This window comes from Chryseobacterium populi, assembly GCF_000282115.1.
GTDB classification, from domain to species: Bacteria; Bacteroidota; Bacteroidia; order Flavobacteriales; family Weeksellaceae; genus Chryseobacterium; species Chryseobacterium populi.
The window spans coordinates 1-108,622 of sequence record NZ_AKJY01000032.1 but is presented as its reverse complement, the minus strand read 5'-3'; the positions used below and the strand labels follow the sequence as shown (position 1 = coordinate 108,622).

The following is a 108,622-nucleotide window of genomic DNA, read 5'->3' as shown; positions in this document are numbered from 1 at the left end:
TTTCTTTTTGAGCATAAAAAAAAGACTGTCTCACTTTTGAGACAGCCTCTTGTTTTAGACTATGACCAGTTTAATCCTTGTCTAATGCTGAGTTTTCTTTAGTGTCTTTCATTCCGGCATATACAATCAGTGAAAACAGGATACATGCTGTAATATACCAGTAAAAATAATGTTCTATCCCTGATTCCTTAAGCCATAATGCAATATATTCGGCACTGCCGCCAAAGATTGCGACAGTTAATGCATAAGGTAAGCCTACCCCTAAAGCGCGTACTTCAGATGGGAAAAGTTCCGCCTTTACAACCGCATTAATAGAAGTGTAGCCGCTTACAATAATCAATGCAGCCATAATCAGAAAAAAAGCACCCCACATTGATGTGGTATGGCTTAATGCAGTAAGTAGAGGAACAGTACATATCGTTCTCAGGATTCCAAAGCTTAAAAGTAACGGGCGTCTCCCGATCTTATCTGACAATCCTCCGAAAACCGGCTGCAGGCACGCAAATATAAATAGTGAAACAAATGAAATTAAAGTAGATTGCTCTTTGGTAAGGCGAACTGTATTTACCAGAAACTTCTGCATATAAGTAGTATAGGTATAGAATGCCAATGTTCCTCCTAAAGTTAGTCCTACTACAGTAAGCAGGGCTTTTGGATGTTTAAGAAGTTCTTTGATGGTTCCTTTCTTATTTTCACTCATCTGCATTTTGTTTTCAAAAGCTTCGGTTTCATGAAGGTTGGCCCTCAAATATAAAGCAACGATCGAAAGAACTGCTCCTATTACAAAAGGAATCCTCCAGCCCCAGTCTTCCAGCTGGGCTTCCGTTAAAAGTAATTTCTGTAAAACCAATTGGATGCCCAATGCAATCAGTTGCCCACCGATTAAAGTTACATACTGAAAGCTTGAATAAAATCCTCTTCTGTCTTCGGCGGCCATTTCACTGAGATACGTTGCGGACACGCCATATTCTCCACCCACGCTGAGTCCCTGTAATAATCTTGCCATAAGAAGCAGGGCAGGGGCTAAAATTCCTATTGTTTTATAAGTCGGGGTAAGGGCAATGAGTAAGGAACCGAATGACATCAGCAAAACAGAAAGCGTCATTGCTTTTTTTCTTCCTATTTTATCTGCAATACTTCCGAAAAGCCAGCCGCCGATCGGTCGCATCAGAAATCCTACAGCAAATATTCCGGCTGTATTCATCAGCTGGGCATTAAGATCCGAATCCGGAAAAAATGAATGGGAAAAATAAATGGCAAAAGCTGCATAAGCATACCAGTCGTACCATTCTACCAAATTTCCTATGGAGCCACCGACAATTGCTTTAATTCTTTGAGCGGTGGTAATTTGAGATGAATTCATGAGAGAAAGGTATTCCTTTTTTGCTTAAATATCAAATTGCAATTAAAAAAAACATATGGATGTCCTGACAATGTAAAATGCTTCAATTTATATCATTCTCTAACGCAACAATGTTCAGGCATAAAACCTAATTAAAATCTATACCCAATCGACAATCCGCTTCTGAAACCTGCCCACGGACCGTCTATTTTCACTCTTGCGCCGTTGGCATTGGTTTCTACTGTATATTTTACAAAAGGAATATCCAGGTTTTCAATTTCTTTTTTTAGCTGGGCCTGCATTTCAGGGGTGAGAACGTAATCGCTGGTCATTACGAAATCCCCTTTTCCACTGCCATAATGAGCACCTGCAATCCAAAGGTCCAGAACAAGGTTTTTGCTGTGAGTCAGGAAGAATTGAACTCCTGCCATCAACCCGCCGCTGTTACCGTTTGCAGAGCCTGAACCTTTAATGGGAACCCGGAAAGCGGCCTGGTTATTGACGGTGAAATCATAATAAAAATCAAAGGTATTGGAAGAGACTTTTGAATATCTGTAATAGGGTGCAATATAAAATCCTTTGCCATAACCATGTCCTAAATAAAACCGGGGTTCTATGGTAAAGTTGACCGCTTTTATTTCGAGATTCTGAAACCTTTTTTCATCTTCATCACTTAAAAATGCATTGATAAACGGGGCTTTTCCCTCAGGCATGGTTCCGAAAGCAATATTCACGGAAAACCATTGATTGATCGATCTTTCATATGATAAATTGATATTCCTGAATGCATATGCTGTAACATTTGTTTTGATCATATTGAATTTTTCCGGCGGAGAATCGGGTATAGCTTCCTGTGCGCCGGCTTCCTGTGCAAGAAAGCAGAGCGATAAGATGAGATACTTTTTCATGATACTATAATTGGGTGTACCAGAGTACCAGCAAAAAACGGGCAGGAAATCAATTGCTTATAAAATATAATGTGAAATTTTATAAATAAAGAATAAGTTTCTTTTTAAATGGAAAATTATTAACTTAAGCTTTATGTAATAAAAGCTGAACATCGCTTGTCTTACGGATATATAATTCTGATATGAAAAAAGCGATGTGTTCTGTACTTCTGTTGAGCAGTATTCTTATACTTTCACAGGAAAGCATAAAAAAAGATACAATAGATGAAACAAAAACAGCAGAGATACAGGAAGTTATTTTAAAAACCCAACGCAAGAAGCAATTTGCCGATAAATCAGTTTATACATTTGATAAAGAAGCGCTTGAAAAAGCCAGATATGCAAAAGATCTGTTGAGAACGCTTCCTGAATTGCAGCTTAATCCTGTTACCAATACACTGGCCAGTACTAAAGGTGGAACCACACTGTTTTTAATCAACGGAATTGAAGCTACTGATATGCAGATTCGAAGTGTACCCCCAGGTGAAGTCGTCAAAGTGGAGTATTATGATATTCCGCCTGCCAGATGGGCCACAAGAGCAGATGTTGTGGTTAATCTGATCACCCGTTCCACGGAAACAGGGTATGTTTTCGGAACTGATGTAAGTACAGCTTTAAATACAGGTTTTGTTAATGGTTCAGCATATGCCGGTTATACCAAAGGAAAAAATAATTTAGGCCTGGAATATTCCATCAATTTACGGGATTATGATAACAGGAAAGTACACAGTATCTATGATTATCAGCTGGATAATGCCCACTTTCGTACTGATGAAAATAAAAGGGATCATTTCGGATATACTTTTCAGAATCTAGCACTGAGGTATACCCGTGTAGTCCCGGATCAGTATTCTTTCCAGACAAAACTGAACATGGATATTTTTACAAGTTTTATTAAAGGGAGCGGACAAAGTGTTTTCACAAAAGACAATACCGTTGAAGATCATACCATGTTGAAAAATGGTTCTTCTGATTATGTGACCCCAACTCTGGATTTATATTTTTCAAAAAACATCGGTAAAAAAGATGAACTGAGCATTAATGTGGTGGGGTCCCATTTTACAACCAATACAAAGGAATTTGCAAAGGAATGGGTAACTTCTTCGGGTGATCCGGTGTTTGATAATGATATGAATCTTAAAGCAAAGCAGACCGGTTTTGTAGGTGAGCTTGCCCATACGCATGATTTTGAAGCTGGAAAACTTTCATCGGGCTATCGTATTTCCAATACATCAATTTCCAATGATTTGCAAAATTTAGCAGGATTTTCACAGTACAGCGTTAACTATCTTGAGCAGTATTTTTATACGGAATTTTCCGGAAAGCTCGATCAGTTTACCTATCGTATCGGTGCCGGATTGACCAATATTCATAATAAAAGTGCCGAAAATACTTTTGATGAGTGGTCTTTTACGCCCAAGCTAATTTTAGGATACCAGTTGAAAGCCAATCAGAGTCTTCGTTTTACAAGCAGCTATAAACCGAGAAGCCCCTGGAGTGCCGCGCTCAGCAGCAATGTGGTGCAAATGGCTCCGAATATTGTACAGAAAGGGAATCCGTTTCTCAAATCCCAGCAGACTTTAGCAAATAACCTGATCTATTCATTCAACAATAAACATTTTGATTTCAATGCCAATGCGTTTTACCGGTATATCCGCCGTACCATCAACCAGCTTTATGTATCGGACGGAATTTTCGGAGGTTATGCTCTTACTTATGAAAATGCAAAAAGCTCACAGCAGTACGGTATTCAGCTAACCGGTTCCTACAAACCCTTCGGAAGCGATCTACTGGTCATAAAAGCAGTTATTTCGCCGTCGTCCGAAACTGTAAGGACGAGCAATGGTGCCCTGATCAAAAATGATTATATCGGAAACAATTTCGTATTGTCTTCAGAGTATAAATCTTTTAACCTGGAGTATCAGCTCAATATCCCGGTGTATACATTGAGTGGGGCATTTTTAAGCACCAATGAAAACCAGAATCATATTTTTCTAAGCTATAAACATAAAGACTGGACATTCTCTACAGGAATGTACTGGATTGGAATGCCATCGGAATATAAAACCAAAAGCTTACCTGAAAGCCTGGTCAATTATTCCCGGGAAAATCAGATCATGAATAATAAATCTATGTTTGTTTTAGGATTCAGTTATGATTTTTCAAAAGGTAAAAAAACAGACCTGCAGAAAAAGCTGAATAATTCCACGGCTCCGGCAGCTACTTTCTAGAGTTCAGATTAAATAAAAATCCGCCCGGTATACCATATCGGGCGGAATTTCTGTGCGCTAAAATATTTTTTTTAATTCTGGCTGATCATCATTTTACGATATGAATAAATATCTTCAATAGTGACAACACTCATTTCTTTTTTAGTGGCAAAATCTACAATCTGAGGAAGCCTTGCCATTGAGCCGTCTTCGTTAGTGAGCTCGCAAAGTACGGCATCATCCCCGAGATTGGCCAGTTTTACCAGGTCTACACTGCCTTCCGTATGGCCGCGTCTTTCAAAAACGCCGTCTTTTCTGGCGATCAGTGGGAAAACATGGCCCGGGCTTGCGATCTGTTCAGCTTTTGCATTTTCTGCCACTGCTGTTCTGATCGTGGTCACGCGGTCTTTTGCTGAAACACCGGATTCAACCCCTTCTCTGGCTTCAATAGAAATGGTGAATGCTGTTTGGTTTTTGCTGCTGTTGTTTTCCACCATCGGACGAAGATTAAGGTTTTTACTTTTCTCTTCGGAAATACATAAGCAGACGATTCCGCTGCATTCGCGGATCAGAAGCGCCATGTCCTGTTCGGTGATGGTGGAGGCAGGAAAGATGATATCGCCTTCGTTTTCACGGTTTTCATCATCTACCAGAAGGATGCCTTTGCCCTGTTGTAATTTCTGAAGTGCATTTTCTACACGTTCTTTGGAAGTAACTCCGAATTTTTCTAATAATTTTTCCATGTTATTTTACTTTAAAAGTTAAAATACACTTCGGTACATGGAAATGAAATACAACACAATAAGTCCATAAGATAGCCTTATTGATCGTTTCATTTTCTTCTCCCATCCAGACTTTAACTGTCGGTTTTGGAATTCCACCAAATCAGTCCTTTAATTAAAAAGGAGTCGCGGACTATAACCGCCGGTAGGGAATTGCACCCTGCCCCGAAGAAAACTTATGCTAAGTTTTACTGTATGTTTGTTTAATTGTTCTTTAATTCATTAATAATTATTTAACGCACAGGTTACAAATTTCGGGAAGTTTTTTGAGATAGGGAAAAGATTTCAGTTTATTTCTTCGTTTCATAGATAAGTTGTACAACCCCGGATTTAAAAACATTCGTTCCGGTAAGTTGTAATTCCAGTCTTTCTTTCAGGTCTTCAAATAAAGGTTTTCCATCACCTAAAGCAACCGGATGTACAGATATTCTGTAGATATCGATAAGATTTAACTGAATAAAGGTTTTGATCAGACCTGCTCCACCGTATAGCCAGATATCTTTTCCACCATGCTTTTTGATTTCTGCGACTTTTTCTGTAATATCGGAACTAACGAAAGTAGCGATGTTATCCTCTCTGTTTTGCTTTGAGAAAACGAATTTATTTTTTGAGTGAACTGCCAACCAAAGCTTTTGTTCTGCCGGGCTGGCATTTTCATCAGGTTGATAATTTCCCCATGCATCATAGCTTACCCTGCCATAAAATATGGTATCTATACCTGATAAGAAACCATCAAAATCCATATCTTCATCCATAATGCACCAGTCGATTTCTCCGTTGCGACCTTCGATGAACCCATCCAGTGTTACTGCCAAATCTAAAATTATTTTCTTCATTGTTTATATATTTGAGTGTATTTGTACATAGCTAAAGTTGAGTTTGATGCCAATCCTTAGTTCTTTCATTGTGTAAAGAAAGCAAAGAGGATTAATGGGCAGCCGTTTTTATGCTGTCCAGCTTTTGGGTAATTTCGGTAATGTTTCCGCCACCGCAGGACGAATAGATTACTTTTCCGTTAACATCAATAACGATTTTTGCAGGGCTGCAAAAGATATTATAATTTAATTTTTCAGATTTACCATAAGATTTGGTATTATCAATCTGATCAAACAGGACTGTTGAATGGGAAAGATAATCTTTCAGTTCTTTTTCATTTTCTATAAAGCCTTCTACGATACCAATAAATTCTGCATTATTTTTAAATTCATTATAAAGTGTGTTGTATTCTTCTGCCATATCATAAGATTCACTTTTTTTCAGATAAGATTTATCATAAATAAGGATCACCAGATTTTTACCTTTATATTCCTGTGAATTGAAAGTTTTCCCTTGAATGGTTTTGGCTGAGAAATATTTGGGCGTTGCATTTAAAAACAAATCAATCTGGTTTTTCCTGATCTCTTTAGCCTGTTCCTGAAAATCTTTTAAAAATTTTTCTTCCTTTTCTTTTTTACTTTCACAAGATAACATTGATAGAATAATTAAAAGGACTGAAAATTTTTTCATGGCATGATTTTTAAATGGTATTTCAAATATACTCCAATGTTTTAAACCATATTAATGAAAAAACGCTCCGGAAACAGAACGATTTATAGATCAGGAACTAATAATTAATTTTATTTCTGGGATAATGCCTCAATATACTTTTTAAGGGTATTGATAACCGAATGCGAATTGGAAAGTTGTAAAGCAGATTCAAAATTCTGTATGGCTTTTGAATTGTCGATATGGGTATAAAGGTGGCCCAAGAGTGAATAATAAAAAGGATTATCAACAAGCTTAAGCTTTTCAGCCTCAATAATTGCAGCCTCTTTTCCCCGGACTTTTGCAAAGGCAAAGGTGCGGTTGAGTGCAGCCATAGGGGAGTATTCAATCTGTAAAAGCTGGTTATACAGCTGCAAAATATTTTCCCATTTTTCGTCAGAGTCTTCCTTTTTTGTGTGCCAATAGGCAATTGCTGCTTCCAGGTGAAGTTTAGTTAAAGAATCTCCCGAAGCACTCTGATTTAAAGAATGAATTCCTTTTTCAATCAGATCATAATCCCATAAAGTATCATCCTGCTCTTCATAAAGAATGCTTTCTCCTTTTTCATTGATCCTGGCATTAAATCTTGATGAATGAAAATACATTAAAGATAATAATGCATGAGTAGATGGAGTATTGGTCAAATTATTTTCGAGAAGCAATGAAGTGAGCCTTATGGCTTCCAGGCAAAGGTCTTTTCTGAGAACGGTATTCTGTGAAGTAGAATAATAACCTTCGGAAAATAGCAGATACAGCGTAGTAAGCACTGTTTCCAGCCCTGAATGGATTTGTGAGACCGAGGGCTGCTCGATTTTTATGCCTTCTGCTTTTAATTTTTCCTTTGCCCGTTTGAGTCTCTTATAAACCACTTCTTTGTTCACCAGAAAAGCATCTGCAATTTCCCGGGTTCCGAACCCGCAAAGTAAATTTAAGGCCAATGAAATCTGGGAATCTTTTGATATGGAAGGATTACAGATCGTAAACATCATGGCCAGCTGGCTATCAACAATGTTTTTCCGGGAAAGATCTATTTCAAACTCTTCAGAATCAGATAATGAATGTTTGATTTCAACAGAGATCTTTTGTTGAAATAAGGCATCTCTTTTAAAATAATTTTTGGTTTTGTTTTTAGCGACGGTATAAAGCCAGGCTGTGGGGTTTTCCGGAATCCCGTTGATACTCCATGATTCGGTGGCTGTGAGAAAAGTATCGCTTACAATATCTTCTGCAATTTCAATATGATCGATCCCAAATACGGAACAGAGCACGGAAACAATTTTCCTGTACTCTGTTCTGAATAAATTGGGTATTAATGTCTGCTCCTGCATTACATTATATGGTAAGATTTACTGTACCGGCGGAATAGCCATTCTTACTTCCACACTGGCTCCCCATTGAAGAATAGGACAGCCTTTTGCAATTTCCACGGCTTCATCATAATCATTGGCCCTGATGATAAACATGCCGCCGATAGATTCTTTGATTTCAGCATAAGGTCCGTTGGTCACGGTATCATTTTTTACAACCCTTCCACCCAGGTCCCATCTTTTGGGCGGGGCTACAAGCTTATTTTGGGCTGCAATACTGCCCAGCCAATCCTGAAAAGGCTGAATGGAAGCCTGCATCTGTTCTGGTGACGGGCTTGCGTCCTTATTGATAATATCCCGATGTATAGCGATTAAAAACTCATTCATAATGTTAAAAATTTAAGTAAAATGTATTTTGGTATATAAATTTAATCATTAAAACTTTTGATCAGTCTTTTATCTTTGGTTTTCCGGATTTGAAATCCATTCATCATAGTGGATGGTTCCTAATTTCGCATTGCTATCCGGAATTAAAGTTGAGTCATTCAAAGGGGCTCCGAAATAAGTGGCATCAGGTTTTGAAACCACTTCATCAGGATTTTTCATGATCGTTGTGTATTTTTTTACAAGATCCGATAATTTGATTTTATCAGGGCCACCAATTTCAAGGATTGTATTTTTGGGCTCACCGATTGTAACTTCCGTCATTGCTTTTACCACATCATCTGAAGCAATGGGCTGGATTAAAGCCGGAGAAACCAATATTTTGTTATCTGCGGTACTTGAGTGAACAATTCCGCCTACGAATTCAAAAAACTGTGTGGAATGAACAATAGTGTAAGGGATTCCTGCATTTCTGATAATGTCTTCCTGCACCTGTTTTGCCCTGAAATATCCGCTTTCCTGCAGACGGTCTGTCCCTACAACCGAAAGCGCAATGTGATGATTAATACCTGCTTTTTTCTCTGCAGCCATTAAGTTTTCCCCGGAAGTCCTGAAAAAATTCATAACATCGTCATCCGCAAAGGAAGGGGAATTGGCAACATCTACAACGACATCCACATTTTCCAGTGCTTTATCCAGTCCTTCTCCTGTAAGAGTGTTCACTCCTGAGTTCGGGGAAGCTGCAAGAACTTCATGCCCTAAATTCCTAAGGCTGTTGACAAGTTTACTACCGATAAGGCCGGTACCGCCAATTACTGTGATTTTCATTGTATATAATTTTTGCTGTTATACTTTAATGACAAACAAGTTGTCCGGAATTGGACAATATTTTTTTAAAGATTTTTTGATAAACATCAACAGGATATAATTATTCAATAGGAGCGGGCTTTAGCCCGCTTTCAAAAATATAAAACCATTCAACAGGCTTTAGCCGAAACTTAAAAATCGGAGGGTAATTAAGTCCGGATTATTTTATTTTCTTAAAATTTTATCCATTGGCTTTCCTTTGGCCAGCTCATCAATCAGTTTATCGAGGTAACGGATATTTCTCATCAGCTCATCGGTACGTCCCTTTTTTTCAGCTTTCTGGATATAATGAGGATAAACGCCGGCAAAAGCCATTTTGTAGACTCGGGTATTATTTTGCATGAATTGATGTTTACTTATCGGTTCAACCCAAATTTATAAATTTATCAACAATAAAACCACCTTGAATAACAAGGCGGTTGAGTGGTCAAAAATATTGGTTCATCATTTTGTTTCTTATTCGGCTATCCTTTCTCTGATCTCCAACTGATATCTTATGGGCATTCCCCAACGGTACTTTGAATAAATGTCCTGAAGAATTTTTTTATCATCAGCCTCACTTTCATTATTTTTAAGATAACGGTAGATATCATATGCAGAATGGTATTTAGGAAATATTTCATCTACCGTTTTGAATTTCTCTTTAGCTTCGGAATATTTTTTATCCAAAAGAAGTTCGAAAGCCTGGTTTTCCAATTGTTGTGCAGCTTCATTATCAAAACTGACTATATTATTTGTGAGAAGTGCTTCTTTTGCTTTGGCCTTACTTTTTTCGGCTTCAGCCTGCTCGGTCTCGGTCTTTGCATTTTGTAATTCCACATAAGAAATATCTTTTACTGCTTCTAAAATTTTATTAAACAGAGCCGTTGTTTGGCCGTCAAGTCCGTTATCCCTTAATTTGAGCTCAGTTAATTTGTATAATGCATCTCTCAGGATATTTACGGCTGAGGTTCTTCTCCCGAGTTCTGCAATACTTTTAGTGGTCTGCAGATATAAATCGATATTTGCCTTTCCGATGATGTCTGCTTTTGCTCCCAGTTCAGTGGCAAGTTTTGTTGCAACGTCGGGTGGCGGCTCAGAAATTACGATAACTCTGCCCTCCTTATCAGTAAAAATTAAGCTTCCTCTTCTTGAGGCATCGTAAGATACATGATGGGCCAATGTTTTTCCCTCAATATCTTTTAAATCTGAAATTTTTGACATAGAATTACATCCTGTGAGGAGTAATACAAGCATTGGGATTAATAGAAGTTTTGTTTTCATGTGCTTATGTTTTTAGGCCTACTCTTTAAAAATTACAGTTTTCGGCTACTCTGGTGGTTTTTATTTAAATACCTTATACAAATTTGTTTGTATTCCGGTTTTATGTCAATTACCCGTTTTCGTTATTTTATGGGTATAAAAAAACCGTTCTGGTTTTAGAACGGTCAGGCTAAATGTGATTGTTTATAATAATTTGATCATACAACAACCATCCTGGTTTTATTTTCGAATGATTTTAACTCCTTTTATTCGATTATTTTTTTCGAATAATTATAAACTGATTTATTATACCTTGGGAGATAAGTGGATAAAGACATAAGTGCTAATGACAATGCTTCCTTGTCTTTATTGATCGAAGAAAGAGAGAGGGCCAAAAAAGCATTCACAGCATCGTCCAATTCATCAGAATAATTTTCTTTTTCCTCTCTAAGGATTTCTATACTTTCGTGGATTTTTCCATTATTTCGTAAGGTGCTTGCCAGCTGGATCCTGGCCCTCCTTCTTCTCAACCCGGTTAAACCTAAATGTAGAGCAGACCGGTAAAGAGGTTCTGCTTTTTCTTCAAAACCGGTTGAATCATAAGAACATGCTCTTTCAAAATCGGCAATGGCATTGGGTGAGCCATCGGAAATCTTTTCTGTATGGCATTTTATTTTTTTGATGAAATCATCATCAGAAATTTCTCCTAGCTGATTCCATATTGTTTTTAATTCTTCTTCCCAAAGTTCAAAATCGCTCATTTTCAATTGGTGTTTATCATTTAAATATATTTCAAATTTATTCTATTTATCAGTTTTTACAGAAAAAAAATGATATGAAAACAGAAATATTTAAAGTATTAAGTTATTACGATTGTTTTTTTAAAACTTCAAAGTAATATACTGGTATGATTACTGTATGTTATTTCAAAATCCAACAATATGAAAACGAAAAAAATATGGGCTAATTTCAGTGTAAAAGATGCCGCCCGTACTCATCAGTTCTACATCCAGTTAGGCTTTACTCCCAATAAGCCGAACAATAATCCTCAATTGGCCAGTTTTCTTTTCGGTGATAATAGTTTTGTGATTCATTTTTTTGAAAAAGGTTCTCAAATAGATGAATATTTACCATCCGGACCGGAGAACACGAATGAAGTGATGTTCACCCTTTCTGCAGAAACCAAAGAGGAAGTGCAGGAATGGATTGATAAAGTTAAAGAAGCCGGAGGTAAGATTTTTAACGAAGCCGGGAGAGACGAAACACGTCATTATGGTTTTGTTTTTGCCGATCCTGATGGGCATAAATTTAATATACTATTGATGGAGCAGGGGATGTGAATGAAATATCAGAAGTCTGAAAAGAAAACGGTTATTTCCGGACTGAAATCCATTAATTATTTCTAGCTGTTATTTAGGCCTAGATTTAAAATAAAGATTCTCCGTTTAAATCGGTAGTGAGGATTTCGCTCATATAATCAAAAAACGGACGCATGGCTAATAAGGTCAGAACTGCTTCCTTTTGAAAGTTGTCCGATAAAACTTCCTTATCCGTAAATTTTCGCATTACAACAAATTGTTTCTTTCTGATTAAATCAATGGCAGGATGATCTTTATCAAAACCTCTCGGGGCTGTTTTTACACTATCGCCCTTGATTTCTCCGAAGTATTTTATAAATGTTGGGTCCGAAGTGATCTTGTTGATTTCCGTTGTATTGAGCTCGAATTCTTTACGGATGCGGAGTAAATCTTTAGCATCAGGAGCCCAGAATCCACCGCCAACAAAGCTGTTGCCGGGTTCCAGCTGAATATAATATCCACCTCTCAACATTGGTTTTGAACGGGAATATCCAACCCCGAAATTATTTTTATAAGGAGTAGGGTCCTTAGAAAAACGAACATCCCTGTGAATTCTGAAAATATGGATTCCTTTTAACTGATCGTGTTCCTGAAGTTCGGTATAGATTTTATTGAAAAATATTTTGTTTTCTTTTACCACTGAATCGTATTCCGGTTTGTGCCGGGCAAACCATTCGCGGGTGTTGTTTTTCTGTAGTTGTTTAAGGAATTCAAAGGCTTTCTTCATGGTGCTGTGTAGATGTTAAATGAATTTTGATAATAATTCATCTTCGCTGTCCGGTTTGTCGTAGGCATCTGCTTCCGTTATATGTCCGTCCTGACTGCTAATTCTTGTTAATTGTTTTCCCTGCCTGAAAACAAGTTGAAGTCCGTGTTCCTGCTCCCAATCACATTCACAGACAATTTGGACATATATATCTTTATCTCTTCTGTGTCGTCTTGAAATGTAAATTTCAGTCGGTTGGACAAAATTCCAGATTTTATCATGGTTTTGAATTTCCCATAAAGGTTCATCGTCTTCGTCATATCCTACAGCTTCTAAAAAATCCATACAGTTTTTATAAGCAAACTCAGATATTGAGTTTCTGTCATCAATAGTAAGCCGTAAGAAATTTTCCAAAGCCTGATCAGCTTCTTCAACAAAGGTTGTATCATGTTCAGGTTCAAAATCCATGAATGTTATAGCCAGCTTCTCCTTGTTCATCAATGGAATTTCAATTTCAGCACTTTTCCACCAGTCAGAAAAGCTTTCATCCTGTTTCAAAGATCCGATTGTTTTCGAAATAATTTCTTTGCTCATGTATTTGGTATTAAGTTTAATTTTGCCTTTCTCTGGACTAGAAAATGAGCCTTACAGTTCAAATTTCTCTTCAACATTGGCTAAGATTTCGCAGTCACAATAACCTCCGTTTTCAGCCAGCCAATTTATAACATTTTCAATATTTGTTACTTTATTTTTTCTCAAAAATTCTGCTGTTAATGTATTGGTATCATCACAGTCTACTTCTTCTAATTGATGGTCAAGATAATCAAATAATTTCTCAAATGATTTTCTGTCCATTGGCAGTTTTTTTTCAAATTCTTTCCGTTGCTTTTGTTTCCACTCATCCCGAATTTGTTTTCTGCGTTCTTTTTCGTTCATAAATTTCACTCAATTTTAGATTAATTAAAATGATACGGATAACTTATTTTACTAAAGGTCAGCTTGATAGTGTTGGGTTTTATTGATCCACATTTCCTGTTAAAATTGCTTCTTCTATTGAAATTACAATCTCAGAAACGGGGATGGTAAATATTCCGGCGTTTCCTTTGTCAAATTCTTTTTTCCAATAAGAATATCCATCCATTTCAGTGGAGTCAGGCATTTTACCGTTTTCATTTTTTAGTTTGGTAACACTTTTGTCCAGTGCTTCTTCAGAAATCGGAATATGGCTGAGACTTTTTGCAAAACCTTCAGGGCTGCCAGGATTTTTCATCCTTAATCCGTTAACTGAGATATGAATAACTTTTCCAGTTTTAGGATATTCTTCAATCTTTAAAATTTTAATGGTAGAGTTTTCTTCCGCAGGACGGGTTTTGTACTTCCATTCCTGACCGACACTGTATTCCATATTATTTTTCTTACAACCGAAGAAGAATAAGAATGCTGTTACTATTAAAATATATAGCTTAATCATGAATTAATTGATTTTTAGTTTTAATAAAAAGGCTGGTATAGATTTCCTTTGCTGGCGGGCATCATCGCTCGAGCGAGGGGGTGTTTACGCCAGCGGAGGTTCAAGTTGCCCTGTTTGCCAGTTTTTTTCGGTTGCCTACAAGCAAAGCTGTATTTAACGAATCTAATTTGTGTGTTACATTTAATAAAAACCGCCCTGTAAACAGAATGGTTATATTGTATTTGATTGTATTTCAGTTAATTGGTATTTGCTACCTCTGCGTCTTTATAAATATTCCAGAAATTGTAATCTGTCATTGGAGCATCGGTGATTCCAATGTTTCGTCCCATGGTTACAATCTGCCCCCTGTGATAGGTTCCGTGTAAAACAATATGCTGAATATATTCATATTTTGAAAAATCGCATTGAAACCATTGTGATTCAATTTTTACATTTTTTGTCAAACCTTCTTCGGATAAACTTTCTACATAATTCATAAGTTTTTGAGAATTGTTTCTGATGGCATTGAAAATCTCTTCTTTATCCGTGATAGCTGAGGTGGCGGCAAAGTCGAAATCATTATTTTCTGATATATAACTCCACCAATATTCCTGTGTCTGCCAAATGTGATGTAATGTTTTTAAGATCGTTGGAAAACTTGAAATAACTTCCTGATTGAGCTGCTCATCGGACTTGGTAGAAAGCCAGTCGATATACTTATTGATAACCCAATGGTTGTATTGAACGGTGTGGATGATTAATGTTTTTAGATTCATGAGATTAATATTGTTTAGTAGTTTGTATTTTGTAAAATTAATTAAAGATTATAAATTAATAAATGGCTTTTTTCGAAATAATTGCAACTAAATACAATTTATTTTTAGACTAAAGTTTAACATAAAGCTTATTGAATTTTTACAAAAAAACCGCCCTGCAAAAGCAAAGCGGCTAGTATATTAAATTGTTTCAGCGACACGCTGTTACATCATTCCCGGCATTCCGCCACCCATTGGCATAGCTGGTTCGTCTTTTTTCACTTCAGTGATCACACATTCAGTAGTTAAAAGCATTCCGGAAACAGAAGCTGCATTTTCAAGGGCAACTCTTGTTACTTTGGTAGGGTCAATGATACCTGCTTCAAGCATATGTACATACTCGTCAGTTTTAGCATTGTATCCGAAGTCTCCGTTTCCTTCCGCTACTTTAGCGACGATTACGGAACCTTCACCACCTGCGTTGGCAACGATTTGTCTTAATGGCTCTTCAATCGCTCTTTTTACGATTTTGATCCCTGTGCTTTCATCAGAATTGATTCCTGTAAGGTTTTCTAAAGCAGAGATCGCTCTTACCAAAGCAACACCACCTCCTGCAACGATACCTTCTTCAACAGCGGCTCTTGTAGCGTGAAGCGCATCATCCACTCTGTCTTTTTTCTCTTTCATTTCCACTTCAGAAGCTGCACCTACGTAAAGTACGGCAACCCCACCGGCTAATTTAGCTAGTCTTTCCTGAAGTTTTTCTCTGTCGTAATCAGACGTAGTTGTCTCCATCTGAGCTTTGATCTGGTTTACTCTGCCTTTGATCTTGCTTTCTTCACCACCACCATTTACAACCGTTGTGTTATCTTTATCAATAGTTACTTTCTCAGCAGTTCCCAACATATCTAAAGAGATGTTTTCCATAGTGAAACCCTGTTCTTCAGAAATAACCTGTCCGCCTGTTAAGATCGCGATATCTTCCAGCATTGCTTTTCTTCTGTCTCCGAATCCAGGAGCTTTTACTGCGGCAATTTTAAGAGAACCTCTTAATTTGTTGACCACTAAAGTTGCCAAAGCTTCACCTTCTACTTCTTCAGAAATAATCAATAGAGATTTTCCACCTTGTGCAATCGGCTCAAGAACAGGAAGCAATTCTTTCATTGAAGAAATTTTCTTTTCTACTAAAAGGATGTATGGATTTTCAAGTTCAGCCAACATTTTTTCAGGGTTAGTCACGAAATAAGGCGACTGGTAACCTCTGTCAAACTGCATCCCTTCTACAACATCTACCGTTGTATCGATACCTTTAGCTTCTTCTACCGTAATTACTCCTTCTTTACCTACTTTTCCGAAAGCTTCAGCGATCAAAGCACCGATAGTTTCGTCGTTGTTAGCAGAAACAGAAGCAACCTGCTTCACCATTTCTGTAGAATCTCCAACAGTTTGAGATTGAGTTTTAAGATTTTCAACAACTGCAGTTACCGCTTTGTCGATCCCTCTTTTCAGATCCATTGGGTTAGCACCTGCAGCTACGTTTTTAAGACCTTCTCTTACGATAGCCTGTGCCAAAACAGTAGCGGTAGTAGTACCATCTCCTGCGATATCATTAGTTTTGGAAGCCACTTCTTTTACCATCTGTGCTCCCATATTTTCTACTCTGTCTTCAAGTTCGATTTCTTTTGCTACAGAAACACCGTCTTTAGTAACGTGAGGTGCACCGAAAGATTTCTCGATCACTACGTTTCTTCCTTTTGGTCCTAGAGTTACTTTTACTGCATTAGCCAATGCATCAACTCCTCTTTTTAAAGCGTCTCTTGATTCAATATCGAATTTAATTTCTTTTGCCATAATTTTTTATTGTATTAATGTACTTTGTACAATGTATTAATGAATTATATTCATGAAATCATTTTACATGAATACATTTTACTTTTTACAAATTAACCGATGATTCCTAGTAAATCTCCTTCTTTTACAATTAAGTAATCCTTTCCTTCCAGTTTTAATTCAGCTCCTGAATATTTTCCATAAAGAACTTTGTCACCTACTTTAACAGTGGTAGGCTCATCTTTTTTACCAGGGCCTACTGCTACTACTGTACCTTCTTGTGGTTTTTCTTTTGCTGTGTCCGGAATAATAATACCTGATGCTGTTTTAGTTTCTGCAGCAATTGGTTCTACTAGAACTCTGTCTGCTAGTGGTTTAAAGTTTACTGACATAATATATCTGTTTTTTTTATTGTTTCTGCATTGTAATTCTCTAAATGTGTGCCATCGGTAGCCTGTGGATGAAATGGCAGATTTTTATTTTCGGGTATGAAAATTTGGCAGAAAAATTAAAGCAGAAAGCCGGAAATTTCCGGCTTCTTTTTTTTGTGATAATAGTTAGTTTCTCTGATTAAGGACAATTCTGTCCGGGACCAATCCATAAGATGCATTTTCCCTGGTCGTTGTATTCACAACAAACAACTCTTGCGCCCCCGATAATAGCTTTTTGGACGTCTCTGCTTAATGATTTAGCATTTTTCATAAATTAATATTTTGTTTTTTTGATTTTCCTGAACATTTAATGTCAATCAGGGTTTTTGACAATTTAAATGTAAGCTTTTTATTGGATATATAAGAAGCCGTATGTAGACCGATTGTTGATTTTTGTGTTTTGATAATCAATATTTTATATGTTGTGATCGATATTGACTGTATAAAGCCTGACGAATGTTTATTTAATGGTTTCCATAGTCATTTTTCTTCCGCCGAGGTCTATATCCTGTTTCAGAATCTTTCTTGTTTCAGTATCAATATAATAGGTGACAATGACTGTCTTATCCTTGATATCATCGGTTGTTTTTACAGCCCATACCTTTCTGCCATTATACTCAGTTTTCTGTACATCCTGTATGTAAGCTTTTATAACTCCTTTTTTGGCATCCGGGTTATAATCAAAAATGGATATTTCATCGGTGTAATGTTCCTTTAACGGAGAAAAACGGATCAGCACAGAATAGCTGTTGCTGTCAAAATAATCTGCTGCAGGGATTTCGATATTGTCTTTTTTCTGAGCTTTTTTATCCAGATAATATCCTGTTACTTTATTTTTCTCTGACTTCAGAACCATATCTCTCATTGAATTAAAAGATGAATGGTAGACAGGTTGGAAATTAGCTGTTTTTACAATCGTAGAATCTACCCAGCTGGCATCAGGAGCCTGTTTCATTTTAACGGTAGTTCTAATGAGCAGATCTGTTTTGTTTAATTTTTTGAGGTCTGTAATGATAGTCCCTATTTCTATTTTAGCACCTGCATTTTCAGCATACCAGACTGCTTCAGATGTTTCCTCTTTTATAAGTTTAGGATCAATATTGTTGTGACTGGGAGTAAGCAGCTTTTGTGAAAATAAATGAGTACTGCCTATAAGTAAAAAGACAAGAAATGTTTTCATATATATTTTTACTAATAAGTAGGTTTGATTTTCAAAAAGTTACAAGTTTTTCAAATGTTTTATGGGTTATTTTAAAATGGAAGTTCAGAATAAAAAAGTCACTCCATCGGAGTGACTTTTTTATTCTTCAATCTTATTTATTTTATTTCTTTCCTGCGGCCTGCATAGGGTTTACCTTTCCATTGGCACCACCTCTTACCGCTTCTCCCTGTTTCTGTTTAAATACCTGGAATTTTGAAGCCTGGAAATTGGTTCCGTCATTGCTCCAGAAATTGTTTGAGGTATCAATATCTGCTGTTTCTCTCATCGGATCCAGCTGTACTGATTTTAAATTCTTATTAAAATAATAGGTCTTTGAAACTTTCTGTTCATTTTGTCTCCAGATCTGAGCGGAAGATTTATCATAAAGCTTTGATCCGTCTTCAAAAGTGAACTCAAGAATAATTGGCATCACCAAGCCTCCTTTGTTCACAAAATCAATCTGATAAGCTGTAATATCTTTAAATTTTTCTTTGTCTTTAGCATCCAGTGTGGTAGTGGTTTCAACTCTGTTTAAAATATAGTCTTTATTGTTGTCCACTTTTTCCTGTCCGCGGTCATAACGATAATAGAAATCCTGAAGATCTTTATCCTTATCTACATAGAAGGTAATATTTTTATCTTCCTTATTTTTGATTTTTGAAATATCCTCAAAATCATTTTGTAAAGGTTTGTCAACTTTGTAGGTAATTTCATTGGCTTTCGGAATAGCTTCGAGATCAGGAGTTGCGATAGAAACCTTGTCAATAGCGATGTCTACAGGATCAGTTCCGTAAAACCAGCCTCTCCAGAACCAATCTAAATCTTCACCACTGGCATCCTCCATTGTTCTGAAGAAATCCGCAGGTTCAGGATGTTTGAAAGCCCATCTTTTTGCATATGTTTTATAAGCCTTATCAAAAAGCTCTCTTCCCATAATGGTTTCACGAAGAATATTCAGTCCTGTTGCCGGTTTTGAATAAGCATTCGGTCCAAACTGGATAATGTTTTCAGAATTACTCATAATAGGCTCCAGCTGATCTTTAGGAAGTTTCATATAATCCACGATCGTCCATGCCGGGCCACGTTTCGAAGGGAATTTATTATCCCATTTTTCTTCGGTAAGATATTCTGTAAAGGTATTTAAGCCTTCATCCATCCAGCTCCACTGTCTTTCATCGGAGTTGATAATCATGGGGAAGAAATTATGTCCTACCTCATGAATAATTACGCCTATCATCCCATTTTTGGTTCCTTCAGAATAAGTTCCGTCTTTCTCTGTTCTTCCGAAATTGAAACAGATCATAGGATATTCCATTCCGTTGGCAGCTTCAATGGATTGTGCTACAGGATACGGATACGGAATGGTAAATTCAGAATATGTTTTGATGGTATGGGCAATGGCTTTTGTAGAAAATTTCCTGTATAAACCGTATGCTTCCTTTCCATAGAAGCTCATTGCCATTACTTTATTGTTGTTTTCAGGAATGACCACATTCATTCCGTCCCACACGAATTTTCTGGATGAGGTCCATGCAAAATCCCTCACGTCATTCGCTTCAAAAGTCCATGTTTTTCTTTGCTTTGAATGGTTTTTTTCTGCTTTTTTAGCTTCATCCAGGGTTACAATTTCTACAGGTTCATCAGAATTTTGTGCTTTTCTGTATCTTGCCAGCTGTTCAGAAGATAATACCTGTTCATAATTTTTACATTCCCCGGTTCCGCCAACAATATGGTCTGCCGGAACATTCATCGAAACTTTGAAATTTCCGAATACTAAAGCAAACTCGCCACGTCCTGTGAACTGGTGGTTCTGCCATCCGTGAAAATCACTGTATACGCACATTCTGGGATACCATTGTGTTATTGTATACAGATCGTTCCCATCTTCAGGAAAGTTTTCGTAGCCGCCACGGCCACCCATCTTCATTCTGTTGGGAATATTATAATTCCAGTCTATTTTGAAAACCAGCTTTTCTCCTTTTTTCAGAACTTTTGGTAAATCAATACGCATCATGGTTTTGTTTACCGTGTATCTTAGAGGCGTCCCGGATACATCAGTCACTTTTTCAAGATTTACACCATATCCATTGTCTTTTGCGGGAAGATTGGTAGCTTTTAATTGCTGATCATTTGAAGTTTTTGGAAGTGTGGAAGAAAAAGGAAAGTCTGCATTTTTTACATTCGACTGTTGGTTTTCATCCAGCTGAAGCCAGATGTAATCCAGCTCATCCGGTGAATTATTATAATAGGTAATAGTTTCAGAACCTTTTAAATTTCTTTTATCTTCATCGAGGTAAGCAGAAATATTATAATCGGCCCTGTTTTGCCAGTATCCGTGTCCCGGTGCTCCGGAAGCGGTTCTGTAGATATTTGGAGTAGGAAGTATGGTTCCTAATTGTTCAAATTTATTTCCGTGATTGCTCCCCGGATTATTTTGAATATTTTGGGCCGTTAAGCCTGCAAAAGTGAATACAGAAAGTAATGTAACTTTTAGCTTCATGATCAAAATGGTTAAGAATGTTCAAATATAATGATAAGTAGTTAAAAAATTGAAAATGTTTCAACCTTAAAACGGAATTCTTTCTAATGTCATTTTTAATGATAAAGCAAAAACTCCTGAAGAAACAAATAAGATCCAGTCTTTTTTATTCACTTTAAATAAGTTGAGTGAAATAAAAAGAGCTGTTAATATGGCGAAAACAATTACAATTTGTCCCAGCTCCAATCCGATATTGAAACCCAGAAGAGGAATGGCGATACTCTGGCTCTTCGCGATCATTACTCTGGCGGTATTGGCGAACCCCATCCCGTGAATAAGCCCGAAAATCAAGGCTAAATAATAATTGGCCCGCATCATGGTCTGTTTTTTATTCTTCATCAGAATATTATCCAGTGAAGTAAGAACGATCGTTAACGGAATCAGGAATTCAACCCAATCTGAAGGGACCCTGAAAATATCTAAAATACTCAACGCTAATGTTATGGAATGCCCGATTGTAAAAGCGGTTACAAGAATCAGGATCTTTTTCCAGTCACTGAAAGAATATACTGCGATTAAAGCTAAAACAAAGAGCTGATGATCCAATGCATCTAAAGAAATAATATGTTCCCAGCCAAGGTTTAAATAAAATAAAAAATCCTGCATAATGTAGTAAAATATAAAGCTTACGAAAATAATGATTAATTTCGGAACAAATTTTAAATCTGAGGGCTTATGAAGAATTTATGGCTGTTTTTACTTCCCGTTATTTTTTTGTTTTCTTTTGCCAAAGAAAAGCATCCTTATCACGTAGGCTCCATGGAAATCAACTACAATTCAAAATCAAAAACTTTTGAAATGACAGGCCGCTTTTTTCTCGATGACCTGGAAAACGGATTAACGAAAAAGTATGGTAAGCCTTTTCATTTTAATGACCCAAAGTACAAGGCACAGCTTAATGAAGCTTTGAAACAGTATTGTGCGGAATATTTTAAACTCAAAGCCAATAATGCCTTTTTAAAAGTAGCATATATCGGGTATGAAGAAGACAGCGAGTCGGTAGATATTTTTATGGAATCAGAAACTGTGAATAATCCAAAAAAAATTGAGACTGCCGTAAGTTTTTTATACAATTTGTTTGATGACCAGATCAATATCATTCATATCATCGTCAACGGACAAAGAAAAAGTGAGAAGCTTACCTATCCCAACCGTTATTTTGGCAGCAGTTTTTAGTATACAGTTACCTTAATTAATTTTCAAGCTGCAAGAGTGCATTAATACCTTTTGCATGATTGAGTAAATCAGGAAAAAAATGGTTATAACATTTTTGAAGAACTTCCTTATTCTGGAGGAATAATTCAAATACAGGGAGATCTTTATCCAGGTATTGGGCTTTATTGAGGACGTTTTTTATACTGAATTTAATGCCCCAGTCTTCACGGTAATTATACAACCAGTCATCAGCTTCCATTTTTACCAGCATCTTTTTGAAATTTTCCGGTAGCCATTCCTTGTTTTCATTAAGCACTCTGTACACTTTCAAAGAATGCTCTTTCCATCCCCGAAGTGAATTTAGGGTAAAATCAGTGGCTAGAAAATAATCCATTGAAACATCAACAAAAGCCCCGGCATATAATCTTACGAGAGGAGAAAATACTTTTTTAGCTTCATGAATGGCGGGGTGAGAATCTGTAAAAGTATCAATAGCCCTGTGCAAAGTAATCCCATCCTGAATGTCTTTTGGGAAAGAAAAGCGGTCTTTATTCCGGATAAAATCTTCCAGGAACTGACCTACGATTTGCCCGTCTGTAAATGAAAGAAAGGAGTGTGCTAAGTAATTCATTATTGTGAAAACTTAAAGGTAAGAAATTATTAGGGTTAAGAGTTATAAATTATGAGTTATGTAAGCGCGAAATTTTAAGCCATAAATAATGAAATATGAATTGTGAGCTCAACTTGGTTTCTCTAATCCAACTTCTATTTTTTTACCTGTACCGATATCTCGTACCCTGCATACAACTCTTAACTCATAATTTATAACTCTTAACTCTAAAAAATTCTCTCGTGAAAATCTTCAATCTTACTTACTTCCTCAATTTTAATCCCGAATTTTCTTTTGGGAATTTTATTAAGATTGGAAACGAAAATCTTTTCATATCCCAATTTTTCGGCTTCTGAAATTCGTTGCTCAACCTGGGCTACAGGGCGGATTTCACCGCTAAGGCCGATCTCGCCAGCAAAACAGAAGTGTTCGGAAATCGCAATATCTTCATTAGAAGAAAGGATAGAAGCGACAACAGCAAGATCTAAAGCCGGATCATCGGTTTTAATACCACCTGTAATATTCAGGAAAACGTCTTTTGCTCCAAGCTGAAAACCTGCACGTTTTTCCAATACGGCAAGAAGCATATTTAATCTTTTGGCATCAAAACCGGTGGAGCTTCTTTGAGGTGTCCCATACACTGCAGTGCTTACCAGCGCCTGAATTTCCAGAAGCATCGGGCGGTTTCCTTCCAAAGTTACTGCCACGGAATTTCCGGAAAGTTCCTCGAATTTTTTGGTAATGAGAATTTCAGAAGGATTTTTAATTTCTTTCAATCCCTGGGAAACCATTTCGTAGATTCCGATTTCTGAAGTAGACCCGAAACGGTTTTTGTTGGCTCTCAATAATCTGAAAAGGTGGTTTCTGTCACCATCAAAATTTAATACCACATCTACCATATGTTCCAATACTTTTGGGCCGGCAATCTGTCCGTCTTTTGTAATGTGCCCGACTAAGAAAACCGGAGTGTTGTTTTCTTTGGCATATTTGATAATTTCATTGGAGCATTCCCGGATTTGGGAAACGGTTCCCGGTGAACTTTCAATCAGTTGAGACTGTAAAGTCTGAATAGAATCAATAATGACAAAATCGGGTTCAAGCTTTTTAGCTTCATGAAGAATTTTTTCCAATGAAGTTTCAGTAAAAAGAAAGCAGTTCGGATTTTGAATATCCGTTAACCTGTCAGCTCTCATTTTAATTTGTGAGGCACTTTCTTCACCGGAAACATAGAAAATTTTCTTCTTCATTTTTAAGGCCAGCTGTAAAAGAAGGGTAGATTTTCCGATTCCCGGTTCACCGCCGATCAGTGTGACAGATCCTAAAACAATTCCACCACCCAAAACCCGGTTCAGTTCCTCAGAAGGGGTTTTGATCCGTGGTTCTTCAATCGCTTCAACTTCAACGATATTAATGACATGTTGTTTGGTTTTTGAAGAAGGAAGACTTTTATGAGAAGGTTTTTCTACCACTTCTTCCACCAAAGTATTCCATTGCCCGCAATTTTTACATTGTCCCATCCATTGGGAATACTGAGTTCCGCAGTTTTGACAGAAATATGCTGTTCTAAGTTTTGCCATGATGTAAAATTATAAAAAAACTCAGCATCAAAAAATTTTTATAAGGGGTTAATAAACTAACATAGATCAATGCCGGAACTTTATTTTCCGCATACCTTTGATTATATTTAAAATATATAAAAAATGAAAAAGATATTTTTAACTTTTGTATTCGCGCTTTTGAGCGTTGTAGGTTTTGCACAGACAGCCTGGGCTGTAGATCCGATGCATTCTTCTGTGAATTTTAATATCAAACATATGGGGATCAGCTTTGTACAGGGTAGATTTGATAAATTTGAAGGAAAAGTATCCACTCCCGGAGCAAGCCTGGATAATGCTACTTTCTCTTTTGGAGTGCAGACCAGCTCTGTAAATACGGGTGTTGAAATGAGAGACAAGCATTTGAAAAGTGCAGATTTCTTCGATGCTGAAAAATTCCCTGCAATGACTTTTGAAAGTACTTCTTTAACGAAAGAAAAAAATAATACATATACACTCAAAGGAAAACTGACGATTAAAGATGTAACCAAAGAAATCAGTGTTCCCGTAACTTATGGTGGAATAACAAAAAATCAACAAGGGAAAGAAATAATGGGTTTCCAGACCACATTTAAAGTGAACCGTTTAGATTATAATATTAAATATGATCCAACGGGAGCTGGTGTGGCTAAAGATGTTGATGTTAATTTATATTTTGAATTAATTAAACAATAGTTTATATATATATATTTGGTTTGGGTAAAAGGTTTTCAATGTATGTTGGGAACCTTTTTTTGTGTTATAAAGATAAAATTGCTGAATCTTGAAACTGTAAATTTGTAGTCATTCATAACTAAAATCGCTGCAAGATGAGTGAGCTTGGTGTGTAATAGGCATATGTTTTTTATTTTCCAGGTAGATCTTTGTTGAAATCACCTTTAAAAATTTAATCAGAAAATTTTAACTTATTTTTCGTGTTTATGATTAATTAAAATAATTCAAAATCTAAAAAATTGCTTTGTATTTCTTTTTCCCCTAACTTTGCACAAACCTAATCTAATGAGTAAAAAGAACACTAAATACATCTTTGTGACAGGAGGTGTAACTTCATCTTTGGGAAAAGGAATCGTATCTGCTTCTCTGGGACTATTACTGAAATCACGCGGTTTTAATGTAACGATCCAAAAACTGGACCCTTATATTAACATTGACCCAGGAACACTGAATCCTTATGAACACGGAGAATGCTATGTAACCGAAGATGGTGCGGAGACGGATCTGGATTTAGGTCACTACGAGCGATACTTAGATGCTCCAACTTCCCAGAATAACAATGTTACCACGGGGAAAATTTATCAGACTGTTATTGAAAAAGAAAGAAAAGGAGACTTTTTGGGGAAAACAGTTCAGGTAATTCCTCATATCACCAACGAAATTAAACGCAGAATTAAAATTCTTTCCAAACAGAACTACGATATTATCATTACAGAGATCGGTGGAACTGTAGGAGATATTGAATCTTTGCCCTACATTGAAACTGTACGCCAGCTGAAATGGGAATTGGGTGAAAAGAACTCTATGGTCATCCATCTGACTTTATTACCATATCTGGCTTCAAGTGGGGAATTAAAAACAAAACCATCTCAGCATTCCGTTCGTCAGTTAATGGAAAGCGGAATTATGGCTGATGTTTTGGTTTGCAGAACAGAGCATAAAATTCCGAAAGATCAGAGAGCAAAATTAGCACAGTTCTGTAACGTTCCGTTAGATAATGTTATTGAATGTAAAGATCTGGAAACGATTTATGAAGTTCCGATGTATCTTCAGAAGCAGAATTTTGATGATGTGGTTTTAAAGGAGCTGGATCTTAAAAGTGATAAGCAGGCAGATCTTAAAGACTGGAAAAGTTTCTTAAAGAAATTCCAGAATCCTAAGAAAACAATAGAAATTGCATTAGTAGGAAAATATATCTCTCTTCAGGATTCTTATATTTCCATTGCTGAAGCTTTCAAACATGCAGGGGCAGATGTGGAAACAGAGGTGAAAGTAAGATGGGTATATAGCGGAGATATTACTGAAGACAATATCAAAGAAACTTTAAAAGGAGTAAACGGAATCCTGATTGCTCCGGGCTTCGGAGACAGGGGAATTGAAGGGAAAGTGCTTACGGCGCAATATGCAAGAGAAAATAAAATTCCGATGTTGGGAATCTGCTTAGGAATGCAGATCATGACAATTGAATTTGCAAGAAATGTTCTGGGGTATTCAAAAGCCAATTCTATGGAATTCGATACTTCTACAGAACATCCAGTGATCTCTATCATGGAAGAACAGAAAAATGTAGTAGATAAAGGAGGTACAATGCGTTTGGGTGCATGGAAATGTACTTTAAAAAACAATTCCAGATTATCTGAAATCTATGGCAATAAAAATATTTCAGAAAGACACCGTCACCGTTATGAATTCAATAGCGATTATCTTCAGGAATTTGAAAAGAACGGCTTCCTGGCAACGGGAACAAACCCTGAAACAGGATTGGTTGAGGCTCTTGAAATGCCAGATCATCCGTTCTATGTTGGGGTACAGTATCACCCTGAATATAAAAGTACGGTAGCAACGCCGCATCCGCTATTCAGAGCTTTCATCAAGGCTTGTGAAAAGAAATAAAGTAATTTTTTAATTGCAAACGTCATAAATAAACTCAGACTGATTATTCTCAGCCTGAGTTTATTATATAGTAATATATTATAGCATAGAGTTTTGATAAAAAAACAGTATTTTTGTCGACTCAAAATGTATTACACTTTGTAATACCTATTTAATAGTAAAAATTTTAATTAAGATAAAATGCAACAAAACAACGGACTCGATAAAAGTCAAATGATTAGTTTTGCGGTTTTATGTCTGGTACTCTTCGGTTTTATGTTTTATTTTCAAAACAAACAATCGAAGGAGGAAGAGGTAAAAGCTCAGCAACAAAAGACCGAACAGGTTAAAAATGCGGTAAAACAAACTCAGGCAAGCAATATCAATCCAAATGTAACTCCTAATGCAATTCAGGTTTCCAACTTAGCAAACAGTGAATTGAAACTGGAATTTTCAAGCTTAGGAGGGCAGGTTTCTAAAGTAGAACTTTTAAAATATAAAGCATACGACCACAAAAGTGACAAAGCAGATTTGCCATTATATTTGATCAATAAAAACAATTCCAATTACGGGTTCCAGTTTAAAGATAAAACCGGTAAGGTTATTAATACTAAAGATTTAGTTTTCTCTCCTACAGTAAACGGTAATGCTGTGACATTGACAGCTAATTATAATGGAGCTGTTATTCAGTTTATTTATACACTGCTTGAAAAATACACTTTAGATTTTAAAGTAAGAACTCAGGGGCTTGCTAAAGTAACTTCTGATACCAAAGCAGATTTCATCTGGGATTACAGTGTAAGAAATATGGAAAAGGGTAGAGCTCAGGAGCAGTCTCACTCAGAATTCTCTTATGCATTCAATAATTATAAGGATTATGATTATGACGGAAGAACAACAATGGAGGAGGAAAAAGAAACGCTTAACTGGATTGGGGTAAAGCAGCAGTTCTTTTCTTCTGTAATTGAAGCTAAAACCGGGTTTACCCAAAGTAAAGGAAATCAGGAAGCTATTGAAGAAGGAGAATATCTGAAGAAATTCAACTATGAAGGTTTTGTTCAGATGACGGGTAATGAATTGAACCAGGATTTTACCTGGTATTTTATGCCTCTGGATCTGACGTTATTAAAATCTTATGATAAAAACTTTGATGAAATATTACCGTTAGGCTGGTCATTTATCGGTGGGATGAACCGTTATTTCTTCATGCCGATGTATAATATTATTGCATCCTGGGGACTGACAGCCGGTTGGGTTATTTTCTTAATGACGATTATTGTTAAACTAATCCTGTCGCCGATTATGTATAAGCAGCATAAGCTAAGTGCGATGATGAAAGTAATCCGTCCTGAAATTGATGAAGCCAATGCTAAATTAAAGGATGCAGATCCAATGAAAAAGCAGCAGGCTACTATGGAAATCTACCGGAAAGCAGGAGTGAATCAAATGGCGGGTTGTTTGCCGGCGTTGGTACAGATTCCTATTTTCTATGCATTGTTCCGTTTCTTCCCGAACTTTATTGATTTGAGAGGGCAGGGCTTCTGGTTTGCAAAAGACCTTACGGCTTATGATGATCTGATTAAATTACCGTTTAAAGTTCCTTTCCTGGGAGATCACTTAAGTATCTTTGCTCTTGCATGTACTGTTGTCATTTTAATCTATACCATCATGACATCCGGAAATATCCAGCAGCCACAGCAGGAAGGTATGCCAAACATGAAGGTGCTGATGTATATTTTCCCGGTTACATTCCTATTCTTCCTGAATACCTCAGCTTCCGGGCTTTCATGGTATTATTTTGTATCCAATGCGATTAACATATTAATTATCCTTGTTATTAAATACTGGATTCTGGATGAAAAGAAAATCCATGCCCAAATTCAGGCCAATAAAGAAAAGCCTAAAACAGAAGGTAAATTCCAGAAGAGAATGAGAGAGATGATGGAGAAAGCCCAGGAACAACAAAAAGTGGCTGAGCAGAAAAATAAAAAGAAATAGTATATACCTTATATATAGTAAAAGAGAAGCAAATTATTGCTTCTCTTTTTTATTGGTATAGTAGTATCAATTTGTCTCTCAACTCATCATTTATAACTGCTCAATCATATTTAAGCCTGAACGATTGTCTGTGGTGTTTCGTCGGCCCGAATTTTATTAAGGCTTCCTGGTGCTTTTTGGTGGCATACCCGAAATTTGTATTCCAGCCATACTCCGGAAATTCTTCATGGAGCTCAATCATTAGTCTGTCCCTGTAGTTTTTAGCCAGAATAGAAGCCGCAGCAATAGAAAGAACTTTTGAGTCTCCTTTAATAATACATTCATGAGGTATATAATTATAAGGATGAAACTTGTTTCCATCTACAAGGATGAGTTCCGGCCTTATTTTTAATTGATCCAGCGCCAGATGCATAGCATGAATGCTTGCGTTGAGAATATTATGGGTGTCGATAAATAATGGTGGCAGTTCGGCGATGGCATAGTCTTTAACATTGTCTTTTATATAGTTATCAAGGTCCATCCTTGTTTTAAAAGTTAATTTTTTTGAATCATTAACTAAATTTTGGTTAAAATTATGATCTAAAATGACTGCAGCGGCAACGACAGGACCACATAAGCAGCCTCTACCTACTTCATCACACCCTGCCTCAACATAAAAATTCGACCATTTTTTTATTAAATCCATAAATATATAAGATAACGTGAAATAAAACCATGCAATATTAAATATTTTTAACAAAATATTTGGTTACTTTGGGAAAGTTTTACATATTTGCAATAATAAAAAAAATAATCAATTTAAATATGAAGAAATTAACTACAAGTGTTTTGGCTATAGTTCTTACTTCCTCTTTTGTGGTTGTGAATGCACAAAATACACAAGGCGATACTCTGAGAACTCAAGACATACGAGAAGTCGTAGTGACTGGAGCTCTTGGTATTAAAAAGAGACAGGATGCTGTTATTTCCAGTAACAAGGTTTTAAATAACCAGGAAATCAGTAACGGAGGTAACCCGAATATTGCGCAGGCATTAACTGCTAAAGTATCAGGTTTACAAATTAATACCTTAGATAACTCTGTAAATTCTAGTACTCGTATTGTATTAAGAGGTAACAGATCTATCACAGGTAATAATACTGCCTTGATTATTATTGATGGAACAATTTCAACAACTTCAATTTTCCAACAATTACCTCCTGAAATTATTGAAAATATAAACGTAATTAAAGGACAGCAAGGAGCTGCTTTATACGGAGAGAAAGGAAGTAATGGTGTTATCGTAGTAACAACTAAAAGAGGTTCTAAATCAAGTAAAATTCAGTTCAATTTAACTTCTTCTGTTGATATCTCTTCAATATACAAATTGCCATTAAGACAATCTGTATACGGTCAAGGTATTCAGGACACAAGTTTTGACGGTACTGACTACAATGGTACCAACTGGGTTCCTTACGAAAATACATCTTGGGGACCACTATGGTCAACTCCGGGATTAGGAGGACAATTACTACCTGTGGGATTACCACAGGCTGATGGTAGTCTGAATATGGCAAATTATGGATATCAGAAGGATAATATTAAGAAGTTCTTCAACAATGGTATCTTGACACAGAATGGTTTATCAATGAATGTTGGTGGAGATGATGCATATGCATATTTGTCTGTTAACCGTTTAGAAAACCAGTTTATGGTTGATGGTGATAACCTTAAAAGAAATACATTTTTCTTCAAAGCAGGAAAGCAGTTAGGTAAATTCAGAATTGACGGGACATTTAATGTAATAGATCAAAATACTGCTCAAACTGGTGGTAATTTATATGGTATGTTATTGCAAACGCCAGCAAACGTTAATGTTAAGGATTATAGAAATTCTGGAGTTAGTGGACATTGGACTCCTTATGCTACCAATCCATATTGGTTAAGAGATCATTTTAGAAATAATAACAATACGACTACTTTTAATGGAATCGTTAATTTAGCATATGAGTTTAATAAAAATATTAGTTTAACTTATACAGGGAATTTATTAACAACATCCAGTGTAACTGAATCTTATAATGATCAGTTTACACCATCTGATGCTATTCCTTGGGAAAATACAGGTTATCCTCTTTTTGATGGCTCCACTATTTTTGATTTTGGTTACACTGCAATTACATCTGCTTATAATAAAAGCATGAGCAAAAGCTGGAAATATTATGGAGACTTAATGTTAAATTTCAACTATGATTTAACGGAGAATCTTAATTTAAAAGCTAACATTGGTAGTAACCTTCAAGATGCTAAGGATGATAATATGGCCATCGGAGGAACTAATTTAAGAATACCAGGTTGGTATAATATTAATAATGTGGTTAATAATACTCCATGGTATAATCTAGACAATGGGAAGTCAAGAGTAAGAAGTGCTGCTTGGTTTGCCAATGTTGATTTAGGATATAAAGATTTCTTATTTGTAAATGGAACGTTCCGTTATGAGCAATCATCAGTTTTAAGTGTTAGACCTACTTATACAGATGATTATAAAAACCAAGGATATTCTTATTACTCATTAGGAGCGTCTTTTATTCCTACAAAAGCTTTTGCAAGCTTTAAAAATGATGTTCTTAACTATATGAAATTAAGTGCTTCATATACAAGAACAGGTAACTCAAGTAATATTGGTGTATATGCTTTGGATGAGGTTGGAGTAATTCCTACAGGATATCCGTTCGGGCCTTTAGTTTCTTACAGGCCAAACAGAAATCCGGTTTCACCAGATATTAAACCGGAATTTAACAACACATTTGAAGCAAATTTAGCATTAGGTTTCCTAAAAGATCGTATTACTCTTGAGGGATCTTACTATAATACTAAGACAGAAGATTTAATTACTAATGCTACTTTACCAACACCGACAGGATTTAATGCCGTGCTTGATAACGTAGGAACTATGAGAAACAAAGGTTTCGAAGTAGATTTAGGAATTACCCCTTTCAAAAGTGCTGACTTTGAGTGGAATTTAAATGGGTCTTATTCTCAATACAGATCTGAAGTTTTAAGCTTAGAAGGCGGAGGAGACAGAGTAATCATTGCTAACGCTGGTTCCGGTATCCCGGCAAGTATTGCTGCGGTTGTTGGACAGCAAATGCCTATGATCATCGGTACTAAATACCAAAGGGATCCTAACGGTAATATCATAGTTGGAGCTAATGGTTTACCTGTAGTAAGCAGTGATTATGAAATCTTAGGAAAAGTAAATCCAGACTATATTCTTACTTTCGGAACTACAGTAAGGTATAAAGGTTTCACTTTAAGAGCAGTTGGAGATTATAGAACAGGTAATAGTTTTATTTCTGCATCGAAAAATTTGCTAGGTTTCACCGGTCTATTAGAGAAAACTGCAGAGTTTGATCGTTCTCAAGGTTATGTTATTCCTAACTCAGTACAGTTAGTAAATGGTCAGTATGTAGCAAACACAACGCCTGTAGGAGGTGTTGGAGATTATCAACATGTTATGTCTTATTTTACAGGTGCATATCAGGATGATATTGCTGAAGAATTCGTAGTTGATGGTACGGCTCTTAAAATCAGAGAAATTTCATTAAGCTATAGATTTCCTAAAAACTGGATTAGTAATACATTTGTTAACAGCGTGACAGTAGGTGCTTATGCTAGAAACCCATTTGTATGGTATGCAAAGTCAAACAGAAACTTCGGAGACCCGGAAGTTACCAATACATCGGGTAACGGAGGCGGATTCCAGGCTATCAGTCAGTACCCAACTGCAAGAACTTTTGGTTTCAATATTAACGTAACTTTTTAAAAAAATGAAAAAGATAAAATTTTTAATTCCTTTGGTGTTGATGGGGCTAACAGCAACCTCATGTAATAACTATCTAGATATCAATGAAAATCCTAACTCTGTTCCGGCAGAAAATATTCTACCAAGTTTAGCATTACCAGGAGCTATTTCTGAAATTTACAGAACTCAGGGTACTGATATGATGAGATTGGGTAATTTAATGATGAATAACTGGTCTTGTAATGTTTATTCATATGGAGAAACATTCAGTGCTGAAAATACTCTAAATGTAAACAGCTCATTTTATAGTGGGATCTGGGATAATATTTATTTGAACCTTAATACGTTTAATTTTATTGAAAATTATCCTAACGCTGATCATAAGCAAGATAATTATATCGCTATCGCGAAAATTATGAAGTCTTTCTACATGCAGTACATTGTTGATTTATATGGTGATGCTCCTTATACTGAAGCATTTAAAGGACAGGCTAATCTACATCCGAAATATGATAATGATGAAACAATTTATAAGGCTTCAATTGATAATCTTAATACAGCTATTGATATTATAGATGAAGCTCAACCTCTTGCGGAATCTGCAGGAGCAAGTGATATTGTTTTCGGAGGTGGTGCTGCAGGTATGGCTAAATGGAGACAATTTGCAAATACAATTAAGCTGAGATACCTTATTAGAATGTCTAATGTTACAGGTACAATGGCTTCTTTCAGAGATCAGGAGTTGGCTAAGCTTTCTGCAGAAGGTAATGCTAACGGCTTTACTGGTTTATTTATCAACGAGACGGTAAAAGAAAATCCAGGATATTCTACAGCAAACAATGATTCGATGCATCCTTTTGTATTAAATTATTTTGCTACAGCAGCTGGACAAAGACCTGCAAACTATGTAATTGTAACTGTATCTGAGCACTTGGCTAATACTTTGGAAGGAAATGCGATTCTCAATTCTACAGAAGCATATTATGCCAAGTTTAATAATATTAAGGATCCAAGAAGAACTAGACAATTTACCAATGTTACCTATACATTTAATGGACAAACATTTACAAGATTGAAAGGAACAAGACAAGGTGCTACAGCAGGTCAGCCAGGAGCTCCTCAAGATCCTAATAGTCCATCAAGTAGAAATGTTTCGGCTTTTGCTAATGGTAACTTTATTGGTGGTGCAACTAGTGGTTCTTTATTAACCTTAGCAAATGGACGCGGAGGTGTTATGATGACAGCTGCTGAAAGTAGTTTCTTACAGGCCGAAGCTGCTTTAAGATGGCCTTCATTGTTTAATTATAGTGCACAAACAAAATTTGATCAGGGTATTACTGATTCGTTTACTTACTTTGGTGCTACTGCAGGAGCTTATTTTACTCAAATAGCTAATACAGCTGGTTTAGGGTGGACAGGGTCAGATGCTCAGAAGTTAGAGGCAATTATGACACAGAAATGGATTTCTACTGTAAATGCAACTCCTCTTGAATCATTTGTCGAGTATAACAGAACAGGTTATCCATTTATTCCTTTAGCTGTAACGGCGAATCAGACAAGAAAACCGTACAGACTACAGTATCCTACTTCGGAATACAGTGCTAACCCATCGAATGTTCCAAGCCTTTCGACCGCACAATTATTTACAAAAAATAGTTCTACTCCATTCTGGAACCAGAATTAATATCAGAACAATTTTAATATTTAAAAACCGCCTCAAAGGCGGTTTTTTTGTTTTATATATGCTTGTATTAAATTTGATGTATCAACTATTCAATTTAAAAATCATCTATAAAATATTTGTCTTAATGAATTCATTAAGTATATATATTATTTGCTATAATTTTTTATTTATAAGCAGCATTTTTTAGATTTTTTTTTATTTTAATCTTTGTAAACTTTTTATAATTTTCACCTATTTTAACATTTGTCAGACAAAAAAAATATATGCATCGCATTGTTTTATTTATCCATAAGTGTTGAATTATTTTAAGTATTAAGCAATATTTGTTGTTTTTTAATACTTTAATTTGTTGATTATAAATGTATTATGCTTGTTTTTGGGCTGTTTTTAATTATTATTTCATCTATTTATGATATAAAATTCGTTTTTTTAGTTCTATTTATTATATTCAATCATTTTATTTTTATGAGAACTTGTTTTTGTTAAATGTTTTGTATTTAACAAATATTATTGATTAAAACTATGTTTTTTTTATATTTTTTTGAAACATTGTTAAATTTATGTAATTTTCTTTTGTGTTTTTAAGAAAGTTTTACAAATTTGCAACAACGCAAAAATAAATTTGATATGAAGAAACTAACAGCGAGTGTGCTTACTCTTGTATTGTCTTCGTCTTTAGCTATTGTAAATGCACAGCAAAAGACAAGTGATACCGTAAGAACACAGGATATTGAGGGAGTCGTTGTGACTGCCTTGGGGATTAAAAGAGAAAAGAAATCATTAGGATATGCCTCTGAAGAAGTAAAGGCTGAAGCCCTTACCGGAGGAACGACTAATACCGGAAACGTTGCGGGATTACTTTCAGGTAAAGTGGCCGGTCTACAGGTAAACACAAACAACAACTTTGGTGGGTCTTCAAATTTATTGATTAGAGGGTATAAATCTTTAAGTGGAGGTGCCCCGTTAATCGTAATAGATGGATCTCCGGTAAATAATGGTACTATTAAAGGATCAATATTTGATTATGGAAACTTTTTATCTGATATCAACCAAAATGATATAGAAAGTATAAACGTTCTTAAAGGAGCTGCGGCTTCAGCTTTATATGGTGAGCGTGGAAGTGATGGGGTTATTTTGATTGTTACTAAAAACGGACGAGGAAAACAGGACGGAAGTTGGGGAGTAACATTAAATTCGAGTGTAAATGTAGGTTTTATCGATAAATCTACATTCCCTAAATATCAGACAAGATATGGAGCAGGCTACGGCCCCCAATACGGAAATGATACGAATGGTGATGGCAATCCTGATGAATATTTTAATCATGACCCGGATACCGGTGAGTTTCAGGTACCACTTACGGAAGATGCATCTTATGGTGCCGAGTTTAATCCTAATTTGATGGTACGTCAATGGTATTCATATGATCCTACTTCACCTTATTATGGAAAAGCAACACCTTGGGTAGCTGCTAAAAACGGGCCGATTAAATTTTTCGAAAACCCGGTTACCTATGTTAACTCAATTTCATTAGAAAAAGGAAATAAGTCATCCAATATATCTTTGTCATATTCAAATATGCTTTCCAATGGTTTACTACCGAATTCCGATTTGAGAAAAAACAGTTTGACAGCAAAATTTAGCTATGACTTTACGGATAAACTTCATGCTACAGTTTTCTCAACCTTAACAATTCAGGATACTAAGGGTAGAAATGAAACCGGATATTCAGATAATATTGTGACCGGTTTCAGACAATGGTGGCAGACCAACGTGGATTTGTATGAGCTGAGAGATGCCTATGCCAGAACAAATAATTCCAATAATACCTGGAACAGAACTTCAGGTGCAGATGGAACACCTGCATACTGGAATAATCCATATTTCCAAAGATATCAGAATTACCAGTCGGATTCAAGAACAAGAACATTCAGCTATGCTCAGCTAAAATATGATGTTTCTAAAAATTTCGGGATTACAGGGAAGTTATCTTATGACAATATGCAGATGCTGATTGAGCAAAGATTGATGAACGGATCTTTACCCCAGGCATTTGGGGCTTCAGGAAATAATGTAACTTCAGGATATTCCCGTCAGGATGTAAGAACTGCGGAAACCAACTTCGACGTATTTGCCAATTATAAATTTGATATTACAGACGATTTAAACGTAAGTGGTATCTTAGGGGGGAACGTAAGAAGAAACTTAAGTGACGGTGTCTATGCAAGTACAGAAGGTGGTCTGGCAACTCCGGGATTATTTGCTATCTCAAATTCTGCCAGTCCGATCATTCCACCGGATGAAAACTATGCAAAATGGCTTACTTCAAGTTTATATGCTACAGCTTCATTCGGATATAAAAATTTATTGTTTGTAGACGGAACTTACAGGGTAGACAGAAGCTCAAACCTTCCGAAAGAAAATAATACCTATGATTATTATTCAGCGACAGGATCTTTGATTCTTTCAGAATTATGGAAACAAAACTGGTTAAGCTTCTGGAAAGTGAGAGCGAACTATGCGGAAGTAGGTTCATCAACAGTCAATTATCAACTACAGAATACATACAGGGTAAGAGGTGGATTTGGAAACACCGGATTGGTAGATCAATCATACTTTTTGGCCAATCCGGACCTGAAACCACAAAGGTCTAAAGAATTAGAATTCGGTATGGAAGCTCAATTCTTAAAAAACAGATTAGGATTTGATGTTGCTGTTTATAAAACGCGTACACTTGACCAGATTATTAATCTACCGGTTTCTTCAGCTACAGGATACAGAACATTCCTGGTAAATGCAGGACAGATTAATAACAAAGGAATTGAAGTTCAGCTAAACGGAACACCATTCAAAACTTCCAATTTCAGTTGGGATGTTGATGTGAACTGGTCTAAAAATGAAAATGAAGTAGTTTCTTTATATGGCGATGCAAAAAACTATTTATTGGCATCTTATCAAGGGGGAATTTCTTTAAATGCAAGAGTGGGTGAAGCTTTCGGTGCTCTTGTAGGATCAGATTATGTTTATTTAAATGGAGAGCGCGTAGTTGATCCTGCTACCGGTAGATATTTAAGAAACCCTAACCAGGTAATCGGTAATATCACTCCGGATTGGATTGGTGGTATCAGGAACAGCTTCAATTATAAAGGAATCTCAGTTAGCTTCTTAATTGACGTTAAACATGGTGGAGATGTTTATTCAACAGATATGTATTATGGTCTTGCCACTGGTTTGTATGAAGAAACAGCAGTAGGAGATTATAGAACAGCTGGTGTTATCAATCCTGGAGTAAATCCTAACGGACAGGTGAACACAACACCTACGATTGCACCAGGTACTTTCGGTAACGTAGACGGATATAGAAGAATGCCGAACAGCAGATTTGTATATGATGCTTCATATGTTAAATTAAGAGAAGCAAGTATTGGTTACAGCCTTCCGAAATCTATATTGAAAAATACTTCTTTACAGGAAGCTAAAATTTCTTTGGTAGGAAGAAACCTTTGGATTATTCACAAAAACTTACCTTACGCGGATCCTGAAGCAGGAACAGGTAACGGGCTGGCTTCAAAAGGTAATTCTATCGGGGTTCTTCCAACAACACGTGACATCGGTATCAATGTAACATTAAAATTCTAAAAAGACATGAAAAAGATATTTTTAATACTAAGCTTAATTTCTCTGACAGTAATTACCAACTCTTGTGAGAGGGATATTACCTCACTGAATGAAGACCCTAAGCACCCTTCGGTTGTGCCGTCGGGATTATTGGTAGCAAGTGCAGAGCAGGAATTAATTTCACAATTATTAACGCCCAATGTTAATAATAATATATCGAGATTCTTTACCCAGCAATGGGCACAAACTACCTATATAGATGAGTCTAACTATGATATGGTGACAAGACCTATTCCAAGAAACCATTATAACAGAATGATGGCTTCGAGCTCCGCTACAGTACATTCTCCAGGTGTTTTATCCGCTCTTAGAGATGCAAGACAATTTCTTCAGAATGAAAGCTTAAGTGCGGCAAAAAAAAGTAATAATGAAGCTATTATTGAATTGATCAGTGTATATGCATGGGCAAATTTGGTTGATACTTATGGGGACTTACCTTATTTCGGTGCTTTAAAAGCTATACCTGGAAATCCGGGAGCTTCTGAGATTCCTTATGATGATGCTAAAACGATCTATGTGGATTTAATTAAAAGAATTGATGCAGCTACGGCTATGATCAATACTAATGAAAGCGGTTATACAGACGATCTGTTTTATAAAGGAAATATGGTCAATTGGGAAAAAATGGGTAATTCCTTAAAGTTCAGATTAGCTGTGACATTATCAGATGCTGACCCGACTTTGGCTAAAACTCATGCAGAAGCAGCTTACGCTGCAGGTTTATTTACAGCTAAAGAAGACAATTTTGGATTAACGGCTTTCCCATCAGGATTATTTGCTAACCCAGTATATCAGGATGTTGTACAATCTGGTAGAAATGACTTTGTTCCTTCAGAAATGTTGGTTGATTATATGAATTCTACTTCAGATCCTAGAAGAGGAAGATGGTTTACTAAAGTAGGAGGTGCTTTTGTAGGAGGAGTATACGGTTCTGGAAATTCATTTGGGGCATACTCGCATATGACTTCTTCAAAACCTAATGATGTTGGAGAGGATGGTTATATGCTTATTACGGAGAATGCTCAAGGGTTTTTATTGGATTATTCTGAGATTACATTCTTAAGAGCAGAAGCTGCTGCACGCGGTTTCAATGTAGGTGGAACACCTGCTGTTTTATATGGTGAAGCCATTACTGCTTCTATGGGAGAATATGGAATGAGCCCTACGGTTGCGGCTACATTTATTGCTGCCAATCCATATGATGCAACCAACTGGAGAAAATCTATTGGTTTCCAGGCTTGGGTAGCGATGTTTAATAAAGGTTTCCAGGCATGGAATTTTGCGAGAAGATTAAACTATCCTGTATTTGAAAACCCTGCAGATTCTGCTGTTGAAGCAGTACCAGTGAGAATGAAATATTCAGATCAGGAATATTTATTGAATGCAACTAATGTTGCTGCCGCTGCTGCAAAAATCGGTGGCGATAAAGTATCAACCAAAGTTTTTTGGGATGTAAACTAATTAATAGTTAATGAATCATATTAAAAGATATTCCTGTAACAGTGCAGGAATATCTTTATTTAAATTTGTAAAATTGTAAATATGAAATTTTTGATCAGCCTTATTGCCATAATGAGCATTGTTTCTTGCAGCAGTGATGATGGCAGAGAAAATACAGAAATAAAAACTCCGGATATCAACGGGGTCTGGAAGCCTTATCAATATGAATATAAAGGGAAAACCTATCCGGCAAGTACCTGTCAGCAAAAAGGGCAGATATCGGTGAATGTAGATTTTTCAGGAGTATATGAAAGATATGATGTGGCCCCGTCTTCTGGCGAGTGTAATATGTTTGATTCATTTGCAGGTAAATGGAGCTATGATAATATGAGTGGAACTTTAACGCTTACCTATACAGAAGCTGGTGTGGTTAAGACTCTTAAAAAAGATGTGGATACATTTTCTGATACAGAACTTAAAATTTCCGATAACACGAGAGATTTAGATAATATCCCCGGGAATGATGATGCCGTCTTAGTGTTTATAAAACAATAAGAATTCTTATATAAACCACCTTCGGGTGGTTTTTTTATTTCCGTATATTTGTATTTCAAAATTTTAAGCGAAAATACAAGGCTATTTCATAATAGTCTTTGAAAAAAGAATATTGGCACATGAATATCAAAAATATCATAGAAGAAAAACTTTCGGAAATTATTTTAAACGTATATCAGCTGAAGGAAATCAGTCTGGAAGTTCAGGAAAATAAAACCGAATATGAAGGAGACTTTACTATTGTTACTTTTCCATTGGTAAAACAGCTGAAAAAAAATCCTGAGAGCATAGGAGTAGAATTGGGAGAATCATTAACTGCTCAAACAGACCTGTTGGAAAGTTTCAATGTTGTTAAAGGTTTCCTTAACGTGAAAGTTAAAAACCAATTCTTTGTAGACCAGTTTAAATCAGTCGGTGAAAGTTTTTCAAAAATAGAAAAGAAGAATGCTACGGTAATGGTAGAGTATTCTTCCCCGAATACCAATAAGCCTTTGCATTTGGGACATATCAGAAATAATTTACTGGGTTTTTCTGTCGCACAGATTCTTAAAGAAGCAGGCTATGATGTCATCAAAACTCAGATCATCAATGACAGAGGAATTCATATCTGTAAATCGATGCTGGCCTGGGAGAAGTTCGGAAAGGGCGAAACTCCAGAAATAACCCATACAAAAGGAGATAAATTTGTAGGGAATTATTACGTTGAATTTGATAAAAACTATAAAAAAGAAATTGCTGAACTGGTTGAGCAGGGAATAGGGGAAGAGCAGGCTAAAAAAGAGGCACCCGTAATAAAAGAAGCTCAGAAAATGCTTCTGGATTGGGAAAATGGAGATGAAACAGTAAGAAATCTCTGGAATGAAATGAATTCCTGGGTGTATAAAGGATTCAATGAAACCTATAAAAGATTAGGTGTAAATTTTGATCAGGTTCAATATGAAAGCAATACCTATTTATTAGGGAAAGACCTTATTCAGGAAGGTTTGGATAAAGGTGTTCTGTATCAGAAAGAAGACGGATCGGTTTGGTGTGATCTTACTGATGAAGGGCTGGATCAGAAACTTTTACTGCGTTCAGACGGAACTTCGGTATATATGACCCAGGATTTGGGAACGGCAGTAGAGCGATTCAAGCAGAATAATATTCAGAAGCTGATCTATACTGTTGGAAATGAGCAGGATTATCACTTTCAGGTATTGTTTAAAATCCTGAAGAAGCTGGGCTATGCCTGGGCAGATCAATTATTCCATTTATCTTACGGAATGGTGGAACTTCCTGAAGGTAAAATGAAATCCCGTGAAGGAACGGTAGTAGATGCCGATGACCTGATGCAGGAAATGTATGAAACGGCAAAAGCTAAGGCACAGGAATTAGGAAAATTAGAAAATCTTTCTGATGAAGATAAAGAATCTTCTTATGAAACTGTCGGGTTGGGGGCATTAAAGTATTTCATGCTGAAAGTTGATCCTAAAAAGAAAATGCTGTTCAATCCTGCTGAAAGTATTGACTTTAATGGGAATACGGGGCCATTCATTCAATATACTTATGCACGTATTCAGTCTTTATTGTCAAAAGCAGAATATGTCCAGAAAGAAATTGCAGATGTACAGCTGAACCAGTTTGAAAAAGAATTAACGATGCAGCTTGCCAATTATAAAACCGTAGTGGAAAAATCTGCAGAAACATTGAGCCCTGCTTTAGTGGCCAATTATTTATATGATTTAGTTAAATCTTACAATTCCTTCTATCAGAATAATCCAATTTTGATTCAGGAAGATGAAAATATCAGACAATTCCGTTTAAATTTATCAGATCTGACTTCCAGAACAATAAAGAAATCTTTAGGTTTACTGGGAATAGGAACTGTAAACAGAATGTAAATTAAAAGCCTCCTGAAATTTTCAGGAGGCTTTTTTATCTTGATCAGTCCGGGGAATCCTGATTTTTACGGCTCTCGGCATAGAGCTTGGCTGCATTCCATTTTGCATGTTTGGAAAGAATAATTTTATAACCTTTTTTATAGGTATACACCTTGGTAAATTCTGCCCCGAAAAATACCAGCATGCAGGAATAATTAATCCACATCATAATTAAAATAACGGTTCCGGCTGCACCGAAAGTAGAAGTAGGTTTAAAATTACCGAAATAAAGACTCAGCAAAAATTTTCCCAGTGTAAACAGGACCGTAGTTAATAATGCGCCTCTCCATACAGGTTTCCAGCTTATTTTAATATCGGGAAGTACTTTAAACATTAAGGCAAATAGCAGCATCACCACTCCGAAACCGATCGCAAAATTAACAAATTCTACAAGCCTATAAGTTTCAAGTCCGAAATAATTGGTAATCCAGTTATTAAATAAGCTTATCATAGACGATAAAATCATCGTGGTCATCAATAAGAAACCGAGGATCAGGATCATTCCTAACGAATTGGCCCGGTCTAAAAGAAACTTAATCAATGCTTTTTTAGGAGCTGCTTCTACGTACCAAAGCGTATTTAAAGTATGCTGCAGCTGAAAAAATAGAGTAGTGGAACCAAAAACCAGAGACCCGATTCCTACTATTTTCATAAAAATATTCTGCTTATCGATCAGTGCGCCGGCGATCATTCCTTCAATGCTTTTGGCAACTTCATTTCCCATTAATCCGCTGATCTGATTGCTGATCTCACCCCGGATAGCCTCTTCACCGAAAAAATTCCCTGCAATCCAGATAATAATAATCAATAACCCGGGGATGGAAAAAATGGCATAATAGGCCAGGCTCGCTGAATCTTTAGATGCAGATGAGCTGTTCCATTCACTGAATGTTTCCTTTAAAACTTCCCGGAAAAATTTTATATTATTGATCATATTAAAATGGATATCCGATGGCAATATTCAGAACAAGATTATCTTTTCTCCAGCCGGAGTCTCCGAAATTAATCCGGTCAAATGCCCACCGGTCTCCCTTTTCATAATAAGGAACACGTAACGGCATTGCCAGATCTAATCGCAGTATCAGAATGGAAAAATCGAGCCTGAGGCCGACACCGGCTCCTACAGCGATTTCATTTAAAAAATCTTTTGAAAACTTAGCGCCGGGCCTGTCCGCATCATCATGCAGTAACCAGATATTTCCTGCATCAACAAAAGCAGCTACGTTTAAAAACTTATAAAGATTGGCACGGTATTCTGCATTCAATTCCAATTTAATATCTCCTGACTGGTCTAGCAGAGTTCCTTGTGGAATCGTTCTGGGGTCGAAACTTCCCGGTCCTAAAGTCCTTGCACGGAAAGCACGGATACTGTTGCTTCCGCCTGAGAAAAACTGTTTGGAGAAAGGTACAAATTCTGAATTTCCATAGGGATAAGCTATTCCTCCGATAAATCTGCCGGCAAATGAGCTCTTTTCCGTAAACTTATGGTAGAACCTGAAATCATTTTCTATTTTCGCATACTGGCTGAACGGAATGCCGAAAATTTCTTTTTCTTTATTCTTTTTTACATTGGCACCCGTTACCAAACCTGTAATGTTTCCTGCCAGATCCAATGTGCCTTTATAATATACCGTATTGGTCTTTGGAAGCATTGTATTCGTATAAGTGTAAGAATAGGTGGGGGCGAAGATAAGCTGTTCCTGTACTACCCTTAGTGCAGCGGGAGTTTTCGCCTGCTCATAAAACAAATCTGTTACTTTGGCAGGAGAGACGAGGGTAATGTCAATTACTTTTAAATCGTGTTCTTTTCTTGCATTCTCTTTCCATAGATATCCGAACGACGCATTAAAATTATTAAGCGTATAATATTCTGTACGGTTTTGAAATTCATATCCCAAAGTAATATTCGTTCTGGGTACAAATGCGCTTGAAGAATTGAAACGGAAAGGGGCTACAATTCTTGGTATGGAAAGCTGTACATTAGCTCCGGCACGGAATAGGTTTTTTGCATTTTCCTGTCCACCCATCTGAAAGTCAAAAGCCCCGTAAACAGCAGCTTTAAACTGCTCCGCTCCCCTGAAGAAATTCCTGTGTGTCCAGTTGAGATTCAATTCACTGCCGGCATAATTCGCAGAGTTGGTTCTGCCTAATGCTTCCAATTTTAATGACTGGATCTGTCTTGGCGTCAATAAATAATAGGCATCAAATTTATGATTGAGCGAATCTGAAACGATAAACTCATTTTTCACAAATTTGAAAACTCCTAAACTGATCAGGCGGTTCAGTGAAAGATTATGATTGGTACGGTTATACAGGTCTCCTTTCTTAAAATATAAAGCCCTGTCAAAAATTTTCGGCTTGAATTTATGTTGCGGATCAATGACATGAATACCATTATAGGCATATTTTGAAAGTGAATCCACATCCATCGGAACTTTATATTTTCCATCCTTTACATCCTGGATATTATAGCTTGGGAAAACAATAACATTATCAATGGTGAATTGCTCGGTTGCCAGGTCGGGAGTATCATCTTTCAGTTTTACATTAAGCTCGACTTTGTGGTTTTTGCTTACGGTACTGTCTGCCTGTACAATAATATTGTCGGGGCTGAAATAATAGAATCCTCTTTCTTTTAGCCCGTTATCAATCCGTTCTCTTTCACTTTTAATGACATCCAGATCAAATGGCTTTCCGGATTTAAGTAACGATTTATCCGTTAAAGCCTGAATTTCTTTATTGATCAGTGAAGAATCCTGCTGAAACTTAACGTTACTAATTAAATATCTTGATCCGGGCTTTAAGGTATAAATAACCTGTGCCTTTTTGTTTTTAGAAACTGTATCGTAAGTAGCTTTTGCATTGAAATAGCCCTTGTTTTCCGAATAGTTTTCAATGATCTTTTTATTAAATTCACGATCTACATCTCCTAATAAAACAGGTTTTTCACCTACTTTATATTTTAACCAGTAATTAAAGCCTTTATCTTTTTTCGGTTCTTTAGCAATATTGTAAAAATATAATTTCGGACGTAATCCTAAAATTGAGGAGTTGGGTTTTGGAATTAAATTTTCTTCCAAAGCGGTCTTGAGCTCTTTCTTTTCTTTTTTCGAAATGGTGTCGTTTTCGATTTTTACTTCACCGCCAGTGTAGAGCGTTTGCCCTTCCTTCAGATACCTGGTGTTACTGCACGAAAGAGTAACCAGGGTAAGTCCCGAAGCAAATAAATATCTAAAATAGGTCTGCCAATTACTTTTCATTACTTAAATTCTACCACTTGGTTATTCTTATTTGTTTTTTTAGGTCTGTCTTTCTTCGATTTTTGAAAAATCTCACGGAATTTATCATAGTCCAGAGTAATAATAAACCCGACACCTGTTTCTACGATCTGCCCTTGAAGTGCTACCTGGTATTCATCTTTACGGTAGGCCCGAAGCATATATCTTCCGTCTTTTGAAAGACTGTAATCTACCGTGACATCACCTGCAATATTCGTCATACTCTCATTCTGACGGGCATCACCTTCCAATGCAAAATTACTTCCTACCGAAACTTTCAGACGGTCGTTCAATAGTTTTTTACTAAGGCCTACATTCAGGTCCGTTCTTGTATTTTTCTCTCCGGTTGTATAATCTTCGGAAGATTCAAGATCAAAATTTAAATCCACACCTTTGATTAAGCCTGAAGCAAGATTGTTCAACTGTTGCGAAAGAATTTTACTTACACTCTGCCTTGCCATGGCTTCAGCTGAAAGACCTGCACTGGATTCAAAAGGATTTTCCCCGACGAAACGGTTCAATAAGAGCAAAGCAAAAACCTGTTTATTCATTTCAGATTCCTGGGTTCTGAGCTGAGTGAGCTTCTGATCTACAATATCCGTCACAGTAGATGAAACAGAATTGTTTTTTTCTTCTGTGGTAATATCAAAGCTGATCTGTGGTTTCAGCAATTCACCTTTCATTTTTAATAATGTGTTGAAAGGGATTCTCTGCTTAAACTGATTCATAATAGAAGCACTTTCACCGCTCAACTGTTGCTCCACAAGATCAATAGGCGGAGCTTCGGTTTTATAAACGGCTGTAATATCCATTGTGGCGGCAGTCGGTTCGCCGGTCCAGGTAATCGTACTTCCTTTCTGGATGTCAAATTTACGTTTCAAAAGACTCACGGAAAGTTCATAAGATCCTTTCTCTACTTCATAAACGCCTACCAAAGTTGTTTTTCCCGAAGGATCAATACCGCCGGTCAGGTCTGCTTCCCCTTGAAGCTTTATAAAATCCCCATTGGCTTTATCAATGATGATCGAGAGTTTCGCTTCTTTACTGACTTCAATATTTACATTTACATCCATTCCTTTGATGCGGCTTTGTGCATTTAAAGAATCTGCTTTAATGGTTTTATTCAAGGCAACCTGGTCCTGGTCGATAAATTCAACAATTCCGTCTCTTTCCTGTAATGACGGGCTTGATTGAGGGAGCACAAACGTAAAATCTGTATTGTCTGCAACGGCTAATCTGCCGTCGACTTTTGGTAAATCAAGATCTCCACGGACATGTAATCCTGCATCAATGGCAAGGATTCCGTACATCATGGCATCATTTGATTTCTCAGAATTGACCACTTTGAAGTCTTTGGCATTCACATCAAGGTTAAATGCAAAGTCTCTGTAAGTCTGGGTAAGAACCTGCCCGTCTACATTTAATGCATTGCCGTCTTTATCTTTGATTCTGAAATGATCAAACTCAATACCCCGGTTTGTAAAAGCAATTTCATCATCAATATTCCTGAAATCACTTCCTGTTTTTACAATTTCAAGCCCGGCATTGTTGAATTTTACTTTTCCTAAAATATTCGGTTTGTCCGTAGTTCCTGTGATTTTCAGGTTTCCGGAAATATAACCTTCCGTATTGGTAATTGCATTCATCGCGAATCCCTGAAGGCTCTTCATCTGAAGATGGTTGATTGCCATATCCAGGTCAAAGGAACTTGTGGAAGTGTTGTAATCTCCTAAGATTTTTACATCATTATTATTTCCTGAAAGCGCAATATCTGCATTCAGCAGGTGGACTGAAGTATTATTTACTTTCACGGCAAGATTTCCTACAGGGTTTCCGAATACAATCAGGTCTGAAATATTTAAATCTGAATTGAAAGTCATTTCTTTGGTCAGATTTTTAATCTGGGCAGTAGCATTGATTGTTCCTTTAGCAAGAAGAGAATCTTTTTTAATGATTTCCGTGATGGTTTCAATTTTGAAATCTTTTAACGAAACATTTAACGGACTGTTGGGAGAAGTGCTTTCAGACTGCAGCAATATTTCACTTCCACTGTTGGATAACCTGAAATTATCAGCTAAAATCCCTTGGCTGCTGATCTGTATTTTATTTCCTTCCGCTACGGTCCAGTCACTGTAATTTAATTTTAACCCGTTTGGGTTCAGGGATATTTCTGTTATGTCATTCAAGGATTTTACATTTCCTGCAATCAGGAATTGGGTGGCATCTTTTTCATCCTTTGTTGTGATATTATAATTGATGATATTATCAGCAACATCTCCATTGATATTCACTTTGTTTAAAGCGAAGCTCTCACTTTTTAATGAAGCTGCTCCAAGATTATACTGTAATGCCTGGTTTTCATTAGTGATCTTTAATGTGGCATTTTCAATTGAATTGGTGCCGTAAAGCAGCTGAGGAATCTGTCCGTCAATTTCTACTTTCTGAGAGTCAGCATCATAATTTCCGGTGATATTAATGGTTTCAAAGCTTTTTAAATCGGGAACGAATTTTCTGATCAGGTCATCATTTTTGATTTTAGCATTGAATGTAAAATATTGTCCGGTATCAATTTTCTGAGACTTATCCGGTTTCTGGAACTGATAATACTGGTTGATGGTTTGTGTTAAAGAACCGAAAATCTGTGTCAGCTTATATTTTCCTTTCATATCAACATCAGCGATTTGTGAGTTGAAAACAATCCTGGTCGAATCATTGGTGGAAGTTGCTTTAAGATTAAGCTCCTGAACAGGAAAAACTTCCTTGGTGTCGGAAAAAGCGAAATCCTGGAGGTTTAAATATCCGTTAAGATGATCGGGATCAAGGTTGGTAAAATCACCGTCTATTTTTCCTGCAATGATCATGGGTTTTGTGTAAAATCCAAGCTTATTCAGATCCAGCTTGTTGATGCTTCCGTTTACTTTTACCGTCGGGTTTTTATCGTCATAAACTCCGGATGCAGTCAGTTGTACATTGGCATTTGGGTCTTTTGAATTGAGGATGATATGATAAACGCCGCGATTAATTTTTCCGGTCAGATTCATATCGCTGTAGCGGTAACCTTTATAAACTACGGATGCAACGTAGCCTTTAAGATTGGCGTTGGCATTTTTGAAATCAAAACTTTCTCCTTTTGCAGAAATCTGTGCTGTAACTGCTCCAAGATCCTTATTCCGGATGATTTTACCGATCTGTAAGGCCTGAAGATGAGCCTTTACATCATACAGCTCATGATTTTTACGCCTCATATCAACTTGTGCAATGACAGCTGCATTTCCAAGAGTTGAATAAAGATTAAGACTGGCATCTACCACTTTCGTTGAGCCTTTTGCGGTTCCTTTTATGCTAAAATGGGACGGCAAAGAAATATTGGAAGGAATTGTATTTTTCGGAACTAAATTGAAGATGGCTTGTGCTGATGAAGAAAGCTCGCCAATCCTTACATCGTAATACAGATTGTCAGGATTCATTGCATTTTTAATTCTTCCTGAAGCAGCTACTCTCAATTGATCTAAGCCTGAAACTTTCAGGTCACGGATCAGAAGATCATTTACGCTTCCTTTTACACTGGCATTTACGTTCAGTGTTGCGTTTGGATATTTGTTGAAAGGCACAGTGTTTCTTAAAGTAGGAACCAGATTTAAAATATCGGAAAAACCTATCCTTGAATCTTTTATATTGGCTGAAATTTTTACGGCTCCAAGATTAGAACTGAGCTGTTCGATTGAATTGTAATTTAATCTCACCTCATCCCGTAAAAGAGTTTTCGGGGTCTGAAGGTACAGGCTTTTAAGATAAGCTTCTTTGTCCCCGTATACAAAGTCGGTGTTGAATTTCTGAATATCCAGTCCGCGAGCTTCCTTAATCTCTGCTGATTTGACAGCTCCAGCAAATGTATTGTTCTCCATTTTAAAACTCCGGACCTCTACATTCATTTTTGAAAAATTCATGTGATTGAAATCCATTCCCTGTTTTGCGGGAGCCATTGCCGTGTTGTTGTACACCATTTTGACATCATTCAGAACGAGCTTTCCTAAAAGAATTTTCATAGCTTTTTCTTCATTGGAAACCTTTGAAACGTCCGGTTCTTTTGAGGCTTTCGGATGAGCATTCTGAGAAGGAAAGTAAAGGTTGGCATTAATATCCGCTCCCGAAAGAAAAACAGTGTTGACATTGTAAGCATTGTTTTCCAGGTCAAGTTTATTTACCCGGGTGCTTAATTCTTTAAACAGAATTTTTGCAAATGTTTTGGTGTTGTCATCACCGTAATCAATATCGAAATTGGTTAGTTTGATTCCTCTTAAACCAATACTCATCGGTTTTTTTTGATTGAGAGAATCTACTTTTTGTTCTACTTTTCTAGAAACTTCCTCTATAAGGTCCTGCTTCAGTTTCAATTTTAATCCGTCGAGATTAATGTCATTAACTGCATATTTATTTTTACTGAGATCAAAAGTTTTTACTCTTGTATCAAAAGATTTGAAATATAATTGAATGTCATTTCTCGATTGCTGATCGTTAAAAGTAACCCCGATATCTTTTAACTTGATTTTATCCAGCGAAATTATAAATGGTTTAGAAGGGCTTTCATCCTTATCACTGGTGGCAAAAGCATCGATAATATAATCGAAATTGAATTTTCCGTCCGGTTTTCTTACGACATGGGCTCTGGCTCCTTCCAGGTCTACAGAGGTGATATCTGCAGTAGAATTAATGAGCTTGAGCATATTCAGTCCTACATCAAGTTTTTTAACAGCTAAAAGAGTATCAATATCCCGGCCTTTAAGATAGAGGTTTTCCATGACAAGGCTGTTTGGGAATCCGATATAAACTCTTTCGAGGCTGACTTTTGTTTTGATTTTTTTTTCAAGATATACCACCAATTTGTCTTTGATGAAATTCTGAACAGCCGGAAGCCTTAGGCTAAATATAAGCAGAATAAGAAGAATCAATATTGAAATAAAGGTTATTGCAATAGGCCTCAGTAGCTTTCTTTTATTGATTTTTAGTTTCAAATTGTGATAGGGTTTGTAACAAAGATAATAATACTATTTAAGAAAAATATCTGTTGTGGTACCCTATTGGAATACAAAAATCCTGCCCTGGCTGTCTATTATGGAATTTTTGTTTAGTTGTAGTCAAGTGAATTAGTTGATGAAAACAACCAAGGCGTGGATTTTTTGTTTTTTAAAAGCCCCCTTTTAATCATTTTTTTGATGTGTTGAAAAGGTTTTTGCAAAAATGAAAATTCAAAATGTTAGTTTGTTTTTCAAAGGGGGCATGGCATGGTTTATAAGTTGAGATTATTAATTTATTCGTTTCCGTTTTCCCATTTTACTTCTTCTCCCTGTGGTTGGGCACCACCCTGAGCTTCCGTTATAGGAGCTGTTTCCTGATTGATGTGATAAATATAAGCTGCTATTTTTTCAGCATCTCTTCCTGTAATGGTTCCTTCTTTTATAAAGGGCCTCATGGTAGGATTATTTGGGGAACCGTTTTCAAGCATCCAGAAAACATTTTTGAATACACTTTTTTCTTTGACGTTGATCCAGTGAGTATCGGTAAGATTAGGGCCGATTCCTCCTTTTCCTCCGTCTCCATGGCAGGTTACACAATTGGTTTTGAAAAGCTGCTCACCTTCTGCAATATGATCTGCACTGTATTTTGCGGTTTCCAGATTGATTGTGGGAGCTGTTTTTTCAAATTCCTGAATAGAGGCAAGCATGGTTTTGGTTTCCTTATCATATTCCGCATCCGGATGGGCATAGTCTGTAAAAGCGAATGCAATCATGTAAACGGCACAGAATATACATCCGAAATAAAAAAGGCCGATCCACCATTTCGGTAATGAATTATCGAGCTCGGTGATTCCGTCAAAACCATGATCGATAAGAATATCTTTTTCTTCAGACTGGGACTGCTTTTTGAATGCAGAGTTCCACAGTTTCTGAAAATAAGAAACTTTTTTTTCTTCCAGATACAGTTTTTTTTCTTCCTCGGTCAGCCGGCTGAAACTTTCATTTTCCACAAGATCCCCGATAGAGTTCATAATCAGGAGAAGAATGGTTGCAATGATCAGTAATACCCAGAAATAAGGTGAAGAAAAATAGTTGGCATCTTGGGCAAACATTTCGAATGCCATAATGGTTAAACCTATTGTTACTGCAATGTATACTGAAATGGGAGTTCTTGTTTTCATATTACATCAGTTTAAAAATTAATCTACACTTGCCGTTTTAATGTCAGTCGTTTTGATGTCTGTTCCCAGTCTTTGCAGATAAGCGATCATTGCTACAATTTCTCTTTGTTCAAGAGGAACAAATGCGGACCCTTTAGCGGCTTTGTCTTTTTCTACCTGATCTTTTACGTCGGCAGCTTCTGAATATATCCTTTTTACAATTGCTTTAGACTGGTTGTCTGCCCACTGATTTGCAGAATCTATCTGGGCTTTTGTATAAGGAATATCAAAAGTATTTTTCATCAGTTCCATTTTTGCAATCATTTCTGAACGGTCGAGTTTATTGGTGATCAGCCATGGGAAACGGGGCATGATAGAACCTGCAGAGGTAATTCTAGGATTATACATATGTTTGAAGTGCCATGAATCCGGGTTTCTGCTTCCTTCTCTGTGTAAATCCGGTCCTGTTCTTTTCGATCCCCATAGGAATGGTCTGTCATAAACGAATTCCCCGGCTTTTGAATACTGTCCGTTTTTACCGTCAAATCTCATTACCTCATCACGGAAAGGCCTTATCATCTGTGAGTGGCAGGAATTACAGCCTTCACGGATGTATAAATCTCTTCCTTCCAGTTCCAATGGTGAGTAGGGTTTTACAGCAGTGATCTGTGGGAGATTGCTCTTTATGGTTAGTGTAGGTATTATTTCTACCAATCCACCGATGGAAATCACAACGAATGCTAAAATAGATAATAGTTTAGGGGTTCTTTCAAGCCATAAATGTGCTCCTTCACCTTCTTTTCTGTTGTTTCCGATATTGGCCAGGGCAGGTGCTTCGGCAGGAACTTCTTTCTGGAATGATCCTGATCTGATTGTTTTTATCACATTCACAACCATTAAAATAGCGCCTGAAATATAGAGTAATCCGCCTAAGAATCTCATTTTAAAGTAAGGAATGATAGCTGTTACGGTGTCTAACCAGTTTTTCCACAATAAAGTTCCGTCCGGGTTGAACTGTTTCCACATTAATCCTTGCGTAAATCCTGAAATATACATTGGTACTGCATAGAAAATAATTCCTAAAGTACCTAACCAAAAATGGAGGTTTGCCAGTTTTTTAGACCATAACTTGGTTTTCCACATAATCGGGATCAGATAATAGATAACACCGAATGCCATAAAACCATTCCACCCAAGTGCTCCTAAGTGTACGTGACCAATGACCCAGTCTGTGTAATGTCCGATTTTATTTAAAGATTTTGTAGCCAAAAGAGGCCCTTCAAACGTAGCCATACCATAGCAGGTAACCGCTACTACAAAGAATTTAAGAATAGGATTTTCCCTTACTTTATCCCAGGCACCTCTTAAGGTAAGAAGCCCGTTTAACATACCTCCCCAGGAAGGTGCAATAAGCATAATTGAGAAACCTGTTCCCACAGCCTGTGCCCATGCAGGAAGTGCAGTATACTGAAGGTGGTGAGGACCGGCCCAAAGATAAACGAAGATCAATGACCAGAAGTGAATAATAGACAATTTATAAGAGAAAACCGGTCGCTGGGCTGCTTTAGGCATAAAGTAATACATTAAGCCTAAAACCGGAGTGGTCAATACGAATGCTACTGCATTGTGACCGTACCACCATTGTACAAGAGCATCTTTTACTCCCGCATATACTGAATAGGATTTCCAGCTGGTGAATGATAACGGAACTTCTAAGTTATTAAAGATATGGAGCATTGCTACTGCGATCCATGTAGCTATATAAAACCAGATAGCTACATAAAGGTGTCTTACCCTTCTCTTCGCAATCGTTCCAAACATATTGATCCCGAAAATAATCCATGAGAATGCGATCAATATATCAATCGGCCATTCGTGTTCTGCATATTCTTTGGAAGTATTGATTCCCAATAAAAAGGTTACAACCACACTAAGGATCATTATCTGCCAGGTCCAGAAGTGTAACCAAGACAAGGTATCACTGTACATTCTTGTTTTTAAAAGCCGCTGCATACTGTAATAAGCACCGCAGAAAAATGAATTACACACGAAAGCAAAAATGACCGCACTGGTATGCAGCATTCTGATCCTGCCGAATCCCATGGCACCCTGTGTATTAATTAATCCCTGAATGTTTCCGCTTCTCAGACTCTGGATGGTCGTGTCATCAGTTCCGAACAAAAATTCGGGAAGTTCAGGGTAGAAAAGCATTAATGCTGCTGTAAGCCCTAACAGAAAACCGATGAGTCCGAATACGATAGTAGCATAGAGGAATGCCCTGACAATAGAATTGTCATAATTAAATTTTTGCGTCTCCATAATCCAAAAGTGTTGTACCGAATGATATTATCTCTTTTTCAGGATAAAATTTTTAACCAAATCAGATGTTGAAATAAATATCATGTAACGTGTGTAATGTTTTGCCAAAGGTATTTATTAACTTTGTTAAAGACTAGTAGATCATCTTCTAAAATATACCGAAAACTACTAAAAGCAAACCCAATGAAAGTATGTGGTCAAAACATAAGAAAAATCCGGAGAAGTAAAGACCTTACCCAGGAATATATGGCTTTTGAAATGGGAATTTCTCAGAAGGCATATTCGGATATTGAAAACTCCAAAGTGAAAATCAATCTGGATATCCTGACAAAAATCTCAGGGATCTTAGATATCAAACCGTCGGATATCTGCAGCATCTCACATCAGTGTGGTGTGAATGATTATGAAAACAAATACAGTGAGCTTATAAGCTACATGAAACAAAATAATATTCCGATTCCGAAGGAGTATTTATAAACCTTTATTTGTACTACACTTTACATTCAATCAGTTAAGTTTTTAAATTCGTTTACAGCAGGGGATTTCTGCTAAGTTTTTATATATTTAGCAAATAATTCATTTCTATGAGCGACGAAAAGAAAACCGGACAAGAGACCTCCTTAGTGAGAGGGCTGACTAATCGACATATTCAATTAATTGCCCTCGGGGGTGCTATCGGAACGGGATTGTTTCTGGGAATCGGCCCTGCTGCGGTTTTAGCGGGTCCGTCTGTTATTTTAGGATATGCTTTAGCAGGGATTATTGCCTTCTTTATTATGCGCCAGCTCGGTGAAATGGTCGTTCAGGAACCGGTATCAGGAAGCTTCAGTTATTTTGCCTATAAATATTGGGGAAATTTTCCCGGATTTGCGTCCGGCTGGAATTACTGGATTCTTTACATTCTGGTAAGTATGGCTGAGCTCACGGCAATTGGCCATTATATTCATTTCTGGTGGCCTGAAATCCCGCTCTGGGTTTCAAGTTTATTCTTTTTCATCTTGATCAATGCACTCAATCTGGCCTCTGTAAAAGTGTATGGAGAGACCGAGTTTTGGTTTTCCATTATCAAAGTAGTGGCGATTGTTGCCATGATTATCTTCGGAATCTATCTGTTGGTAAGTGGTACGGGAGGAGATAAAGCGGATATTCAGAATTTATGGAATGATGGCGGATTTTTCCCGAAAGGATGGTTTAATAAAACGGAAAGTGGATATTCAGGCCTTTTTGCGGCTATGGCGATGATTATGTTTTCTTTTGGTGGGCTGGAGTTAATCGGAATCACAGCTGCAGAAGCTAAAAGCCCGGAAAAAACAATACCTAAAGCGACCAATCAGGTCATTTACAGGATTTTAATTTTCTACGTAGGTGCCTTGGTTATATTATTTTCTTTGAGTCCATGGAGAGAAATTACAGAAGGGTCGAGCCCGTTTGTAATGGTATTTCAGAACCTGAACGGATTTGAATTTACCATTCTCGGAAAAACGATTCAATTCAACTCATTAATTGCCAATGTGTTGAATGTGATTGTTTTAACGGCTGCTTTGTCTGTGTACAACAGCAGTGTTTACAGTAACAGCAGAATGCTTTTCGGATTGGCCCAGCAGGGGAATGCCCCAAAAGGTTTAATGAAACTTAACAAAAATCACGTACCTACCAATGCGATTATTGTTTCTTCATGTTTTGCCGGGATCTGTATTATTATCAATAAAATAGTTCCGGAAAAAGCTTTTGAGTATTTAATGGCTTTGGTTGTTTCTACTTTGATTATCAATTGGCTGATGATATGCTATACTCACCTTAAATTCAGGAAAAATAAAATAGAATCCGGAATCAAAACAAAATTCCCTTCTCTATTTTATCCGGTATCTAATTATATATGTATCCTGTTTTTACTGGCTATTTTAGTCTTGATGTGTCTTACTGGGATGGAGATCCAGGTGATCCTGATTCCGGTATGGATAGCGTTTCTGTTTGTCATGTACAAGCTCTATAAACCCAATCAACCCTCATTGCCGGATCAGGAAAAGTAGTCATTACTTTCTTTGTTTTTTGGAAAAAGTATAGCCCAGTTTCCATTCCAGGTAATTAGCAATATGCAGATCATAAGCATTAATACCAAATGAAGCAAAAAGCCTGTCTGTAATTTGATATTGCAAAGCTATCCTTTGAAAGAATGCCGGGGCATCATATTTTCGTTCCTTTTTAAAAATGTAATAGCCTGCCCCAACGTTAACGTACAATTTACCTATCATTAAACGATAGGTGGGAACAACACTGAACAGAAGCTGGTCATTTGAAAAGCGTTTTTTCTGATAAAGTGTACTGTCTGATACATACATGGTATGGTTGTATTGTTCATCCATTGTAATTCCAATCCCAAGGCCATAAGCTGATTTCGGAGAATACTGTCGCATATAATGAGCTTCTGCACCATAAACAGAATAGTTATAGCCTTCATACAGTTTCAACTCATCACGCTGCGGACCTCTGTAGAAAATATTCTTTCGGCCGCCAAATACAGAAAACTCTAGGGTATTGTATCTTTTTGAATTAACAAAAACAGAGTCTGATCTTTTTGGGATGATCCGCTCTGGATAATAGACAAGACTAAATTGAGGAGTAACACTATTCAGCCCTTTATTCGGAAACTTCAGAGATCCGTTGGAAAGGTGGTTGAATTTCAGGTTCAGGCCCAGATCGAAATGTTTTCCCAGTTCATAATACATTCCTGTTCCAAGGCTGATAAACATATTGGTTTTGGAACCCACAGATGTATTGTAATAGCCATGGTCTTCATCAAAAGGGTTTGAATTAAACGAGATTCCGAAATTTACACTGTGGTACCATTTCAGCTTTCCCCATTGCCTGATTTTTGCATTATAAACACCATAAACGGCAAAAGGACTTCCCATCTGTCTGTTTTTAAGAAAATCAAAGGCAGAAAATCCGATTCCATACTGCGGATAATTATAAAGTTTTTCCCAGTCTTTTTTGCCATTGGTTTGTTTCAGAACCTGAAAAGAATACCCCATATATTGCCTGTCGGGATAATTTTGCAGGGGCTCATTGGTAGCCAGTACCTTTCCATATTCAGCCCCTCCGGAAAATGCAAAAAAATTTTGTTTTAAGGTCTCATGTACCTGAGATTTACAGAAAGCAGAAAACAAAATGAGCACGCACAGATAAAAATGTTTCAAAATCACTAATTAATTAAAGAAACGGCAAATTAAGTATTTATTTTAAAAAGATACATCATCTTGGAATTAAATTAATTAAGATAAATTGGAAATAAAAAAACCACCCTTAGAAAGGATGGTTTGTAGACCCACAGGGATTCGAACCCCAGATGACTGAACCAAAATCAGTAGTGTTACCGCTACACCATGGGTCTGTATTTGTTTTAGTGGTGCAAATTTACAGCTTTTTTCTTTATTTACAAATGGTTTTAAACTTTTTTTTAAATTTACATAACTTTTTATAGCTGTAAACATGCTGATAGATTTCAATAATCTCAAAATTAATAATTTAGATTCACAGACAGAATTTGAAAAGAAAGTGATTTTTTTTTTAGAGGAGTGGTTGTCGGATTCCGTAATGGTAAATGTGCAAACTTCAGGCTCTACAGGCAGTCCAAAGGTTTTTGGAATTGAAAAAAAGAAAATGATTAATTCTGCCACAATGACGTGTGATTTTTTACGTTTAAAAGAGGGCTACACTGCATTATTATGCCTTCCGGCAGAATATATTTCGGGGAAAATGATGGTGGTACGTTCTTTTGTGAGAAAAATGAAATTATTTATTGCAGACCCTTCTTTAAAGCCTTTGGAAACCCTGGGAAAAGAAGTAGATTTTTGCGCAATGACCCCGCTTCAGGTTGAAAATTCACTGGACAAGCTTCATTTAGTTAGAAACCTTATCATTGGCGGAGCTTCAGTATCCGAAAGCCTTAAAAAAAGGATTTCGAATTTGAAAATCAATATTTATGAAACCTATGGAATGTCTGAAACGCTTTCTCATATTGGACTGAAGCAATTGGCTCCGGTGACGGAAGATTATTTTACTGTTTTTGAAAATGTATCGATTTCAAAAGATGAGCGGGGATGTCTTACGGTTTTTGCCCCTGATCTGAATGCTGAGGTTCTCCGGACTAATGATTTAGTTGAAATAAAAAATGAAAAGCAGTTTAGGTTTTTAGGAAGAATCGACAATGTTATTAATTCCGGAGGAGCCAAAATATTTCCCGAAGAACTGGAAGCTCTGGTTAAAAAAGAAATCCCACATGAAGCCGTATTTTTAGGATTGAAAGATGAAAGCCTGGGACAAAAGCTGATATTGATTATAGAAGCTGAACAATCAGATGAAATCATCCGGAAAATATCAGAAATACCATATGAAAAGAGTTTTCACAAACCCAAAGAAATTTTTTTTATCAATGCCATTCCGAGAACTCCCAATGGAAAAGTTAACCGTTTGGAATTGTATAAAAAGATAAACGGTGATGAAAAATAGTTGTTATTATTGATGAAGAAATTTTAAACCGGAACAAATGAAAGATTTTTCAAAAGAACTTAATTTTAAAACTTCCCGGAGCAGTGGGGCAGGAGGACAAAACGTTAATAAAGTGGAGACTTCTGTTACAGTACTGTGGAAAGTAAGAGAATCTGAATTTTTTAATGATGACGAAAAGGCTTTAATTCAAAATAAGCTGAAAAACAGAATCAATGCGGAAGGCTTTTTATTCTTAACGGTTTCTGAAAGCAGAACGCAATTAATGAATAAGAATAAAGCAATTGAAAAAATTATAGAGTTGGTTGATAAAGCCTTAATTATTCCAAAGAAAAGACGGGCTACAAAACCTTCCAAAGGTCAGATGCAAAAGAGGCTTGATACCAAAAAGAAACTTTCCGAAAAAAAAGAAAACCGGAAATTCAAATATTAGGGACATCCATTTTATATTGAATTGAAAATCCTTCCCTCACTTTCCGTTTTAAGTTTTATCTTTGCAAAAATTAAAATAATGAGCAAACCGATTACTGAATTTATAGAGAAATATTATCTGCACTTCAACGCAGCTGCATTGGTGGATGCATCAAAAGGTTATGTTGCCCATCTTAAAGAAGGTGGAAAAATGATGATCACGTTAGCCGGTGCTATGTCAACTGCTGAATTAGGGAAGATTCTTTCTGAAATGATCCGTCAGGATAAAGTAGATTTTATCTCTTGTACAGGAGCAAACCTTGAAGAAGATTTAATGAATCTGGTTGCACATTCTCACTACGAAAGAGTTCCTCATTACAGAGATCTGACGGCTCAGGATGAGTGGGATCTTCTGGAGAGAGGTCTTAATAGAGTTACAGATACATGTATCCCTGAAGAAGAAGCTTTCAGAAGATTACAAAAACATATCGTTGAAATCTGGAAAGATGCAGAAGCAAAAGGCGAAAGATATTTTCCACATGAATTTATGTACAAAATGATTCTTTCGGGAGTTTTGGAACAGTATTATGAAATTCCCAGAGAAAACTCATGGATGATTGCAGCTGCGGAAAAAAACTTGCCGATCGTAGTTCCGGGATGGGAAGATTCTACAATGGGCAACATCTTCGCTTCTTACTGTATCAAAGGTGAGCTGAAAGCAACTACCATGAAATCAGGTATCGAATACATGACGTATCTTGCAGATTGGTACACTAAAAACTCAGGTGGAAAAGGAGTAGGGTTCTTCCAAATCGGCGGAGGTATTGCAGGTGATTTCCCGATTTGTGTGGTACCGATGTTGTATCAGGATATGGAGATGCATGATATTCCTTTCTGGTCTTATTTCTGTCAGATCTCTGATTCTACGACTTCTTACGGTTCATATTCCGGAGCGGTTCCGAACGAAAAAATTACATGGGGTAAATTGGATATTACAACACCGAAGTTTATCGTTGAAAGTGATGCTACCATTTGTGCACCATTGATGTTCTCTTATATCCTGGAAAATTCATAAAATATAATTTCATTTAAGAGTAAAATATAAAACGTTTCAAATTTTGAAGCGTTTTTTTATTTAGTTGAGTTATAAATCATCATTAATCAAGAGAATTAACCAGCACAAAATAGCGATAAGCCAAAATCCCTTTTTGGAGCTTAGTTAATGTATTGGGATCTTTATTACTCAATTTTGGAAGAACCGCTTTATTGATGGTATTCAGCAGACGGAAAAATGTTTTTTTCATAACGTTATATTTTTAGTAACGAAATCATTGATGTCTTAACTGAATCAAAAATAATGCAAAATATATCGTATTTTTCTTAAGAAAGTGGTAATTTAGATGATATGGACGAAATTTTTAAACAACAGGTGTATGAAATTACCAGATTAATTCCCAAAGGCCGGGTTTCTACGTATGGAGCTATAGCAAAAGCTGTGGGGTATCCCAATCATTCACGTCACGTAGGAAAAGCAATGAGTGGATGTCCGAAAGATGTTCCTGCACATCGGGTGGTTTCAAGCTCGGGAACATTATCCGTAAAAGAATTTTTACCCAAATTGGAGGCTGAGGGTGTTATAATCGAAAATTTCAGAATCAGGAATTTCAAAAAACTTTTCTGGGATCCTCTGACAGAATTATAAAGATTATTTTTTTCCCTTTAATACTTTTATTTCCTCCTGCAATCTGCTGTTTTCTTCCTTTAATAAAGAAATATATTCCTGAAGATTTTCAACAATAGAAACAGGAATTGCCTGGTTGTTATATTGATAAACACCTGATGCCGAACTGTCATTGAATACGGGATGATCATTGTTAACAACGATTTGAGCTTCATCTTCCTCGTAAATTTCAGCCAGAGGAATTTCTAAAAAATTAGCTATTTTCTCCCATTCGTCTTTTATAATCCTCACATCTCCGCTCTCTTTTCTGCTGTAATTGGATACATCAGTAGCAATGATGTCAGCAATTTGTTGTTGAGTATATCCTTTCTTCTTTCTGATTAAACGTAGCTTTTCTTTTTGCATCTTATACATCTTTGTACAAATATGCGAAAAAAATTGTACAAATTAACATACATATTGTACAATAAAATTACAATAAATATACAATATAAATCTACATGTAGTGAATTTTGGTTTTATAGATTTGACCCGAAAACATTTTTAAAAACCAAACAATGAAAAAAAGTTTATTTGTAGTGGGAGCGTGCCTTCTGCTAATGTTACAGTCTTGCCATAACACTGATGATTTATCCGTACAGGATACACCTGTAAAAACAGAATCTCATTCAAAAGCTCTTTCCAGAATAGGAGAAACCGACAATCAGACGTTATCAGGTTATGTGAAAAATCAGCTTGCCATTCAATCAGGAATCAAAGTAATCCTGGATAGTGAAGTAAATGCAGATTTCTCCCTGATCCAATCTCGAATCAGTAGTGTTACAACAGTAGAAGAATTAGAGGCTCTTTATAAAGAAGCTAAAATTGAACGATTCAATGACCTGATTTCTTCATATACCAGTATGGCAGATAACACTCAGGCATTCAGAAATGCTAATCCTGAGTTTTATTCCAGGTATACTGAAGAACAAAGAACAGCTATGTTAACTCAGGAAATAGATTTACAGCTTAATTACAGAGAAGAATCAGCGCTGACGGCAAGAAGGAATTGTCATACAGAATTTACCAGTGCCTCAAGAAGATGCATGAGAAATTTTGCAATTGAGGTGGGTATGTCTGCTGTGGGAGGTATTTTTACCGGTGGTGCCGGTGCAGTAGTTGGAGGTGCAGCAGCTACTGTTCATATGGTGGTTTGCAATTCCGATGCTGATTCTGATTACCATGGCTGTGTAAGAGCCGGAGGACAACCTTAATAATTATCATTTATGAAATATAAGTATTTATATTACACATTAATAGCAATAATGTTTCTTATACCTTTTTTTATTAAAGGGGAAAGATATTTTATTATTCAACCTATCTGTTTTATAATAATTCTTATCTGTGTTATTCTGGTTTGGAGAGACAGGAAAAAAAATGGAGCAGAATAATTTTGAATAAAAAGGGGCGGCATAAATTTATGCCGCCTTTTTATGTATGCTATTTTTCAAGCTGTTTGTAGCTTCTTTGAATGAAATCTGTAAGATCTTTCCCTTTTAATAAATTCTGGGAAAGTTTGGCCAGATCTAGCGCATGTTGAATCAGGCTTTCTTTTTGTTCTGCATTTTCCGTCTTCAAAATATGACCGGCAAACTCACTATTTGAATTGATCACAAGGTTATACATCTCAGGAAAACCACTCATTCCAAACATTCCGCCGCCACCGGTTGCCTGCATATCTTTCATCCTTCTCATAAACTCGGGCTGGGTGATGGTAAATGGAGCATCATTACTGTCTAAATCTTCAAGCTGAACCGTGAATTTTGCATCTTTAACGGCTTCTTCCACATCCTTTTTTAAAGATTCTTTTTCAGCATCATTTAGTTTTGAAATAACAGGTTCGTCTTTCTTGATCAGATTATTCACATGATCCGCATCTACTCTTGCAAATGAGATTTTTTCTTTTGAAGTTTCAAGTTTTTGAATAACATGAGGAATAATAGGGGAATCCAGGAGAAGAACCTCATATCCTTTATCTTTCGCAGACTGAATGTAACTGTGCTGTTCATCAGTATTAGAGGCATACAGAATAACCAGATTACCATCCTTATCCGTTTGTGAAGGCTTGATCCTTTCTGTTAATTCATCCCATAAGAAATATTTCCCGTCAGTAGTTGGATATAGAGTAAATTTGTCAGATTTTTCAGCAAATTTTTCTTCTGAAATAATTCCGTATTCGATTACGATTTTAATATCGTTCCATTTTTTCTCATAATCTTCACGGTTTTCATTGATAAGAGAAGACATTTTATCTGCTACTTTCTTAGTAATATAAGAAGAGATTTTCTTTACGGCACCATCTGCCTGAAGATAGGAACGGGAAACATTCAACGGAATATCCGGGGAATCAATCACACCGCGGAGAAGCATTAAGAAATCAGGAACAATTCCCTTTACTTCATCAGTTACGAATACCTGATTCTGATATAATTGAATCTTATCTTTTTCAATATTCAAATTATTGCTCAGTTTCGGGAAGAATAGAACACCTGTCAGATTGAAAGGATAATCTACATTTAAGTGAATATTGAATAGAGGTTCCTCAAACTGCATCGGGTATAATTCGTGGTAAAATTTCATATAATCCTCATTGGTCAGTTCACTTGGAGCAATGGTCCAGGCAGGAGTAGGATTGTTGATAATATTGTCAACCTCTTCTGTTTCCGCCACTGCATCTTCGGGAGCATTTTCCGGTAAAGGTAATGTATGGGTTCTTGTCCCGAATTTAATGGGAACAGGCATGAACTTGTTATATTTCAGCAATAACTCACGGATTTTTCCCTCTTCTAAGAATTCTGTCGAATCTTCAGAAATATGAAGGATAATTTCAGTACCTCTGTCTGTTTTATCACTTGTTTCTTCAAGAGTAAATTCAGGGCTTCCGTCGCAGATCCAGCGAACGGCTTGTTCGTCTTTATAGGATTTAGTAAGAATTTCTACTTTTTCAGCAACCATAAATGCAGAATAGAATCCAAGCCCGAAATGGCCGATGATTCCTGAATCTTTTGCCGTATCTTTATATTTTTCCAGAAACTCCTCCGCCCCGGAAAATGCCACCTGGTTGATGTATTTTTCAACTTCTGCAGCTGTCATACCGATCCCCTGATCGATGATGCGAAGCGTTTTTTGTTCTTGATCAATTTTTACTTCAATCTTTGGATTTCCATATTCAACTTTCGCTTCACCAATGGTTGTAAGATGCTTTAATTTAAGGGTAGCATCCGTTGCATTAGAAATCAGCTCTCTTAAGAATATTTCGTGATCACTGTAAAGAAATTTTTTGATAAGCGGGAAAATATTTTCCACAGATACGTTAATATTTCCTTTAGTCATAATAATTTTTGTTTTTTAATTTCCTAATCTTTCTCAAAAAAAATACCATGAAGAAGAAAGTGACAGATTGACAGGATTTGCTTATTAAAAGATTAAAGATTTTTTATAAGCATCAAAGAGGATATAATTAATATTCAATAGGAGCGGGCTTTAGCCCGCTTTCAAAAGTATAAACCCTTCAACAGGCTTTAGCCAAAACTTAAAAATAGAATCTTATTTAAAACGCAAATAACACAAATAATTTTTCCATAAATAAGCACAAACATCTGTGAAAATCTGTGATCATCAGTAACGTCGTAATATAGCCAATAAAAAAGACAGCTCAAAGGCTGTCTTTATACGATATGTTTGAAAAAATTATTTGTTTTTCAAGACTTCTTTAATTTTGTTTTCCAGCTCCTCAGAAAGTTCAGGATTGTCTTTCAGGACGTCTTTTACAGCATCACGGCCTTGTCCTAATTTAGTTTCTTCATAACTGAACCAGGAACCACTCTTCTTTACAATTCCCAACTCTACAGCCTGATCAAGAATTTCTCCTGTTTTGGAAACACCTTCTCCATACATAATGTCAAATTCAGCCTGTTTGAAAGGCGGAGCTACTTTGTTTTTAACAATTTTCACTTTTACACGGCTTCCTACTGCTTCGTCTCCGTTTTTAATCGGTGCACTTGCCTTTCTGATATCAACTCTTACTGAAGCATAGAATTTCAAAGCATTACCACCGGTTGTTGTTTCAGGATTCCCGAACATTACACCGATTTTTTCTCTCAGCTGGTTGATGAAGATAACCGTACATTTTGTTCTTGAAATCGTAGCTGTTAGTTTCCTTAAGGCCTGAGACATTAATCTTGCATGAAGCCCCATTTTGGAATCCCCCATTTCACCTTCAATCTCAGCTTTCGGAGTCAGAGCAGCCACAGAGTCAATAACAACAATATCAATAGCTCCTGAACGGATAAGGTTATCAGCAATTTCCAAAGCCTGTTCCCCGTTATCCGGCTGAGATATAATTAAGTTTTCTAAATCAATTCCTAGTTTGGCAGCGTAAGTTCTGTCAAAAGCATGTTCCGCATCAATAAATGCTGCAATTCCGCCTGCTTTCTGAGCTTCAGCAATGGCATGAAGAGTTAGCGTTGTTTTACCTGAAGATTCAGGACCGTAAATTTCAATAATTCTTCCTCTTGGATATCCGCCAACTCCTAAAGCAATATCAAGTCCTAAAGAACCTGAAGGAATTACTTCAATCGTGTTGTCAACAGAGCTATCCCCCAACGTCATTACTGTTCCTTTTCCATATGTTTTATCTAGCTTGTCAAGCACTAAAGCGAGTGCTTTTTTCTTATCATCAATGTTACTCATCGGTATAAATATAATTTCTCAAAAATACATAATTTAAATATCAAAAGCTAATATTATTTGATTCTGAAAATTGTTTTTCAAGTTAAAAATTACTAAAATACTGGTCATGGTCTTATTCAGAACAAAGGAGATGAACTTAAAAAATGCATATTCAGGATTTTAATGAAAATTTGAATTTTTTGTGATTCTCAGATAGTCTTTGAGAACCTTTAAATGTCTCTTGTTGCCGGCTTCAATTCTTGCTTTACGGCTTACCAATGTATTATAAATGATATTGATCAGCCTTTTTGTTTTTGGAAATCCGTTTCGGTTGGGAACATCCGGAATCTGCAGCCTTTTACAGACTTCGGCATCCAGTAAGAACCATGTACAGCAAATATGTAAATAACGAAGATTTTTTCTCTGAAACTGAAATTTTAAGATCGGGTTTTCCAATGATTCATTCAGTAAAGAATGGGCCAGTAATACAGAATCTCTATCAGAAGGTGGCTGCACAGATGTCCATAAATAAAAATATTCCGTAGCCTGCTTTTTGTTATCGGGTAAAAGGCTTCCGGGAATTCCAAGTAAATGGCCCACATATTTCCAGAGATGAAAAATCCCCTGCTCTTCCTCAACTGAAAAAGTATTTCCCAATTTTTGAAGGCTGTGAAGAAAAACCAGGCTGAAGCCGATATAAGTAGCCATCATGTCCCAGGAATTGATTGGCTCACCCCAGTTTTCTGTATCCCAGTTTTGATAGTGCTTTTTAATGGAAAGCCTTGCATAAGAATGAATCAGTCTGGTTTTAATGGCAAATTCATAACCTTTTGCATGGATATCGAGTGCATGGTACCGTGTAGTATTTACCCAGAAATCTAGTGTTTCCGAAAGACGTTTTACGGCTCCTTTCTTTAAGGCTTCCGTAGCAATAAGAGGTTTGTTGAGGTAGGCATAATCATAACCTCCGATTAAACAATAATCTCTTAACGAAATCAAAGCATCCAGACCGCTTCGCATACAAAGTTCTGCGCCGTATTTTAATAAGTCTTCATTGAGCCAATCCGGTTTTCTTTGGGTTTGTAAAAAAAGTTTTTTTGCACTTTCAGGAATATCATCATTTTCAGAGACTCCATTTCGGATATAATTTTCAATTTCTTTTGAAGCCTCATGGAATTTTTTAATAAAATAGACCTCTTTTACAACTTCATCACCGGTTTCATCCACATGATAATAATAATCAGCAAATTTTTCAAAATCTTTGAAGCTGACCTCTGCCCCGGAAAACTCAATAAGCTGTTTTCCGTTTCCTTTTTCCCAGAAATCTTTAAAGTGGGTAGAACCTTTAAAACGAGGATGTAAAACCATTTTGTCCATCGAATATAAAAATACGGGTTTTCCGCCGAAAGCCCTTTGTGAGATTTATCAGTAAAAAAATTAAATTAATCCCCATTCAAAAGCTTTTTTCAGAAGCTCTTTGCTGTTCCTGGAATTGGTTTTCGTTAAAATGTTTTTCCGATGGCTCCGTACAGTATGCTCTGATAAGATAAGGATCTGTGAGATTTCCGATCCTGAGTATCCTTTGGCAATGAAAGACAAAACTTCTGTCTCTCTCCTTGTTAAATTAAAGTTAGGGCAAGGGTTGATCAGTGTGGGATTTTCAATCTTGATCTGGTGGAAATCATTTCTTGGGCCTATTCCTGAAACCAAAACCGTATAGGGATTTTGTTTTGTGATATGATTAATGTTCGTATGAATATTGATGGCTTGTATAATGTGCCCGTTTTCATTTTCCAATGTAGGAATAGCCTGATGATGGAATAATTCATAATTCCCGTTAGCCGTTTTCATCCTGAAACAATAGCTGGATTTCAGAAAAAGCTGATATTCCAGTCCAATTTCCATCATGGTCTTGATAACTGCATGTTCAGCCTTCATTACAAAATCAATGTCATCTGGATGGGTGAGATCAATGACTTCCTTTAAATTGCCGGGAAACCTTTTTAAGCCATGGAGTTTGAGTATATTTTCATGATGATGAGACAAAGTACTATTGGTGAGATTCAGCACATAATAATAAAATTCTCCGATGGCAAACATCTCTCCGATGATCCGTTCAATAGGAGGTTTGTTTAAAATCTTTTTGTTTTCTTTCCGGTCACCCGGATAAGTGCTCCAAACCTCAATTAAAGGATGTTTTTTCTCAGAGTTTCCCATGAACTTAGTTTTAACTAAAATAGCTAAATTTTTTTTAAGAAATACCCCAAAAGGGGGATTTTTTTGCGTGAAAAAAAATGCAAAATTTGTTATAGCTAATAACTATGAAAACCCAATTCTTAAAACTATGGTTTTATGGCTGGGTTTTCTTTGTGTCAATTTGGTTCTGAATGAAAAGTCACAATGGTGACTGTAAAATATAGTTTATCCTTTTCGTTATTTTAGTTGTTTGAAAATGTATAAACTAAAACCCCTTTCAGATTCTGAAAGGGGTTTATAATGTATATTAATTGCTTACAAATTTTATAAAGAAGCAGCATGTACAAGCATATCTACTAATTTGTTTGAATATCCCATTTCGTTGTCATACCATGAAACAAGTTTTACAAAATTAGGAGAAAGCATAATACCGGCATCCTTATCAAAGATAGAAGTTCTCTTATCTCCTACGAAATCCTGAGAAACTACAGCATCTTCGGTATATCCTAAAATTCCTTTTAATTCACCTTCCGAAGCAGCTTTGATAGCAGCACAGATCTCTTCGTAAGAAGTGGCTTTTTCTAATCTTACCGTAAGGTCAACTACAGAAACATCCACAGTAGGTACTCTGAAAGACATCCCTGTTAATTTTCCGTTTAGGGAAGGAATTACTTTTCCTACCGCTTTAGCAGCACCTGTAGAAGAAGGAATGATATTGTTAAGAGCAGCTCTACCACCTCTCCAGTCTTTCATTGAAGGACCGTCAACTGTTTTTTGAGTTGCAGTTGTAGCATGTACGGTAGTCATTAAACCTTCTACGATTCCGAAATTATCATGGATCACTTTAGCTAAAGGAGCTAAACAGTTGGTTGTACAAGAAGCGTTTGATAAAATTTTGATATCGTCAGTAAGTTCAGTATGGTTTACACCCATTACGAACATTGGAGTGTCATCTTTAGAAGGTGCGGAAAGGATTACTTTTTTTGCCCCGGCATTGATGTGTTTAGCGGCGTTTTCTTTATCCAGGAATAAACCTGTAGATTCTACGATATAGTCGGCCCCGATTTCGTTCCACTTTAGGTTATTAGGATCTCTTTCAGCAGTTACCCTGATTCTTTTTCCGTTTACCACAAGATCATTTCCTTCCACAGAAACCTCACCCGGGAAAATACCGTGTACAGAGTCATATTTTAACATGTAAGCCATGTATGTAGCATCGATAAGGTCATTGATTCCTACTACTTCGATGTTGTCTCTTTCAGTCATTGCTCTGAAAACAAGACGTCCAATTCTACCAAACCCGTTGATACCTACTTTGATTGTTGACATAATAGTTTGTTTTAAATTATATTAAAAAATATTAGATTGCTAAAATTTCTGAAATCAGTAAAAGGTCTTTATTGATTTCATTATGTTTTTTAATGGCTTCTTCAATCGGTGTATATACCATATCATTGGAACGCATTCCTGCCATTACATTGGTTTTTCCTTCCATTAATCCTACTACGGCACCATAGCCCAGTCTGCTTGCCAGAACCCTGTCTGCACAACTTGGTGAGCCTCCTCTCTGAATGTGTCCTAAAATAGTAACACGAATGTCATAGTCAGGAAACTCCTGCTTAGTCTGCTCTGCAAGTTCATAGATGTTGGCTAATTTTTCACCTTCCGCCACAACAACGATACTGGAAGCCTTTCCTGTTTTTTCGGCATTTCTGAAAGTTGCAAAAAGCTCATCCATACTGTCTTTTCTTTCAGGAATTAAAATATCAAGAGCACCTGTTGCCAGCCCGCTGTTTAATGCAATGAATCCGGCATCGCGTCCCATCACCTCAACAAAGAAAACCCTGTTGTGAGAAGTTGCTGTATCACGAATTTTATCGATTGCCTCCATAGCCGTATTCAGGGCTGTATCATAACCGATCGTATTATCGGTACCGAAAATATCGTTGTCGATGGTTCCCGGAACACCGATTACCCTGATCCCGAATTCTTCGTTAAAGATTTTTGCTCCGGTAAAAGTTCCGTCCCCGCCAATACAGACCAAAGCATCAACACCATGTTTAACACAATTGTCATAGGCTTTCTGACGGCCTTCCTTGGTTTTGAATTCCATTGATCTGGCAGATTTCAGAATCGTTCCGCCCTGGTTGATTATATTTTTTACGGAACGAGGACCCATTTTCAGGAAATCATCACTGATAAGGCCGTTGTAGCCTTCTCTCACTCCGTAGCATTCGATATTATAATAGTTTGCGGTTCTTACCACCGCTCTTAATGCTGCATTCATACCCGGAGAATCCCCTCCTGAAGTAAGAACTGCAATTTTTTTTACAGCACTCTCTTTCATCTAGTAAAAAATTTCGAACACAAATTTACAAAAACAAGTTCAGATTATGGCAGTAACTTTATAATAGTTTTGAATATAAATAATTAAAAACTTCTAAAATTTGTGGGTTTGAAAAAATACCTCGCTGTTTTTGTTTCTGAAGAATTTACATTAAGGTTGTACCAGGGCGAAATGTTTTTGTCAAAAGGATTGGAAAGTAAGTGGATAGACTGGGCAGGAGTAAAGCCTTCGCTTAATAAAAATAGCTTTTTTCCCTCGTTATTCTTACAAACCCCTGAAATAAATACAATATGTCCCGGGCTTCCCGGTGTGATCAGGATATCCCCGGTTTTAAGATCTGTGTTTTTCGTCACAGGGTTAGTTTCTTTATGCAATGATATGGTTCCTGCATAATTAAAAACCAGGTCTAAATAATTTCTGAAATTCTGATAAGAACCGTCGAAATCCGTAGTTTTTCTGAAGCTTACAGAATTTCCGTTAACAAAAGCTCTTACTCCATTTTTGTAGTCATTCCATGAAATCAGATCACCACTTGTAAAATGAAATTTTATCCGGTGGAATTGTTTGGTTTTAAATAAATATTCTGCTCTCAGCCGAATGATCGCATCGGCGCATTGTTGTAGATCTTTATTTCCGGTATCAATATCAAAAACAGCCTGATGAAGATGCTGGGTGGAAATAGGGCTTCCATCATATTTTAAAATAGGGCTTCCATAAGATTTTAGCTTGAAATTTTCAATGAAATACCCGAAGGAATCTGGTTTTTCATCAATCCAGTCATAACCTTCCGGGGCGGAAAATCTTTCTTTAATGGTATTTTTGTCTTTATTGATCTGAACTGAATTTTCACTTATCGGATTGTATAAATCGGTACTTTCAGTTTTAAATTTTGAAGAGTTTTTATCACTGTTGCAATTTAAAATTGTTGTTAAACTAATCAGGAATATTATTTTTTTCATTGACCATTAAATGTTTTAAGCACAAATATCGCAGATTTTAAAAATGAAACGGTAAACTTATTTGTTTTTTCAATAATATTCTCAAACTGTGCAAATCTTTTTCCGGAATTGAGAAATGTCACCCTTTTTTAGCAAAAGTTATCAATAAAATAAAGCTTCAAAATGATTATATTTACGGTTCATTAAAGTTATACTATGAATCATCAACCGATTGAAGGTTTTTCCAAGCTTACCAAGAATGGGAAAATCGACTGGCTCGTGAACGAATATCTTGAGGGAAACCAGGAATATCAAAATATACTAAAACAATACTGGAACGGAAATGCTGATCTTCAGAAACTTCATGAAGAATTCTCAGAAAACACGATTTCCAATTTCTATATGCCTTATGGGATTGCCCCGAACTTTTTAATTGACGGGAAATTATTGGCTCTTCCAATGGCGGTCGAGGAAAGCTCTGTAGTGGCTGCTGCTTCCAAAGCTGCAAAATTCTGGATTGATAAAGGCGGGTTTAAAACGACGATCATTAACAATGAAAAGCTTGGACATACCCATTTTATATTTAAGGTAGAACCACATAAATTATTACATTTTTTTAACTTCAGTTTAAAGAAAAAATTATTTGAAGCTACCGAAAACATCACAGCTAATATGAGAAAGCGCGGTGGTGGAATTTTAGATATAAAATTAGTGGATAAAACTTCAGAAATGCCTGATTATTATCAGCTTAAAGCAAGTTTTGATACGGTAGACTCAATGGGGGCGAATTTCATTAATTCTTGTCTGGAACAGTTTGGGAAAACATTAAAGCAGGAAGTGGCAATTAGTGAAGATTTTACACAGGATGAAAAGAATTCTTTACAGATTGTTATGAATATCCTTTCCAATTTTACCCCGGATTGTGTGGTAAGAGCTGAGGTTTCATGTAAGATTGATGATTTGAAGGATGATAGCGGGATTTCAAATGAAGAATTTGCATGGAAGTTCAAACAGGCAGTTACCATTGCTGAAATAGAGCCTTTCCGTGCAACAACCCATAATAAAGGGGTAATGAACGGCGTGGATGCCGTAGTGATTGCTACCGGAAACGATTTCAGAGCCACTGAGGCCTGTGCCCATGCTTATGCAGCGAGAGACGGGCAGTACAGATCATTGACGCATTGCACAATAGATAACGGTATTTTCAGATTCTGGATTGACCTTCCGATTTCTGTAGGGGTTGTAGGGGGGTTAACGAACCTCCATCCTTTGGTGAAGTTTTCTTTGGCATTGCTTGGAAAACCTTCTGCCCAGGAATTAATGAGTATTCTTGCAGTTTCCGGGCTGGCTCAGAATTTCGGAGCTTTGCGTTCTCTGGTGACAACAGGAATTCAAAAAGGGCATATGAAAATGCATTTGTTGAATATTTTAAACCAAATGGGAGCTACAGAAGAGGAAAAACAGCATTTTGTGACTTATTTTAAAGATAAAACGGTGACCCATCATGAAGTGATCAGTGAGTTTAACAGATTAAGAGCTCAATAATGCTTCAGATCGTTTTACCCATCATATTTATAGCATTCGGGGTTTTCTTAAAGAAAACGACGTTAAGAGGCTTTCAAAGTTCAAAAAGATTTTCCACGATGTTTATCATATTGGGAATTTCAACATTGGTTGCCAAATTTATTTTAATGTACTTAAAATCGAAATAGTGAAGAAAAGTGTTCTGGTTTTTGTGGTGATCTCCTGTTTAAGCTTTTCCCAACAGAAAAATGTGGAAATTACTGATCTGCAGCCGAAATCTGAAGATTATATTTTTCCTGTCATTTCTTATGAAAAATCCCGGGTTGAAAACAAAATCAATACTTTTTTACAGGTTGATGAGCTGGAACATATACCGGGCTCCGGTGGAAATCCTTTTACCCGGGTTTCTGTAGCAACGAATTCCTATACCAATTACGTTCAGTTTTACAGTTGGAAAAAATTAGAAACACCTGAAAATATCCTCAGTATTTCTATAGAGGGCGAGGCAAGCGGGGCTTATCCTGAAGGTTTTTCCAAATCTGATAATTTTGACCTGAGAACCGGAAATTATATTAATTTGCAGGATTTATTTCTGCAGGATTCAGTTAAAACGATTGAAAGTCTAATCAATAAGAAAGTAAGGAAAAGAATTGATGATTTTCTTACCCGGTTAAAATCTGAAAAGAACCCTTCTGAAGAAACGCAGGATCAGATTCTGATCTACGAAGACTGTTTCACAGACCATACCCTGAAATATCTGGATTATCATTTCGGAAAGGATAAACTGACAGTTGTAGTGGGCAGATGCTCCAATCATGCAATGAGAGCCTTAGATGATTTAGATGAGCATGTTATTGAAATATCTTATAAAGATCTGGGTAAATACTGGAGCTCCTATGCGAAGGATTTACTTTCCGGATTTGAGCAGGCTGTTGCCCAACCAGGTATACAAAACAGGCTTTATAAAGGAAAAATTGATGGGAAGTATCCGGTTACGGTTTTAGTCAAACGGGTCTATGAGGATGGCTCTTTTTCTGCGGTATATTGGTATGATAAAAATAAAAAGCTGATAGAATGGGGTGGTATGCTTAAAAACGGCCACATCTCTATTACAGAAAATGATTACCACAGTGAAGAACTGAAGGCATGGATACCCAAAGCCCTGATCGAGGCAGATGTGAAAGGTAAAAAGATTACGGGAACGTGGCAGGATTATAAAACAAAGAAATATTTGAATCTGGAATTAGAAGAATTATAAAAAATGAAAACAATTACTTTGGTTTTTGGTGCCGTATATGGCATGTTGTCGGTAATTTTAGGTGCATTCGGCGCGCACGCACTAAAGAAAATTTTGTCTGTGGAAAGGCTTGAAAGCTTTGAAACAGGAGTAAGATATCAGATGTATGCAGCATTCTTTTTGCTGGTGGCAGGATATATTCTAAAATTTGAAACCACATCTGAGAAATGGGTTTCCATATTAATGATTGCGGGGACGATGCTGTTTTCTTTCAGTATTTATTTTTTAAGCCTGCAGGATTATCTGGGAGCCAATCTGAAATTTTTAGGACCTATTACCCCACTTGGTGGTTTGTTGATGATCTTAAGCTGGGGAATGCTTATTCTTTATTTTGCTAAAAATAAAATATAGGAGAAACAATGAAAATCAACAGAAGAAGACGGATCATAAAAACATTCAATCTCTTAGACCAGCCTATAAGATTTAATCCTTTTGTATTCAGCCGTACTTTTTTCATGTGGACGTTTACAGGTCTGGTGGGCGGTATTATAGCCGGCTTTTACTGGATTGCTCTTGAATATTTCACGGAAGAACTTGCCCATTTTCAGGGATGGCTGGTAATTCCGGTAATGGCAGTTTGTGGTCTATTGGCCGGTCTGGTGATTCATTTCATCGGAGATCCGGGTGAGATTCATTTGATCGTTAATAACATCAGGTTTAATAAAGGAAAATTGGAGCCGAAAAATAATCCGTCCATGATCTTGTCCTCGCTTTTTTGTGTGGCATCAGGAGGAAGCCTGGGGCCGGAAGCACCTTTGGTTCAGGTTACAGGTTCTACAGGAACCTGGCTGGGGAAAATCTTCAGGCTGAAAGGGGAAGAATTACGTTCTTTAAGTATTGCAGGCATGGCTTCAGGCTTTACAGCACTGTTTGGAGCTCCACTTGGAGGAAGTCTTTTTTCACTGGAAATTTTACACCATAAACATGCAGTAGAATATTACAAAGCAATTATTCCGGCATTGGTGGCAAGCTGTTTCAGTTATGTGATGTTTGCGTTGATTATTCATTTAGGGATCGGAGCGACCTGGAACCTGAAGGCATATCAGTATTCCGGGGTATATGATTTTGTATATGCTGTTCTGTTTGCTGTTGCAGCTACTTTTGTAGGATGGATCTTCATTTTTGTTGTGAAATTTTTCAAGAAAGTTTTTGAATACAGGCCGTTTCCAATTTATATTAAAACTTTAACCGGGGGAATTATTCTGGGAGTTATCGCTTATTACTTTCCTTTGACCAGGTATTTCGGACATAACGAAATCAACCAGCTTATCAATGGAAGCTTTGCATTAAACTTTTTGATTTTAATTCTGGTTTTCAAAATATTAACTATCGCAGTCACGGTAACGTCAGGATGGAGAGGCGGTTTTATCATCCCGCTATTCTTTGTGGGAACTACTTTAGGACTGATCATTCATCATCTGTTTCCTGTTGTAGATACTACTTTAGCGATCGTAAGCTGTATGGCAGCAATCAATGCATGTGTAACGAGAACTCCAATGAGTACAACGATTATTTTGGGTACTTTAACCGGATTTACGTATTTCGTTCCGATACTTTTTGCCAGTTTAACAGGGTATTTTCTGGCACCCAGAATTCCGTTTATCGGATCACAGTCTGAAAAATTAGCCGAATAATAAGCCATTTTGAATGATATGTTAAAAATCAAGTTTCTTGCATCTTAATTTTTGTGCTAAGAATCTTGAACTTCCATGTCTTTTTAGTAAATTTGTCAACCTTTAAAATTTAAAATAAAATAATAAAAATAATATGAATCTTCACGAGTATCAATCAAAAGAGATTTTATCAAAGTACGGAGTAGCTATCCAACGTGGTTTCGTTGCAAACAACGTAGATGAAGCTGTAGCAGCTGCTGAAAAACTGACTGCTGAAACCGGGGCACAGGCTTGGGTGGTAAAAGCACAGATTCACGCAGGTGGTCGTGGTAAAGGTGGTGGTGTAAAGTTTTCTCCAAACATGGATAAGCTTAAAGAAAACGCTCAGAACATCATCGGAATGCAGTTGATAACTCCTCAAACTTCTGCTGAAGGTAAAAAAGTAAACTCTGTTTTGATTGCAGAAGATGTTTATTATCCGGGAGAATCTGAAACCAAAGAATTTTATGTTTCTATTCTTTTAGACAGAGCTGAAGGTAAAAATACAATCGTATATTCTACTGAAGGAGGAATGGATATTGAGCATGTTGCAGAAGTAACGCCTCATTTGATCCACAATGAATTGATTGATCCAGCTTTAGGTCTTCAAGGATTCCAGGCCAGAAAAATTGCTTTCAATCTTGGCCTTGAAGGGAATGCATTTAAAGAATTTGTAAAATTTATTTCATCTCTTTACAACGCATACACAGGAATTGATGCTTCTCTTTTTGAAATCAACCCGGTTTTAAAAACTTCAGACAATAAAATCATCGCTGTAGATGCTAAAGTAACTTTGGATGACAACTCTATGTTCCGTCACAAAGACTTAGCTGAGTTAAGGGATACGAGAGAAGAAGATCCAATGGATGTTGAAGCTGGTGAAGCTGGCCTTAACTTTGTAAAATTGGATGGTAACGTTGCTTGTATGGTAAACGGTGCCGGTCTTGCAATGGCAACGATGGATATCATCAAATTATCCGGTGGTAACCCTGCCAACTTCCTTGACGTTGGTGGTACTGCTGATGCTCAGAGAGTACAGACCGCTTTCGGGATTATCTTAAGAGATCCGAATGTAAAAGCTATTCTGATCAACATTTTCGGAGGTATCGTAAGATGTGACAGAGTTGCTCAGGGAGTTGTAGATGCTTACAAAGCAATGGGCAGCCTTCCTGTTCCATTGATCGTAAGACTACAGGGAACTAATGCTGTTGAAGCTAAACAATTAATTGATGAGTCTGGTCTTCCGGTACACTCTGCAATTACTTTAGAAGAAGCTGCAAACAAAGTAAAAGAAGTTTTAGCATAACACTGAAATTTTTAAATAAATCAGAAACCGTTTCATCTTTGGAACGGTTTTTTATATTTTGAAATCTAAGATCTATCTGATAAAAAATCTCTATTCTCAGTCAGTCTTTGCTCTTGATATTCTGCAATAGAAAAATTTTAATTGTAACCTCCGGAAGTGTCCAGTGCAATTATTTTCGGGATTGGCTGGCTGAAAGAATGCAATTTGATTTGTCGAATTCTTCCAGTCGGAAAAGATTTAAAACGTTTGGTGCAACTTTTAAATCCGGTCTGAAAATCAAAATCCCTTTTACAAAATTTTTGAGCAGCAAATTACCATTTGTAATTACCACATCAATATCTAAATTAACGGTCTTATATGTACTTTTATTTAATGTCTGCTCAAACAAATAAACACATAAGCAAGGGGCAGATTCTTCATATTCAGTTAAAAACACATCATATTTTCCATTTTCAGGATTTGGATTAAGATCAGTAAATGTTATGGAATGTAGAATATTTCGATTGCAGTAATGGTGAAGTCCTTTTTCATCAGCAATAATATGGGTGGTGGTATTTTTTTGTTTTTTTTGAATGATCAGCCAGGCAAAAAAACTTGCTATTATGGTAAAAAGGGATAGTAAGATAATTTTTAATTCTGTTGATATCTCTTTTGTATTAAACACGGGTATGGCCATTATTATAATGGACAGTGGTGTTATAATTAAAAGTGATATGCCAATCATCTTTATAAACAAAGTAAGCCCTTCTGAAGCTTTTGATTCAACGGGTGAAAATGAATTGCATTGTGGTGACATTGTTTTTGTGTTGGTTAGAAACTTTACATAAAAGTAATAATTATGGGGAAACAATTTGGTTCTAAAAAACAGGTTGGGTAGTTAGCCTGAAGCCGGGAATTTTACTACCATATTATCTGTATCCGGAATAAGTGAAGCTTTTATTGATCGTGATGCTCAGGGAAGTTGCTGTCCTGATTGGTAATGCTGATGCTTGTAGGGGTTACAAGCTGTATATTATCAGCATCGAGACGTTGTTTTATTTTCAGGAAAGCATCACTTTTTACCTGAACGATATTGGCTCCGACTTTCATCCAGAATTTAGCCTGAAGATTGAATACGCCTTGTTTTAAATCCGTAAATATTACTTCTGAAGCATCTGCTCTGTCTACCTGTTCTAAATTTTTAATACTGTCGAGAATCCCTTTTTGGGCTTTTGTAATATCTTCATCAGCAGGAATTTCAAAATTTAAAATAATCCTGCGCTGTGGCGAAGCGGTAATATTATAAAACGGGGCATTAAATACGACCTGATTAGGGATATACGCCTTCTTTCCGTCATCAGTAATGATTTTTGTCGTTAAAAATCCGATTTCCTGTACCGTTCCCGAATGATTTCCGATGGTGATATAATCGCCCACTTTAAAAGCTTTGTCAATTCCGATAAGCATTCCTGAAAAGATGCTCGAGACAAGATCTTTTAAGGCAACCCCGGCAATTACCCCGGCAACTCCCAAACTTCCGATAAATTTCCAGAGGAAACCGCTGAATCCCATAATTTCCAAGGAGATAAAAGTTCCCATCATCACGATCAGAAACCTGAAAACTCCGATTAAGGTCACTAAAGAACTTTCTTTCTGGCTTTTCGGGAAAAGTTTGTGAAATAGCTTTACAGAAGCCTGACTTAAATATTTACTGGTAATCAGAAAAAATGAAAATACAAGGATTCCGACGATTAATTTTGGAGTTAGCTCTGCAAATTTCAGGTACCAGCTTTCTAACACCCTGTAAACCACATCTACATACCTTAAACTGCTTTCTTCCATAAGTTTTTAGTTTTTATTTTATTAAAAGTTATATTTTCTCAACAAAAATTTTGCCAGTTTCCAAAAGTCTATTAAATTTGTAGACTAATAAAACAAAATAGTATGTCAATTAAACTAGGAGATACCGCACCCAATTTTCAGGCAGAAACTTCTGCAGGAGATATTGACTTTTATAATTATTTAGGAAACTCATGGGGAATCTTATTTTCACATCCTGCCGACTATACACCTGTATGTACTACTGAGCTGGGATTTACGGCAAAATTAAAATCAGAATTTGAACAAAGAGATACCAAAGTAATTGCACTGAGCGTAGATGATGTATCTGATCATCAGAACTGGATTAAAGATATTAATGAGACACAGAATACAGAAGTGCAATTTCCGATTATAGCAGATAAAGACAGAAAGATTTCAGAATTATATGATTTCATTCATCCCAATGCGTCTGTAACTGCTACGGTACGTTCTTTACTAATTATTGATCCTGATAAAAAAGTACGCCTGATCATTACATATCCTGCTTCTACCGGAAGAAACTTCAATGAAATTATCAGGGTTCTTGATTCTCTTCAGCTGGTAGATGCCCATAAAGTGGCTACTCCTGTAAACTGGAAAAACGGGGATGATGTGATTGTTCCACCGACGATCTCAACGGAAGATGCCCGAAAAATATTTCCAAAAGGGGTTACGGAAATTAAGCCGTACCTGAGATACACACCACAACCCAATAAATGATTTGATTTATTTGATTTTTTATAGTTTAGTTTTAATTTGTACGAAAAGCGCCTCAGGAATTTTCCTGAGGCGCTTTCATTTTATAATCTATAATAAGTGACTATTTGCTCACATCATTAGCAACTTCTCTTGCTTTTGAAGTAGGTATGTAAATACTGAAACCTACATTGAAAGAAATTGTAGATGTTAATCCTTCACTTCCGAATCCTGCAACACCGTTGTATTTTACGATGCCTTCAAGCCCGATATTCGGAGTAATGAAATAAGAATATCCGGGACCTGCACCGAAATCCAGACCAGTTGTTGAATTTCCGTTTTCCACAGAAGATCCACCGATACCTACATTACCTTCAAGGAACCATCTTCCGTGATTTAGTAAATTGTCAACACCTTTCTCTCCCGGAGATAAATAATAACGTCCTAAACCTCCTACTGCATAATCGAATCTTGTCGGGCTCCCATTGGTAACCTTGCTGATTCCAAGATTAACATATCCACCTATTGCTACGTTGTCTTCTATAAAATATGCACCTTTTGGCTGTATTCCGATATTATAACCACCACCGGTATTTAATCCGAAATTACTTGTTACAAGGCTACTTCCTACTAACCAATTACCTTTTTGAATCTGAGCATTTGCTGTTGTCAATAAACTTGCTACAGCTATTACTCCTGTTAAGATTAGTTTTTTCATAATTTATAATTTTTAATAATTAATGTTTATTATTTCTTAAAGTAGTGAAGAACAATAAATGTGCCATAAAGCTCATTTTAAGGTATTTTTCTGGGATTTAGAATCTTTTGAAAATAATTAAAATTCACTTATTTTAACATTTTAATTACAAATCTTGCAATGCTAAAACAATAATAAAATAATGGAAGCAATAAGTCCTGCAATCGTAAAAACCATTCCGCGTTTGAAAGCCTTGGTTTTAGGATTAAACATCCAGAAGCTGGAAATAACAAAGAAAAATAATGAGACTCCAAAAAATGTATTTAAGGGAGACAATGTATCTTTAGACTGGGCTTTGTGAAGTTTGGTCATTTTGTCAAGAACAAATGGCAGTTCTTTTCTGGAATATTTGGCTTGTCCGCTCTCTGAATTATAAGTCCCCTGCTTAAAATGAAAAAGGCTGCCTTCGGTTTTTTCAATTTCAAGATTCTTTATTTTTAGCTCTTTTCCCAGTTCTTTTTCCGTAAGGTTTTTATCAATTACCTTATCGTACATTTTCTCCTTCTTTAGAAAATCTGTATCCCTGTACACCAATAAAATACCGCTCAATGCATACACTGCCATAATCCCTGCCAGGAAATACCCTAAATACCGGTGAGTGACTCTCATAAAACTTCTTGTGTCTTTTATCTTATCCATATCTTATTGTTTTTGTTTTAAAATTCGAAAAATGGAAGCTGCAAAAATGCAACTTCCACTTTTAATAATGAAATTATTAATACTATTTAATTCTTAAAGCTTATAAGTTAATGTGAAATAATAGTTTCTTGGGGGAATCGGGTTTACAGAATAGTTTTCGTGAACGTTGTAATTGACAACATCGAATAAATTACCCACTTTACCCTGGATTGAGAATTTTTGCCATTCGTAGCCTATACTGAAATCGACAGTGGTGAAACCGTCAACATCAATCATTCTGGTTACCTGCTTTTGACCTTTTACGTCATTCCAGCCTGCTTTTCTGTCTCCGGTGTAAAATGCAGTTGCTCCGATCTTTAATCCTTTGGCAAAATTTGTGAAAGTATAAAAAGCAGAAGCATTTGCTGTAATAGCTGGTGTTCTTACCAATCTTTGATCTTCGACAAATCCATTATCCGGAGTTTTGGTATAAACAGCATTGTTATATGAAACTCCCCCTATTAAAGATAAATTATTCATCGGGTTCCCGGTGATGTCTAGCTCTACACCACGGCTTCTTACAGATCCTGCATAAACTTTTAGGGTTGAATCACCTGTAGGATTTACTATTGGAGTTGTGTACGTATTGTTATTGTTGATTTGATAAACTGTTAAATTAACAGCAATGGCATTATTCCATAAATTCTTTTTTACCCCCACTTCATACTGATCTACTGTAGAAGGCTTCAGTGCAGCTCGTGTATCGTAATCGAAACCGGTATTGGGCACAAAAGAGTTTGTATAGGTGGCAAAAACTGAAAGATTTTCGTTTGGATTATAGATTAAACCAACTTTTGGAGATAGTGCATTATCCTCTGTTTTTGCACTAGATACAGGGATTTTAACATTTTGCATAAATACATTATCAGAAGATTCTCCATTTGTTAAATAGGAATAACGAAGACCAGTCAATAATTTTATTGATTTCGTTAATTCTACAAGATCCTGAACATATACTCCTAATCTTTTTGTGGATATTCTTCTTCTGTATGTTGCCTGAGCATCAGGTATTTGGCCGTCATTTGCCCATGTAGAAGGATCATTTAATTGTAAAACACCCAAAGTTGCAGGGGTAAGTTGGTAAGAAATGGCATCTGCCTGTCCGTAATCTCCATCTGCTCCCACCAAAAGTTTGTGATTTAAACGACCTGTTTTAAATTCACCATTTAGATTAACCTGTAAAGAAGTATAATTCTGCTCGTTATAACTTTTACCAACAGGCCTGTTCCATATCGGATTTAAATTGCCATTAGGAGCTGAGCTATAATTCCATTGCACTCTTTCAGTAGAAAAATAATCTTTCGTATAATTTTGATAAGAAGCAACAGCATTCAAAGACCAGCTATTATTAATTTTATGATTTAAAATTACATCAGTTGCAGCTTGTTGATTGGTTTGATATTGCCAGTTGGTTCCTAAGAATTGTTTTCTGTCAATTTCTGTGGCAAGCCTTGAAACTCCAGTAGCATTATCTGTGACACTTCCAATTCCGAAATCTGGTGTGAAAGTATGGTATAAATAATCTCCTTCTACAATAAGCTGGGTATTCTCACTAAGATTAAATACAAAAGAAGGGTTGAAATAATTCTTTTTTGATTCTACCAAATCTCTGAAACTTTCAGCATACTCATAAGCCCCGTTTACTCTAAATGCTATATTTTTTGATAAAGGACCGTAAATATCTACTGTCGGTTTATATGAATTCCAGCTGCCTGCACTGAAACCTACCATTCCACCAAATTCAAATTTTGGTTTTTTGGTAATAAGGTTTACAATCCCTCCAGGTCCGACGTTTCCGTATAACATTGCATTGGCTCCTTTTAAAACCTCAACTCTTTCCAGACCTGAAACTTCAGGAAATACCCCGCTGTTAACTCTTGCCCCATTTTTGAAAATATTATCATTTCCAAATGTAAAACCACGTCCTCCAAAGCTATCCTGAGATCCTCCTCTTGCGGATGTAAGATAAAGTCCGTTTACATTCTTTATCACATCACTCAACTGTTTTGCCTGCTGCTGCTCAATCACTTCATGAGTAACAATAGCAATCGGCTGAGGATTCTCCATTACCGTAAGGTTTGACTTTGTAGATAAAGTTTTAGCTTTATTCGGATTTCCTGTTTTATGGAGATTTACATCTTCGATAGTTTGAATTCTAATAGTATCGTTTTCAGGAATGTACTTCATTTGTGCACTTATTGAAATAGATACAATCAGAAGACTTAGAGTAGTAATTTGTCTTTTCATTCTGCTTTATTTAGAGTGGGTTTAAATAAGGCGCAAAAGTAAGTATAATTTAGACTAAATATAAATAAATGCCCTGATTTTTGTCATGTTTTTTAGATGATGGGTAATTGCTATAGAAATCATAGATTCTTTAAAGAAAAAAGAAACTCTTTTATAAATATATTTGTAAAAAAATAGAGTATGCAATTAGTGAAAATTGGTCTTTGTGCCTTTGGAATGAGCGGTAAGGTTTTTCATGCCCCCTTTTTAAAAGAACATCCGGGATTTTTTATATCGGCCATAGTGGAAAGGAGTAAAGAAGAATCTAAAGAGAAATATCCCGATGCAACCATCTACCATTCAGTAGAAGATATGCTGAAAAATGCGGATATAGAAGTGGCTGTAGTCAATACACCTGTTCAGACTCATTTTGAATATGCTAAAATGGCTCTGGAAGCGGGAAAGCATGTTGTTGTAGAAAAACCTTTTACCGTAGATGTTTCAGAAGCGGAAGAACTGGTGAAACTGGCAGAAGAAAAAGGTCTGTTTTTAAGTGTTTATCAGAACAGGAGATTCGACAGAGATTTTCTTCAGGTTCAGAAAGTTCTTGATGATAAAAAAATTGGTGATGTAAAAGAAGCAGAGCTAAGGTTTGACAGATTCCGTACTGAGCCAAGTGGAAAACAGCATAAAGAAAATCCACAGCAGACAGGTTCAGGATCTCTTCATGATCTTGGCGCTCATTTAGTGGATCAGGCGGTACAGTATTTCGGCTTCCCTGAGAAGCTTTTTGCAGATGTTTTTTCAATGAAAGGAAGCGAATTTGCGAATGATTATTTTGAAATTCTGCTATTCTATAAAAATGATCTTAGAGTAAGGCTAAAATCTTCAGTATTTAGTAAAGAAGCTCATTATGCCTATATTATTCATGGTGACCGGGGTAGTTTTTTACAGGAAAGGACAGATAATCAGGAAAATGAGTTGGTATCGGGAGCAATTCCGGCGTATGGAAAAGACTGGACCATTCCTCTGAAAGATCCTGACGGAATTTTAAACTTCCTCAATGACAATAAAGAAACAGAAAGAATTCTGACTTTGAGTGAGCCTGGGAACTATATGAATTATTATCAGGAAATCTATGAACATATTGTTTTCGGATATGCGCTTCCGTCTCCCGGAAAAGAGGTCATTCAAAATATGAAAATTATCGATGCTGCCTGGAAAAGCTCTCAGGAAGGGAAAATTATAATGCTTTCTTAGTAAGTTATGAGTTATGAGTTATGAGTGAGAAGTTATGAGTTTTGTTCTGAGTAAATAGCACCCGGCTCATAATTCATAACTTTTCACTCATAACTATTATTACCCTTCCCCAAGAATTTCCTGAAGCTCGAGCCATCTCAGCTCATGATTTTCAAGTTTTCCGGAAATGGTTTCCAGGTCTGCGGAAAGCTTTGAAATTTTTTCATAATCAGCTTCGTTGTTGAGCTGATCCAGAATTTTTCCGCGTTGTACTTCCAGCTCAGGCATTTCTTTCTCAATCATTTCAAGTTCTCTTTGCTCTTTAAATGAAAGCTTTCTCTTTTTAGAATTGATTGGAGAAGCGGTTGAAACGGAAATGTTTTCTTTAACTGGTTCCGGTTTTGAAACCGTATTTTTTTCCAGAGCATCTTCACGGCTTTTTGCTTCCCTGTATTCTGAGAAGTTTCCAATGAAATCCTTTATTTTTCCTTTCCCTTCAAAAGCTAAAATATGATCTACAATCCGATCCATAAAATACCTGTCGTGAGAAACAATAATTAATGATCCCTGAAACTGTTGCAGAAAATTTTCAAGAACCGTTAAAGTAGGGAGGTCAAGATCATTCGTAGGCTCATCGAAAATCAGGAAATTAGGATTCTGATAAAGAATGTACATCAGATGCAGCCTTCTTTTTTCACCTCCCGATAATTTCGAAATAGGGGAGTACTGGGTCTGGTCATCAAATAAGAATAATCTTAAAAACTGGGATGCAGACAAGCTTTTTCCATTGGCTAAAGGATAAAACTCTGCAATTTCTTTAATAAAATCAATAACTCTTTCATCTTCTTTATAGGTCAATCCTTTTTGGGAAAAATAACCGAAAGAAATTGTTTCTCCTGTTTCAATCTCTCCCTTATCAGCTTTTTCAAATCCCTGGATGATATTTAAAAGCGTAGATTTCCCGGCTCCGTTTTTTCCTACAATTCCTACTTTTTCACCACGCTGAAACTGATAGCTGAAATCTTTCAATAAAACTTTATCTCCGAAGCTTTTATCAATACCTTTAAGTTCAAGGACTTTATTTCCCAGTCTTTTCATTTCAAAGCCGAGTTCCAGGGCCTGTTTTCTGGTATCGGTTTTGGCCACTTTTTCGGTTTCGTAAAAAGAATCGATCCTGCTTTTTGATTTTGTAGTTCTGGCTTTGGGCTGTCTTCGCATCCATTCCAGTTCCTTTCTGTAAAGGTTGTTGGCTTTATCAATAGTTGCATTTAAATTGTCCTCACGAATCATTTTGTTCTCCAGATAGGTAGCGTAAGAACCGTTGTGAACGTACAGGTTTTTATCTTCCATTTCCCAGATGATATCACAGACACTGTCCAGGAAATACCGGTCGTGGGTTACCAGTAATAAAGTGATTTTAGCCTTACTTAAATAGTTTTCAAGCCATTCTACCATTTCTACATCAAGATGGTTGGTAGGCTCATCCATGATCAAAAGGGTATGGCGGTGCTCTGCTCTGGTCTCCGTCAATAGTTTTGCCAATGCAACACGTTTGATCTGTCCTCCGGAAAGCGTTCCCATTTTGGCTTCAAGGTCAGTTATTTTCAGCTGTGACAGGATTTGTTTCATTTCATTTTCAAGATCCCAGGCTTTGTGAACTTCCATTTCCGTCAATGCTTTTTCAATGAAATCATGATCTGTAGAGTGTAAAGACTCATGGTAATTTTTAAGCGCAAGAATAGGCTTTGAATCTAAAGTCATCATAAATTCATCAACGGTAAGCTGGGGATCATATTCAATCTCCTGATCAAATAAAACCACCTGGATATCTTTATTAATGATAACATTTCCGCTGTCAGCAATCTCTTTACCCATCAGGATTTTCAATAAAGTAGATTTTCCGCTTCCATTTTTGGCGACGATAGCGATTTTGTCACCCTCGTTGATATTGAAAGAGATGTTTTCGAATAAGACTTTTATTCCGTAAGATTTGGTGAGATTTTCTGCAGCAACGTAGTTCATTTCTTATAAAGATTTCGTAGCGCGAAAATACGAATATTTAAACCTTAAGAATAAATATTTCTGATAGGCTGATAAACTGCTGACAGATATTACCGGTTAATAAGGAATATTTACCATAAATTTAACTAAACAGGATCTAATTTTCATAAGCTGTTATGTCTTTCAATAAGACAAATAAAGCTTTTAAAAATAATGCGGAAGGAACCGGATATCAGAAAAAATTCATTGAGTAAAATCCAAAACCCTGTTCTGGTGATTGCCGGTGAAAAAGATGTTATCAAACAGGAGCACACAGAGTTTATCGTGAAACAGATTCTTCACGCTGAACTTAGGATCTATAAAGGTGCAACGCACATGATTCTATATGCCCCCGGAAACCTTAATCAGGACATATTGGAGTTCCTGAAAAAATAATTTAATCTAAAGTTAATCCTTTCAAAGACCACAAGCTGCCATTGTAGAGATCGAGATCCACTTTGGTATTAATTCCGTGCACAATCCCGTTTTCTGTAAACTGCCAGAAATCCCAGCTGCTGTTAGGAGACGGAGAAGGCACATCATTGTAATTGGCCAGCCAGAGCGGGTAATCATCAAATTCACCTTTCAGGAAATCTTTATAATAGTGATAATAAGTGTAGATGATCGGTTTTTCACCATAGGTTTCCTCTACAATCTTACACCAGACTTTCAGGTCTTCAATCAGCTTTTTATTGGTTTTACGCTTTGGGATTTTTTCAATATCTAAAATAGGAGGCAGGTCACCGCTTTCCAACTTTACATTCGCCAGAAAATTATTGGCCTGAATAATCGGGTCTTCATCTGCCCGGTAAAAATGATAGGCTCCGCGGATCAACTCATGTTTCTTTGCCTGCTCCCAGAATTCGTTAAAATGTTTATCTGCATTTCTGTTTCCCATAGTCGCCCGCATGACAACAAATTCCAGTGGGATGGTTTTATTTCCGATACTCAGGCTGTCCCATTTTATATCTTCTTTATTCTGGTAATGGGAGACATCAAAACCATACGTCTTATCGAGGTTATTCCCCAGTATTTTCTGGATCCTTAATGATTCGGTTTCATTATTATGAAGCTTTTTATGAATGAATTTATTGAAATAAAGAGCGTAATAATAGCTGACAGACTGCTTCAAATACAACCCGGTCCCAATCAATGTGATAATAAGAATTGCCAGTACGATTTTTCTACGGAAAAAATAATTCTTCCGTCTTTGTTTATGAACATTTCTGGCCGTTTTTTTGGTGTATTTCTTTTGTGTCATAAAGTTTTGCAAAACTAACTTTTTGACAACTAAAATGCTAAATAAAATCAGTAAATTTGTGTATTATGGAAACACGCGAAAAGATCATTATCATAGGAGGTGGTTTTGCGGGACTGCAACTTGCGAAAACATTAAATAATAAAAATAAAAAAGTAATTGTTTTGGATAGGGTGAATCATCATATGTTTCAGCCGCTTTTTTATCAGGTAGCGTGCGGAAGGATAGAGCCTTCCAATATTTCATTTCCATTCAGGAAAATTTTCCAGCAATCAAGAAATACACAGTTTCGGATGACAGAAGTAAAGGAAATTGATCCTGTACATAATAAAGTCATTACAGACGAAGCTGAATTTACCTATGATAAATTAATCATTGCCACAGGATGTAAAACTAATTTTTTCGGAAACCAGGATCTTGAAAGTAAAGCTTTCGGAATGAAAAATACCCAGGAAGCCATAAGCATCAGAAATCATGTTTTAATGACTTTTGAAAAACTGATTATCGAAAAAAGCCGGAGTGATGACGGAAACTGGAATATTGTCATTGTTGGAAGCGGGCCTACCGGGGTAGAGCTGGCCGGGGCTTTTGCTGAGATGAAAAAAGAGATTCTTCCCAGGGATTATCCTTTCATGAATTTTGATCAGCTTAAAATTATTCTGGTAAGTTCCACAGAAAAACCACTGGCTGTAATGAGTGACGAAGCCCAGAAAAAGTCTGAACAGTATCTTAAGGAGCTTGGTGTTACCTTCCTGAGTGGAGAAGTTGTTACGGAATATGATGGAGATAAAGTAATGACGAAGAGTGGAAAACAAATCCCGTCCAACAACGTCATCTGGGCTGCCGGAGTTACCGGAAATGTGGTGGATGGATTTCCGCAGGAAAAATTAATCAGAAACAGATATATAGTTGACCGGTATAATAAAGTTAAAGGTTACGACAATATTTATGCAATCGGGGATATAGCCTACATGGAAACTCCAAAATATCCTCAGGGTCACCCTCAGGTTGCAAATGTAGCGATTAACCAGGCTAAAAATTTAGGTAAGAATTTTTTAAAGAAAACAGCTGGTGAATGGAAAGAATACGAATATGATGATAAAGGCTCTTTAGCAACCATTGGAAAACACAGAGCAGTTGTGGATTTACCTTTCATCAGATTCCAGGGCTTCTTTGCCTGGTATTTTTGGATGTTTTTACACTTAATGCTAATTTTGAGTGTAAGAAATAAACTTGCTGTTTTTTTCAACTGGATGTGGAGTTATTTTAATAAAGATTCATCCTTAAGACTAATTATTTTACCTAATAAGAAAAACAGAACATTACAATGAGAATTGATATAATAAGCGTACTTCCGGAATTGATGGAGAGCCCGTTTAAGACTTCTATTTTAAGAAGGGCAATGGATAAAGGGCTGGCTGAAGTACATTTTCATCATCTGAGAGACTGGGCTATAAATAAGCACAGACAGATAGATGACGAGCCCTACGGTGGCGGTGCCGGAATGGTAATGATGGTAGAGCCGTTGGATAACTGCATCTCAGAACTTAAATCGCAGAGAACTTATGATGAGGTGGTCTACTTAACACCGGACGGTGTTACTTTAAACCAGAAAATAGCCAATTCTTTTTCTATAAAAAACAATTTAATCTTTCTGTGTGGCCACTACAAAGGCATCGACCAGAGGGTTAGAGAATTGCATATTACCAAAGAAATTTCAATAGGAGATTATGTGCTTACCGGCGGCGAGCTTGCTGCCTGTGTTTTAGCAGATTCCATTATCAGATTAATTCCCGGAGTATTGAATGATGAGCAGAGTGCATTAACAGATAGCTTCCAGGATGATCTTCTATCACCGCCCATTTATACAAGACCTGAAAATTATAAAGGTCTGGAAGTACCTAAAGTTTTATTAAGCGGTAATTTTGCAAAAATTGAAGAATGGCGTCATGATGAAGCCGTAAGAATTACCAGAGAAAAACGCCCCGATCTGCTCTGATTAATGAGGTTAATTTCTTTAATCAGAAGATATTTTTTCACTTCTCAGGAAGTTATTCAGAAAAACGGAATAATAATTGTTGCTAAAACAAATATGGTTAAAATAAGTAATCAAAAATGATTATATTGTGTATTTTATTCTTATTTTTATGAATTTTATAAACTATTTTAATCTTGCTTAATTGCTTGCTGCTTCAAAATGATTAAAATTTTTAATATAAGATAGGTTTTTTAATTACTGATTTTCATTAATATATTGGTGTTTTTAACATTAAATTAAATTGAATATATTGTAAATAAATTAACCATATTTAAAAAAAAACAATAAATTTACATTCAGAAAAAGGAAATTAAAATTTTCAAAGTGAATGTGTGTAAGTAAATGGAACTATTCAGTTTTTACAACGTAGAAAATTTATTTTTACCTGATCCTAAACCCATGCATAGATTAGATCCTACAAGATCTGGATTGAGAAGCTGGGATGAGAGGAGATATAAGAATAAGCTTTTTAAAATTTCACACGTTTTTCAATTGATGAAAGAGGAAAATGGTGTTTTACCATTAATGATAGGTTTATCTGAGGTTTCCGGAAGGAAAGTTCTGGAAGATCTGGTTGAATTGGAACCTTTTAATAAGAATTACGGCATTGTACACTACAATTCTATGGATGAAAGAAAAGTAGATGTTGCTTTGTTATATGATAAAGCCAAGGTTGAGGTAATAGACTCAGAAGCCATTACCTTCTTCTTTGAAATTGTAGATAAAAACACAGAAAATTATGACACAACCCGAGATGTACTTTATTCAAAAGTAAAATATAAAGGAGAGATTATTAATGTATTTATCGCTCACCTTCCCTCAAAGAGAGAAAAAGACATTAATAAACCCAAAAGAGACTTTATATTGAACGAAATCCACACCCGGATTTTGAATCTTGTTGAAAGTAAAGAACATGTTGTTTTGTGTGGTGATTTTAACGAAAACCCGGATGATGAAAATTTGATTAAAATTCTCTACGGTAATAACCATGAAAAGATTTTAGAAAATCCTTTTCAGCAGTTATTCTCTACCAGAAGGTATTCTACTTTTCATTACAGCTCCGGATTGCTATTTGATCAGATTATGTTATCGGAATCATTTTTCAATGATAATACTTCTCTTTCATTTCAGAACGCTGAAGTATTCAGTTCTGAAAAAATCAGCAGTCGGGACAGAAAATTTGAAGGCAGGCCTTTCCGAACATATGCCGGTACACGGTATTTAGGAGGGTATAGTGATCATTTCCCGGTTTTTGTGCGCTTTATTTGTAAAACACAGTAAAAACATAAATATAAGAAAAATTATGAAAAATTCGAGCAACACAAGCTATCATCTGGATTCAATTGACAAGGAAATCATCTACATGCTGATGGATAACGCTAAAACATCTTTAGCCCATATCTCAAAGAACGTAGGAATTTCAACAACAGCTGTACATCAGAGAATTAAAAAGCTTGAACACGCGGGAGTGATTGAAAATTCAATCTCATTTTTAAATCCTAAGAAGATAGGCTACAAAGTAATCTCTTATATCGGGGTATTTTTAGACCAGCCAAGTCATTACCCTGAAGTAGTAAAATCACTGAAAGAGGTTAATGAAGTGGTAGAAGCACATTACACCACAGGAAATTATACTATTTTCCTTAAGGTTCTTTGTAAAGACAATGACCACCTGATGCAGATCCTTAGTAAACTTCAGAAGCTGAAAGGGGTTACAAGAACAGAAACTTTCATATCTTTGGAACAAGGTATTTACAGACAATTGAAAGTATAATTAATCATGAACATTGCTCAATATTTGGATTCAACATATTTGAAAACACCTGCACAGGCCGGTATTTCAGAAAGTGAAACTTTACAGAAAGATAAAGATCTTACGCAGGAAGCAATCGATAACGGTATTTTTGCCGTAATGATTCGTCCGGATTATGTATCTGAAATCAAAAAGTATATTCAGGAAAGAAATTCAAATGTTGTCGTAGGCACTGTGATCGGTTTTCACGAAGGAACCTGTTCTGTAGAAGAAAAATTAACAGAAGCCTCAAAAGCAATCAGAGACGGAGCTGATGAACTGGATTTTGTGATTAATTACAATGCTTATCTTAAAGGAGACCTGGAATTGGTGGAAAGAGAATTTGTGCAATGTACACAGCTGTGTATACAACATCACAAAATAGCAAAATGGATTATCGAAATTGCTGCTTTAAACGATGGGCAAATTGCCGATCTTACCAAAAGAATCTCTCGTTGGGCTGAAGAAAATTTCCCTGAAAGTAACCTGTCTGACATTTTTGTGAAATCTTCAACCGGTTTTTATGAAACCACTGGCGGTAAGCCGAACGGTGCTACATTTGAAGGCATAAAAATTATGCTGGATCATGCCGGAAAGCTTTCAGTAAAAGCGGCAGGTGGGGTGAGAACTCCTGAAGATGCCAAGAAAATGATCGACATGGGAGTAAAGAGAATAGGCACTTCTTCAGCATTAGCTTTAATTAAAAATCAATCCGCATCAGAAGGATATTAAATCCCTGAATGAAATCATAAAAAAACCATCAGTTTTTCTGATGGTTTTTCTTTATACTTGTTCCTGGTATTCTTCGTAAAATGCCTGGGTTTCTTTAATTAAAACATCCATTTCAGCTAAAGTGAATATTTCCAGGAATTTCTTTCTGAAATCTTTGAAGTGTGGAACTCCACGGAAATAATTACTGTAATGTTGCCTCATTTCAATCAAACCTAATCTTTCACCCTTCCATTCCGTACTCCATTCCGCATGTTGACGAACTGCTAATAGCCTGTCAAAAACCGTAGGTTCCGGAAGATGTTCACCTGTTTTGAAGAAGTGTTTGATCTCGTTAAAAATCCATGGATATCCAATAGCGGCGCGACCGATCATAATTCCGTCGCAGGCGTACTTTTGCTTGTATTCCAATGCTTTCTCCGGAGAATCAATATCACCGTTCCCAAAAATTGGAATTTCAATATTCGGATTCTGTTTGATTCTTGAGATATGTTCCCAATCTGCTTCACCTTTGTACATTTGTCCACGGGTTCTTGCATGAATGGTTAAAGCTTTGATTCCGGTTTCCTGGAGACGTTCTGCTACTTCATCGATATTAATCGAATTGCTGTCCCATCCTAAACGGGTTTTTACGGTAACCGGTAAATGCGTAGAGCTTACCACAGCTTTTGTAAGGCGTACCATAAGGTCAATATCTTTTAAAACTCCTGCTCCTGCTCCTTTGCAGACTACTTTTTTTACAGGACATCCGAAATTAATATCTACCAGGTCAGGATTTACGGTTTCCACAATTCTTGCCGACATGGCCATTGCTTCTTCATCACCTCCGAAAATCTGAATTCCTACAGGTCTTTCATAATCAAAAATATCCAGTTTTTTTCTGCTTTTGATGGCATCACGGATTAAGCCTTCGGAAGAAATAAATTCCGAATACATCAAATCTGCACCATGCATTTTACATAAGCGTCTGAATGGAGGATCACTTACATCTTCCATTGGCGCCAGTAAAAGCGGAAATTCCGGCAGTTCTATATTGCCTATTTTTATCATGGCGCAAATTTACGAAATTCTAAACTTCCGGAAATATGATAATATCTATGAGTGTAAAAGAAGACATGATTTATAGGTAATAGACAATAAAGTTCTCAGCTCTCAATTTTTAGAAACTAGCCTTAACCTGCATACTTCCGATATGTATCGTTCTGTCACCGAAATTTCTCCCCTCATAATTTAGGTTTAATTGTAAGAAAGAGTTAATAGCCTGCTGAATGAAAACACTCCAGACCTGGTTTTTTCCGGGTTTTAATCCGTCAAGCATCTGGTTTCCTACAATACTGAAATTATTCCCGGTAAAATCATTGTTGATAAAAGAAAAGTTTCCTCTGATGGATGTTTTTTTGCGTTCCCATTGAATGGTTCCGGTAACATCAAATGCTTTCAGCAATTCTTCGCCGTCAACTCTCTGTTTCTCACGATATGCCGATGAAAGCTCAGCCTGAATGGCGTCAGTAAATTTGTAGGTGGCTTTAGGTTTGGTTTCAAAATTATTTAGCCTGTAATCTCTTGTCTGAAACAACTGCGAAGAGTTTCTGATATCGTGAACCGAATTTTCCCAATCGATCCTGAATTCTTTATTAAACCAATATCCGATATTAAGGAAATGAGAGGTCTGTTCTCTTTCTTCATTACTGAAATTAGCATTGATGAGGTTGTCATTGGATATATAACGATAGTTTCCGTTCCATCCTGATTTTTCGGTGGGATTAAACTGTACGGAAGCAAGAATATTCTGATTTTTTAAAATCTGGTCACTGTTTTTCTCAAACGGATTAAGAACTAGAACTTTATCCCTTTTGTAGAACGAATTCTGGGAATTTAAGGAGATATTGAAATTCCAGCGTTTTAAAAAACCGTTTTCAGAATTAAAGACAATAGAAGGGTTAACGAATAATGCCAGCTGGATCTTATTCTTATTGGATGGAATATACCGTACAGAATTTGTGTAAACCCGGATATATTGGGCAAGATCCGAATATTCAGCAATTTCAAATTCATCCAGCTGCTGCACGCCATCACCATTATAATCTGTCCACTTATAAACACCCTGTCCGTCCGTTACTTTAATATACTGAAACTCTCTCTGGGCCTCCTGCCCGTTTCCAAGCTCATAAAAAGCCTGCAGGCGCATCCCGTTTCTGAAAAGCTGTTGATTATAAAGAATATTTCCGACCACAAAATCATTGTTTCGGGTCATGTCTGTATCAGGAGTCTGATAAAAGAACTTTCTGTAATGGATTAAGGCGTTTAAAGTCGTTTTCTCTGTTTTTATAATCTGGCTTTCGGCCATGATCCCCAAAATATTATTCATATTCTGAAGCCTGTTATCACGCACCGAGTCATTATCTCTCATATACACTTTTGCCAGTAATTTGGTTCGCGAACTATCACCGATTTTCTTCTGAACAAAAATTTCTTTCCAGCTGAAACTGGTGACGTCCATCAGCTGAGTATCATTGTATTTCTTTTCATTGTGCTCCATGCTTCCGCCGAGAGACCAGCTGCCCTTTTTACCTGTAAATTCTGTTGATACCCCACCACGTATGAATTTGGTATCCTGAAGCGTTGCATTGGTGCTCAGGTAAGATAAATTACCCTTTGTAAAGAACTTTCCTTTGATCCAGCCAAAATCCAGGTCATTCTTTATCCCTTTATAAGAATCCTGCTCATCAAGATAATTAATGCGGTAATTCAGAGCTGATTTATTATTCCATTTATTAAGAAAACTGAAGATAAATCTGTTTTGTGTTCTCTGATTAAATTCCTGTGCAAGGTTAAAGTCTCTTGAAAACTCCACATCATTAATACGGTCCAGAATATGAAACTGCTTATCAATATATTGGTATTCAAAACTTGGAGTACCCTTCCAGTTGTTTTTGGTGAAGGTTTTATTTCCGTAAATACGACCCGCGTAGCCGATATTCTGGTCAGAATCCCTGGAAGAAAATAAATTGAGATCATAATTACTCAATGAGAAATCAGCTCCTATCTTACCTTCTTTTAATAAAAATTCAGAATTTACTGAATAAACCTGGGATTTTTGAGGTGAAGGAAGCTTTCTTACTGCCCTGTAATCTCCCATATTGGGACCTGTATATTCAAAAACGCGGCCGTTATTAGTGGTTTGAGAAAGTTTATAATCACCCAGGTTGGCCCCGAAATAAGTATATGAGACCTGATAAAGTGTTTGGTTGGCATCCGTTGAGAATTCATAATAATTTCCCTGAGGGCCGGCCACAAGTCTGTACAATATCTTATTTACATCATATTCCGTTACAACTGCTGAAGGAGCGTACATCAAATTGGGATCATTTCCGGCATCTGCTAAAATCTGTTCATCTTCTTTGGAAAGGTTTAAAGAAAGGGGGGCATTCTTGTTGTCATTTTCCATGAACCAGTTTAAACCAATTTTCATTTTTTCCCGCTTATGCTCAATCTTTCCGGTAAATAAATATCTTGAATAATTTCTGTTGGTATAATTATAAGAGATGGTGATGAAGTTTTGCTGGAAAATAGGCCTGAAACTGGTAAAAGTAACCTCACCGGTATTATAATTAATTACATAATCCTGGTTTTCTCCACGTTTCATCAGGATACCGTCAATGAATACCTGTTCTGATCCCGAGATCAGGGTAATAAATTGTTCCCCGTTTTTACCGGTTAAACGATAAGGCCCCTGATTTCCTTCAACCCCTTGAAAACGGACTCTGTGAAATTCACTTCGTGCAACACCCATAGATACATCAACGAAAGTTTTATTTTCCTTTCCGAATTCAGTCTGGAATTCAAGTCCCATGCTTCGGCGCTGATATTTTGCAAAATAATTTTTAGCTTCAACCAAATCAAGATGTCCTGCCCTCAGAATAGATTTATCCTTGATGTTTAACTGCATGTAGATTTTATCAAACTCCTCCAGAGTCTGAGTATATCCGTCAGCCTGAATCGGTAAATTGTGATCTGAAATACTGGCTAAAATGGTAACATCTTTAGAGAGCCTTCCGGAAATCTGAAGATCCATTGAGCTTTGTACAGACTGCCCCTGATTATTACCAAACGTTATCCCACGGATGATAGAACCTTTGGAATTTAATTCACCTAAAAATCTTTTTTTATCATTTTTAGCCAATACAGCTTCATCTATAATAACCCGGTTTCTGGTCTTTACAAAATCTAGGGTGTCTTTAGCGAAAATATCCTGTTCAAGCATGGATGCAAGAACGCTGTCTTTCTTTATGGTATCCTGAGGAATGTTTGGGTTTTTCCACGTGAAAATCTGGGCATCAGCTGAAAATGTGCCCATGAAAATTAACAAAAATATAAGAATAAAATTCCGCAAACCCTCTAAATAATTGGTAAAAATAACTAAAAAATGTTAATGAGGACAGGTTTAGTATTATTAACAGAAAATTAATCTAATTATTGTTTTCCCTATAAAAATTGCCTTAATTTTGTTACCTAAATTATTAATAATTAAAATCATAGATTATGAAAAAGTTTTATTCTTTTATTGGATTTGTACTGGTTTCAACAAGTATGTTTGCACAAAACTTAGTAGCTAATCCATCTTTTGATAATGGATTAACCGGATGGGCTGCAGGACCAATCAATGGTTATCAGGCACCAACATTAGTGGCAGCAGATGGACATAATGGATCAAATTCTGCACAATATATTAATGCTACAGCTACTACGGGTTTTTATCAGGAGTTTCCGGTAATTGCAGGAAATACTTATACAATTTCTTTTTGGTATAAAGCAACAGGTGATGGTACTGATGCCAGAATCTGGAGCAATTATAAGGATGCCGGAGGAACAATTATCTATCAAGGAGCTACTGCAGCGGATGATCCTTTGAGAGGACCTAACAACTTATATCTTCCAACTGCATCAGCCTGGACTTTGCATACTGTGAATGTAACTGCGCCGGCTAATGTAACTACTTTCCAATTAGCAGTAAGAGCATATAACAATGCTACATTGGCTGCATTTGATGATTTTTCTGTAACTACAGGAACTCTGGCAGTAGGAGAAGTTGCTCCTTCAAAATATAGACTTATCAAAAATACTTTCGTAAAAAATGACGGAATCACTTTCGGAGCTCAAGCGAAAGATGTAAAAGTTTACAATATGTTTGGTCAGGTTGTAAAAACGGCTTCTGTAAAAGAAAATGAAACATTAAGCGTTGCTGAACTGGCAAAAGGAAGCTATATCGTTACAGGCACTATAAACAATGAGCCTGTTTCTCAGAAAATTTTGAAAGATTAACATCAATAGATTTTTAAAATTAAAAACTGTTGCTTATTAAAGCAGCAGTTTTTTTATGCCCTTTAATAAGATAATAATGCTAAGATTTGTTTAAAAATTTAAATTGAGTATTATTCATAGATATCCATTTGTTGATTGATTTAATTTAAAAATATGGTATTATTTTTGTATTATTATTAAATAAATCACATAAAATTGTATTATCATGGAAAAAATTTTTACTATTCTTGGATTGTTTTCCGCAATTGCATTGACGAATGCACAGATTGTTATCAATGAAATTTACGGCGGCGGTGGAAATTCCGGTGCTACTTTAAAGAATGATTTTATAGAATTAAAAAATATCGGTTCCACTACAGTTTCCCTGTCCGGAGCAACGATACAGTATGCAGCTGCAACAGCCACATTTACCCAGTATCATAATTTACCTGGGATAACCTTAACTCCGGGACAAACGTATTTAATACAGGAAGCTACCGGTGGTGGCGGAACGGTTAATCTCCCTACACCTGATTTTATTGCGACGACAGTGATTAATTTTAATGGAACTCCCAATCCGTCCATAGGAATCGGAATCGCGGTTACTTCCGGGAAAGTGGTTTTAGCGTCTGATAATACACAGGTAACATCTCCTGCAAGCAGTAATGTATTGGATTTTGTAGGATATGGAACTGCTGACCAGTATGAAGGGGCAGGAGCTGCACCATCACCTACTACCACTACATCAATAACCCGAATGTCCGGAGATACGAATAATAATGTAGTGGATTTTTCAATCGTAACAGCATCGCCAACTAATTCTTCAGGAGCTTCGTTAGCCGTTTCAGATCTGGATGTTGTGTCCGACCCTCTGTTTATTCAAAATACTTTTGTGAAAGATAATGAGATTGTTTTCGGGACAGTTGTTAAAAATGTGAAAGTGTATGATATGTTCGGACAGGTTGTTAAAAAAGCTGGAGTTAAGAGTATTTTCAATCTGGATGTTTCCGATCTGAAAAAGGGAAATTATATCGTTACGGGTACTATTAATAATGAGCCTGTCTCTCAGAAAATATTAAAGGATTAACATCAGGATTTATTACAAATAATCTGAAAAACAGCTGTGGTTACACCGTTGTTTTTTTAATACCATCCTCTTCTTGCCGCGTTAATGATTGATCCTAAGTTCAGTACCAGAGTATAGCGTATTCTTTTTGCATAGTCTTTAAAAGAAGGTTCGAAACCTAGAGAAGACTGTATTGGGAAATAAATCTCAAGAAAATCGGGGATCAGCCTTAATTTTATTCCACTATCCCAGATAAATTGGGTAGGGTTATTTTTGTTTTTATAAATCCCGGCATCTGCATAGACATGAAATATTTTCCAGACACTTGAATCTACATTGAAAGATGTAATCCATTGGTTGACACTTCCGGGAATAAATGATTTGAAACCTCCGTCTGCGAGAATGAACTGTTGTGACAGAAGTCCGCTGCTCGCACTTTCACCTAAAAGATTATAGGAGAAAGAATAATTCGAAACTCTGGAGATTCCATAATTGAAAGTATTGTTCCGGGTATCATTTCTTACAAAATATCCTGCAAAAAGTCTTAAACTTAATTTTTGTTTAGGAGCAAATTCCCATCTGTAAAAACCTTCGGCAGTTATTTTATTAAAATCTTCCATTCCTTGCGTACTTACACTCAGGCTCTTCTCATGAATCATCTGGCTATCGGTGTATCCGTACCCTGCACTCCAAAGGTTGTACTTATCATAGTCCTGATTGATGATCATCTGGGGACTCAGATCTCTTTCAAGATAATTATAACTCACACTGAATCCTCTGCTTACGGTGCTCCTCGGATCTTTCCTGAAGTTGATATTTGAGAAAATGGAGGCCTTTCTGTAAGCCAAACCATAATCATAATGGAAGTATGAGCCCGAAACGCCAAATGTCAGGCTCCGGATAATACTTTCAGCAGGTAAAAAAGAATAGGCTACTGAGCCCGACCCCGTTAGTTTTCCTGTACCTGAGCTGTACATTGGAGTTACCGAATAAAGGAATTTCTGATCGAAGAACGACTGGTTTTTGAAATTAAGCCCGAAAAGGAATTTATCATAGGTATTATTAAAACGGATTTTCGGACTGATATAAATTTCATTAAACTCCGGATTGGGAATGTCTTTTATAAATTTAAACTTAATTTTTTTTGCGTTGGAGAAAAGCCCTTTTGCATAGGAGAAATTATCCCGGTATTTTGATTCCGGAAAAATATAATCATCATTCAGGGTGATTTTATAAATATCCAATGCAGGAACTGAAAATATTTTCGTTCTTTCATTTTCATCGGTCTCTACCCAATAGTCTGCCTTTTCCTCTTCTTTTGTCTTGGTTTCCAGCTTAACCGGAATCGGGAGATCTGTATTTTTATAGATTTTAATATGTAAAGAATCGTCCTCTTTCCTGAATTTTTTTAATTTGAAATTAACCCTGTTTTTCTGCTTTAAGAAATCTGCCAGATAGGTTGTTCTTTTATCTCTTTCCGAGAGTTCTTTCAGGAAATCTTTGGGATCAATCTGTTGATCGGTATTTTTAGCGATGTAATTTTTTACGAGAGTATCGAAATTTTCATATCCCATTTTATCCGCAGAATAGTTGAACAGGCTTCCCATTTCAAAACTGCTGACAGCCATTTCATTAAAGTTGCTCAGAACTGCAAATTTTTCATCAATTTTCTGATCAAGGTTTTGAGACATGATGTATTGATAGGCCAAGCCATAGCGATCGATCAGCTTTACTTCTGAAGCATGGAATAATTTTAAAGGTTTTACCCCAAAAATCCTGGCTTCAGGAAGGCTTCCCAATAATTTTGTTTCGGTGTAGAATTTTTTCAGGTATTGAATTTCCAGATAAGATTTCAACCCGTTTTTAAACCAGTGGTTATTTTGCTTATCTGTAATAATACTTTCATCAAGAATTTTTTTTGCGACGATTCCGAAATAATCCAGATCTGCTTTCTCAGCATCGGTAAATAGCTGGAATTTAAATTTCCAGAACGTGATGTCATTATTCCCGAAAAAGTCTTCTTTGGCCCTGAACTTATCGGAAATAAACATCCGGTCAGGAACAAAACCTATTTTTTCTTTGATAAATTTTAAATGTAACGGGAGATAAAATTCTAAATTTTCTTTCTCACGCTGACTTAATTTATACCCGAAATAGACTTCTGTATTAATATCTCCGGTATTGATTTTTACTGATGGAAGCTCATTAGGAGAGATTAGGAACTCGGGATCTGAATCAAGGTATCCTTTAAAAGAATGAGCCTGTACCTGCTGGAGGTTACTTTCTGCAAAATATTTTTCAGGCAGATTGAAATTAATGGTCCAGTAGGTATTGAAACTTACCGATTCTTCAATGTCATGGTAGTTTCTTTCAGAAATATTGTCCGGATCAAAACGGTCCGGAACAATAAAGAAATATTTTAAAGCTATATTTTCATCAGATATTCCGTAGCCGGTAAATTTTTTATCAGGCAGCTGTATCTGATACTGCAGTTGTAGTTTTACACTTTTACCGGGTTGTAAAGCCTCATTTAAAGGAACAAAAAGATTTTCTCCTGAAAGATTGTCTACAGAAATAGCCTGGTCAACGGAACTTTTAATTTCCAAATGCAAAAGCTTACCCTGCTCTTCAGGTCTTGCAAAATGAAGATCATTATTCCTGTCTTCCAGCTTTCTGTACACCAATGAAGTGTTCCTGTTCTTATAGGCTGCAACCCAGTTTAAAAGCTTTATCGTACTTAAATCTTTCCCGGAGTTGTTATAATAAACAAGTTCCTGCTTTATTTCCAGCGTCTTTTTATCTGAAGACAGTTTGGCTTCAATAGAGATGCTGTCTTTTTGTGCGGAAATCTCCGCACTCACAAACAAAATAAGACAAATACTGATAACCTTTTTCAAAACTTTGTGATAAAGTGCCAAATATAACTTATTTTGTATATACGTCGGGAAATTTTAACTCTGATATTATTTTTCTTTACAAAGAATTCACATAAGCATTCCAGCCTTCATTTTTATAGGTCAGTGCTGCCTCTTCTGGATTGGAAGATTTATAAATCCCTCTTCCTACAATAATAAAGTCAGTGTGCAGGTTTTTGAAAACGTGTTCCGGGGTATTATATTGCTGTCCTTTTCCGTCTCCTGAATCTGCTAAATTAACTCCTGGCGTGAATAATAATATCTCTTCCGGTAATGGATTCTGGGAAACACCACCAATTACATTAGGATGTGACAGAGCAACTTTAAGCGCTTCTTCACGGTAGCTGTTAGTGGTTAATGTTCCCTTGGAAGACATTCCGATAATGGCGACTACGCCTACATTTTTGAAGCAGTCCAGAGATTCAAAGCCTCCGATCACCTGTGAGGTTACAAAATCTGCCCAACCGGTAATTTTAAAAACGCCGCTGGTGAATTGTAATTCCTGGGTGTTCCCGATATCTGCAAATTTTCGGTCTTCCATCAATAGAAACTGATGTTTAGCTGCTAATTCTTTTAGTGGGGTAATGGTTTTTTCATATTCGAAATCAGAAATAATATCGATATGGGTTTTTAAAGCAATGATATGCGGACCTACTTTTTCAGCCAGTTCCAATAATTCCTTTGTCGTGGTAACATCGGCTGAAGCAATAAGGTTAGACTGTTTTGCAATAGCAGTTTCCAATAATTTTTTTGAAACAGAATGTTGTGCATTCGTTAATTTCTGCTCATAAGAATTTCTTTTCTTCTCCTCAAACTGAATATGGTTTCCCTGTAAAAAATCCTGGATTCTTTTTACTTCCTCATCAGATAAATCTCCGGTTTCCTGAAGGATTGCACAAACTTCAGTGATATTGAAAAGAGTATGCACTCTGAATCCTTTGCTTTCCAGAAGCTGTTTCCCGCCCTGTTCTCTGTCCAGAACAACGACGATATCCGCTACTTTAAGATCTTCCTGCTCAACTTCAGCAATGGTTTCTAATAAAGATTTTCCGGAAGTAATCACATCTTCCACCAAAAGACAGTTTTGCCCTTTCTGGTAGATTCCTTCAATCATTTTCTTGGTCCCATAATCTTTTGCTTCTTTTCTTTTGATGATCAATGGGATATAGCTTTCCAAAGACATAGCTGTAGCCATTGGAAGGGCAGCATAGGGTACTCCGCAGATCAGATCGAAATTATCTAAAGGAAGCATTTCCAATAAATAATTAGCCAGATTTTTCAAAATTTTAGGATCTGAGGCCAAAGGTCTTAGGTCTACATAAAACGGACTTTCGATACCGCTTTTAAGGGTAAATCTTCCGAATTTAATGATGCCCAGCTTGTAGCACTCTAAAAAGAATTCTTTTTTACTTTCCATTATTTTTTATTAGATGTTTGCAAATTTAAGGATTTGTAATAAGGCTTAAAAATTTATCATTGATTTCTAAATAAAAGCCATCCCAAAATTAGTGGAATGGCTTTAAATATTATGATCAATAAAGTTATTTTACGATTTGAGCATCGATTACTTTGGTGTTTCCCGAATTTAATTTCTGTTCAGCTTCCCAGAGTAAAAATTTATCAACTTCTTTGATGAGTTTAGGAATGACTAAGGACAGAACCGCTAGGTCGTCCAGAACTCCTAAAACAGGTACTGCGACTTCCGGAAGCAAATCAATCGGAGAGATTACATACAAAATACCGAGTAGAGGCAGAATGATGTCGATAGATTTCATGGGATAAATTCCTTTTTTCCATGATTTAACCATTCTGAAGATATCCGGGATCTTTTTTACAAAGCCCTTATGGCTGATGGCTTCTTTAGCCAGATTTAACTTGGAATACTTCATTTTTGTGTTTAGGTTTTAAATAAGTTTTTCAACTCTACAAATTTCGCAAATTCTATACCAAGTATTTATAAAATTTAGTTAAAAATTACTTAATAATATTATCAATGAACTGATGCACAGATTCTGTATTCCAATCCCTGTATGCATCTTCTTTGATTAAAATCCTGCCGTTTTTGTCCAAAAGAAAGGTAGTAGGAAAAGCTTTGGGCAATAATTTTTCTGAAATAGGGCTCTGTGCAATATAAACCGGAACCGTATATTTATTATCCTGTAAAAACTTTCTTACTGCAGCTTCTTCGTCATTCATCGCAATCAGTACAAAATCTACATTGCCTTTTCGGGTGTCATACAATTTTTGTATCGTTGGCCATTCTTTTCTGCACGGCGGGCACCATGTTCCCCAGAAATTTAAAAAAACAGGTTTGTCTTTAAAATTTTTAAGATTGGTACTTGGCACATTGATCCCCTGAAGCTCAATATCATAATCAGCCCTATCTACCGTCACAGCATTTTCAATAGTGGCAATCGGGAAAAACTGATCTCTCAGGAAATCTTTTACGCCCGGTACGAATGCAATAACCCCGATGATGGCTATTAATATAATGTAAATCAGATTTTTTTTCATAGCAATTCCAATATTTCCTGAACAGCATCCTTGCCTCTGTTTTTAGCATAGTAAATCTGCAGATCATTGTAGAACGTATCTTTTGGATAACCTTCAGGATCGGCTTTATACTTCATTAAAAGCTCTTTGCCATATTTTGGACGCGGACCCCATGAATTCTTTACATTAAAATCATCATCCAGAATAATTACCTTCGGGATAGATTGGGTACCGTTCGTCAAAAACTGGTCAATTAAGTTAGTATCACTGTCTCTGAGGAAAATTCTTACCTCATTTCTGCCTTCAAAAAATTTAATAAGGGCAGGAACCGTGGCACTGGCATCCCCACACCATGCTTCAGAAATAATTAACAGTTTTCCGTCAAAATTTTTAGATTTTAATTCATTCAATTGTTCCTCATCTGGCGTGTACTTTTTTAAAGTCCGGTCCATTCTCTGAAGCCCCAATTCATAATATTGCTTATAATCTACATCTTTCTGATTGTCGGGATTATCTTTTCTTTGTATTGCAATATCAATATATTCCTCAAAAGTGATCCCTTTATCCCAGTAATTTTTCATTACTAAAAATATTTATGTTTAAAAATTATTGATGTTTCTTGTTTTGTTGATTAAAAATAAATCAGCCAGTATAAATGCTGCTAAACTTTCCACTACAGGAACGGCTCTTGGAACAACACAGGGGTCGTGTCTTCCTTTACCTTCTACAATTACAGGATTTCCTTCCCTGTCAATACTGTCCTGAGGTCTCAAAATAGTAGCCACAGGTTTGAAAGCTACTCTGAAATAAATATCCATTCCATTGGAGATTCCACCCTGAATTCCACCTGAAAGGTTTGATTTTGTCGTAAAATCTGTATTAAAAGCATCATTATGTTCTTTTCCTGTCATTTTAGCTCCACAGAATCCGCTTCCATACTCAAAACCTTTGCAGGCATTAATATTAAGCATTGCTTTTGCAAGCTCGGCCTGTAATTTTGAAAATACAGGTTCTCCGATTCCTACAGGAACATTTTTAATCACACAGGTAATCGTTCCGCCGATGGTATTGCCTTCTTTTTTGATTTCTTTAATCCTGGAAATCATTTTTTCGGCAGTTTCTGCATCAGGGCAACGAACATCATTACTTTCTGTTTTTGAGAAATCCAAGTCCTGGTAAGGTTTCTCACAGAAAATATCACCTACGGAAGATACGTAAGCATTGATTTCGATGTCTGATAAAAGCTGTTTGGCCAGCGCTCCGGCTACCACCCAATTGATGGTTTCTCGGGCTGAAGATTTCCCTCCGCCACGATAATCCCTGAACCCGAATTTTTGATCATAGGTGAAATCTGCATGACTCGGACGATAAGATTTCGCAATATGATCATAATCTTTGGATTTCTGATTTTCATTTTCGATGATAAAACCTATTGGAGTTCCCGTTGTTTTTCCATCAAAAATCCCCGAAAGGAATTTTACCGTGTCACTTTCTTTTCTTTGGGTGACAATGGCTGACTGGCCGGGTTTTCTCCGATCCAACTCATATTGAATTTTATCGAAATCTACCGTTAAGCCCGCCGGGAAGTTGTTGATTATGCCGCCATAAGCTAAGCCATGACTTTCTCCAAATGTTGTAAGACTGAGAAGATTACCTAAAGTATTGAACATAGGAGCAAATTTAAGGCTTTTTCTTCAGATAATCCAGTCTTTGCATTTTGTTCTGTTTATCGTGATCAATGATTGTATTGATAATGTTTTCTATGTGTTTTTCCCGGTGTTTAGTCATTTTTTTCCAGATCAGCCCTTTTCCGATATTTTGCGGATCGATGAGTTGTGGAAAAATGTCTGCATTTGCATCCTCAATAATATAATTGGGCGTAATAGCCGGCAGTGGCGTGCTGAAGTTGTAGGGGTAATTTCTGGAAACATTGAATTTGAGATTCCCCAGTTCAAAAGAGTCAAATGCTACATTTTCGTAAACAGCGGGTTTGATAAGCTGTTTTTTTTCAAATAGCCCCATATAAGATGCCATTTTATAACTTGGCAGATGTTTTACAATGAACTCCGGGAAGGAAAGAAAACTGATGATTAAAAGACTGGCGACTGAGAAAGCAGTAATCGCTTTCTTTTTATCAAAACTGTTGAAAAGCAATATAAATAATATTATAAAAAAGACGTCGATAAAAAACCTGTACTGAGCGGAAAAGAGCAGTATAAGGATGCTTTTTATGATCAGAGAAATACAGATTAAGCTGATGATTTTATTTTTTTTTATGAATGAGAAAATAATAAATCCCGATAGGCTGATGATAAACAGGATATTGATTTTCGATTTGATTCCATCAAGTGACAGCCAGTTTTTAATATAATCAAGCCGTGAAAAAGACTGGATTTCTTCGTAAGTATATTGTAAATCGTATGTTTTTTGAATGGCGAAGTGGGAAGAAGTTTTTAAAATTTCAGGGTTGGGTTTCCAGCTTAGACCAAAATCTCCGATTGGAATCGGAAAAACAGGGTATCCGAATGTCCATAGGTTTTTAATGAAGAACAAAAAAAGGATGACAGTTCCCAAGGTTAAGCTCCTGAAATTTGATTTAATCATAAAAACAGAATAGAGGAAGCTTAGTATCGGAAGCCAGATCATAGTAGGTTTTATGGTAAAAACAAAAACTGAAAATCCAAGCAGGAGAGAGGCTTTCTTATTTCCGGATAAAATTTCATTCAGAATAATTAAGGAAAAAACAATGACCGGCAAGTCCGGGCTTGGCGATTGTAAAAACAAAAACATTACCGGAAGAAAGCACAGGTGAATCCAGCTCTTTTTTTCAACGATATAGAGCGTGTAGACAATTAATAAAACCGCATTGATTCTTAAAAAAGGATCGGAAAAATTAGAAAACCCGGCCTGGATAATATGCCAGGCAGACATTTGCCCAAGGGTAAGGTCAAGATTGGAAATGCCTTTCACCAAACCATATTCTGTAAGCCATTTTATGGTAGAAACATAATAACCGTAATGGTCTAATATATAAGGATAATAAGATCCGCAGAAAAGAATGATTAAAGATATAATGACAATCAGGAAATTATCTTTTGTGGAAAATTTATAAAACTCATGATATAGCTTTTCCTTAAAGAAATAAAAGAGCCCGGATAAAATAGGGACAATCTCTACGTAAATATTCAACGGGATGAAGAATGCGAGCAATGTCCAGATTATGCCTAAACCTAAAATTCCGGACAGGGCTTTCCCTGCTATTCCGGGAAATAAGGAACCGAAAAAATGCTCCACGATTTTTCCCAGGCCCATCAGGACCGGAATAATAAGCAGAGTAGAAAGAAGGGATATAAGCATAATAAAAGATTGCCTAAAAATAAGCAATCTTTTATTCTTTTTTGAAAATATTAATTATTGAACCCTGCCGTCTTTTCTATCCTGTGATCTACCGATTGTATAGCCGGTTGCACCACCTACAACACCACCAATTACGGCTCCGAGTCCTCTGTTTTTCTTACTGATAATAGCTCCCGCAGCTGCACCACCTACGGTACCGATAATGGTTCCTTTTGCGGCTTTACTCATTCCTTTTTTCTGAGTTGTTCCCTGAGAGGCGCTGCTTCCGTTGTCAGCATATGTACCGTTATTACTTGAACCGGATTCTCTGTCTCTGTAAACCGTTCTTGTTTTTGTAACAACTCTGGGCTCTGAATTATTGGCTGTTGATGTTCTTGCTTTTTTAGCTTCAACAATACTGTCCGCCTTTTTCTGAGCTTCATACACCATTTTTTCTTTTTCAATGGCTAATTTTTGTTTCTCTATTTCAAGTTGTCTGGCCTGAAACTCAATTTTCTGTTGCTCCAAAGATTTTTCAGCAATCTGATCATCCTTTTTACAGGCTGTCATTAAAAATACTGACAAAAGACCTGTTACTATTATATTCTTCATAACTCAAATTTTATACTATAAATAAGTCCGGAGACTTTATCTTTTAAGTTATTTTCAATTATGAAGCCAAGTTTTAGTTAATGAATGTTAAAATATCTAAATAAATATTAAAACATGGATTGGATAATTTTTTCAATATATATAATTATCTTTTTAAAAATATCATATTGTAACTTTCTGTTAATTATTGATTTTCATTAGATTCATATGAAAAGGTTATTTTTGAAATACCAAATTATAATATTATGAAAAGAATAATTTTCAATACCCTGTCTTTAGCGGGGTTCGTACTTGTTGTTTCAGCATGTTCATCTGATAATGATTTAATGATGGATTCGCAGTCAAAATCAAACCGGGTAGTATCAAAAGAAGTTTCTAAAACTGCAATGTATCACATTCGTTATGGGCTTCTTTCACAAAATGGTACAAAAACTCTTTCGGGAAGCTATGATGTAGGAAGCTTTGTAGCAACCAATACTGCTACAGGAGAGTCTTTTGAAACTTATGGTGGCAGTGGACTCCAGTCTCTTCCTCAATATTATGACGGAATTCCGGCAGGAACCTATACCTTTACAGCCATGCAGGGGCAAGGAGGATGGGTAGGATATGGCTCGGTGACGGGTACTGTTTCCGATGCCCAGATAGATGCAGACGGATATGTTACAGTTTATATCCCTATTGCCTGGGAAGAGTAAATAATTTTTAATATTTTCGCATTAATTTAATTCCTCTTTAAGTTGATTGAGGGAAAAAGATTTATTTCATTAATGTTTTTTATATAATTCTCTGAAAAGGAGTGACAGATCCAGAGTATAAAATATATTCTGTTTAGATTTTTCTAAATAGATTTTTTTTCATCATTTGTGTTTTTTTATGGCCTCTTCGGAGGTCATTTTTTGATTGTATAGATCAAACAAAAATAACAGATTATGATTTCACTCATAGGATACTGATCAATAGGTTGCTAATTTTGAATCGCTAAAAGTAATCTATCAAAAAAATACTATGAAAAATTTATTCTTATCAATGCCTGCAACAAGCTTTCTGGCCTTAAGTTGTAAAAAAAGGAGACGGAGAATAATACAAATTTTTCTGATTCTGCTACTACAAGCAGCATGTATTCCGATACTGCAAGTGTATCACCTCAGATTCCCACAGACCCTGCATCAGTTCGTGACAGTATGAATACAGGAACCAATACAAAGACGACTGCAGGTGGAAGAAAAACAACCAACAACAATACAGGAAACGGACTACGAAATGTTAATGCAGCGGTATCCGATACTACTGGCACAACAAGGTAACACTTTTTTAGACCTCATATATTCTTGAAGAGGCTGTCTCAAAAGGGGCAGTCTTTTTTCTGTCTCAAAATTTGTAGTTTAC

93 protein-coding genes, 1 tRNA gene and 1 riboswitch are annotated in these 108,622 nt (G+C 36.4%); of the genes, 36 read left to right on the top strand and 58 right to left on the bottom strand.

The features are described from left to right. Window positions 1-70: 70 nt before the first annotated feature. Both PMI13_RS09660 and PMI13_RS09655 read right to left on the bottom strand, forming a co-directional pair. On the bottom strand, window positions 71-1,363 hold the full coding sequence (locus tag PMI13_RS09660) for an MFS transporter (RefSeq protein WP_007843148.1): 1,293 nt from the start codon (window positions 1,361-1,363) through the stop codon (window positions 71-73). A 131-nt stretch (window positions 1,364-1,494) separates the two neighbouring features. Beyond that, a complete protein-coding gene (locus PMI13_RS09655) occupies window positions 1,495-2,250 on the bottom strand; it encodes a DUF3575 domain-containing protein (protein WP_007843147.1) in 756 nt (251 codons plus the stop codon). A gap of 182 nt (window positions 2,251-2,432) precedes the next feature. On the opposite strand from PMI13_RS09655, the gene PMI13_RS09650 reads away from it, so the two are divergent. Further along, window positions 2,433-4,520 (top strand): outer membrane beta-barrel protein, encoded by a 2,088-nt coding sequence (locus tag PMI13_RS09650; RefSeq protein WP_007843145.1) that lies wholly within the window; start codon window positions 2,433-2,435, stop codon window positions 4,518-4,520. Window positions 4,521-4,591: 71 nt separating this feature from the next. On the opposite strand, the gene ribB is transcribed toward PMI13_RS09650, so the two are convergent. The 9 genes from ribB to PMI13_RS09610 form a co-directional block, all read right to left on the bottom strand. Further along, complete coding sequence (ribB, locus tag PMI13_RS09645) at window positions 4,592-5,242, bottom strand: 3,4-dihydroxy-2-butanone-4-phosphate synthase (RefSeq protein ID WP_007843142.1); 651 nt, start codon at window positions 5,240-5,242, stop codon at window positions 4,592-4,594. A 90-nt stretch (window positions 5,243-5,332) separates the two neighbouring features. Beyond that, a riboswitch (FMN riboswitch) is annotated at window positions 5,333-5,458 on the bottom strand. 113 nt (window positions 5,459-5,571) lie between these two features. After that, entirely contained in the window at window positions 5,572-6,117 is a 546-nt protein-coding gene (locus PMI13_RS09640) for a dihydrofolate reductase family protein (protein WP_007843141.1), read from the bottom strand. A 91-nt stretch (window positions 6,118-6,208) separates the two neighbouring features. Beyond that, a complete protein-coding gene (locus PMI13_RS09635) occupies window positions 6,209-6,787 on the bottom strand; it encodes a peroxiredoxin family protein (protein ID WP_007843139.1) in 579 nt (192 codons plus the stop codon). Window positions 6,788-6,897: 110 nt separating this feature from the next. Beyond that, a complete protein-coding gene (locus PMI13_RS09630; RefSeq protein ID WP_007843137.1) occupies window positions 6,898-8,133 on the bottom strand; it encodes an RNA polymerase sigma factor in 1,236 nt (411 codons plus the stop codon). Between the two features lie 18 nt (window positions 8,134-8,151). Then, window positions 8,152-8,499 carry a YciI family protein gene (locus PMI13_RS09625; RefSeq protein ID WP_007843135.1) on the bottom strand — a complete coding sequence of 116 codons (348 nt, stop codon included), beginning with the start codon at window positions 8,497-8,499 and terminating at the stop codon, window positions 8,152-8,154. Between the two features lie 69 nt (window positions 8,500-8,568). After that, entirely contained in the window at window positions 8,569-9,324 is a 756-nt protein-coding gene (locus tag PMI13_RS09620) for an SDR family oxidoreductase (protein WP_007843134.1), read from the bottom strand. Between the two features lie 204 nt (window positions 9,325-9,528). Further along, window positions 9,529-9,705, bottom strand: coding sequence for a DUF2200 family protein (locus tag PMI13_RS20890; RefSeq protein ID WP_007843125.1), 177 nt, complete (start codon window positions 9,703-9,705; stop codon window positions 9,529-9,531). Window positions 9,706-9,819: 114 nt separating this feature from the next. Beyond that, window positions 9,820-10,626, bottom strand: coding sequence for a hypothetical protein (locus tag PMI13_RS09615; RefSeq protein WP_007843123.1), 807 nt, complete (start codon window positions 10,624-10,626; stop codon window positions 9,820-9,822). Window positions 10,627-10,871: 245 nt separating this feature from the next. After that, the gene (locus PMI13_RS09610; RefSeq protein WP_007843121.1) at window positions 10,872-11,366 is read right to left on the bottom strand and encodes a tetratricopeptide repeat protein; all 495 of its coding nucleotides are present in this window, start codon (window positions 11,364-11,366) and stop codon (window positions 10,872-10,874) included. 180 nt (window positions 11,367-11,546) lie between these two features. On the opposite strand from PMI13_RS09610, the gene PMI13_RS09605 reads away from it, so the two are divergent. Continuing rightward, complete coding sequence (locus PMI13_RS09605; protein ID WP_007843119.1) at window positions 11,547-11,945, top strand: VOC family protein; 399 nt, start codon at window positions 11,547-11,549, stop codon at window positions 11,943-11,945. Window positions 11,946-12,030: 85 nt separating this feature from the next. Here the strand turns inward: PMI13_RS09605 and PMI13_RS09600 are convergent, their stop codons facing one another. The 11 genes from PMI13_RS09600 to PMI13_RS09555 form a co-directional block, all read right to left on the bottom strand. Continuing rightward, on the bottom strand, window positions 12,031-12,690 hold the full coding sequence (locus tag PMI13_RS09600) for a DUF2461 domain-containing protein (protein WP_007843117.1): 660 nt from the start codon (window positions 12,688-12,690) through the stop codon (window positions 12,031-12,033). A gap of 15 nt (window positions 12,691-12,705) precedes the next feature. Next, on the bottom strand, window positions 12,706-13,263 hold the full coding sequence (locus tag PMI13_RS09595; RefSeq protein ID WP_007843115.1) for a DUF6985 domain-containing protein: 558 nt from the start codon (window positions 13,261-13,263) through the stop codon (window positions 12,706-12,708). Between the two features lie 51 nt (window positions 13,264-13,314). Beyond that, window positions 13,315-13,605 carry a DUF2695 domain-containing protein gene (locus PMI13_RS09590; protein WP_007843112.1) on the bottom strand — a complete coding sequence of 97 codons (291 nt, stop codon included), beginning with the start codon at window positions 13,603-13,605 and terminating at the stop codon, window positions 13,315-13,317. A 79-nt stretch (window positions 13,606-13,684) separates the two neighbouring features. Further along, entirely contained in the window at window positions 13,685-14,140 is a 456-nt protein-coding gene (locus PMI13_RS09585) for a hypothetical protein (RefSeq protein ID WP_007843111.1), read from the bottom strand. 236 nt (window positions 14,141-14,376) lie between these two features. Continuing rightward, complete coding sequence (locus PMI13_RS09580) at window positions 14,377-14,895, bottom strand: DinB family protein (RefSeq protein WP_007843110.1); 519 nt, start codon at window positions 14,893-14,895, stop codon at window positions 14,377-14,379. Between the two features lie 204 nt (window positions 14,896-15,099). Then, window positions 15,100-16,725: a chaperonin GroEL gene (gene groL / locus PMI13_RS09575; RefSeq protein WP_007843109.1), complete on the bottom strand. Its 1,626-nt coding sequence runs from the start codon at window positions 16,723-16,725 to the stop codon at window positions 15,100-15,102. Between the two features lie 92 nt (window positions 16,726-16,817). Then, complete coding sequence (locus PMI13_RS09570) at window positions 16,818-17,096, bottom strand: co-chaperone GroES (protein WP_007843108.1); 279 nt, start codon at window positions 17,094-17,096, stop codon at window positions 16,818-16,820. 178 nt (window positions 17,097-17,274) lie between these two features. Then, window positions 17,275-17,406 carry a hypothetical protein gene (locus tag PMI13_RS21680; RefSeq protein ID WP_007843107.1) on the bottom strand — a complete coding sequence of 44 codons (132 nt, stop codon included), beginning with the start codon at window positions 17,404-17,406 and terminating at the stop codon, window positions 17,275-17,277. 189 nt (window positions 17,407-17,595) lie between these two features. After that, on the bottom strand, window positions 17,596-18,315 hold the full coding sequence (locus PMI13_RS09565; RefSeq protein ID WP_007843106.1) for a DUF3108 domain-containing protein: 720 nt from the start codon (window positions 18,313-18,315) through the stop codon (window positions 17,596-17,598). Between the two features lie 142 nt (window positions 18,316-18,457). Next, complete coding sequence (locus PMI13_RS09560; RefSeq protein ID WP_007843105.1) at window positions 18,458-20,836, bottom strand: M1 family metallopeptidase; 2,379 nt, start codon at window positions 20,834-20,836, stop codon at window positions 18,458-18,460. 66 nt (window positions 20,837-20,902) lie between these two features. Further along, window positions 20,903-21,481, bottom strand: coding sequence for a HupE/UreJ family protein (locus PMI13_RS09555; RefSeq protein ID WP_007843102.1), 579 nt, complete (start codon window positions 21,479-21,481; stop codon window positions 20,903-20,905). A gap of 69 nt (window positions 21,482-21,550) precedes the next feature. Here PMI13_RS09555 and PMI13_RS09550 point away from each other — a divergent pair, with 69 nt between their 5' ends. Then, window positions 21,551-22,051: a DUF6702 family protein gene (locus PMI13_RS09550; RefSeq protein WP_007843100.1), complete on the top strand. Its 501-nt coding sequence runs from the start codon at window positions 21,551-21,553 to the stop codon at window positions 22,049-22,051. Between the two features lie 16 nt (window positions 22,052-22,067). On the opposite strand, the gene PMI13_RS09545 is transcribed toward PMI13_RS09550, so the two are convergent. Next, window positions 22,068-22,661, bottom strand: a complete 594-nt coding sequence (locus tag PMI13_RS09545; RefSeq protein WP_007843098.1) for an acyl carrier protein phosphodiesterase — start codon at window positions 22,659-22,661, stop codon at window positions 22,068-22,070. A 206-nt stretch (window positions 22,662-22,867) separates the two neighbouring features. Then, window positions 22,868-24,217, bottom strand: coding sequence for a DNA repair protein RadA (radA, locus tag PMI13_RS09540; protein ID WP_007843095.1), 1,350 nt, complete (start codon window positions 24,215-24,217; stop codon window positions 22,868-22,870). A gap of 123 nt (window positions 24,218-24,340) precedes the next feature. Here radA and PMI13_RS09535 point away from each other — a divergent pair, with 123 nt between their 5' ends. The 3 genes from PMI13_RS09535 (at window position 24,341) to yidC (ending at window position 28,819) form a co-directional block, all read left to right on the top strand. Further along, window positions 24,341-24,910, top strand: a complete 570-nt coding sequence (locus PMI13_RS09535; protein ID WP_007843093.1) for a YceI family protein — start codon at window positions 24,341-24,343, stop codon at window positions 24,908-24,910. 324 nt (window positions 24,911-25,234) lie between these two features. Beyond that, window positions 25,235-26,842, top strand: a complete 1,608-nt coding sequence (locus PMI13_RS09530; protein ID WP_007843091.1) for a CTP synthase — start codon at window positions 25,235-25,237, stop codon at window positions 26,840-26,842. Between the two features lie 180 nt (window positions 26,843-27,022). Then, on the top strand, window positions 27,023-28,819 hold the full coding sequence (gene yidC / locus PMI13_RS09525) for a membrane protein insertase YidC (protein ID WP_007843089.1): 1,797 nt from the start codon (window positions 27,023-27,025) through the stop codon (window positions 28,817-28,819). Between the two features lie 100 nt (window positions 28,820-28,919). Here yidC and PMI13_RS09520 read toward each other — a convergent pair whose 3' ends face one another. Further along, window positions 28,920-29,504 (bottom strand): ribonuclease HII, encoded by a 585-nt coding sequence (locus PMI13_RS09520; protein WP_034669826.1) that lies wholly within the window; start codon window positions 29,502-29,504, stop codon window positions 28,920-28,922. A 119-nt stretch (window positions 29,505-29,623) separates the two neighbouring features. Between PMI13_RS09520 and PMI13_RS09515 the strand changes: the two genes are divergently transcribed. From PMI13_RS09515 to argS, 6 genes are all read left to right on the top strand, one after another. Continuing rightward, window positions 29,624-32,626 carry a SusC/RagA family TonB-linked outer membrane protein gene (locus PMI13_RS09515; RefSeq protein WP_007843081.1) on the top strand — a complete coding sequence of 1,001 codons (3,003 nt, stop codon included), beginning with the start codon at window positions 29,624-29,626 and terminating at the stop codon, window positions 32,624-32,626. A gap of 4 nt (window positions 32,627-32,630) precedes the next feature. After that, window positions 32,631-34,289 carry a SusD/RagB family nutrient-binding outer membrane lipoprotein gene (locus PMI13_RS09510; protein ID WP_007843079.1) on the top strand — a complete coding sequence of 553 codons (1,659 nt, stop codon included), beginning with the start codon at window positions 32,631-32,633 and terminating at the stop codon, window positions 34,287-34,289. A gap of 627 nt (window positions 34,290-34,916) precedes the next feature. Continuing rightward, a complete protein-coding gene (locus PMI13_RS09505) occupies window positions 34,917-37,928 on the top strand; it encodes a SusC/RagA family TonB-linked outer membrane protein (RefSeq protein WP_007843077.1) in 3,012 nt (1,003 codons plus the stop codon). A 6-nt stretch (window positions 37,929-37,934) separates the two neighbouring features. Further along, window positions 37,935-39,428 (top strand): SusD/RagB family nutrient-binding outer membrane lipoprotein, encoded by a 1,494-nt coding sequence (locus tag PMI13_RS09500; protein WP_007843074.1) that lies wholly within the window; start codon window positions 37,935-37,937, stop codon window positions 39,426-39,428. 81 nt (window positions 39,429-39,509) lie between these two features. Then, on the top strand, window positions 39,510-39,962 hold the full coding sequence (locus tag PMI13_RS09495; RefSeq protein WP_007843072.1) for a lipocalin-like domain-containing protein: 453 nt from the start codon (window positions 39,510-39,512) through the stop codon (window positions 39,960-39,962). Window positions 39,963-40,081: 119 nt separating this feature from the next. Further along, complete coding sequence (argS, locus tag PMI13_RS09490; protein WP_007843067.1) at window positions 40,082-41,842, top strand: arginine--tRNA ligase; 1,761 nt, start codon at window positions 40,082-40,084, stop codon at window positions 41,840-41,842. 43 nt (window positions 41,843-41,885) lie between these two features. Here argS and PMI13_RS09485 read toward each other — a convergent pair whose 3' ends face one another. The 5 genes from PMI13_RS09485 to ccoN all read right to left on the bottom strand — a co-directional run bounded on the left by PMI13_RS09485 (window position 41,886) and on the right by ccoN (window position 53,653). After that, complete coding sequence (locus PMI13_RS09485; RefSeq protein ID WP_007843066.1) at window positions 41,886-42,815, bottom strand: YihY/virulence factor BrkB family protein; 930 nt, start codon at window positions 42,813-42,815, stop codon at window positions 41,886-41,888. 1 nt (window position 42,816) lies between these two features. Beyond that, window positions 42,817-45,141: a translocation and assembly module lipoprotein TamL gene (gene tamL / locus PMI13_RS09480; RefSeq protein ID WP_007843064.1), complete on the bottom strand. Its 2,325-nt coding sequence runs from the start codon at window positions 45,139-45,141 to the stop codon at window positions 42,817-42,819. Continuing rightward, entirely contained in the window at window positions 45,141-50,171 is a 5,031-nt protein-coding gene (locus tag PMI13_RS09475) for a translocation/assembly module TamB domain-containing protein (RefSeq protein WP_007843063.1), read from the bottom strand. The genes tamL and PMI13_RS09475 overlap by 1 nt, the downstream gene beginning before the upstream one ends. A 296-nt stretch (window positions 50,172-50,467) precedes the next feature. Further along, entirely contained in the window at window positions 50,468-51,355 is an 888-nt protein-coding gene (locus PMI13_RS09470; protein ID WP_007843062.1) for a cbb3-type cytochrome c oxidase N-terminal domain-containing protein, read from the bottom strand. A gap of 18 nt (window positions 51,356-51,373) precedes the next feature. After that, on the bottom strand, window positions 51,374-53,653 hold the full coding sequence (ccoN, locus tag PMI13_RS09465; RefSeq protein WP_007843061.1) for a cytochrome-c oxidase, cbb3-type subunit I: 2,280 nt from the start codon (window positions 53,651-53,653) through the stop codon (window positions 51,374-51,376). A gap of 183 nt (window positions 53,654-53,836) precedes the next feature. Between ccoN and PMI13_RS09460 the strand changes: the two genes are divergently transcribed. Together PMI13_RS09460 and PMI13_RS09455 are read left to right on the top strand one after the other, a co-directional pair. Further along, window positions 53,837-54,130: a helix-turn-helix domain-containing protein gene (locus PMI13_RS09460; protein WP_007843060.1), complete on the top strand. Its 294-nt coding sequence runs from the start codon at window positions 53,837-53,839 to the stop codon at window positions 54,128-54,130. A 107-nt stretch (window positions 54,131-54,237) separates the two neighbouring features. Continuing rightward, window positions 54,238-55,683 carry an amino acid permease gene (locus PMI13_RS09455; protein ID WP_007843059.1) on the top strand — a complete coding sequence of 482 codons (1,446 nt, stop codon included), beginning with the start codon at window positions 54,238-54,240 and terminating at the stop codon, window positions 55,681-55,683. Between the two features lie 3 nt (window positions 55,684-55,686). On the opposite strand, the gene PMI13_RS09450 is transcribed toward PMI13_RS09455, so the two are convergent. Together PMI13_RS09450 and PMI13_RS09445 are read right to left on the bottom strand one after the other, a co-directional pair. Next, on the bottom strand, window positions 55,687-56,850 hold the full coding sequence (locus PMI13_RS09450; RefSeq protein ID WP_156104446.1) for an acyloxyacyl hydrolase: 1,164 nt from the start codon (window positions 56,848-56,850) through the stop codon (window positions 55,687-55,689). 123 nt (window positions 56,851-56,973) lie between these two features. Then, window positions 56,974-57,044 (bottom strand) — tRNA-Gln (locus PMI13_RS09445). Window positions 57,045-57,142: 98 nt separating this feature from the next. Here PMI13_RS09445 and PMI13_RS09440 point away from each other — a divergent pair. The 3 genes from PMI13_RS09440 to PMI13_RS09430 all read left to right on the top strand — a co-directional run bounded on the left by PMI13_RS09440 (window position 57,143) and on the right by PMI13_RS09430 (window position 59,645). Next, window positions 57,143-58,162, top strand: coding sequence for an AMP-binding protein (locus PMI13_RS09440; protein WP_007843055.1), 1,020 nt, complete (start codon window positions 57,143-57,145; stop codon window positions 58,160-58,162). Between the two features lie 37 nt (window positions 58,163-58,199). Beyond that, complete coding sequence (gene arfB / locus PMI13_RS09435) at window positions 58,200-58,592, top strand: alternative ribosome rescue aminoacyl-tRNA hydrolase ArfB (protein ID WP_007843054.1); 393 nt, start codon at window positions 58,200-58,202, stop codon at window positions 58,590-58,592. Between the two features lie 78 nt (window positions 58,593-58,670). After that, window positions 58,671-59,645 carry a deoxyhypusine synthase family protein gene (locus tag PMI13_RS09430; protein ID WP_007843051.1) on the top strand — a complete coding sequence of 325 codons (975 nt, stop codon included), beginning with the start codon at window positions 58,671-58,673 and terminating at the stop codon, window positions 59,643-59,645. 82 nt (window positions 59,646-59,727) lie between these two features. On the opposite strand, the gene PMI13_RS21315 is transcribed toward PMI13_RS09430, so the two are convergent. After that, window positions 59,728-59,874, bottom strand: coding sequence for a hypothetical protein (locus tag PMI13_RS21315; protein WP_007843049.1), 147 nt, complete (start codon window positions 59,872-59,874; stop codon window positions 59,728-59,730). A gap of 101 nt (window positions 59,875-59,975) precedes the next feature. Between PMI13_RS21315 and PMI13_RS09425 the strand changes: the two genes are divergently transcribed. Further along, window positions 59,976-60,272 carry an MGMT family protein gene (locus tag PMI13_RS09425; protein WP_007843047.1) on the top strand — a complete coding sequence of 99 codons (297 nt, stop codon included), beginning with the start codon at window positions 59,976-59,978 and terminating at the stop codon, window positions 60,270-60,272. A gap of 3 nt (window positions 60,273-60,275) precedes the next feature. Here the strand turns inward: PMI13_RS09425 and PMI13_RS09420 are convergent, their stop codons facing one another. Then, window positions 60,276-60,656 carry a helix-turn-helix domain-containing protein gene (locus tag PMI13_RS09420; protein WP_007843045.1) on the bottom strand — a complete coding sequence of 127 codons (381 nt, stop codon included), beginning with the start codon at window positions 60,654-60,656 and terminating at the stop codon, window positions 60,276-60,278. A 152-nt stretch (window positions 60,657-60,808) separates the two neighbouring features. On the opposite strand from PMI13_RS09420, the gene PMI13_RS09415 reads away from it, so the two are divergent. Beyond that, window positions 60,809-61,504 carry a hypothetical protein gene (locus tag PMI13_RS09415; protein WP_007843044.1) on the top strand — a complete coding sequence of 232 codons (696 nt, stop codon included), beginning with the start codon at window positions 60,809-60,811 and terminating at the stop codon, window positions 61,502-61,504. A gap of 226 nt (window positions 61,505-61,730) precedes the next feature. Here the strand turns inward: PMI13_RS09415 and htpG are convergent, their stop codons facing one another. The 7 genes from htpG to PMI13_RS09375 all read right to left on the bottom strand — a co-directional run bounded on the left by htpG (window position 61,731) and on the right by PMI13_RS09375 (window position 70,463). After that, on the bottom strand, window positions 61,731-63,623 hold the full coding sequence (gene htpG / locus PMI13_RS09410) for a molecular chaperone HtpG (RefSeq protein WP_007843042.1): 1,893 nt from the start codon (window positions 63,621-63,623) through the stop codon (window positions 61,731-61,733). 357 nt (window positions 63,624-63,980) lie between these two features. Further along, on the bottom strand, window positions 63,981-64,982 hold the full coding sequence (recA, locus tag PMI13_RS09405; RefSeq protein WP_007843040.1) for a recombinase RecA: 1,002 nt from the start codon (window positions 64,980-64,982) through the stop codon (window positions 63,981-63,983). A 159-nt stretch (window positions 64,983-65,141) separates the two neighbouring features. After that, window positions 65,142-66,329, bottom strand: a complete 1,188-nt coding sequence (locus PMI13_RS09400) for an oxygenase MpaB family protein (RefSeq protein ID WP_007843039.1) — start codon at window positions 66,327-66,329, stop codon at window positions 65,142-65,144. A 69-nt stretch (window positions 66,330-66,398) separates the two neighbouring features. Further along, window positions 66,399-67,178, bottom strand: coding sequence for a LuxR C-terminal-related transcriptional regulator (locus tag PMI13_RS09395; protein ID WP_007843038.1), 780 nt, complete (start codon window positions 67,176-67,178; stop codon window positions 66,399-66,401). A gap of 303 nt (window positions 67,179-67,481) precedes the next feature. Further along, on the bottom strand, window positions 67,482-68,486 hold the full coding sequence (gap, locus tag PMI13_RS09385) for a type I glyceraldehyde-3-phosphate dehydrogenase (protein ID WP_007843037.1): 1,005 nt from the start codon (window positions 68,484-68,486) through the stop codon (window positions 67,482-67,484). A 31-nt stretch (window positions 68,487-68,517) separates the two neighbouring features. Beyond that, on the bottom strand, window positions 68,518-69,504 hold the full coding sequence (pfkA, locus tag PMI13_RS09380) for a 6-phosphofructokinase (RefSeq protein WP_007843036.1): 987 nt from the start codon (window positions 69,502-69,504) through the stop codon (window positions 68,518-68,520). Window positions 69,505-69,587: 83 nt separating this feature from the next. Beyond that, window positions 69,588-70,463: a DUF4846 domain-containing protein gene (locus PMI13_RS09375; protein ID WP_007843035.1), complete on the bottom strand. Its 876-nt coding sequence runs from the start codon at window positions 70,461-70,463 to the stop codon at window positions 69,588-69,590. Between the two features lie 195 nt (window positions 70,464-70,658). Here PMI13_RS09375 and PMI13_RS09370 point away from each other — a divergent pair, with 195 nt between their 5' ends. From PMI13_RS09370 to sucC, 5 genes are all read left to right on the top strand, one after another. After that, window positions 70,659-71,987: a hydroxymethylglutaryl-CoA reductase, degradative gene (locus PMI13_RS09370; RefSeq protein WP_007843033.1), complete on the top strand. Its 1,329-nt coding sequence runs from the start codon at window positions 70,659-70,661 to the stop codon at window positions 71,985-71,987. Between the two features lie 166 nt (window positions 71,988-72,153). Further along, window positions 72,154-73,224, top strand: a complete 1,071-nt coding sequence (locus tag PMI13_RS09365) for a hypothetical protein (RefSeq protein ID WP_007843028.1) — start codon at window positions 72,154-72,156, stop codon at window positions 73,222-73,224. Between the two features lie 3 nt (window positions 73,225-73,227). Next, window positions 73,228-73,614: a DUF423 domain-containing protein gene (locus PMI13_RS09360; protein ID WP_007843027.1), complete on the top strand. Its 387-nt coding sequence runs from the start codon at window positions 73,228-73,230 to the stop codon at window positions 73,612-73,614. 8 nt (window positions 73,615-73,622) lie between these two features. Continuing rightward, the gene (locus PMI13_RS09355; protein ID WP_007843026.1) at window positions 73,623-74,897 is read left to right on the top strand and encodes a chloride channel protein; all 1,275 of its coding nucleotides are present in this window, start codon (window positions 73,623-73,625) and stop codon (window positions 74,895-74,897) included. Window positions 74,898-75,030: 133 nt separating this feature from the next. Then, window positions 75,031-76,221, top strand: coding sequence for an ADP-forming succinate--CoA ligase subunit beta (gene sucC, locus PMI13_RS09350; protein WP_007843025.1), 1,191 nt, complete (start codon window positions 75,031-75,033; stop codon window positions 76,219-76,221). A gap of 169 nt (window positions 76,222-76,390) precedes the next feature. On the opposite strand, the gene PMI13_RS09345 is transcribed toward sucC, so the two are convergent. Continuing rightward, entirely contained in the window at window positions 76,391-77,017 is a 627-nt protein-coding gene (locus PMI13_RS09345) for a hypothetical protein (protein ID WP_007843024.1), read from the bottom strand. Between the two features lie 140 nt (window positions 77,018-77,157). Further along, the gene (locus PMI13_RS09340) at window positions 77,158-78,042 is read right to left on the bottom strand and encodes a mechanosensitive ion channel family protein (RefSeq protein WP_007843023.1); all 885 of its coding nucleotides are present in this window, start codon (window positions 78,040-78,042) and stop codon (window positions 77,158-77,160) included. 102 nt (window positions 78,043-78,144) lie between these two features. On the opposite strand from PMI13_RS09340, the gene PMI13_RS09335 reads away from it, so the two are divergent. Beyond that, window positions 78,145-78,780, top strand: a complete 636-nt coding sequence (locus PMI13_RS09335) for a peroxiredoxin (protein ID WP_007843021.1) — start codon at window positions 78,145-78,147, stop codon at window positions 78,778-78,780. A 100-nt stretch (window positions 78,781-78,880) separates the two neighbouring features. Here PMI13_RS09335 and PMI13_RS09330 read toward each other — a convergent pair whose 3' ends face one another. From PMI13_RS09330 to PMI13_RS09320, 3 genes are all read right to left on the bottom strand, one after another. After that, entirely contained in the window at window positions 78,881-79,474 is a 594-nt protein-coding gene (locus PMI13_RS09330) for a hypothetical protein (protein WP_007843020.1), read from the bottom strand. Window positions 79,475-79,636: 162 nt separating this feature from the next. Beyond that, window positions 79,637-80,152, bottom strand: a complete 516-nt coding sequence (locus PMI13_RS09325) for a hypothetical protein (protein ID WP_007843018.1) — start codon at window positions 80,150-80,152, stop codon at window positions 79,637-79,639. A gap of 93 nt (window positions 80,153-80,245) precedes the next feature. Further along, on the bottom strand, window positions 80,246-82,438 hold the full coding sequence (locus PMI13_RS09320; protein WP_007843016.1) for a TonB-dependent siderophore receptor: 2,193 nt from the start codon (window positions 82,436-82,438) through the stop codon (window positions 80,246-80,248). A 180-nt stretch (window positions 82,439-82,618) separates the two neighbouring features. Between PMI13_RS09320 and PMI13_RS09315 the strand changes: the two genes are divergently transcribed. Further along, on the top strand, window positions 82,619-83,677 hold the full coding sequence (locus PMI13_RS09315; RefSeq protein WP_007843015.1) for a Gfo/Idh/MocA family oxidoreductase: 1,059 nt from the start codon (window positions 82,619-82,621) through the stop codon (window positions 83,675-83,677). Window positions 83,678-83,776: 99 nt separating this feature from the next. On the opposite strand, the gene PMI13_RS09310 is transcribed toward PMI13_RS09315, so the two are convergent. Continuing rightward, window positions 83,777-85,678, bottom strand: coding sequence for an ABC-F family ATP-binding cassette domain-containing protein (locus tag PMI13_RS09310; protein WP_007843013.1), 1,902 nt, complete (start codon window positions 85,676-85,678; stop codon window positions 83,777-83,779). A gap of 192 nt (window positions 85,679-85,870) precedes the next feature. Here PMI13_RS09310 and PMI13_RS09305 point away from each other — a divergent pair, with 192 nt between their 5' ends. Next, a complete protein-coding gene (locus PMI13_RS09305; protein WP_007843011.1) occupies window positions 85,871-86,092 on the top strand; it encodes an alpha/beta fold hydrolase in 222 nt (73 codons plus the stop codon). A gap of 1 nt (window position 86,093) precedes the next feature. Here PMI13_RS09305 and PMI13_RS09300 read toward each other — a convergent pair whose 3' ends face one another. After that, window positions 86,094-86,957, bottom strand: a complete 864-nt coding sequence (locus PMI13_RS09300) for a glycoside hydrolase family 25 protein (protein WP_007843009.1) — start codon at window positions 86,955-86,957, stop codon at window positions 86,094-86,096. 65 nt (window positions 86,958-87,022) lie between these two features. Between PMI13_RS09300 and PMI13_RS09295 the strand changes: the two genes are divergently transcribed. The 5 genes from PMI13_RS09295 (at window position 87,023) to deoC (ending at window position 91,516) form a co-directional block, all read left to right on the top strand. Continuing rightward, complete coding sequence (locus tag PMI13_RS09295) at window positions 87,023-88,285, top strand: NAD(P)/FAD-dependent oxidoreductase (protein WP_007843007.1); 1,263 nt, start codon at window positions 87,023-87,025, stop codon at window positions 88,283-88,285. Next, window positions 88,282-88,953 (top strand): tRNA (guanosine(37)-N1)-methyltransferase TrmD, encoded by a 672-nt coding sequence (gene trmD / locus PMI13_RS09290; RefSeq protein ID WP_007843004.1) that lies wholly within the window; start codon window positions 88,282-88,284, stop codon window positions 88,951-88,953. The genes PMI13_RS09295 and trmD overlap by 4 nt, the downstream gene beginning before the upstream one ends. A 381-nt stretch (window positions 88,954-89,334) precedes the next feature. Next, window positions 89,335-90,273, top strand: coding sequence for an endonuclease/exonuclease/phosphatase family protein (locus tag PMI13_RS09285; protein ID WP_007843003.1), 939 nt, complete (start codon window positions 89,335-89,337; stop codon window positions 90,271-90,273). A 22-nt stretch (window positions 90,274-90,295) separates the two neighbouring features. Continuing rightward, a complete protein-coding gene (locus PMI13_RS09280; protein ID WP_007843001.1) occupies window positions 90,296-90,766 on the top strand; it encodes an Lrp/AsnC ligand binding domain-containing protein in 471 nt (156 codons plus the stop codon). A gap of 3 nt (window positions 90,767-90,769) precedes the next feature. After that, window positions 90,770-91,516: a deoxyribose-phosphate aldolase gene (deoC, locus tag PMI13_RS09275; RefSeq protein ID WP_034669836.1), complete on the top strand. Its 747-nt coding sequence runs from the start codon at window positions 90,770-90,772 to the stop codon at window positions 91,514-91,516. Window positions 91,517-91,567: 51 nt separating this feature from the next. Here deoC and dusB read toward each other — a convergent pair whose 3' ends face one another. Both dusB and PMI13_RS09265 read right to left on the bottom strand, forming a co-directional pair. After that, window positions 91,568-92,563, bottom strand: a complete 996-nt coding sequence (dusB, locus tag PMI13_RS09270; RefSeq protein ID WP_007842998.1) for a tRNA dihydrouridine synthase DusB — start codon at window positions 92,561-92,563, stop codon at window positions 91,568-91,570. Between the two features lie 109 nt (window positions 92,564-92,672). Next, complete coding sequence (locus PMI13_RS09265; protein WP_007842996.1) at window positions 92,673-95,870, bottom strand: hypothetical protein; 3,198 nt, start codon at window positions 95,868-95,870, stop codon at window positions 92,673-92,675. 185 nt (window positions 95,871-96,055) lie between these two features. Here PMI13_RS09265 and PMI13_RS09260 point away from each other — a divergent pair, with 185 nt between their 5' ends. Together PMI13_RS09260 and PMI13_RS09255 are read left to right on the top strand one after the other, a co-directional pair. Next, the gene (locus tag PMI13_RS09260; protein WP_007842994.1) at window positions 96,056-96,835 is read left to right on the top strand and encodes a T9SS type A sorting domain-containing protein; all 780 of its coding nucleotides are present in this window, start codon (window positions 96,056-96,058) and stop codon (window positions 96,833-96,835) included. A 205-nt stretch (window positions 96,836-97,040) separates the two neighbouring features. Beyond that, on the top strand, window positions 97,041-97,901 hold the full coding sequence (locus PMI13_RS09255; RefSeq protein WP_007842992.1) for a lamin tail domain-containing protein: 861 nt from the start codon (window positions 97,041-97,043) through the stop codon (window positions 97,899-97,901). 56 nt (window positions 97,902-97,957) lie between these two features. Here the strand turns inward: PMI13_RS09255 and PMI13_RS09250 are convergent, their stop codons facing one another. The 8 genes from PMI13_RS09250 to PMI13_RS09215 all read right to left on the bottom strand — a co-directional run bounded on the left by PMI13_RS09250 (window position 97,958) and on the right by PMI13_RS09215 (window position 107,236). Continuing rightward, window positions 97,958-100,777 (bottom strand): aminopeptidase N, encoded by a 2,820-nt coding sequence (locus tag PMI13_RS09250; RefSeq protein ID WP_034669838.1) that lies wholly within the window; start codon window positions 100,775-100,777, stop codon window positions 97,958-97,960. A 76-nt stretch (window positions 100,778-100,853) separates the two neighbouring features. Then, complete coding sequence (pyrF, locus tag PMI13_RS09245; RefSeq protein ID WP_007842989.1) at window positions 100,854-102,212, bottom strand: orotidine-5'-phosphate decarboxylase; 1,359 nt, start codon at window positions 102,210-102,212, stop codon at window positions 100,854-100,856. Between the two features lie 124 nt (window positions 102,213-102,336). Continuing rightward, on the bottom strand, window positions 102,337-102,684 hold the full coding sequence (locus tag PMI13_RS09240) for a YkvA family protein (protein WP_007842987.1): 348 nt from the start codon (window positions 102,682-102,684) through the stop codon (window positions 102,337-102,339). 85 nt (window positions 102,685-102,769) lie between these two features. After that, window positions 102,770-103,309, bottom strand: coding sequence for a TlpA family protein disulfide reductase (locus PMI13_RS09235; RefSeq protein ID WP_007842985.1), 540 nt, complete (start codon window positions 103,307-103,309; stop codon window positions 102,770-102,772). Then, window positions 103,306-103,869, bottom strand: coding sequence for a thioredoxin family protein (locus PMI13_RS09230; protein WP_007842984.1), 564 nt, complete (start codon window positions 103,867-103,869; stop codon window positions 103,306-103,308). The genes PMI13_RS09235 and PMI13_RS09230 overlap by 4 nt, the downstream gene beginning before the upstream one ends. Window positions 103,870-103,887: 18 nt before the next feature. Further along, window positions 103,888-104,958: a chorismate synthase gene (gene aroC, locus PMI13_RS09225; RefSeq protein ID WP_007842983.1), complete on the bottom strand. Its 1,071-nt coding sequence runs from the start codon at window positions 104,956-104,958 to the stop codon at window positions 103,888-103,890. Window positions 104,959-104,968: 10 nt separating this feature from the next. Further along, window positions 104,969-106,645 (bottom strand): LIC_10190 family membrane protein, encoded by a 1,677-nt coding sequence (locus PMI13_RS09220; RefSeq protein WP_007842981.1) that lies wholly within the window; start codon window positions 106,643-106,645, stop codon window positions 104,969-104,971. A gap of 54 nt (window positions 106,646-106,699) precedes the next feature. Continuing rightward, window positions 106,700-107,236, bottom strand: coding sequence for a YMGG-like glycine zipper-containing protein (locus PMI13_RS09215; protein WP_007842980.1), 537 nt, complete (start codon window positions 107,234-107,236; stop codon window positions 106,700-106,702). Window positions 107,237-107,481: 245 nt separating this feature from the next. Between PMI13_RS09215 and PMI13_RS09210 the strand changes: the two genes are divergently transcribed. Continuing rightward, window positions 107,482-107,931, top strand: coding sequence for a hypothetical protein (locus PMI13_RS09210; protein WP_007842978.1), 450 nt, complete (start codon window positions 107,482-107,484; stop codon window positions 107,929-107,931). 420 nt (window positions 107,932-108,351) lie between these two features. Then, window positions 108,352-108,540: a hypothetical protein gene (locus PMI13_RS09205; protein WP_007842976.1), complete on the top strand. Its 189-nt coding sequence runs from the start codon at window positions 108,352-108,354 to the stop codon at window positions 108,538-108,540. Window positions 108,541-108,622: the final 82 nt, after the last annotated feature.

What these genes read in the sequence shown, in the direction of transcription:
- PMI13_RS09650 (WP_007843145.1), top strand. Translation starts at nt 2,433, where the DNA reads ATGAAAAAAGCGATGTGTTCTGTACTTCTGTTGAGCAGTATTCTTATA.
- ribB (WP_007843142.1), bottom strand. Translation starts at nt 5,242, where the DNA reads ATGGAAAAATTATTAGAAAAATTCGGAGTTACTTCCAAAGAACGTGTA.
- PMI13_RS09370 (WP_007843033.1), top strand. Translation starts at nt 70,659, where the DNA reads ATGAATCATCAACCGATTGAAGGTTTTTCCAAGCTTACCAAGAATGGG.
- PMI13_RS09230 (WP_007842984.1), bottom strand. Translation starts at nt 103,869, where the DNA reads ATGAAAAATTACTGGGATAAAGGGATCACTTTTGAGGAATATATTGAT.
- PMI13_RS09315 (WP_007843015.1), top strand. Translation starts at nt 82,619, where the DNA reads ATGCAATTAGTGAAAATTGGTCTTTGTGCCTTTGGAATGAGCGGTAAG.
- PMI13_RS09515 (WP_007843081.1), top strand. Translation starts at nt 29,624, where the DNA reads ATGAAGAAATTAACTACAAGTGTTTTGGCTATAGTTCTTACTTCCTCT.
- PMI13_RS09620 (WP_007843134.1), bottom strand. Translation starts at nt 9,324, where the DNA reads ATGAAAATCACAGTAATTGGCGGTACCGGCCTTATCGGTAGTAAACTT.
- PMI13_RS09395 (WP_007843038.1), bottom strand. Translation starts at nt 67,178, where the DNA reads ATGGGAAACTCTGAGAAAAAACATCCTTTAATTGAGGTTTGGAGCACT.
- PMI13_RS20890 (WP_007843125.1), bottom strand. Translation starts at nt 9,705, where the DNA reads ATGCAAAATAATACCCGAGTCTACAAAATGGCTTTTGCCGGCGTTTAT.
- dusB (WP_007842998.1), bottom strand. Translation starts at nt 92,563, where the DNA reads ATGATAAAAATAGGCAATATAGAACTGCCGGAATTTCCGCTTTTACTG.
- PMI13_RS09550 (WP_007843100.1), top strand. Translation starts at nt 21,551, where the DNA reads ATGAAGAATTTATGGCTGTTTTTACTTCCCGTTATTTTTTTGTTTTCT.
- trmD (WP_007843004.1), top strand. Translation starts at nt 88,282, where the DNA reads ATGAGAATTGATATAATAAGCGTACTTCCGGAATTGATGGAGAGCCCG.
- PMI13_RS09415 (WP_007843044.1), top strand. Translation starts at nt 60,809, where the DNA reads ATGAAAAAAAGTTTATTTGTAGTGGGAGCGTGCCTTCTGCTAATGTTA.
- PMI13_RS09235 (WP_007842985.1), bottom strand. Translation starts at nt 103,309, where the DNA reads ATGAAAAAAAATCTGATTTACATTATATTAATAGCCATCATCGGGGTT.
- PMI13_RS09520 (WP_034669826.1), bottom strand. Translation starts at nt 29,504, where the DNA reads ATGGATTTAATAAAAAAATGGTCGAATTTTTATGTTGAGGCAGGGTGT.
- PMI13_RS21315 (WP_007843049.1), bottom strand. Translation starts at nt 59,874, where the DNA reads ATGAAAAAAACATTTTTCCGTCTGCTGAATACCATCAATAAAGCGGTT.
- PMI13_RS09635 (WP_007843139.1), bottom strand. Translation starts at nt 6,787, where the DNA reads ATGAAAAAATTTTCAGTCCTTTTAATTATTCTATCAATGTTATCTTGT.
- PMI13_RS09595 (WP_007843115.1), bottom strand. Translation starts at nt 13,263, where the DNA reads ATGAGCAAAGAAATTATTTCGAAAACAATCGGATCTTTGAAACAGGAT.
- PMI13_RS09655 (WP_007843147.1), bottom strand. Translation starts at nt 2,250, where the DNA reads ATGAAAAAGTATCTCATCTTATCGCTCTGCTTTCTTGCACAGGAAGCC.
- PMI13_RS09330 (WP_007843020.1), bottom strand. Translation starts at nt 79,474, where the DNA reads ATGAAAAAACTAATCTTAACAGGAGTAATAGCTGTAGCAAGTTTATTG.
- PMI13_RS09375 (WP_007843035.1), bottom strand. Translation starts at nt 70,463, where the DNA reads ATGAAAAAAATAATATTCCTGATTAGTTTAACAACAATTTTAAATTGC.
- aroC (WP_007842983.1), bottom strand. Translation starts at nt 104,958, where the DNA reads ATGTTCAATACTTTAGGTAATCTTCTCAGTCTTACAACATTTGGAGAA.
- PMI13_RS09240 (WP_007842987.1), bottom strand. Translation starts at nt 102,684, where the DNA reads ATGAAGTATTCCAAGTTAAATCTGGCTAAAGAAGCCATCAGCCATAAG.
- PMI13_RS09425 (WP_007843047.1), top strand. Translation starts at nt 59,976, where the DNA reads ATGGACGAAATTTTTAAACAACAGGTGTATGAAATTACCAGATTAATT.
- PMI13_RS09495 (WP_007843072.1), top strand. Translation starts at nt 39,510, where the DNA reads ATGAAATTTTTGATCAGCCTTATTGCCATAATGAGCATTGTTTCTTGC.
- PMI13_RS09630 (WP_007843137.1), bottom strand. Translation starts at nt 8,133, where the DNA reads ATGCAGGAGCAGACATTAATACCCAATTTATTCAGAACAGAGTACAGG.
- PMI13_RS09580 (WP_007843110.1), bottom strand. Translation starts at nt 14,895, where the DNA reads ATGAATCTAAAAACATTAATCATCCACACCGTTCAATACAACCATTGG.
- PMI13_RS09430 (WP_007843051.1), top strand. Translation starts at nt 58,671, where the DNA reads ATGAGCAAACCGATTACTGAATTTATAGAGAAATATTATCTGCACTTC.
- groL (WP_007843109.1), bottom strand. Translation starts at nt 16,725, where the DNA reads ATGGCAAAAGAAATTAAATTCGATATTGAATCAAGAGACGCTTTAAAA.
- PMI13_RS09660 (WP_007843148.1), bottom strand. Translation starts at nt 1,363, where the DNA reads ATGAATTCATCTCAAATTACCACCGCTCAAAGAATTAAAGCAATTGTC.
- pfkA (WP_007843036.1), bottom strand. Translation starts at nt 69,504, where the DNA reads ATGAAAGAGAGTGCTGTAAAAAAAATTGCAGTTCTTACTTCAGGAGGG.
- PMI13_RS09215 (WP_007842980.1), bottom strand. Translation starts at nt 107,236, where the DNA reads ATGAAGAATATAATAGTAACAGGTCTTTTGTCAGTATTTTTAATGACA.
- PMI13_RS09355 (WP_007843026.1), top strand. Translation starts at nt 73,623, where the DNA reads ATGAAAATCAACAGAAGAAGACGGATCATAAAAACATTCAATCTCTTA.
- tamL (WP_007843064.1), bottom strand. Translation starts at nt 45,141, where the DNA reads ATGAAAAGTAATTGGCAGACCTATTTTAGATATTTATTTGCTTCGGGA.
- PMI13_RS09510 (WP_007843079.1), top strand. Translation starts at nt 32,631, where the DNA reads ATGAAAAAGATAAAATTTTTAATTCCTTTGGTGTTGATGGGGCTAACA.
- PMI13_RS09360 (WP_007843027.1), top strand. Translation starts at nt 73,228, where the DNA reads ATGAAAACAATTACTTTGGTTTTTGGTGCCGTATATGGCATGTTGTCG.
- PMI13_RS09310 (WP_007843013.1), bottom strand. Translation starts at nt 85,678, where the DNA reads ATGAACTACGTTGCTGCAGAAAATCTCACCAAATCTTACGGAATAAAA.
- PMI13_RS09590 (WP_007843112.1), bottom strand. Translation starts at nt 13,605, where the DNA reads ATGAACGAAAAAGAACGCAGAAAACAAATTCGGGATGAGTGGAAACAA.
- PMI13_RS09280 (WP_007843001.1), top strand. Translation starts at nt 90,296, where the DNA reads ATGAAAAATTCGAGCAACACAAGCTATCATCTGGATTCAATTGACAAG.
- PMI13_RS09640 (WP_007843141.1), bottom strand. Translation starts at nt 6,117, where the DNA reads ATGAAGAAAATAATTTTAGATTTGGCAGTAACACTGGATGGGTTCATC.
- htpG (WP_007843042.1), bottom strand. Translation starts at nt 63,623, where the DNA reads ATGACTAAAGGAAATATTAACGTATCTGTGGAAAATATTTTCCCGCTT.
- PMI13_RS09285 (WP_007843003.1), top strand. Translation starts at nt 89,335, where the DNA reads ATGGAACTATTCAGTTTTTACAACGTAGAAAATTTATTTTTACCTGAT.
- radA (WP_007843095.1), bottom strand. Translation starts at nt 24,217, where the DNA reads ATGGCAAAACTTAGAACAGCATATTTCTGTCAAAACTGCGGAACTCAG.
- PMI13_RS09555 (WP_007843102.1), bottom strand. Translation starts at nt 21,481, where the DNA reads ATGCAGGATTTTTTATTTTATTTAAACCTTGGCTGGGAACATATTATT.
- PMI13_RS09610 (WP_007843121.1), bottom strand. Translation starts at nt 11,366, where the DNA reads ATGAGCGATTTTGAACTTTGGGAAGAAGAATTAAAAACAATATGGAAT.
- sucC (WP_007843025.1), top strand. Translation starts at nt 75,031, where the DNA reads ATGAATCTTCACGAGTATCAATCAAAAGAGATTTTATCAAAGTACGGA.
- PMI13_RS09260 (WP_007842994.1), top strand. Translation starts at nt 96,056, where the DNA reads ATGAAAAAGTTTTATTCTTTTATTGGATTTGTACTGGTTTCAACAAGT.
- PMI13_RS09205 (WP_007842976.1), top strand. Translation starts at nt 108,352, where the DNA reads ATGTATTCCGATACTGCAAGTGTATCACCTCAGATTCCCACAGACCCT.
- PMI13_RS09460 (WP_007843060.1), top strand. Translation starts at nt 53,837, where the DNA reads ATGAAAGTATGTGGTCAAAACATAAGAAAAATCCGGAGAAGTAAAGAC.
- PMI13_RS09455 (WP_007843059.1), top strand. Translation starts at nt 54,238, where the DNA reads ATGAGCGACGAAAAGAAAACCGGACAAGAGACCTCCTTAGTGAGAGGG.
- ccoN (WP_007843061.1), bottom strand. Translation starts at nt 53,653, where the DNA reads ATGGAGACGCAAAAATTTAATTATGACAATTCTATTGTCAGGGCATTC.
- PMI13_RS09400 (WP_007843039.1), bottom strand. Translation starts at nt 66,329, where the DNA reads ATGGTTTTACATCCTCGTTTTAAAGGTTCTACCCACTTTAAAGATTTC.
- PMI13_RS09560 (WP_007843105.1), bottom strand. Translation starts at nt 20,836, where the DNA reads ATGAAGCTAAAAGTTACATTACTTTCTGTATTCACTTTTGCAGGCTTA.
- pyrF (WP_007842989.1), bottom strand. Translation starts at nt 102,212, where the DNA reads ATGGAAAGTAAAAAAGAATTCTTTTTAGAGTGCTACAAGCTGGGCATC.
- PMI13_RS09565 (WP_007843106.1), bottom strand. Translation starts at nt 18,315, where the DNA reads ATGAAAACATTTCTTGTCTTTTTACTTATAGGCAGTACTCATTTATTT.
- PMI13_RS09305 (WP_007843011.1), top strand. Translation starts at nt 85,871, where the DNA reads ATGCGGAAGGAACCGGATATCAGAAAAAATTCATTGAGTAAAATCCAA.
- PMI13_RS09210 (WP_007842978.1), top strand. Translation starts at nt 107,482, where the DNA reads ATGAAAAGAATAATTTTCAATACCCTGTCTTTAGCGGGGTTCGTACTT.
- PMI13_RS09585 (WP_007843111.1), bottom strand. Translation starts at nt 14,140, where the DNA reads ATGATTAAGCTATATATTTTAATAGTAACAGCATTCTTATTCTTCTTC.
- yidC (WP_007843089.1), top strand. Translation starts at nt 27,023, where the DNA reads ATGCAACAAAACAACGGACTCGATAAAAGTCAAATGATTAGTTTTGCG.
- PMI13_RS09300 (WP_007843009.1), bottom strand. Translation starts at nt 86,957, where the DNA reads ATGACACAAAAGAAATACACCAAAAAAACGGCCAGAAATGTTCATAAA.
- PMI13_RS09470 (WP_007843062.1), bottom strand. Translation starts at nt 51,355, where the DNA reads ATGAAAACAAGAACTCCCATTTCAGTATACATTGCAGTAACAATAGGT.
- PMI13_RS09570 (WP_007843108.1), bottom strand. Translation starts at nt 17,096, where the DNA reads ATGTCAGTAAACTTTAAACCACTAGCAGACAGAGTTCTAGTAGAACCA.
- PMI13_RS09345 (WP_007843024.1), bottom strand. Translation starts at nt 77,017, where the DNA reads ATGTCACCACAATGCAATTCATTTTCACCCGTTGAATCAAAAGCTTCA.
- PMI13_RS09295 (WP_007843007.1), top strand. Translation starts at nt 87,023, where the DNA reads ATGGAAACACGCGAAAAGATCATTATCATAGGAGGTGGTTTTGCGGGA.
- PMI13_RS09335 (WP_007843021.1), top strand. Translation starts at nt 78,145, where the DNA reads ATGTCAATTAAACTAGGAGATACCGCACCCAATTTTCAGGCAGAAACT.
- PMI13_RS09220 (WP_007842981.1), bottom strand. Translation starts at nt 106,645, where the DNA reads ATGCTTATATCCCTTCTTTCTACTCTGCTTATTATTCCGGTCCTGATG.
- recA (WP_007843040.1), bottom strand. Translation starts at nt 64,982, where the DNA reads ATGAGTAACATTGATGATAAGAAAAAAGCACTCGCTTTAGTGCTTGAC.
- PMI13_RS09530 (WP_007843091.1), top strand. Translation starts at nt 25,235, where the DNA reads ATGAGTAAAAAGAACACTAAATACATCTTTGTGACAGGAGGTGTAACT.
- PMI13_RS09605 (WP_007843119.1), top strand. Translation starts at nt 11,547, where the DNA reads ATGAAAACGAAAAAAATATGGGCTAATTTCAGTGTAAAAGATGCCGCC.
- PMI13_RS09500 (WP_007843074.1), top strand. Translation starts at nt 37,935, where the DNA reads ATGAAAAAGATATTTTTAATACTAAGCTTAATTTCTCTGACAGTAATT.
- PMI13_RS09600 (WP_007843117.1), bottom strand. Translation starts at nt 12,690, where the DNA reads ATGAAGAAAGCCTTTGAATTCCTTAAACAACTACAGAAAAACAACACC.
- PMI13_RS09320 (WP_007843016.1), bottom strand. Translation starts at nt 82,438, where the DNA reads ATGAAAAGACAAATTACTACTCTAAGTCTTCTGATTGTATCTATTTCA.
- PMI13_RS09535 (WP_007843093.1), top strand. Translation starts at nt 24,341, where the DNA reads ATGAAAAAGATATTTTTAACTTTTGTATTCGCGCTTTTGAGCGTTGTA.
- argS (WP_007843067.1), top strand. Translation starts at nt 40,082, where the DNA reads ATGAATATCAAAAATATCATAGAAGAAAAACTTTCGGAAATTATTTTA.
- PMI13_RS09485 (WP_007843066.1), bottom strand. Translation starts at nt 42,815, where the DNA reads ATGATCAATAATATAAAATTTTTCCGGGAAGTTTTAAAGGAAACATTC.
- PMI13_RS09615 (WP_007843123.1), bottom strand. Translation starts at nt 10,626, where the DNA reads ATGAAAACAAAACTTCTATTAATCCCAATGCTTGTATTACTCCTCACA.
- gap (WP_007843037.1), bottom strand. Translation starts at nt 68,486, where the DNA reads ATGTCAACAATCAAAGTAGGTATCAACGGGTTTGGTAGAATTGGACGT.
- PMI13_RS09325 (WP_007843018.1), bottom strand. Translation starts at nt 80,152, where the DNA reads ATGGATAAGATAAAAGACACAAGAAGTTTTATGAGAGTCACTCACCGG.
- PMI13_RS09625 (WP_007843135.1), bottom strand. Translation starts at nt 8,499, where the DNA reads ATGAATGAGTTTTTAATCGCTATACATCGGGATATTATCAATAAGGAC.
- PMI13_RS09265 (WP_007842996.1), bottom strand. Translation starts at nt 95,870, where the DNA reads ATGGGCACATTTTCAGCTGATGCCCAGATTTTCACGTGGAAAAACCCA.
- PMI13_RS09420 (WP_007843045.1), bottom strand. Translation starts at nt 60,656, where the DNA reads ATGCAAAAAGAAAAGCTACGTTTAATCAGAAAGAAGAAAGGATATACT.
- PMI13_RS09255 (WP_007842992.1), top strand. Translation starts at nt 97,041, where the DNA reads ATGGAAAAAATTTTTACTATTCTTGGATTGTTTTCCGCAATTGCATTG.
- PMI13_RS09505 (WP_007843077.1), top strand. Translation starts at nt 34,917, where the DNA reads ATGAAGAAACTAACAGCGAGTGTGCTTACTCTTGTATTGTCTTCGTCT.
- PMI13_RS21680 (WP_007843107.1), bottom strand. Translation starts at nt 17,406, where the DNA reads ATGAAAAATGCTAAATCATTAAGCAGAGACGTCCAAAAAGCTATTATC.
- PMI13_RS09545 (WP_007843098.1), bottom strand. Translation starts at nt 22,661, where the DNA reads ATGAATTACTTAGCACACTCCTTTCTTTCATTTACAGACGGGCAAATC.
- PMI13_RS09340 (WP_007843023.1), bottom strand. Translation starts at nt 78,042, where the DNA reads ATGGAAGAAAGCAGTTTAAGGTATGTAGATGTGGTTTACAGGGTGTTA.
- arfB (WP_007843054.1), top strand. Translation starts at nt 58,200, where the DNA reads ATGAAAGATTTTTCAAAAGAACTTAATTTTAAAACTTCCCGGAGCAGT.
- PMI13_RS09440 (WP_007843055.1), top strand. Translation starts at nt 57,143, where the DNA reads ATGCTGATAGATTTCAATAATCTCAAAATTAATAATTTAGATTCACAG.